This window comes from Sphingobium sp. YBL2, assembly GCF_000943805.1.
GTDB classification, from domain to species: domain Bacteria; phylum Pseudomonadota; class Alphaproteobacteria; order Sphingomonadales; family Sphingomonadaceae; genus Sphingobium; species Sphingobium fuliginis.
Genome location: NZ_CP010954.1, coordinates 1,736,910 through 1,851,287, shown reverse-complemented (window position 1 = coordinate 1,851,287; position 114,378 = coordinate 1,736,910). Strand labels below are relative to the sequence as shown.

Genomic DNA, 114,378 nt, shown 5'->3' with positions numbered 1-114,378 from the left:
CGGGCACGATATTGACGGGCTGCGCTTCATCGAGAGCGGCGACAGCGTGGTGGTCGAAGGGACAACCCGCGGCGAAGACAAGGAAGGCGCGACATGGGAAGGCGGCACGACGCCGGGCGGGCGCTTTTGCAGCGTCTTCGAATTTCGCGGCGTGCTGATCGCCCGCATGCACATCTATCTCGACCCCGATTACACCAGCCGGGACGAGGCGCGGTTCCTATGGGGCAGGGACCGGCGCTGGTGATCGCCATGAAGGAGGAGAGGTTCGCATGAGCAGGCTGCAAGGCAAGGTCGCCCTGATCACGGGCGCGGCAAGCGGCCAGGGCGCGGCGGAGGCGCGGCTGTTCGCGGCGGAAGGCGCGAAGGTGGTCGTCACCGACCTCAACGAAGCCGGAGCGGCGGTCGCCGCCGAACTGGGCCCCAACGGCCATTTCGTTCGCCATGACGTGGCGGAACAGGCCGATTGGGCGCGGGTCGTGCGCGAGGCGGAGGAGCGCTTCGGGAAGATCGACATTCTGGTCAACAATGCGGGCGTCTACAAGCCCGCGCCCTTGCTGGAAACGGACGCCGCGCTGTGGGACCTGCATTATCGCGTCAACCAGCTCAGCGTCTTCCTGGGGATGCGCGCCGCCGCGGAGGCGATGGCGAAGACCGGCGGCGGCGCCATCGTCAACATCTCGTCGGGCGCGGGCCTGGGCAATGTTCCCGGCATCTTCGCCTATGCGACCAGCAAATGGGCCGTGCGCGGCATGAGCAAGCTGGCGGCGTCGGAACTCGCGCCGCTCGGCATCCGCGTCAATTCGATCCATCCCGGCATCATCGACACGCCGATGCTGGGCGAGAACACGCCCGAACGGCTGAAATTCTATGAGGACATGATCCCCATGAAGCGCATCGGAACCACCGACGAGGTGGCCCGGCTGGTGCTGTTCCTCGCCTCCGACGAGGCGAGCTACGTCACCGGCGCGGAAATCACCGTCGACGGCGGAATCGGCTGAAGGATCGAAAGGACATCATATGGGACGGTTGCAGGGCAAGGTTGCCATCATCACCGGCGGGGGCCGCGGCATCGGCCGCGCCACCGCGGAACTCTTCGCCCGCGAGGGCGCGCAGGTTCATGTCACCGACGTCAACCCGCCCGACGCGCCCCATGACGATCCGGCGATCCGCTTTTCCATCATGGACGTCGCGAACGAAGGGCAATGGGCGGAGCTGGTGGAGGGCATCGTGGCGCGTCATGGCGCCGTCGACATCCTCGTCAACAATGCGGGCATCGGCGGGTCGCAACTGCCGCTTGCCGACGAGAATCTGGCCGACTGGGACCGGGTGATCGCGGTCAACCAGACCGGCGTCTTCCTGGGCATGCGCGCCGTGCTGCCGGGGATGCGCGCCAAAAGGGCGGGGTCGATCGTCAATTTCTCGTCGATCTGGGGGATCGCGGCGGTCCCCGGCGCGGCTGCCTATCATGCGTCCAAGGCGGCCGTCCGGCACCTGACCAAACATGCCGCCGTCACCTATGCGCCGGACAATGTGCGGGTGAACTCCATCCATCCCGGCATCATCGCCACCCCCATGGTGCTGGAGGATCAGGCGGAGGAAACCAGCGCCGGGGTGGTGGCGGCGACGCCGCTCGGCCGCATGGGCCAGCCGATCGAACTGGCCAATGGCGTGCTGTTCCTCGCCAGCGACGAATCCAGCTTCATGACCGGCGCCGAACTGGTGATCGATGGCGGCTATCTTGCGCAGTAACGGGGCTGCTACATCAATGACATTGGACGGACTCGACGAACTGCTCGCGCGAACGGACGCCTTCATCCGCGACGTGGTGATCCCCTTCGAAACCGACCCCCGGATCGGCGGTCACGGCCCTTCGGACGCGCTGGTCGAGGATTTGCGGGCGCTGGCGCGCCATGCTGGCCTCATCGCCCCCCATCTGCCGCCGGAACTGGGGGGCCAGGGGCTGGACCATGCCGCGACGGCGCGGCTGTTCCGGTCGGCCGGCTATTCGCCGCTCGGCCCGCTGGCGATGAACCTGGCGGCTCCGGACGAGGGCAATATGCACCTGCTCGCCCGCGTGGCCACCCCGGCGCAGATCGACCGCTTCCTCCGGCCGCTTGCCGCCGGGACGACGCGGTCGGCCTTCCTGATGACCGAACCGGCGGACGAGGATGGGGCCGGTTCCGACCCCTCGATGCTCAGGACCGTGGCGCGCCCCGATGGCGACCATTGGATCATCGACGGGCGCAAGAGCTTCGCGACAGGCGCGCAGGGCGCTGCCTTCTCGATCGTCATGGCGCGCACGGGGGAGTCGGCCACCATGTTCCTTGTCGACATGGACAGCCCCGGCATCACCGTCGAGCGGCTGCTCGACACCATCGATGGGACCATGCCCGGCGGCCATGCCGTCGTGCGGCTCGACGGCGTGCGGGTGCCCGCGACCCGGATACTCGGGGAGGTCGATCAGGGCTTCCGCTACGCGCAGGTGCGTCTGGCGCCCGCGCGCCTCACCCATTGCATGCGCTGGTGGGGCAGCGCGAGGCGCGCGCACGACATCGCCCGCGGCTATGCCGTCAAGCGACAGGCCTTCGGCAAGCCGCTGATCGACCATGAGGGCGTGGGCTTCATGCTGGCGGACAATCTGATCGACCTGAAACAGTCGGAACTGATGATCGACTGGTGCGCGGGCATATTGGACTCCGGCGCGCCCGGCATCATCGAAAGCTCGATGACGAAGGTGGCGGTTTCCGAAGCGCTGTGGCGGATCGCGGACCGCTGCGTGCAGGTCATGGGCGGGACCGGGGTGAGCGGCGACACGGTGGTAGAGCAGATATTCCGCGAAATCCGGGCCTTCCGCATCTATGACGGACCTACGGAGGTGCACAAATGGTCGCTCGCCAAGGCCATCGGGCGCGCCCATCCGGGGGACGTGCCATGAGCACCGGTGAGGCGGAAAACGCCGGCACCGTCGCCGTTCGGGATGCGCACCGGTTCGATGAAGCCGGTCTGGCGCGATGGATGGCGGATCATGTCGACGGCTATTCGGGACCGCTCCGCGTCGAACAGTTCAGGGGCGGGCAGAGCAATCCCACCTACAAGCTCGTCACGCCGGGTCGCCACTATGTGCTGCGCCGCAAGCCGCCGGGCCGGCTGGTCAAGGGCGCGCATGCCGTCGAGCGGGAGGCGCGCGTGCTGTCCGCGCTGGGATCGGCGGGATTTCCGGTCGCCCATGTCCATGCCCTCTGCGTCGACGAAGGGGTCATCGGCACCCCCTTCTATGTCATGGACATGGTCGAGGGGCGGATATTCTGGAACGCCAGCTTCCCGCAGGTCGCCAGCCATGACCGCCCGGCCTATTTCGATGCGATGAACGAGACGCTGGCCCGACTGCACAGCCTGGATTATGCAGCGATCGGACTGGCCGACTATGGCCGCCCCGGCAATTATTTCCAGCGTCAGATCGACCGCTGGTCCAGACAATATCTGGAGGATGCCGATGCCGGGCGGGACCGGAACATGGACCGGCTGGTCAAATGGCTGCCGGCGCATATTCCGCCGGACGACCAGACGTCGATCGTCCATGGCGACTTCCGTTGCGACAATATGATCTTCCACCCCACCGAACCCCGCGTCCTGGCGGTGCTCGACTGGGAATTGTCGACGCTCGGCCATCCGCTCGCGGACTTCGCCTATCATGCGATGATGTACCGGATGCCGCCCCACATCGTCGCGGGACTGGGCGGCATGGATATCGCCGCGCTCAACATTCCCACCGAGGCGGAGTATGTGGCCTCCTATTGCCGCCGGACCGGTCGGGAGGCGATTCCCGACTATGATTTCCACGTCGCCTTCAACTTCTTCCGGCTGGCGGCGATCTTCCACGGCATCAAGGGCAGGGCGCTGCGCGGCACCGCCGCCTCGGCCCAGGCGCGCGAACGGGCGAAGGCGTTCCCGGAACTGGCCGAACTCGCCTGGATGCAGGCGGAAAGGGCGGCGCCAGCGTGACGCGCCGGGCGATCGTTCCGGATATGGCAACGATGCTTTGAGGAAATGGGCCTGGCATCCCGATTCCCACCACCATAAATGATCGTCTCGACCGCTGCGGAGCAGGAACAGGAAGCATCATGGCAACCCTTCATGGAATGACAGCCGGCACGGCGGCCCCCCGCCCGGTCGTTCATCGCACGCGCGGCAGCGGACATGGTTCGATCGTCCGGCTGATGAGCCCGTCCGATCTGGGCCGCTATCTGAAGCCCTTCGTGTTCCTCGACCTGTTTGCAGGCGACATGCGGCAGCTTTCCGCCGCCATGCCGCTGCATCCCCATTCGGGCATCGCGACCGTCACCGTCTTCACCGAAGGGGATGTGACCTATGACGATCCGCAGGCGGGCACCGGCACGCTGGCCTTCGGCGGCGTGGAATGGATGCGCGCGGGCGGCGGCGTCTGGCACGGGAAGGAACTGTCCGCCGGACGCTCGGCGCTGATGCAGGGCTTCCAGCTCTGGATCGCCCTGCCCCCCGAACTGGAGAACGGACCGGTCGACAGCCAATATATAGAGGCGGACCATATGCCCATGGCCGGCCCCGCTTATGTGATCCTTGGCCGGCACGCGGGCGCGCAGAGCCCGGTCCGCGCGCCTGACGGGATCACCTATCTGCTGGTCCGCCTGCAAGCCGGGGAGAGCTGGACCTACGCACCGCCCTCCGGCCATTCGGTCGCCTGGGTGGCGGTGGCGAAGGGCGGTCTTTCCGGCTCCGCCCCGATAGCGCAGGGCGAGATGGCGCTGTTCGAGCCGGGAGAGGAGGCGATCACGCTCCAGGCGGGCGATGCGGGCGCGACCTTCGTCCTGGGGTCCGCACGGCCGCATCCCCATCCGCTTCACCTCGGTTCCTATTCGGTGCACACGACAGCCGCCGCCCTTGCGGAGGGCGAAGGGCGGATCACGGAGATCGCCCAGCGGCTGAGGCAGGAGGGCCCTGCAAGGACGGCATCGGGAAGCGTGCCGGTCTTCCGCTAGAGCGATTTCCAGACGATCGGAACCCGCCAAGGCTGCGGGTTTCGATGAGACCCAGGGGCCGAAAGCATCACCGGGCCCGGTTCCGGATCAATTCCTCCACAATGGCCGGCTCGGCCAGCGTCGATATGTCCCCCAGCGCCTGGGGCGACACCTCGCCCTCCGCGATCTTGCGCAGGATGCGGCGCATGATCTTGCCCGAACGGGTCTTGGGCAGGCCGGGGGCAAACTGGATCACGTCGGGCGTCGCGATCGGCCCGATCTCGCTGCGCACCCATTTCACCAGCGCCTGACGCAGTTCGTCGGTCGCTTCCTCGCCGCTGTTCAGCGTCACATAGGCGTAGATGCCCTGTCCCTTTATGTCGTGCGGGAAGCCCACCACCGCCGCCTCCGCCACCGCCTCGTGCAGCACCAGCGCGCTTTCCACCTCCGCCGTGCCCATGCGATGGCCCGACACGTTGATCACGTCGTCGACGCGCCCCGTGATCCAATAGTCCCCGTCCGCGTCGCGCCGGCAGCCGTCGCCGGTGAAGTACAGGCCCGGATAGGTGGTGAAATAGGTCTGGAAGAAGCGCTCATGATCGCCCCACACGGTCCGCGCCTGCCCCGGCCAGCTCCGCGCGATGCAGAGATTGCCTTCCCCCTCGCCCTCCACGGCGACGCCATTGCCGTCGACCAGCAAGGGCTCGACCCCGAAAAAGGGCTTGGTCGCCGCGCCCGGCTTCAGGTCCGTCGCGCCCGGCAGCGGCGTGATCATGTGGCCGCCCGTCTCCGTCTGCCACCAGGTATCGACAATGGGGCAGCGCCCCTCGCCCACCACCTCATGATACCAGCGCCAGGCTTCGGGATTGATCGGCTCCCCCACCGTGCCCATCAGCCGCAGCGAGGCGCGGCTGGTGCGGGTCACATGTTCGTCCCCCTCCTTCATCAGCGAACGCAGCGCCGTCGGCGCGGTGTAGAGCGTCGTCACCCGATGCCGGTCGACCACTTCCCAGATGCGGCTGGACGTCGGCCAGTTCGGCACCCCCTCGAACATCAGCGTGGTGCCGCCATTGGCGAGCGGTCCATAGACGATATAGCTGTGGCCTGTGACCCAACCGACATCGGCGGAGGACCAGAAGACCTCGCCCGGCCGATGGTCGAAGGCAAGGTCGAAGGTCATCGCCGCCCAGAGCAGATAGCCGCCGGTCGAATGCAGCACGCCCTTGGGCTTGCCCGTCGATCCGGAGGTGTAGAGCAGGAACAGCGGGTCTTCCGCCGCCATCGCCTCTGCCGGACAGTCGGCGGAGACCTCAGCGGCCAGTTCGTCATAATAGGCGTCCCGCGCGGGGTCCATCGCGACGTCCCCGCCCGTCGCCCGGACGACAATCACGCGTTCCAGCCCCGGCGCCAGAGCCGCCGCCGCGTCGACATTGCGCTTCAGCGGCACGATCCTGCCGCCCCGCCGCCCCTCATCGGCGGTGATGACGATCCGGCTGTCGCAATCGCTGATCCGTCCCGCCAGCGCCTCGGGCGAGAAACCGCCGAACACCACCGAATGGATCGCCCCGATCCGCGCGCAGGCGAGCATGGCGAAGGCCGCCTCCGGAATCATCGGCAGATAGAGCGTCACCCGGTCGCCGCGCCCCACGCCCGCGCCTTTCAGCACATGGGCGAAGCGGCACACCTCTTCATGCAATTGCCGGTAGGTGAAGCGCCGCGCCGGTTCCTCCGGATCGTCCGGTTCCCAGATGATCGCCGCCTGATCGCCGCGCGTCTCCAGATGGCGGTCCACGCAATTGGCCGACACGTTGAGCATGCCGTCGCTGAACCAGCTTATGCCGAAATCCCCTTCCGCAAAGCTGCTCTCGTCGGCGCGGGTGGGTTCGCGCAGCCAGTCCAGCCGCCGCGCCTGCTCCAGCCAATAGGCGTCGGCGTCATCCAGCGATCGGCGATAGCCCGCCGCATAGGCGGTGGCATCGACCTTCGCCTCCGCCGACCAGGCCGGCGGCACGGGATAGACAGGGGGAGCCGTGGTCAGCATCGGCGGATCTCACTTCACTTTGGCGAGCGCGGCGGTCATCCGCCTGGCGGCGAAGGGCGGCAGCTTCACCGCCTTGGCCGCCGCGAGATCGGCCGGGGCCACCTTGCCCACCTGCACCAGCGCGACCATGCCCATCGAATAATGCGGCATGCACTTGATGCCGTAGAGGCCGGGCTTGGTGACGGTCAGCACCGCCTCCTTGTTCATCGCGCCCTTCATCGGGGTCGCGCCGGCCGGCAGCATGTTCGCCATGGTTTCGGCATTATGGCTGGGATTGGTCGGCTGGAAACGAATGGTGTCGCCCACCGCCGCCTTCACGAAGGACGGCTCGAACACCATGGCGCCGTCCGCGCCCTGGTTCTTCATATGGACGACGATGTCCTTCGCCTGCGCCGAAAGCGGCGCCAGCGTCAGGAACGCGGCGGCGGCAACGCCGCCCAGGGTGATGCGAATGCGGATCAAGGCTCTCTCTCCCATGCAAACATGCTTGGGCAAGTGATGACGCAGCGCAGCGGACCCTCGCAATGGGCCATTGGTCCTAGGGCGCGCCCCCCTCCGGCGCCACCCGAACCAAGGGCCGCCCCAGGTCGCGCCAGCCGTCCGTCCCCTCCGCCAGCCACCAGACATTGCGATAGCCCATGGCGCGCAGCCGCCGCGCCGCGTTCCAGCTCATCCAGCAATCGGACCGGCAGAAGACGACCAGCATGCGATCGCGCCGGCCACCCGCCAGCCGCCGCACGCCGGCCGCGAACCAGAGCGCGATGTCGGGCTCCGGCACGCCCCTCCCCGCTTCGGGGAACCAGCGAGCGCCCGGAATGCTCTCATGCTGCGCCGCCAGCCGCCAGCGCCCGTCGCTCTCCCGATGCCCGCCCTCGGCCGGCAGGACGTCGAGGAACAGCGCATCCCCGCCCGGCCGCAGGGCTGCGGCGGCGGCCGGCGCGATCCGCCCGACCCCGGCGGGCGGGCGGGAGACCGGGGCGCGATAGGCGGCGATCCGATAGCCGTCAGGCCCGAACAACGGCTCCGCCGCCACCGGCGCCGCGCAAAGCAGCAGGGCTCCGGCCCAGATCGTCCTCCTCATTCCGCTTCCCTCCCCATCCGACCCAAGGACCAATGGTAGCGCATTGCGCCGGCCTTTAGACCTGCACCAAGGGAGAAGGATGTGAAAAGGCGAAGCTACGCAGCCATGACCCTGGCCCTGCTCGCGCTGGCGGTGGGGGCGGACGCATCCACGCCCGCCGATCCGCTGGAATCGCCGATGTGGGAAGCCCATGCAAAGCTGCTGTTCGGCGACGATCCGGTCCGCTTCGACCCGCGGGTGAAGGTCGATTTCCCCCAGATCGCGGAGAACCAGCGCAGCTTCCCGGTCGCCATCGACGCCCGCGCCATCCCCGGCGTCCGGCGCATCGTCCTGATGGCGGACCTCAACCCGATCCCGATCGCCGTCGACTATCGCCCGACGGACAGCGAAGCCTATCTCGCCACCCGCATCAAGCTGGACCAGCGCACCCCCGTGCGCGGCGCGGTGCAGCTGGCGAGCGGCGAATGGCTGGTGTCGGGCGGCTGGATCGACGCGGCGGGCGGCGGCTGCTCGACGCCCCCGGTCAGCCGGGTCAAGGGCGACTGGGCGGACCATCTGGGCGAGATCAGGGGCGAGGCCTGGCCTGTCGCGGGGCCGGTCGCCGCCAGCCGCCTTCGCCTCAACTTCCGGCACCCGATGGACACCGGGCTGGTCGACGCCATTCCCACCTATCATCTGGAACGACTGACCGTCAGCGACGGCGCCGGTCGCGAACTGGGCCGGATGGAAATCTGGGCCTCGGTCGCGGAAGATCCGGCGATCACCCTGATCCCCCATGCGGCGGCAGGCGACATGCTGGCTGTCGATGCCCGCGATACCAATGGACGCGATTATTACGCGGCGCTGGCCGTCGCGCGCCAGTCGCCCCTGCCGCGATGATGCTGACCCGGCGCAGGCTGATCGCGGGGAGCATGGCGCTGGCCGCCATGCCCGCGCAGGCGCGGCGCAGCTATGCGATTGCCCCCGTCCCGGTCGCGGACGGCATCTGGATGATCCACGGCGCGGACGCCCCCATAGAGCCGGCCAATGGCGGCGCCATCGCCAATATCGCCATCATCGCCACGCCCGCTGGAACAGTGCTGTGCGACTGCGGCCCGTCGCTCGCCTATGGACAGGCGCTGCGCAAGGTGGCGGAGGGACTGACCGGCCAGCCGGTGGTCCGCGTCTATGTCACCCATCTGCATCCCGACCATGGCATGGGCATCGCCGCCTTCGATCCCCGGATCGTCGCGGCCCTGCCCGGCACGATAGAGGCTCTGGCGCGTGAGGGGCGCGGCTATTCGGACGCCATGTACCGGCTGCTGAACGACTGGATGCGCGGCACCGAACTGGTGCTGCCGGGCCGGCCGATCGCCGCCGGACGGGAGGAGTTCGGCGGGCGAGGGCTGCGGCTGCTGGCGCTTTCAGGCCATAGCGGCGCGGACCTGGCGCTGCTCGACGAACGCAGCGGCGTGCTGATCGGCGGCGACCTCGTCTTCCACGACCGCGCGCCCAGCACCCCGACCGCCGACCTCCCCGGCTGGCGCGCCAGTCTCGACCGGCTGGCGCGGGAACCGCATGGCGGCCTGATCCCCGGCCATGGCCCGTTCGATCCCAGCGGCCGGGCCGCCATTGCCCAGACCCGCGACTGGATCGACTGGCTGGACGAGGCGCTGACGCAGGCGGTGCAGTCGGGCCTCGACATGGTGGAGGCGGGCGAACTGCCGATACCGGCGCGCTTCTCCACCATGGCGGCGGCGCGCTATGAGCTGCAACGCAGCGTCTCCCACCTCTATCCGGGACTGGAGGCGCGGCTGCTGCCCCGCATCGACCGGCCCGGCTGATCCGCCCCCGGAACTAACGCCCCGTTCGCGCGTTCGGGCGCTGGTCGAAAAGGGGGGAGGATGCGATGCCCACGTCGGAATTCTTCAGGGAACAGGCGGAATTGTGGGAACGCCGCGCGGGCGCCGAAATGTCCCGCCACGCGCAGGACGCCGCCCTGGCCGCCGCGCGCAAATGGCATGACGACGCGAACTTCGCGGAGATGATGACGATCGGCCTCGTCGCCACGCCGCAACCGGAACCGCTGGTCGACCAGCCAGTCATCAAGGCCTAAAACCGCGCCTTCACCCCCGCATACCAACGGCGCGGCGCGCCCGGCCCATAGGCGCGCGGATTGGACGCATCGGGGGCCTGCGCCATCTCCACCTCCCCGACGTCGCTGAACGTGCCGAAGGTCGCATATTTGCGGTCGAACGCATTGCGCAGTTCCCCGAACAGCGTCACCCCCGGCGCCATGTCGATCCCGGCGCGCAGGTTGACCAGCGCATGGCCTTTCAGCCGCGGCTGGTCATTGCCCTCGTCACCCACCAGATATTGCCCCGTCCGCGCGATCAGGTCGCCGCCGACCGACCAGCCGCGCCCGGCATAATCCAGCGACAGCGTCGCACTGTGGCGCGGAATGCCGGGCAACCGGTCCCCCGGCTGGACAAAGATCACCCCGTCCCCGTTCGCCGCCGGATTGGCGGGGCTGGAAAGCGCCAGGTCATGACGGTAGGTCGCATCGGTGAAGGCATAGCTGAACGCCCCCGAAAGGCCGCCGCGCACCGCCTTCAGGGTGAATTCCACGCCCTGCCGCCGGGTCGCGCCGATATTGCGGAACCAGGCGCGCCCCCGAATCGCCGACGCGACAAACTGAATGTCGTCGCGGTTGCGCGTGCGATAGGCGGACAACAGCCATTCCAGTCGGAACCCGCCCCATCGGCCCCGCCCGCCCGCGCCCGCTTCCCAGCTCCTGGCGACGATCTGCTTCAATGGCGGATCGGCGATGAAGAAATTGGCGAGGCTGCACGGCGCATTCTCGTCGGCGCAGGACAGTTCGGCCGGCGTCGGGGCGCGATTGCTCTCCGCATAGCCCACCCTCAGGTTCAGCCCCTCCGTCAGCCGGTAATCCAGTTCCAGCCCGGGGTTCAGCCGCCTGAACCGATGATCGCCGTTGAGCGCCGTGCCGATCCGGTCGCGCATCGCAATCACCACATGATTGTAGCGCAACCCGATCTCCGCCGAGAGCCGGTCGGTCAGCGGCAGCCGGTCCTGCGCGAACAGCCCCCAATAGCCGGCATGGGCGACCAGACCCACCGGCCCGATCGCGCCGTCCGCCTGCACGATGGCCGGCCCCAGCCCCTCGACGCCGCGATCCTCCGTCAGCGCAGCCAGTTCGGTCGAGGCGCCGAAGCGGCTGCGGCTCGTGTCATAGCTCATGCCGATGGCAAGGTGATTGCGCCCGCCCCACAGCGGCCGCTCGTCGATCATCTGGACCAGCACGCCCATCGCCCGGCTGTCCAGCCTTCCCCGATTGAGCACGCCATAGCCCTCGCCGCCCAGCACATCGGCAATCGTGCGGCCGTCCGCATCGGTCAGCAACGCCTCGTCCGCCCCCTCGACGGTCTCCAGGCAGAGCAGCCCGTCTTCGCACCCCTCTATGTCGGCGGCGTCGCCGTTCACCGTGCGCAGCTTCAACCGTTGCGCATAGAGCGTGCCCTCGATCCGCATCCCTTCCCCCAGCGCGACCCAGGGATGCAGGCTGATCCGGCCATAGCGCGCCCTGGCATTGTCCGGCCAGGTGAAGACGGCGCGCCGGTCCACCGCCAGCAACTCGACCGGCGCGACGCCATTGCCCGTCAGGTCCGTGTCGGCGCCGATCCACTTCAGATGCAGCCCGCCGCTCGCGGTGTCGAAACCCAGATCGGCATAGCCATTATGGAGGGTGGAGGGCGAATGGTCGCGCCAGCCATCCTCATGGCTGTACTGGAACGCGCCGAATGCGCTGAAATCGCCCTTCCGGAACCCGCCCGCCACGCTCGCCTCCCGCGAACCGAAGCGTCCGCCGGTCAGGCTCGCCTCCAGCCCCGGATCGCTGGTCCCGGTCTTGGTGTCGATCACCATCGCCCCGCCCAGCGCGTTCAGGCCATAGACGGCGCTGCTGTCGAACAGGGTAAGGCTGCGGATCGCCGCCTCCGGCAACAGGTCGAAGGCGACCGTGTCGCCAAAGGGCTGGTTGAATCGCGCGCCGTCGAGATAGACCGCCAGCCCCTGCGCCTGCCCCTGCAGCGGGGAGGCGGTGAAGCCGCGATAGACCAGATTGGGCTGCCACGGATTGCCCTGCGCGTCCTGCAGGGTGACGCCGGCGATGGACCGGGTGAGCGCGCCCAGCAGATCGGGCGTTCCCGCGCGGCTGATGTCCGCGCCGGTCAGGCGCAGCGCATCGTCGGCATCGATCGCGCCGCCGGGGGCCGTGACGACGATCGGCTGCCGGTCCGCATCGGCGCCGGCGGTATCCGCCCATGCGTTCTGCGCGGTGGCCTGCCCCGCCAGAATCGCCCATGCCGCGCCGGCCAGCCACATGCCCTTCCTCATCCCCGTGCCTCTTCTTCTTTGTTCCCCAACGGCCAGGCCATTGTCCAGCCATGAAAATGGGGCCGCATCCCTGTTAGGATGCGGCCCCGCCCCGTGACATTGTTCCTTCGGTCGGGATCAGAAGAACAGGATGGCCCCCGCCGCGATGGCGTCGGAACTGGCCTGATTGCCGTTATGCGCTTCCGATCTGGTGTGGACATATTCGCTCAGCAGCGTGACCCAGCTTGTGAGGCCGTAGCGGACCTGCCCCACCCAGCTCGAATTCTTGTCCACCAGCGTCGGGTTCGCCAGCGCGTCGGCGGCATTGGCATAGTCGAGATTGCTCTCGCCATAGCTGCCCCCGACAGAGAATTTTCCGAAGCTCGCCAGCCCCTGCAGATAGAAGCCATGGCTGTCGCGCTTGTTGCCCAGCCCATCGGTGTCGAACAGGTTGAGCGCCGTCGTGCCAAGGCCCGAAGCGTCATAATAGGTGCCGACCAGCGTCAGCGGCCCCACCGTCACCTTCGCGCCCGCGTCCCAGCCCCAGCTCGTATAGTCCGGCCCGGCGATCACATCATGCTTCTGCCGGATGCCCGCCGCCCACAGGCGGGTGCCCACGCCGCCGAACTTGCCGTCATAGACCAGCTTGCCCTGGAAGCCCGGCTCCTTGTTGGCCTCGTCCGGTCCGGTCAGCGAGGACAAGGGCTCGAAAATGCCGATGCTGGCGGTGAAGCCGCTGAAGCTGGGCGTGGTATAGGTGATCTGCGGCTGGAAATCGGTGTAGATATAGCCGACGCCGATCCGCCCCAGCGTGGTGTTGGACGGCGCGACATTGCCCGCCGGCGTGCCCGACGACAGCAGGGTGATGTCGTTCAGGATCTGCTCCGAGGCGAACAGGCCGATGTCGCGGCCGATCTTCACCTCGCCAAAGCCCGGACGGCCGAAGGTCAGGTAGGTCTGGCGGAAATCGATGCCCGCCGTCTGGAGCCCGCGCGGATTGCCGGGGCTGTTCGCGCCGCTGCCCGCATAGCTGACGGAGTTGATGCCCGGATACATGCCGAAATGCGCGCCGACGTCCCAGCCGCCCTGCCTGGTCATGACCTCCACCTTCAGGAAGCCGGGCAGCAGACCGTTGCGGATGGCCGAACTCTTGCCACCCACCGTCGCCACGCCGCCGACGACGCTGTTGGTGGCGCTGGGCGCCTCGCCATTGTCATGGACGTAGAAGCCATTGACCGATCCGGAGAATTTGAGCGTGACGTCGCCCATTTCGAAGCCGACACCGCTGTCGGTCATGCGGACGCTCCGACCGCCGCCCGATGCATCCGGCGTCACCGGCGGCGCGGCCGGCGCGGCAGCGGCCTCCGCGCTCTCATTCTTCAGCAGTTCCTGATATTCCTCGTCGGAGAGGATTCCCTTTTCATGCAGCCGCTTCAGCAGATCGGCGGTGGTCCCGGCCATCGCCGGCGTGGCAGTCGCGCAAAGCAGCCCCATGGCCGCGCTCGCGAGGAGCAGCGTCCTTTTCATAACATCCTCCCTCTTTTGTGCCGGTCAATGCCCCCGGCTGAAGAGAGATTGAGGCCGGCAGGGCGCGGCGGAAATTGGACTTAGGGCCTCCTCCCTTGGGAGGAAGGGACGCATGGCTCCAGGCCGCAGGCGGCGCCTGCGCGGACGCTCGAAGCAAGGGCGCGGCGCGCAAGAGCCCGGTTCAGACAGGAGGAATCAGGCACTACTTTGGTCGAAGGGCGCATGGATGTTCGCGCGGAGAGCATCCGCGGCAAGGGTCAGGATCTTGACCTTACGCCGCCAATCGCAGGCAGTTGCGTCCGCTATGCTTGGCGTTGTAGAGCGCCTTGTCCGCGGCCTCCAGCACGGCCTGCCCCTCGCTCTGGCCGCCCAGCGCCACCAGTCCCGCGCTGAACGTCACCGGGATCACCTCGCCCGAATCGATCTGCACCGGATGGGCCGTGACCATTTCGCGCAGCCTTTCGCAGATCATGCTCGCCCGCACGACGTCGGTGCCGCTCAGCAGGATGGCGAATTCCTCCCCGCCCAGACGGCCGATGCTGTCGACGCTGCGCAGTCCGGGACGCAACCGCTCGACGAAGCCCGCCAGCACGCGGTCGCCCGCGCCATGGCCGTAGCCGTCGTTGACCGCCTTGAAATGATCGATGTCGATCAGCAGCAGGCAGGCCCGCGCGCCATGCCGGACGCGCAGCATCTCCTCCTCCAGCTTTTCGAGGAAGGCCCGGCGGCTGTCCGCCCCGGTCAGCGAATCCAGCGCCGCCACCTGCTGAAGCGCGCGTTGCCGCGCCTTGTGCCGGGACATGTCGCGGATCGTGCTGACAAGGCCGGTGGGCAGGCCGCGCTCGTCGACCACGGCGCGGGCCACCATCTCGCACCAGTCGCTGCCTTGCGCGGAAATGAAGGGGCGGAATTCCACCGTCTGCACCTCGCCCGGCTGCTCCAGCGCCCGGTCCAGCGTCGCGATCACCTGTTCCCGGTCCGCCGGGTCGACCAGATTGGCCGCGTCCTGCCCGACCAGCAGTTCCGGCGCGCAGCCGATCTGTTCGGCCGCCGCGGGGGAGGCATATTCGATCACGCCGCCAACGCTGATGTTGAGCACCACGTCGCCGCTATTTTCCGCAATGGCGCGATAGCGGGCCTCGCTTTCCTGCAACATCTGGAACAGGCGGCGGCGGCTGTTCAGCTCCGCAGCGATCGGCATCGACAGCAGGAAACTGAAGGCCAGGAAGAGCTGGAAGAACTGCATCCGCTCGCCCAGCGTGCCGGGGATCATGTACAGCGGCCCATGACCGGTCATGGTCGCCATGCCGCCGATGATGGCCAGGATCATGACCGAAGCCGCCGCGCCCAGATTGCCCAGGCGGAAGACCATCGCGACCATCGGCAGCAGCAGCGCGAACAGCATCGGATAGCGCGCCGCGTAGAAGACGAAGGCGGTCGCCAGCGCGAACAGCAGCAGCAGCGCCAGCGCTTCCCACTTGCCCCTGCGCGAAGTCTGGCCGAACCAGCGCCGCAATTCGCCCTGCATCAGCATCATCAGGATCGGCGTGCAGGTCAGCGCGCCCAGCACATGCCCGGTATACCATTGCAGCAGCGATGCGCCGAAGGACACCGTCGTCAGCGCCGACGCGACAGTGGCGGCGGCCAGGCCCGCGATCAGATTGGCCGGACCGCACAGCGCCAGGATGAAGACGAACAGCGGCTGCATCGAACCGGCGAACTTCCCGCCTCGCGCGAAGCGGCGGCAGATCAACGCGACGATCAGCGCTTCCAGCAGGTTGATGCCCGCCATCGGCACGGCGGCGAGCGTCCCCATCCCCCACAGCGCGGTCGACAGCGCGCTGGCCATGCCGCAGGCGATCAGCGCCCACGGCCAGGAAGCGGTTCGCGATGTCAGCAGATAGGCCATCAACAGCGCGTTGGCGCCCCAGATGAAGGCCAATCCCCCTTCGAATCGTGAACTGGCAAGCGCCAGCGACGCCGCCAGGAAATAGGCGCAACCCAGGGCAACCGGTTCCACGCGGGAAGAAGGATGTCGAAGAGACGTCTGCATGTTCGCCCCGCCCTAGACGCTTATCGTTAAGATATACTCACGATGATGATTTTACACAGGGGAAAATCATGCCGACGCCAGCAATGCCTGCCATCGCCCCAGCCTTTCGCCTCTGACATCGTCCGGCAGGGCCGGGGCGAAGCTTCGCCGTTCCGCCCCCATGGCCCCCGCCGCCTCGGCAAGGGAGGGAAACAGGCCCGCGCCCACCGCCGCCAGCATCGCCGCGCCCCGGGCGGTCGTCTCCACATCGGCGGGGCGATCCACGCGCAGCTGCAGAATGTCCGCCAGGTCCTGCGCGATCCAGTCATTGGCGCTCATTCCTCCGTCGATGCACAGGGCGCGCCAGGGCATGCCGTCGGCCGCGAATGCGCCAGCCAGGTCGTGAAGCTGGTGCGACAGCGATTCGAGCGCCGCGCGCACGATATGCGCCCGCTTCGTGCCCAGCGTCAGGCCATGGATCGCCCCCCTGGCGTCGGCGCGCCAGTGCGGCGCGCCCAGCCCCGCCAGCGCGGGCAGCATGGCGACGCCGCCGCTGTCCGGCACCGAACGGGCCATCGCTTCGCTTTCCTCCGCCGTTGCGATCAGGCGCAGTTCGTCGCGCAGCCACTGGATCAGGCTGCCCGCGACGAACAGCGACCCTTCCAGCGCATAGCTCGTCTCGCCCGGCAATCGACAGAGCAATGTGCCGAGCAGGCGGTGCCGCGATACCGGCACGCTACTCCCCATATGGGCAAGGACGAAGGCGCCGGTGCCCAATGTCGCCTTGGCGTCGCCGGGGGTCAGGCAGGCCTGGCCGATGGTCGCCGCCTGCTGATCCCCCATCAGTCCCCGGATCGGGATCGGCCGGCCGAACCATTGGTCCTGCGTCTCGCCAAAGGGGCCGATATTGTCGACGATCTCCGGCAGCGCATGCGGCGGCACGCCGAACAGGTCGCACAGCCCCCGGTCCCAATCGGCGGCGTCGAGCGCCATCAACTGGGTGCGGCTGGCGTTGCTGGCATCGCTGACATGCAGGCCGCCGGTCAGCTTCCACATCAGCCAGCTTTCGACCGTGCCGAAGGCCAGCGCGCTGCCCGCCGCCGCCACGGCGGGCGCATGATCGAGCAGCCAGCGCATCTTCGTCGCGGAGAAATAGGGATCGATCACCAGCCCCGTCCGCCGCTGGATCGCCTCCTCCTTGCCCGCCTCGCGCAGGGCGGCGCAATGATCGGCGGTGCGGCGGTCCTGCCAGACGATGGCGGGGGCCAGCGGCTCGCCCGTCCGCCGGTCCCACGCGACCACGGTCTCGCGCTGGTTGGTGATGCCGATGGCGGCGACACGGTCGGCCCCGCCCGCCAGCGCCACCATGTCGCGCGCGCAGGCCAGGGTCCTGTCCCAGATCTCCGCCGCATCATGCTCGACCCAGCCGGGCCGCGGATAATATTGGCTGAGGTCCGCCTGCGCCATGCCCAGCCGCCGCCCGTCCGGCGCATAGAGCATGGCCCGCGTCGACGTCGTGCCCTCGTCCAGCACCAATATCGGCCGTTCGCTCATGCCTTCTCCCCCAGCCATTCCCGGACATGCGCGGTCTGGCGCGCATCCAGACGCAGCCCCAGCTTCGTCCGGCGCCATAATATGTCGTCGGCCGTCATCGCCCATTCCCGCGCCACCAGATAGCGCAGCTCCGCCTCGGTCAGGCCATGACCGAAATGCGCGCCCAGCGCCGCCATGTCCCGCGCCCCGTCCAGCCACTCCCAGGCGCGGGTGCCATAGGCGCAGGCGATCCGCTCCGCCGAGGCATAGTCCAGGAAAGGATAGTCGCAGCCCAGGTCCGCGATCAGCCGGTCGCGCCCCTGCATCGGGAAGTCGCCGCCCGGCAGCGCCGCCTTCGCGGTCCAGTCGCCGCCCGACAGGCTGGGGAGAAAGGGCTTCAGCATCGCCACCGCCTCCGCGGCGAGGTGGCGGTAGGTGGTGATCTTGCCGCCGAACAGGCTCAGCAGCGGCGCCTCTCCGTCCGGCGCATCAAGCTCCAGCCGATAGCCGCGCGTCGCCGCCTCCGGTCTTCCCGAACCGTCGTCGACCAACGGGCGGACCCCGGCATAGGACCACAGCACATCCTGCGGCGCGATGCTCTTCCGGAAATAACGGTTCGCCCCTTCGCAGAGATAGGCGATCTCGTCGGGATCGGGCCGGACATCGTCGACCGGTCCCCGATGATCGCGATCCGTGGTGCCGATCAGGGTGAAGTCCCGCTCATAGGGCAGCGCAAAGAAGATGCGGCCATCGGGCAGTTGGAAGAAATAGGCGAAGCCATGGTCGAACAGGCGCGGCACGACGATATGCGATCCGCGCACCAGCCGCATGTGGCGGTCCGTTTCGCCATGGGCGCGATGGAGCAGGTCCAGCGCCAGCGGCCCGGCGGCGTTGACCACGGCGCGCGCGCGGAAGCGCGGCATCGTTCCGTCCGCCGCCCGCGCATATATGGTCCAGCCGCCGCTTTCCCGTTCCAGCCGCCGCACCTCCGTCCGGCTGTGCACCTCCGCGCCCCGGTCGGCGGCATCGCGGGCGTTCAGGATGACCAGGCGCGCATCGTCCACCCAGCCGTCGGAATAGACGAAGGCCGTGCCGAAGCCGGTTTTCAGGGGCCGGCCCGCCGGATGACGGCGCAGGTCGACGCTCTCGGTCGGCGGCAGGGCGCGTCGGCCGCCGATATGGTCATAGAGGAAGAGGCCAAGCCGCAGCATCCAGCGCGGCCGCAGCCCCGGCACCCAGGGCAGCACGAAGCGCAACGGATGGACGATATGCGGCGCGATCGCCCAGAGCCGCTCGCGCTCCGCCAGCGATTCGCGCACCAGCCCGAATTCCCGATGCTCCAGATAGCGCAGCCCGCCATGGATCAGCTTGGTGGAGGCGGAGGAGGTGCCCTGCGCCAGATCGCCGCGCTCCAGCAGCAGCACCCGCGCACCCCGACCGGCCGCATCGCGCGCCACGCCGCAGCCGTTGACGCCGCCGCCGATCACGGCAAGATCATGGGCCGCCGGGTCCTTATCCCTTGTCACGCCGCCACCCTAGCGCGCTTCGGGGACGGGGGGAACCGAAACGGACCCGCCCCGGACAAGAGGCCGGTTCCGATGCTAGAGCCAATCGACATTCAGCCCTGACGGCTTGCAAATGACGCTTTTCCGTGCTTCCGGTGCTCACATACCTTGAGTAGGCTGCGCGCCGGGTCACGGAAAACCACCATTTTCGGCTCGTCATCATCTGAATGTCGATTGGCCCTAGTCGGCATCCGGATCGCGGAAATTGAGCCGGCGGGTCACGGTATAGTCCAGCACGCCGACCAGGAAATAGCTGATCCACTGCTTGACCAGCGTCGGCAGGCTGCGCTGGGCGCGGTGCGTTTCCAGCGTGATCTGGCGGCTTTGCGCGACCCGCCGGTCGATCAGGGCGCGCATATCCTGCGCGAAACCGGCGTCCTCGACGCGCAGCATGATCTCCAGGTTGAGGAACAGGCTGCGCATGTCGAAATTGGCCGATCCGATATAGACCGCGTCGTCCACCACGATCAGCTTCATGTGCAGCTTGCAGGGCTGATATTCCCATATCTCCACCCCGCGCCTCAGCAGCGGGCCATAGAGCAGGCGGGCCGCCGCGACGGTCGCGCCATTGTCGGACCTGGAGGGCAGTACGAGGCGCGACCCCTTTCGCCGCGCCGCCCGGGCGATGCGCTTCAGCATGCCGCGACCCGGCGAGAAATAGGCCTCCACCATGTCGAGCCGCCGCGCCCGCTCAAGGTCATGCTTCACAAGCTGCGCCCAGGGACTGAGCCGGCGGGTGGGACCGCCGATCACCCAGCGCATCGGCTCGCCCGGCGCGGTGTGGAGAGGGCTGTGCCAGTTGCGCACCATGCGGCGCAGCGTGCGGAATCGCTGCTTGCGCGTCGACACCCAGCGCCAGAGCTGGCCGTACCAGCTTGTCATCGCCTGCACCTGCGGCCCTTCCACCAGCAGGCCCAGGTCGTGCCAGCAATCCTCCGCCGGAATCCCGAAATAGCCGTCCTCGACGTTGAAGCCGCCCGTCAGCAGCCGCCGGTCGTCGGCGATCGCCAGCTTCTGATGGTTGCGGATCAGGTAGCGCGTCGAGCGCCGCGCCCCGAAGCGGCCGAAATGCCCGCCCGCCGCCACCAGCGGATCGAAGAAGGCAAGCGGCGTCGATCCCGATCCGAAGGCGTCGATCATCAGCGTGACCGCAACGCCGCGCCCCCGCGCCGCGATCAGCCGGTCGAGGATGAGTTGCCCGCTGCCGTCGGCGGCGAAGATATAATAATAAAGCTTCAGGCTCTCCCGCGCGCCGTCGATCAGGTCGACCAGGGCCTGCCGCAACGCCGGTCCCGTCTCGATCACGCGCAGGCGGTCGGCGTGCAGCGACAGGCCGATCTGTCCCTCGCCCTCCCACCCGCCATCACCCGGCCCTGCCTGCTGGATGCTCGCCATATTCCGTTCATGCCCGCATTCGGGGCGGCTGGCCACAGTTTATGGGCTTTTCATTGACTCTTAAGGCCTGCGCTGTTAGGCGCGCATTTCACCATTTCTCTTGGTTCAGGAGCGCCCGTTTGGCCCGCGTTACCGTCGAAGATTGCGTCGACAAGGTTACCAACCGTTTTGACCTCGTCCTGCTTGCCGCGCAGCGCGCCCGTGAGATTTCGGGCGGCGCCGAGCTGACTCTGGACCGTGATCGCGATAAAAATCCCGTCGTCGCCCTGCGCGAGATCGCGGAAGAGACCGTCCTGCCGGTGGATCTGCATGATTCGCTCGTCGCCTCGCTGCAGAAGGTGCAGATCGATGACGACGACACGCCGGACGAAATCGGCTCGATCGCCCAGTCGGCGGAGGCCCTGCGCCTGACCGCCGCCGCCCCGCCGCGCAACCAGAATATCGGCGGCGACTACGACGGCTGATCCAGTCACCAGTTTGGAGAGGGAATGAGGCCCGGCCTGCGCAAGCAGGACCGGGCCTCACCGTTTTGGATGCAGCTGGGCATGGCGTGCTTGGCCAATTGTCGCCACGGGTCGGTATGGCTCCTGCGAAGGCAGTGGCTCAGCGCCGCTTCCCGGGACTGCCTTGTGCGATCAGCCTCTAATGGGCCAAAACTCTCCTCCGAATGCCGGCGCAGCCGCCATTTCAGGGAACCGCCACGATCCCCCACGGCGCCGCCCCCACCGGGATCGTTCCCGTGACCTCGCCCCTGGCCAGATCGATCACGCTCACATTGTCCGAAAGGCCATTGGCCGCATAGGCCCGCGCCCCGTCGCCGCTGACCGCGACATGCCACACCCGCTTGCCCACGGGAACATAGGCGCGCACCTTGCGGCTCGCCACGTCGACCAGCGCGACATGATCCGCCCGCCCCAACGCCACCACCGCCGTCCGGCCGTCCGGCGTGAAACGGATGCCGCAGGGCAATATGCGATGCTCCGCCACGCCCGGAATGGCGAAATGCAGGGTCTCCACCACCTTGCGGGAGGCCGTATCGACGATCTGCACCGTCCCGCCCACCTCCGCCGCGACCCACAGCTGCGCGCCATCGCCCGTGAACTCCACATGCCGCGGGCGCAGGTCGACGGGCGTCGCGTCGATCATCTCCTTCTTCGCCACATCGACCCAGTTGACGACATTCTCCTCCTCCGAAGTCACCGCGACCCACCGGCCGTCCGGGCTTTGCGCCACGCCCTCGGGCTCGCCGCCGACGTCGACCTGGAAGGCGACGGTCCGGTTCGCCAGGTCGATGGCGGTCAGCGCAGCATTGTCCTCATTGGCGACGAACAGCGTCCCGCCATCGCGCGAGAGGAAGAATTGCTCCGGGTCCTCCCCGGACGGCAGCTCCGCCACGACCTTCCCCGTCGCCCGCTCGATCACCTGCACCGCATGATCTGTCGATGCGCAGAGATAGATATATCTGCCGTCCTTCGACACGGTGATCCCCCGTGGCCGGCCGCCGACCGCCCAGGTCGCGATCACCTTCGCGCTGGCCGCATCGATCACGGTGACGCTGTTGCCCCGCTCGTTGGAGACATAGAGCGTCTCCGCCCACGCGCTCACTGGCTGCGCGCTCATCGGAACCAGCATCAACCCCGCCAGAATGATGCGCTTCATATGCCCCGATCCTCTCCGCCGTGCCTCGTTATGCGTCATGTTCCTGCGCATAAGCGCTTATGGCTCTATAGCGCGCACAGCGTCACCGGGATTGTACCAACGGCCAATAGGGACGCAAAGCGCGCTGCCCTACACTCGCCCCAATCAATTCGGGTGAGGATTTCGAGCATGAATCTGGGACGCATTTCGCTGCTGGGCGCCATCGCCATATTGGGCGCGACCACGGCAACCGGCCTGATGGCGCACGGCAATGTGACGCCACAGGCCGTCGACACCTCCGCCCTGCCGGACATTGGCGAGGAATGGCTTGCGAAAAACCCCTATAGCGGCAATGCCAAGGCGATAGAGATCGGCCAGTCCGCCTATGGCCAGAATTGCGCCCGCTGCCATGGGCTCGACGCGGAAAGCGGCGGCATCGCGCCCGACCTGCGCTATCTCGAACAGGGCGAATCGGGCGACCAGTGGTTCGTCGAACGCTTCCGCCACGGCTCCAGCCATGATGGGAAGGTCTATATGCCGCCCTTCGGCGACGTGCTGGGCCAGAAGGCCGGCTGGGCGATCCGCGCCTGGCTCGAAACCAAGTTCCAGGGCTAAAGGCCATGCTCAGCCGGCGTGGCCTGATCGGCGGAGCGGGCGCGGCGATGGCGCTGGGGCTTTGCCCCGGCATGACCCACGCCGCGCCGCTGGGCAAGGTCAAGGAACTGGGCGTGCTGCGCGTGGTGGTCTACAAGGACAACCGCCCCTGGTCCTGGGAGGAGGGCGGGAAACTGGTCGGCCTCGACGCCGACCTGGCGAGCGCCATTGCCGGGAAACTGGGCGTGCGCGCCGACCTCGCCCAGCTCGTAGCGGATGAAAGCGCCGACGACGATCTGCGCCATGGCGTGTGGAAGGGCGGGCTGCTGGGCTTCGCGCCGGGCGACCTGATGTTGCACGTCCCCTTCGACCGGACCTTCGCCGCCCGCAACGACCAGGTGGCGATCATCGCGCCCTATTATCGCGAAAGCTTCCGTTTTGCGGGTACGCAAAACGCCATCGATCTGGAAGCGCCGCCCACCGGCTGGCGCGGGCACAGGCTGGCGGCCGAACTCGACTCCATCCCCGATTTCTACCTGATCGGCTCCTTCGGCGGCATATTGGCGAAGGATGTGGCGCATTATCCCAGCGGCTCCGACGCGGTCGCGGCGGTGGCGGCGGGCAAGGCGGACGCCGTGCTCGCCAGCCGCGCCCAGATCGAGGAAGGGCTGCACCGCGGCGCGAAGGGCCTCACCCTGCGCAAGGGGCCGCTGCCCGCCTTCACCTCGCCCGGCTGGGACATCGGCATGGCGGTCAAGGAAAACAGCCGCACATTGGGCGATGCGGTGGAGGAGATTGTCGCCGCCATGGCCGCAAGCGGCGAGATGAAGGCGCTGTTCGCCACCTATGGCGTGCAGTGGACGCCCGCGCTGGCGGCAGGATGAACCCTGCCCTTTCCCTCCTCTGGAGGGGAAGGAGCCAAAGACGGAAGGACCGACCCAAGGTCCAATTGCTGCGCACAACGGGTGCAATAATCTGAAACAGTCGGGGGCGCGGAGCACGCCCTTTCAACAGAGGGAGGATGGAATGAAAGGACGTTTGACGCGAGCCCTGTCCGGCGCCGCGATCCTGGGCCTGGCGATTGCCGCCGCGCCATTGCTGGCCGAAGGCCCCACCGATGCGGACCTGATGAACGACGCGGCGACGCCCGGCGACGTCCTGACCTATGGCATGGGTCCGCAGGCGCAGCGCTTCAGCCCGCTGAAGGCGATCAACGCCTCCAACGTCGCGAAGCTGGTCCCCGCCTTCGCCTCCTCGCTCGGCGGGGAAAAGCAGCGCGGGCAGGAAGCGCAGCCGATCGTCTATGACGGCACCATCTACGTCACCGGCAGCTATTCGCGCCTCTTCGCCTTCGATGCGCGCACCGGCGAGGAAAAGTGGCAATATGACGCCCGCCTGCCCGAAGCGATCATGCCCTGTTGCGACGTGGTGAACCGGGGCGCGGCGATCTATGGCGACAAGATCATCTTCGCCACGCTGGACGCGCACATGGTCGCGCTCAACCGCCACACCGGCAAGGTCATCTGGAACAAGCAGACCGCCGATTATCAGGCGGGCTATTCCGCCACCGCCGCGCCGATGATCGTCAAGGGCAAGGTGATCTACGGCAACTCCGGCGGCGAATTCGGCATCACCGGCGCAGTGGAGGCCCGCGACGTCAACACCGGCGAACTGATCTGGCGCCGCCCGACGATCGAGGGCAATATGGGCACCCTCAACGGCAAGGATAACGGCATCACCGGCAAGACCAACGCCAGTTGGCAGGGCGACCTGTGGAAGACCGGCGGCGGCGCGACCTGGCTGGGCGGCACCTATGATCCGGAAACCAACCTGCTCTTCTTCGGCACCGGCAACCCCGCGCCCTGGAACAGCCATCTGCGCCCCGGCGACAATCTCTACACCAGTTCCACGCTGGCCATCGACCCCGACACCGGCGTCATCAAATGGCATTTCCAGACGACCCCGCATGATGGCTGGGACTTCGACGGCGTCAACGAATTCATCCCCTTCGACGCCACGATCAACGGCAAGCCGATGAAGCTGGGCGCGAAGGCCGACCGCAACGGCTATTTCTTCGTTCTGGACCGCACCAACGGCAAGTTCATCAGCGCCAACAAGTTCGTCGCGCAGACGACCTGGGCCAATGGCTTCAACAAAAATGGCCGTCCGAACTATAACGACGCCAACCGTCCCGGCGCGCCGGGCGAAGCGGCCAAGGGCCAGTCGGTCTTCGCCAGCCCCAGCTTCCTGGGGGGAAAGAACTGGATGCCCATGGCCTACAGCCAGGACACCGGCCTCTTCTACATTCCGTCCAACGACTGGGGCATGGACATCTGGAACGAGCCCATCGCCTACAAGAAGGGCGCGGCCTATCTGGGCGCCGGCTTCACCATTAAGCCCATTGCCGAGGATCATATCGGCGCGCTGCGCGCCATGGACCCCAAGACCGGCAAGATCGTCTGGGAATATAAGAACAAGGCGCCGCTCTGGGGCGGGGTGCTCTCGACGGCGGGCAACCTGGTCTTCACCGGCACGCCGGAGGGGTATCTGAAAGCCTTCGACGCGAAGACGGGCCAGGAATTGTGGAAGTTCCAGACCGGCTCCGGCGTGGTGGGCAGCCCCGTCACCTGGGAACAGGATGGCGAGCAATATGTGGCGGTGATGTCCGGCTGGGGCGGCGCGGTGCCGCTCTGGGGCGGCGAAGTCGCCAAGAGCTTCAAGGACATAAACCAGGGCGGCGCGCTCTGGGTGTTCAAGCTGCCCAGATAAGAGGACAAGAACGATGATCGTCATGGGACGCGGCAACCACATGCACTCCATTCCGGCGGTTCCGCCCGGCGCGATGCGGCTTGCCACGGCCCATGACTTGTCCGATGATCCGGGTCGAGGGGTGGGCCAGTATATGGGTGGCGAGGCAATCATGGAGCGGGTGCTGATCGTCGACGATCACCCCCTCGTGCGCGACGGGCTGCGCAGCGTGATCGCGATCAGCTTCGACAATTGCGACATCTTCGAGGCGGCAAGCATGGACGAGGCCGTCTCGCTGCTGGAGAAGCAGGATAATTTCGACCTCATCCTGCTCGACCTCAACATTCCCGACGTCCGCCGCCTGGACGGCCTGAAACTGCTGCGGGACCGTTTCCCGATCCTGCCGGTGGTGATGGTGTCGGGCGCCTTCGACCGCGCCATCGTGCAGGAGGCGCTGGCCGCCGGCGCGGCGGGCTTCATTCCCAAATCGCTGAAGCGCAGCGCCATCGTCGATGCGCTCCATCGGGTGGTGTCGGGCGAAATCTATCTGCCGGAGGCCATGGGAGAGAATGTCGCGCCCACGGCGGAGGAGGATGAGATCGCCCGCCGCATCGACAGCCTGACGCCGCAGCAGAAGACGGTGCTGGCGCATCTGGTGCGCGGGCGGCTGAACAAGCAGATCGCGCACGATCTGGGCGTGTCGATGACCACGATCAAGGCGCATGTCTCCGCCATCCTCCAGAAGCTGGGCGTGCTCAGCCGCACCCAGGCGGTGATCAAGGCCAATCAGGTGCATTTCCGCGCCGATTGAGCCCTTTTCCCCGATTTCTTCCCTTCTTCTCCAGCCGGTGGCCGGTTGTGTCGCCGCCCGGCGTCGGGCAGGATGGCGAAATGGTGGAGGCGACAGGGCAATGAGCGTCACGGTCCGGAAGGCGACGGTCGGGGATGCGGCCGCCATCGCCGCCATCTATGCGCACCATGTCCTGCACGGCACCGCCAGCTACGAGCTCGTGCCGCCGTCCGTTGCGGAGACAGTGGCCAGGATCGAGCGCGTGACCGGCCGGGGCTGGCCCTTCCTCGCGGCGTGCGACGGGGCGGAGGTGGTCGGCTATTGCTATGCGACGCAGTTCCGCGACCGGCCCGCTTATGCCTTTGCGTGCGAAAACAGCATCTATGTGGCGCAGGACCGGCGCGGCGGCGGCATCGGCCGGGCGCTGCTCGATGCCCTGCTGGACGCGGCCGGGGCTTTCGGCTTCCGCCAGATGGTGGCGGTGATCGGCGGCGGCGAACCCGCTTCGGTCGCGCTCCACGCCGCCTGCGGCTTCCGGCAGGTGGGCCGCCTCACCGGCATGGGCTGGAAGGCGGGCCGCTGGCTCGACACCGTCTACATGCAGATCGCGCTGGGCGGCGGCAATGCCACCGCGCCCGACGCCGCCCGGCCGTAACCGCGCGGCGGAGGGGGCAGCCGGGGCGATTGGTTATCGGCCGCAAATCTGCTATTCCTGATCCTATCGACGGCATTGGCCAGACCCGCCGCCCGCCCTTGTGCCGGCACCCGTTCCCGGCACCGCGCACGACGCCCCCCTGACCCATGTCCGCGGGCACAGGCCGATGGAGGATGTCATGGCGATTTCCCAAAGATTGCGCGGCTATATGGACCGCTGCGGCACCAGCTTCGACGAATGGCCGCATGAACCCTCGGCGGAGATGGCGCGGGCGGCGCAGGCGGCGCATGTCCCCGGCCGGCAGGTGGCGAAAGCGGTGCTGGTGCAGGCCGGCGACGAATATCTGCTGGCCGTCCTGCCCTCCTCCAAGCATGTCAGCTTCAACTTCCTGCAGCAATGGCTGGCCCGCGACGTCTCGCTGGCGGAGGAACATACGACCGCGGCGCTGTTCCCCGACTGCGAACTGGGCGCGCTTCCGCCGGTCGGCGCGGCCTATGGGCTGAAGACGATCATCGACGACGACATGCTGATGGATCAGGATGTCTGGTTCGAGGGCGGCGACCATCACACCCTCGTTCATATGAATGCGGAAAACTGGCGGCGGCTGCAAAAGGGCTCCGGGCATTTCGCGTTCAGTATTTAGAGAGGAAGGGGTGCCCCCTCCCGCGGCGGGAGGGGAGTCATGGTCCCCTTTCATCTAATAAATTCCACACTGTTATCGGAAAAATAACATGGCCTTCGCAGTTCCCCCTTCGCGGGGCATGGCCTAGAATCCGGTCCCGGAGAAGCTGAAAGGAATCGTGCAATGGACGCAAAGACGAGCAATGATCCGCTGGCCTGCCCCGTGAAGGAGCCTGCGGCGCTGCGATCCCTGCTGGGGCGCACCAACCGCGACTGGTGGCCGAACCAGCTCTCGCTCGACATCCTTCAGCAGAACGGCCTGTCCGGCAATCCGCTGGGCGACGATTTCGATTATGCGGCCGCCTTCAAGTCGCTGGACTATGACGCGGTGAAGAAGGACCTGACGGCCCTCATGACCGACAGCCAGCCCTGGTGGCCGGCGGACTATGGCCATTACGGCCCCTTCTTCATCCGCATGGCCTGGCACTCGGCGGGCACCTACCGCACCGGCGACGGGCGCGGCGGCGCCTCCTCCGGCTCGCAGCGCTTCGCCCCGCTCAACAGCTGGCCGGACAACGCCAATCTCGACAAGGCCCGCCGCCTGCTGTGGCCGGTCAAGCAGAAATATGGCCAGAAGCTGAGCTGGGCGGACCTCATGATCCTGGCCGGCAATGTCGCCATTGAATCGATGGGCGGCCCGGTCTTCGGCTTCGGCGGCGGCCGCGCCGACGTGTTCGAGCCGGAAAAGGACGTTTATTGGGGCACGGAGGAGTTCTGGGTCGGCCAGGAGGGCAATGAAACCCGCATCCAGCCGGAAAAGAACATGGTCCTCGAAAGCCCGCTGGCCGCGATCCAGATGGGCCTCATCTACGTCAATCCGGAGGGGCCGGGCGGCAACCCCGACCCGCTGCAATCGGCCCGCGACATTCGCGAAACCTTCCTGCGCATGGGCATGAACGATGAGGAGACCGTCGCGCTCACCGCCGGCGGCCACACCTTCGGCAAGGCCCATGGCGCGGGCGATGCATCGAAGGTCGGCAAGGAACCCGAAGGCGCCGACATCGCGCAGCAGGGCCTTGGCTGGCAGAGCGGCTATGAAAGCGGCGTGGGCGATCACACCATCACCAGCGGCATCGAAGGCGCGTGGACGCCGACGCCCCGGGCCTGGGACCACAGCTTCTTCCACATGCTGCTCGACTATGAATATGAGCTGGTGCGGAGCCCGGCGGGCGCCAAGCAGTGGCAGCCGGTGAACCAGAAGCCCGAAGACCTGGCCCCCGGCGCGCACAGCCCCGACAGGCGCGTGCCGACGATGATGACCACGGCCGACATGGCGTTCAAGATGGACCCGGAATATCGGAAAATCTCCGAGCGGTTCCGCAACGATCCCGCCGCGTTCGAGGATGCCTTCGCCCGCGCCTGGTTCAAGCTGTGCCATCGCGACATGGGACCGAAGGCCCGCTATCTCGGCCCCGAAGTCCCCGCCGAAGACCTGATCTGGCAGGACCCGATTCCGGCGGTCGACCATCCACTGGTCGACGCTTCGGACATCGCCGCGCTCAAGCAGAAGATATTGGCGTCCGGCCTCAGCGTCGCGGAACTGGTGACGACCGCCTGGGCGTCGGCCTCCACCTATCGCGGGTCGGACCATCGCGGCGGCGCCAATGGCGGGCGCATCCGGCTGGCTCCGCAAAAGGACTGGGACGTGAACCAGCCCGAACAGCTTTCCCGCGTCCTCTCCGTACTGGAGAAGATCAAGGCCGAGTTCGACAGTGCGGGCGCGAAGAAGATTTCGCTCGCCGACCTGATCGTGCTGGGCGGATCGGCCGCGATCGAGAAGGCGGCGGCGGATGGCGGGCGCAGCATCGAGGTGCCCTTCACCCCCGGCCGCGCCGACGCCTCGCAGGAACAGACGGATGTGCAGAATTTCGAGGTGCTGGAGCCGAAGGTCGACGGCTTCCGCAACTATCTGCCCGTGCCGTTCAGCGTGCCGGTCGAGGAACTGCTGATCGACCGCGCCCAGTTGCTGACCCTCAGCGCCCCGGAAATGACGGTGCTGGTCGGCGGGCTGCGGGTGCTGGGCGCCAATCATGGCGGGTCCGGCCATGGCGTGTTCACCGACCGTCCGGGGACGCTCAGCAACGACTTCTTCGTCAACCTGCTCGACATGGGCACGGCGTGGAAGGAGGTGGAGGGTCACAAGGACATCTTCACCGGCACCTGCCGCAAGTCCAATGAACAGAAATGGACCGGCACGCGGGTCGACCTGGTGTTCGGATCGAACGCGCAACTGCGCGCCCTGTCGGAAGTCTATGCCTCCGCCGACGCGGGCGACAAGTTCGTGAACGACTTCGTCGCCGCCTGGACCAAGGTGATGAACGCCGACCGTTTCGACCTGGCGGCATAAGGGGTCGGGCCGCTCCTTCGGGGGCGGCCCTTTCCACGGCGCCCTGCATGGGGTCGACGCTAAGCCTTTCGCTGAATTGAGCTTGCCCGCTTTTCATGCGACAGTGCCGCCGCCATGATGCGGAGACTCGCCGTGCATGATCATCTGAAGGATGCTGCCGAGGCAGCGGCCCTCACGGACAAGGAACTGGCCGCCATCCGCCGCAGGATGGGCGACCCGAAGAACCCGTCCGGGTTCGAGCAGGCCGTGCTGGACGAAATGGAAAGACGCCATCTGCAACCGCGCCACTGGTGATCGCCCCGGCGCTTGCTCCTGCGCCATGCTATTCCGCCAGGACGGTGCGCGGCGCGATCCCCAGCCCGCGCTTGATCGCGCGTTCCATCCGGCCGAAGCGGCTGAACTGGATGATCCAGGCTCCCCGCGCCCTGGGCGTAAGGTTGGCGCCGGTATAATGCAGGGTAAGCGGCGTATGGATGGTCAGCCCACCCGCCTCGATCGGGCATGCGCCCCGCCGCCCAGCTTCCGATAGGCGATGTCCTGATGCCATGGCGTGGTCGTGGCGGAATGCCCGGGCTTGAAGATGATATGGTCGAAGGCGAAGTGCATCGGCCCCGCAATGGCATCGACCAGCCGCTGGCTCCGCACGAACACCTCGGTCGCCATCAGGCGCGGCGCCAGGTTGGAGGCATAGCGTATCTCATGCTGGCTGAGCCGCGCAGGGCCGGCGCCCGCCAGCCCGCGCCCCATGTCCATCCGGAAACGGTCGCCGGGACGGACAGGATCATCGAGCGCCGCGACCAGCAAGCGGTGGATTTCGACGATCTCCTCCACGGAACGGGCGGAAAAGGCGTCCCTGATCACGGTGAACCCATCCCGGATCAGTGAGGATCGAGCCGTCGCGACGTCGAAAGCGCTCATAGCCCGCTCCATGATGTGGGGGATTCAGCCTATCACCGATGGCAAGGACGGGCGATCAGTGGGAACACCTAAAGCATCCGACCGGATCGACTTTCAGCCCCGACAGAAACAACCGCCTATTTCAACATCGTGCGCAGCAAGGCGCGCAGTTGCGCAGGCTTCACCGGCTTGCCCAGCAGCGGAATGCCCCAGCCGTCCATCCGGGCCTTCAGCGCCTCGCCCCGGTCGGCGGAGATCATCACCGACGGCACCGCCCGCCCGAAATGGCCGTGCAACCGCTCGATCACGGCATCCCCTGTCTCGCCGTCGTTCAGATGATAGTCGACCAGGATGACATCGGGCGCCTCGCCTTCCGAAAAGGCGGCGACCGCCTCCGCGAATCCCCCGGCCGTCGCCACGGTACAGCCCCATCCGCCCAGCAGGGTCGACATGCCGGTCTGGATCGCCCGCTCATTGTCGACCACCAGCACCTTCAGCCCGCGCATCGACCGGTCGCTGCGCGGCGCGCTGCCCCCATCGCCCTCTTCCACCACCGCCTCGCCCTGCGGCACGCGGATGGAGAAGGTCGCGCCCTGCCCCGGCACCGATTCCAGCGTCACTTCATGGCGCAGCATGTCGCTCGCCCGGCGGACGATGGCGAGGCCCAGCCCCTTGCCGCCCGCCCCCCTGCCCCCCGGCGTGTCGAGGCGGCGGAATTCCTCGAAGATCAGTTGCTGCTTGTCGACGGGGATGCCGGGACCGCTGTCGGCGACGCTCAGCCTTATCCCATCCGCCTCCGCGACGCAGGCGACGCGCACCGACCCGCGCTGGGTGTAGCGCAGCGCATTGGACAGGAAATTCTGGAGAATCCGCCGCAGCAGCCGGATGTCGGAGCGGACCCAGACCGGGGCCGTCTCCACCGCCAGCACCAGCCCCGCCGAACGCGCCATCGGCGCGAATTCCGTCCGCAGCGTATCGAGCAGCCGATCGATGCGGAAATCGCTGATCTCCGGCTGGATCGCGCCCGCGTCGAGGCGGCTGATCTCCAACAGCGCCTCCAGCAGATCCTCGACGGAATCCAGCGCGGTGGACGTCTGGTTGACCAGCGCCCGCGTCGGCAGCGCCAATCGCCGGTCGCCCAGCGCCGCGACGAACAGCCGCGCCGCGTTCAATGGCTGCAACAGATCATGACTGGCCGCCGCCAGGAAGCTGGTCTTGGACAGGTTCGCCTTCTCCGCCGCCGTCTTGGCGTCCATCAACTGCGCCTCGATCTGGCGCCGCTCGGCCACCTCCGCCTCCAGTTCGGAGGTGCGCTCCGCCACCCGCCGCTCCAGCGTCTCCGCCGTCTCGCGCAGCGCCGCCTGCGCGCGCAGCATGTCGGTCACGTCGGTGAAGCCGATCACCTGCCCGCCCCGCTCCATGGCGTTGCTGCGAATCTCGAAGCTGCGCCCCCCGGCATGGACCAGTTCGCTGCGATGGCGCGCCCCGCCCCGGTCGAGGCAGCCCCTGTCGTCCATCCCCAGATTGCCCCGGCACCAGTCCAGCAGCGCGGCATGGCTATCCCGCTCCTGCGCCCAGTCCTCCGGCAGTTCCAGCAGCCGTTGCAGCGCCTCGTTCCACGCCGCCAGCCGCCCCTCGGCATCGAACAGGCACACGCCTTCGGAGAGGTTGTCGAGCGTCGCCTGCAGCACAATGTTGCGCTCGGCCAGTTCCCGCGCGCGGTCGCGGGCATCCTCCGCCTTCACCTCGGTGATGTCGGTATAGATGCCGACGATGCCGCCCTCGCTGGTGCGCAGTTCGTTGATCTGCACCCAGCGCCCGTCGGACAGCGCCTGCACATGCCCGCCCTCCGCCACGCTATGGCGCGCCAGCCGGTCCGACACCCATCGGTCCTGTCCCACCGGGCGGTGATGCGCCGCCGCCAGCTTGGCGATCTCGTCGAAGCTCATGCCCTCGCGGATATGGTCCGCAATCTCCGGCCAGAAACCCAGATAGGCCTCGTTATAGAGGACCAGCCGATCCTCCGCGTCGAACAGGACGAAGCCTTCGTTGATCGAATCGATCGCGTCGCGCAGCCGCATCCGCGCCGCGTCCGCATGGCCATGGGCGGAGGCGAGGTCGGCATTGGCCTCCGCCAGCTTCGCCAGCGCGTCTTCGAGCTGCACGGTCCGCTCGCGCACCATGGCTTCCAGCGAGATCGCGGTCTCGAACATCGAAAAGGCGTTGCCGGCCATGTCGCTCGACCGTTCGACCCGGTCGATCAGCGCCGCATTGATCTTGCGCAACTTGCGGTTCTCTTCCCGCAACGCCTCCAGTTCGGCGGAAGAGAGGGCCGCGTCGGTCATCGGCCGATGGCAAGGCCGCTGAAGGTCTGGTTGACGTGCAGCGCATGATATTGCTCGCCATAGGTGTTGAAGCCGATCACCCGATGCCGCCCGTACAGCTCCGACACGGCGCGGCTGATCTGCCGCTGCTCGGCATCGATGCGGTTCAATACGCAATCGAAGGCGATGATCCGGTCCACCGGTCCCACCTCCGCCGCAATGTCCGCGAACAGCGCGTCCATCCGCGCAATACGGTCCACCGGCTCGCCCACGGTCATCACGATCCCCTCGTCGATGGCGCAGTAGAAGGTAAGGCTGCCGTCGGGATTCGCGCTCTGGATCGACCGCACATGATAATCGCCCCCGGCCCGCACCATCAGCGGATGCGCGGCATAGAAGGCGACGCCCAGCGCCTCGCCCGCATGACCCGCCAGCCGCAGATATTCCTGCGCGGCGGGCTCCGCATTGATCTCGGTCACGATCCGGTCGTTCGGGATCGCCCCGGTGACGACCATCTTCGCCTCGCTCGGCCGGTAGTGCTGCGCCTTGAACACATGCAGCGGGCGCGGCGTGGACAGGATCGCCACCACCGCCGCATGGCCATGGAAGCGCCCGCCATGGAAGACCGCCGTCTCCCGAAAGGCCATGCCGTCGCCCGACGACCCGCCGATCAGCGCAATGTCGCCCAGCGCGTCCTGGATCGTCATGGTCAGCAATTCTTCCCGATGCGACAGCCCGTCGACCAGGAACAGCGCGACATGATTGACCTTCCCGCCCAGATGGCGGCTCTCCCGCTCCGCCTGCGCGGCCAGCCCGCGCACCGCCTGCCGCGCGGCGGCGGGATCGAAATTCTCGATGTCGTCGAAACAGAGCGAGGTCATGTGAAAGGCCGAAGCCGGAAAGCCGATGACGCTCAGGCTGTCCTCATCATAGCCATTTTCGGTCAGCTCGCCCGAACTGGTGCAGCCGATCGCCACCACGCCCTCCGTCCGGCGGTTGACCGCCCGCGCCAGCGCCTCCCGGTCGAAACGATGCGAACAGAACAGCAGCATCCCGGCCAGCGGTTCGTCCCCCAATTGACCGGCGACTTCCGCCATGGCCTTGGCCGGATCGCCCGCATGGCTTGACGCAAAGGCGATCTCCGATGCCAGCACCGTCATGTTCCTCTCCCCGCATTTTCTCCCTGTTCTTTTCTTGTCTAATGGGAATCAGCCGCCGCGCAAAGGCTCTCCCGCCGCTTCCAGCGCCGCATTCTCCTCATCGGTGAAGACGCGCGAGCGGACGATGAAGCGCATCCCCTCCGGGCTTTCCAGCGACATGCCCGCGCCCCGGCCCGGCACGACGTCGATGGTGACTTGCGTATGCCGCCAATATTCGAACTGCGCCGCGCCGATCCACACCGGCACGTCGCCCGCGATCTGGCCCAGCAGCACATCCTGCCCGCCGGTCCTGAACTCGCCCCGCGGAAAGCACATCGGCGCCGACCCGTCGCAACAACCGCCGGACTGGTGGAACATCAGCGGCCCATGCCGGGCCGCCAGCCGGGCGATCAGGACTTCGGCTTCCGGCGTGGCGAGGATGCGGGGTGGAAGGTTCATAATGATCTCCAGTCCCCCTCCCGTAAACGGGAGGGGTTAGGGGTGGGCGCGACCCCGGACTTGATCCGGGGGAGCTTCCAGCTTAGCCATTGCAGAATGGCGCTGAGGTTGCGCCCGCCCACCCCCCGGCCCCCTCCCGCCTGCGGGAGGGGGAAGAAGAAAAAGGCGGACGCCCGGGAGAGGCGCCCGCCGAACCGAAGGCGTGAAGGGGGAAGGACCCGCCTTCGGCATGCGATCCGCCCCTCGCCTCAGAAGAACCCCAGCGCCTTGGTCGAATAGCTCACCAGCAGGTTCTTCGTCTGCTGATAATGATCCAGCATCATCTTGTGCGTCTCGCGCCCGATGCCCGACTGCTTGTACCCGCCAAAGGCCGCATGCGCCGGATAAGCATGGTAGCAGTTCGTCCAGACCCGCCCGGCCTGGATGTTGCGCCCCATGCGATAGGCCGTGTTCCCGTTCCGGCTCCACACCCCGGCGCCCAGCCCGTACAGCGTGTCATTGGCGATATGCAGCGCGTCCGCCTCATCCTTGAAGGTCGTGACCGACAGCACCGGGCCGAAAATCTCCTCCTGGAAGATGCGCATCCGATTATGCCCTTCCAGCACGGTCGGCGTCACATAATAGCCCTGCTCCAGCTCACCGCCCAGATGCGCCCGCGTGCCGCCGGTCAGCACCTTCGCGCCCTCGTCCCGGCCGATGTCGATATAGGAAAGGATCTTCTCCAACTGGTCGTTCGACGCCTGCGCCCCGATCATCGTCGCGGGGTCGAGCGGGCTGCCCTGCACGATCTTCTGCACGCGGGCGACGGCGCGCTCGATGAACTTTTCGTAGATGCTCTCCTGCACCAGCGCCCGGCTGGGGCAGGTGCAGACCTCGCCCTGATTGAGCGCGAACATCGCAAAGCCTTCCAGGCATTTGTCGAAATAATCGTCGTCCGCATCCATCACGTCGGCGAAGAAGATGTTGGGCGACTTGCCCCCCAGTTCCAGCGTCACCGGGATCAGATTCTCGCTCGCATATTGCATGATCAGCCGCCCGGTGGTGGTTTCCCCGGTAAAGGCGATCTTCGAAATCCGCTTGTTGGTGGCGAGCGGCTTGCCCGCCTCCACGCCAAAGCCGTTGACGACGTTCAGCACGCCTTCGGGGATCAGGTCGCCCACCAGGTCCATCAGCACCATGATCGACATCGGCGTCTGCTCGGCGGGCTTCAGCACCACGCAATTGCCCGCCGCCAGTGCCGGGGCCAGCTTCCACGCCGCCATCAGGATCGGGAAGTTCCAGGGGATGATCTGCCCCACCACGCCCAGCGGCTCATGGAAATGATAGGCCACCGTGTCATGGTCGATCTCCGCGATGGAGCCTTCCTGAGACCGCACGCAGGCCGCGAAATAGCGGAAATGGTCGATGGCGAGCGGAATGTCGGCGGCGGTCGTCTCGCGGATCGGCTTGCCGTTGTCGATCGTCTCCGCCATGGCGAGCAGGTCGAGATTCTCCTCCATCCGCTGCGCGATGCGATTGAGGATATTGGCCCGCTCCGTCGCCGAACGCTGGCCCCAGCCTTCCCTGGCCCTGTGCGCGGCGTCCAGCGCCAGCTCGATGTCCTCGGCCGTCGAACGGGCGATCTTGCACACGCTCTGCCCCGTCACCGGCGAAAGATTGTCGAAATATTCCCCGCGAACCGGCACCACCCACTGGCCGCCGATGAAATTCTCATATTTATCGCGGATCAGCGTCTTCCCCGCGAACCGCGCCATTGCCTGCTGTAACATCATCCTCTCCCGGACTCGTCTGAAAGTTGAGGGACAGGATGAACCTTTCGGACAAATGGACAATTAGACCTTGGGTCGGGCCTGCCCATGAAGCCGGAAAACCGGGACGCTCAACCCCCGCCGCCATTCATCGCCGCCTGCACCCGCAACCGGGGGAAAACCGCTTCCAGCGGCTTGGTGTCGGGCAGCACATAGACATAGCCGCCCTTTTTCCGGAACAGCGGGCTGACGTTCTTGCCGTAAAAGGCGGTGGGCAGGTTGATGCAGCCGAAGGTGATGCGATTGTCGTCGCCGGTGGGCGAGAGCATCCGCTCGCGGCGGCGTTCCCTTTTCGGCGCGCCCTTGGGAATGGGGTGCAGCGCCACCGACGTGGCATAATCGACCCACAGCACCTTCTGCCGCCCCGCCGCCAGCCCGAATTTCGCCAGGAAGCGCCCGGCGGGCGTCGTCTTTTCCGCCGGGCCGATCTCCGCCAGATTCTTCGATCCGATGCCGGGGCTCGCCTCGTCCCCGACGGCCACGCCGATCAGGACCGGCGCATGACCCAGCGATTTCCCGCTGGCGTCATAGAGCGAGAGAACCGCCGCCTTCTTGTCGACGATGATATAGGGCAGCGCGCCATTGTCGCGGGACGCGGCGATCCAGTCGGCCACGCGCGCCGCTTCCCCGGACAGCTTCGCTCCCGCCTCCTGCGGCATGTCCGCCTGCGGTTTCGCCGGCTCCGCCGCCCGGACGCCCTCCGTCGCGGGAATGGCCGGCGCAAGCACCGCCAGCGCCAGGAACAGTGGGATCATCGCTCAATGCACTCGAAGGAAAGCGCCGGCGCCCAGGACGGACGCCGGCGCGGGAACACCGGATTCGGCCCCGTTCCGGGCGTCAGTTGCGCGGCCGCTTGCGCTGATTTTCCTGCATGCGCTGCTCGATGCCGTCGACGCGGGCATTGATCTGGTCCAGCCGCTGGCCATTGTTCTGCGCCTGGCCGGATGCCGCCTGCGCCTCCGCCAGCGCCGATTTCGCGGTGGCGTCCGTCGCCTGCAGGCGCGAGTCGAGCGCATCGACGCGCTGGTTCACGGCGGCGACCTGTTCCCGCACGAAGCCCTTGGTGGCACAGCCCCCCAGCGCCAGCGAACCCACCAAAATCACCGCCAGAGGCGCGAATTTCGTGAAAGACCGCGACATCTCCATTCTCCTTATAGTTAACGAACCGTCCCCGTCCCAAGCCGAGCGCCGGATTCCGGACAATGGGATTCTGTCCGGCTGTGCATCCGCTCGGGTGAATGGATGGGACTGCCCGGGTGGGCCAACCGGGGGCGCGGGATTTCGTCAGCGGCGCGCGCCCGGCCGCCGCCATTTCCGGGGCCGTTCCTCCTCCCCCAGCAGCAGCATGATGTCGCCATAGCCGGCGAGCAGGCTTTCCAGCGACCGCACCGCCTGCCAGCCCCCCGGGAAAAGCGCGCGGAAAATATGCGACTTGTCCTTCATCGGCATCCTCCCACAATAAGTCCTGTCCGGCGCGCCTCTTGGCGGGCGTGCCTTGCGGCGCTTCAGCGAGCGCCGTCGACCAGGATCACGCGATATTCCGCACCGGCAAGCCGATGCTGCAATGCTTCCTGATAAGCGGGCGAGTGGTACCAGGCCCGCGCCGCATCCAGATCGTCGAACTCCAATATGGCGACGCCGTCGGGATCGGGCCCTTCCACCGCATCATGCTCCCCATAGAAGGCGAGCCGCCGGGCCGGCTTTTCCCCCCGCGCCTTGACCGCCAGCGCGGCATAGGCGGCCATCTCCCCGGCATCGTTCAGCCGGTCGCGGATCATGACGACATAAGCGGGCATGGACGGTCCTCTCCTCTTCCTGTCATGCGCGGGGGCGGCAGGGCGGGAAGCGCGCCCGGCCGCAATCCCCTACGCCCCTTCCGTCACCTTGGCGGAGGCCTTGCGGGTCCGGGCAGGCTTCTGGTCCTTGCCCAGCACGATCTTCGTCGTCATCAGATAATGTTCGCGCATCAGCTTGATCGCCAGATCGGCGTCATGCGCCAGAAAGGCGTCGGCCAGCTTGCTATATTCCTTCTCCAGATTCGAACGCTTGGACGGCGAGGAGATGGAGAGCCAGCGATAGCGCTCGCTCTGCAGCAGCAGCATGTCGCGCACCCGGAGCAGCCAGGGATTGTCGCATGTGGCGACCAGCGCGTGATGGAAGGCGTGGTGCGCGTCCGCCCATTCCTGCGTCACCTTGCCGTCATCGTCGTTGCGCGGCGTCCGCAGCAGGCCGTGCAGCGCCGCGACGATCCCCTTTTCCCAGGCGATGGTGGCGTTCGCGATGGCGGAGCGGATGCAGGGCTCCTCGATCAACAGGCGCACATCCGTCAGATGATGCAGGTCCTCGGCCGCGATCTCGCTCACGCGGAAGCCGCGCTGCGGTTCGGCGGTGACCAGCCCTTCTGCGGTGACCCGCGCCAGCGCCTCGCGCACCGCGCTCTGGTTCGCCCCCAGATTCTCGCACAGGTCGGAAATGACGAGCTTCTGACCGGGCGGAAGCGCGCCGTTCAGCAGCCGGGACCGGATCTGCTCGTAAACGCGGTGGGTGCGGCTGGGCGCCGGTGATTTCTCTGCCATTCGCCCTTGATAGTTCACTTTTCCCCCATCTACAACCGTTACAACAAAAAGTGCACTTTCTGTTGACTCATGGACAATACTCGCACATCGTCCGCGCGACCGCCCGCCTCCCCCGGGGCCGGTTTCGGGCCGGGACCGCGAACGGGCAAATGGCATGACATGGCCGACCACTCGTCGGCTGGAATCGGGATCAAGCATGAAAGACAAGGTCATCATCTCCTGCGCCGTCACCGGCTCCATCCACACGCCGACCATGTCGGACGCGCTGCCGGTCACGCCGTCCGAAATCGCGGAACAGGCGATAGAGGCGGCGGAGGCCGGCGCCGCCATCCTCCATCTCCATGCGCGCGATCCCAGGGACGGCCGACCCTCGGCGGACCCCGCCCTGTTCATGGAATTCCTGCCGCGCATCAGGCAGGGCTGCGACGCCATCTGCAACATCACCACGGGCGGCAGCCTCACCATGACGGTCGAGCAGCGCCTGGCCGCGCCGCTGCTGGCGTCGCCCGAAATGTGCTCGCTCAACATGGGCAGCATGAATTTCGCGCTCTATCCGATGGCGGATCGCTACCGGCAATGGAAGCATGACTGGGAGGAGCCCTATCTGCGGGAATCGGACGATTATATCTTCCGCAACACCTTCCGCGACATCGGCAAGATCGCCCATGCGCTGGGCGATGCCCATGACGTGAAGTTCGAACATGAATGCTATGACGTCGGTCATCTGTACAATCTGGCGCATTGCATCGACCGCGGCTTCTTCAAGCCGCCGGTCTTCATCCAGTTCATCTTCGGCATATTGGGAGGGATCGGGGCGGAGGTCGACAACCTCCTCTTCATGAAGCGGACCGCCGATCGCCTGTTCGGACAGGATTATCACTGGTCGGTGCTGGGCGCGGGACGCCATCAGATGCCGCTCGCGACGCAAGCGGCGCTGATGGGCGGCCATGTGCGCGTGGGGCTGGAGGACAATCTGAACATCGCCCAGGGGCGGCTCGCCTCCAGCAATGCCGAACAGGTGCGCAAGGTGCGCGCGATCATCGAAGATCTGGGCCTGGAGATAGCGACCGCCGATGAAGCGCGCGCCCGGCTCGGCCTCAAGGGCGGGGACAAGGTCGCCTTCTGATGCCCGCGCGTCGATAGCGCCGGATCGGCCGGCCCGGAATCCGTGGCTCGATTCGCGCCCCGCCCTTGAAAAGACAGGCGACGATCACGATCAATGATATTATAGACATCATGTGATGGTCCGCCGCTACCGGTGCGGACGACAAGAGAAGGAAATGCCAGAGTGACCGCGGAAATCATCCTCGCCCATCCCGTCCGCACCCCGATCGGGAGCTATAACGGCACGCTCAAGGACGTGCCGGCGGCCGAACTGGGCGCCGTCGCCATCCGGGAAACCGTGCGCCGCGCAGGGCTGTCGCCGGATGCCGTCGGCGCGGTCACCATGGGCAATGTGATCCAGGCCGGCAACAGGATGAACCCGGCGCGCCAGGCGGCGATCCACGCCGGGCTGCCGGTCTCGGTCCCCGCCCTCACCGTCAACCGGGTCTGCGGATCGGGCGCGCAGGCGATCGTGACCGCCGCGCAGGAAGTGCAGCTTGGCCTGCACGACGTCGCCATCGCCGGCGGCATGGAGAATATGGACCGCGCGCCTTATCTGATGACCGGCGGCCGCTGGGGTTATCGCATGGGCGACGCCGCGATCATCGATTCCATGCTGCATGACGGCCTGAACGACGCCTTTTCCGGCCAGCATTCCGGCTGGCATACGGAGGATCTCGTCACCCGCTCCCAGATTTCGCGGGATGCGCAGGACCGCTGGGCCGAACGCTCGCAGAAGCGCTTCGTGCAGGCGCAGTCGGAAGGCCGGTTCGCGGCGGAGATCGCCCCCGTCACCATCAAGGGCCGCAAGGGCGACGTCAGCTTCGCCAGCGACGAGGCGCCCCGCGCCGATACGACGCTGGAGGGACTGGCCCGGCTGAAGCCCGCCTTCCGCCCGGACGGCACGATCACCGCCGGCAATGCCCCCGGCCTCAACAGCGGCGCATCCGCGATGCTGGTCGCCACCCGCGCCTGGGCCGAGGCGAACGGCGTCGAACCGGCGGGCCGGATCGTCTCCTACGCCGTCGCCGCGCTGGAGCCGGGCCTCTTCGGCCTCGCGCCGGTCCCTGCCGTGGTGAAGGCGGTCGAACGCGCCGGCTGGAAGCTGCCGGACGTGGAGCGGTTCGAGATCAACGAAGCCTTCGCCGCCGTACCCCTGGCCATCATCAAGGAACTCGGCCTGCCGGAGGACATCGTCAATGTGGAGGGCGGCGCGATCGCCCATGGCCATGCCATCGGCGCGACCGGCGCGGTGCTGACGACCCGGCTGCTGCATTCGATGAAGCGGGACGGCGTGCGGCGGGGCCTTGTCACGCTTTGCATCGGCGGCGGCCAGGGTATAGCGCTCGCACTGGAAACGCTGTGACGGCGGCACGGATGCGGGGGAAAGATCGGTCATGAACGGTTTCGATACGATAAGCGCTCTGGCGCGGGGCGAACTGCCCCGCCCGCCCATGGCCGATACCGTGCCCTTCACCCTTCTTCCGCCCGAAATGGGGCGCGTGGAGCTGAGGGCGACGCCGGGCGAACGCTTCCTCAACCTTGGCGGCGTCGTCCATGGCGGCTGGGCGCTGACCATGCTGGATTCCGCCATGGGCCTCGCGGCGGCAACCACCTTGGACGAGGGCGGTTTCGCCCCCACCTATGAAACCAGCGTCAAGTTCCTGCGGCCCATCCCCGCCAATATCGGGGAAATGCGGGTGATCGGCACCGTCATCTCGCGCGGCCGGTCCCTTGTCGCGTTGGACGGACGCATCGAAAGCCTCGACAACCGGATCTTCGCGCACGGCACGTCCACCTGCGTCGTTCCCCGCTGAACGCGGGGCGCACCATCTTTCAGGAGCATCGCATGCTGAACCGAAGCATCCGTTCCGCGACGATCTGGACGATCAGTCCGTCCTCCACTCCACGGTCACGCGCAAACCGATTGTCGGCCGCGACAGGATATTGCGGACGATCCAGGCGGCCGGCGCGTCCTATGACCATATGCGTCCGACCTATCATGAAGCGATCGGCAACAGGAGCTTCGCGGAATATGACGCGAGGATCGCGGGCGGGCCGGAACTTCACTGCGTGGCGGCGATCACCCGGAAGGAATCGGGCGCGGTGGAGACCATTGCCTTCCCGCGGCTAAAGCTTCCCCCGATGGGCAGTTCCCATCTGGCGGAGCAAGAAGGCCAAGAAGGCGAAGGCAAGCCACCCTGACTTCTTCAGTTGCTCGTTTCGGTCTTTCCCGACTCCGCCTCTGAACTGTTGGCGAAGCGGCGACGCAAGGGAATGCGGGTATCGACATCCGCGACGCCCAGCCGTTCCTTGACGGATTTCCGCGCCCGCTGGAGGATTTTCTCCGCGGTTTTCAGGTCGGTCGTCATCCGCGCCATTACCAGCGCGCCCAGCGCTTCGGAAAAGGCGGCGTTCGCGGCCTCCTCGGGATCGTCGACCCCGGCGCGCTCCAGCAGCCGGGTCACGCCGTCGATCAGTCCGCGCATGCCATTGCTCAGCCGCCCACGCCCATCCTCCGAAAGATGGGCCAGCTCGCTGGTGAGCGACGGGATCGGGCACCCCGTCTCCGGATGGCTGCGATGGGTCATCGACAGATAGCCGTCGAAGAATTTGGCGATCGCCGCGCGGGGCTCTCCGACATCCAGCAGGCCCAAGAACCGCTCATAGCGTTCGTGGAACATATGCTCGACCGAATGGGCGACCAGATCGTCCTTGGACGCGAAATGGGCATAGAAGCCGCCGACGGTAAGCCCGGCCGCGGACATCACATTCGCCACCGCCACCCGGTCAATACCCTGGCAACGGATCGCCCGCGAAGCCTCCGTCAGGATGCGCTCCCGCGTACGCGCCTTATGGTCGCTTGGATATCTCATGCATAATCCCATAAGTGACCTGACCACAGCCGCTTACAGGAAAAAACGCGCCTCTTTCCCAAATGACTGTTTGCAGCCAACATAATATTATGGCCGTTCAGTTCAAGGGGTTTTCCCAAGGAGCGACCTACTCCGCTGTCAATCGTTGCATCCGGGCCAGATCGGATTGAAGACATTAGGCGACCAGCCGATATTCGGTGTCATTGACCAGCCGGATCGCGCCGCCCCCGCCTCGAACGTCTAGATCGGCAGAATGGCAGCCGAAAACCTCCACCTCCAGCAACAAGCTGCCCGGACGGAAGCCGCTCTGCAAGGTCGGCTCCAACTGCCGGGCCGCTGGGCCGCCCATTTCGCCTATGAATGGGTACGCAAGGACGATGTCAGGATCGACACCGATCTTGTCGACCTCTTCGAATTCAGCGAGACTTCCGGATTGATCAAGAGCCTGAAGATCATCTTCGACCGGTAATCCCGCGCGCCTGCCTTCCGGGCCACGCTCCCCCGGCAGAGCTTTGCGTACACGCAAAGACTGGCCCAACCCGGCCGGGAACGGCTATGATCGGCCGGAACCATTCAGGAGCCCGCGACCATGCCGAACCCCAGTCCCTGGCAACATCATCGTCAAGCCGGCCTGGCCGACGACATCGATTTCGAGATCAAGGGCCAGGAACTGCAATTTCTGGAAATAGAACTCGATCCCGGCGAAAGCGCCGTGGCGGAGGCCGGCGCCCTGGTCTGGAAGGACGCGGCCGTCGGCATGACCACCGTCTTCGGCGACGGCAGCGGCGGCAGCGACGGCAGCTTCATGGGCAAGCTGCTGGGCGCGGGAAAGCGGCTGGTGACGGGGGAAAGCCTGTTCACCACCGTCTTCACCCATAATGGCCGGGGCAAGGCGCGGGTCGCCTTCGCCTCCCCCACCCCCGGCGCGATCCTGCCGATTCGCCTCGACCAGGTCGGCGGGCGGCTGATCTGCCAGAAGGACAGCTTCCTCGCCGCCGCGAAGGGCGTATCGATCGGCGTCCATTTCCAGCAGCGGATCATGACCGGCCTGTTCGGCGGCGAAGGCTTCATCATGCAGAAGCTGGAGGGCGACGGCTGGGTGTTCGTCCAGATGGGCGGCACCATCGTGGAGCGCGAACTGGCCCCCGGCGAACAGCTTCACGTCGATACCGGCTGCGTCGCCGCCTATACCGACACGGTGGATTTCGACTTGGAGCGCGCGGGCGGCGTGCGCAGCATCCTGTTCGGCGGCGAAGGCCTGTTCTTCGCGCGCCTGACCGGGCCGGGCAAGGTGTGGATACAGTCCCTGCCCTTCTCGCGCCTCGCCGGCCGCATGCTGGCGGCGGCGGGCAGCCGCGGCGGCCAGAATCGCGGCGAAGGCTCCGTGCTCGGCGGCCTAGGCGACCTGATCGGCGGCAATAATTAGAGCATCGTGCGCAAAAGTGGGAACCGGTTTTCCGCTCAAACCGATGCGACAGAAACCCGCAGCGCGCGGCCCGCGCCCGATTTGAGCCATCGCGCGCCATAGCCGTCCGCCGCTCTTCCCCCCACCCCCAAACCCCACCGCAAGCCCCCCCATCGGCGCGCCGCACAACCGGCCCGCCGGTGGCGCGCCCCCGCGCATGACCGCCATCCCCCTTGAGCCGATATGTGCATGAACATCGACACATGACGTCCGCAGCCTTTTCACGGCCATGAAAATCCGTTATTATTCAAAGCCATAGCGGACGAATCCGCACCAACCATCTTGCGAACCCGCAACGGCGCCGGGGCAATCCGCCGTTCCGGGAAGGAGGTTCAACAAAGGCGGCACAGGGCCGCTCAACAACGGGGTCGTACCATGCGCATTTTCTCTCTTCGCCCGCTTGCGGGCGTGCTGTTCGCGTGCGTGCTCATATTCTGCATGAGCGAATGGGGCCTGTCCCTCACCGCCGACACGGAAAAAATCTCCGCGCCCACGCCAGCGGCGAAAGACCCGCCGGGCATCGCCTCCATCCTCACCAACGGCTTTTTCGGCCGGACCGCCAACCCGACGCCACAGATCGACTTCTCCCGCCCCTCCCCCAGCCCCTGGACCACGGCGCTGGGCAGCAGCAATCCCGCCGCGCTCTTTCCCACCACCGCCGCCGCCGCCCGAACCGGCGGCCCGGCCGGGCGCGCCGCCGGACCGATGGCGCCGGTCAGCACCATGCTGGCCCTCTCCACCGCCGCCACCGCCGCGCAGGCAGGCGATTTCGCCAATTTCGACTTCGCCGGCGGCACCCGCTACCCTGAACAGGCGACCGCGTCGGTCGGCCCCGCCTTCTACCGCCCCGGCGCGACCGTCGCCTATGTGCCGATCACGCTCGACCGCCCGACGCCCAACACCGTGATCGCGCGGGTGATGACGGAGGATGGACCGGGCCTCGTCCGCGGCGTGGCGGGCATCAACTATCGAAGCATCTACAAGGCGGTGATCTTCCGCCCCGGCGACCCGCTGACCAAGACGGTCTCCGTCCCCATATTGCTCGGCGTGCCGCAGGCCGACTTCATCGTCCGCTTCGTGGAGGCTCCATGGGGCGGCAAGATGGGCACCGACCGCGCCTTCGTCCAATGCGATTTCCAGCAGGAACCGACGGCGGAACAGGTCGCGGGGCGCGAACCCCGCGCCTTCCAGCCCACGGGCACGCTCCAGTGGAGGATGAGCCGCGAAACCCTCAAATGGTCCGACGCCGGCCATGACAAGGCCTGGTCGACCAAGCTGCCCAATGGCCGCTCGCAACCGGGCAATCAGGAAACCGGCATCTATCTCGACGGCTGGGTCTATCGCGACTATGGCATAGAGGCGCCCCTGCGCTACACGGACGATGGGCTCGTCATGCACACGCAGAAGCTGAAGCAGCCCATCGCCTGGGACGGCGTCCCCTATGACTATGGCGCGGTCGTGCTCAGCGGCCACAACACCCGGCCGGTGCAGATCGGCTACGGCCAATATGAATTCACCGCGAAGATGCCGAACCGGCGCGGCTCCTGGCCCGCCTTCTGGCTGATCTCGACCGCCGGCTGGCCGCCGGAAATCGACATTTACGAAGGGTTCGGCTTCGAAAGCTGGTGGGATTTCGACCGCTACACCGCCAACACGCTGCACGGCGGCGCCAACATCACCCGCACCTTCCAGCAGGGCGTCTTCATGAACACCGAAGAGGTCTACGGCATCGGCGGCTTCACCACGGGCTTCCACAGCTTCGCCGTCGACATCCAGCCCGACTATATCACTTGGTTCATCGACGGGAAGGAGACCTATCAGGCGGTCAATCCCTTCGCCGGCTTCCGCTGGTACCCGATCATGAACGTCGCGGTGAAGACGACCGGCGACTATGCGGACGGCACCGGCGACATGATCGTCCGCGACATCAAGGTCTATGCGGACGGGGGCTGAACGAAGGCGTCGCGCGGCCAGGCCCGACCATCCCACCCCCGTTCCGGGCCCGACGGATATTCGGCAACCCCTCCGCCTTCATGCTCCCGCCCCGCGCGGGAGCATGCGACGGATAGGGAAGACCGCGCCCCTCAGAACTGATCGAAGATCAACCCCATGCGCGGACTGAACAGCCGGTCATAGGCCTTCAGCAAGGCCCCGTCGGTCATCCCGGCGATATAGTCGCAGATCACCCGCGGCGCCTCCTCCCCCGCCCGCACCAGCGCCCATTGCTCGGCCGGCAGCAGGGTCTCCGGCTCCGACGCCAGCGCCTCGAAGACGGACACCACCATCTTCTGTCCCTTGAACTCCAGTTGCTGCACCCCGGCGCTGCGGATCACCTCCTGATAGACCGCGTTCCTCAGCGCGCCCAGGAACCGCGCCGGCCCCTCCTGCATCCCCGCGCGGTATCGGACCAGCGGCTCCTCGAACTCCTCCCGCGTGTCGATGCGGCAATGGGTGATCAGGTGATGCACCATCCGTCCGATGCAGCGCTTGCGCCCGCCGCCCTCGCCGAACAGCGTCCCGACCAGCCGCTCATAGACATTATTCTCGGATTCGCCGGGATATTTCCGCTTGAGGTGGACCAGGAAGGACGCGCATTCCTCCTCCGGCACCAGCCTGCGAAAGGCCTCCTCCCCGATCAGGCGCAGCGCCAGCGCATCCTCCAGGTCATGGACGCCGAAGCCGATGTCGTCGGCCACGTCCATGATGCTGCAATCGAAGGATTTGTGGATCGCCCGGTGGTGCCTGCCGACCTGCGGCTCGATCGCCGTGAACGCCTCCCGGTCGGCGCTCGACAAGGGCGCCAATATCCATTGCACCGCCTGCCGCTCCGTATCGAGATAGCATTTGGGCGGCTTGCTGGCGGCCCGGTCGATGATGCGGATGGAAGAAGGCCTGCCGCTCAGCCGGGGCGCGCAGGCGGGATTGCAGGCCTGCGCATAGGGGACCGGATATTTGAGCACGCCCAGCAGCGTCCGCCGCATGAGATTGGCCCCCGCCCCGGCCGAAAATTTCTCCAGCCGGGCCAGGATGCGCAGCGTCTGGCCATTGCCCTCGAACCCGCCCGCCTGCCGCATGCAGTAATTCAGCGCGACTTCCCCGCCATGGCCGAAGGGCGGATGGCCCAAGTCATGGGTGAAGCCGATGGCCTGGATCAGGCTGTGGTCGGGCAGATGCGGGATCGCCGGGTGGTCGGGGAAATCCTGCCGCAACTGCCGCGCTATGCCGCCCGCGATCTGCGCGACCTCCAGCGAATGGGTCAGCCGCGTGCGATAGAAATCGCTGTCGCCCAGGTTCAGGATCTGCGTCTTGCCCTGCAGGCGGCGGAAGGACGCGGAATGGATGACCCGCGCATAGTCGACATCCGCTTCATTGCGGGCGTCCTCGCTCTGCGCCTGCCAGTTTTCCTGCCGTTCATACCAGTTCATGCCACTCTTCTCCGGCGAATCCCGACCGCCTGTCGCTTGGCCGGAATATAGGCCGCTTCTCCCGCGCAGGCGCAGGAAAACCGGTTCATGCTGCTTCCTCCATGCCGATCCTCATCCCACCCCGCCCTCATTTGCCTATTTGAACTATTTATGCCACATCTATCCCAAACAAGCTTCAACTTCGCGCAAGAGGGCAGGAATGAACGCAGTGGTAACCCAGATCGGCGATCTGGCGGAGGCCGGCGAAAAGATGGTCGAACGCCTGCGGCGCAAGGCTTTTCTGCCGGATAGCCGCAAGGAACTCAACATCCGCTTCGGCATCGCTGAAGCCGCGCAACTGCTCGGCTGCTCCACGAATCGCATCCGCATGGCGGAGGAGGACGGACGCCTTCCCCCTGCCCCGCCGACCGAAAACGGCCGCCGCCCCGGCTACAAGGTGGAGGAACTGCTGAACATGCGGCAGGTGCTGGGCGCCTCGCCCGAACGCGCCCCCTTGGACATTCCCGCCATCATCGCGGTGCAGAATTTCAAGGGCGGCGTCGGCAAGTCGACCGTCACCACCCATCTCGCCCATTATTTCGCGGTGCAGGGCTATCGCGTGCTGGTGGTCGACTGCGACAGCCAGGCCACCACCACCACGCTGTTCGGCTTCAACCCGCATTTCAACATCCAGCGGGAAGAAACGCTCTACCCCTATCTCTCCATCGACCCGACGCAGGTCGACCTGCTCTACGCGGTCAAGCACACCGCCTGGCCCAATGTCGACCTCATCCCATCCAATCTCGAACTGTTCGACGTGGAATATGAGCTGGCGGCGGCGGGCAGCGACGGCGGCTCCGTCCTTGCGGCGCGCTTCCGCAAGCTGAAGCAGGGCCTGATGGACCTTGCCCGCCATTATGACGTGGTGCTGCTCGATCCGCCGCCGGCGCTGGGCACGATCAGCCTCGCCGTGATGCAGGCGGCCAATGCCCTGCTGGTGCCGCTGGCCGCGACCACGCCCGACTTCTGCTCGACCGTCCAGTTCCTCTCGATGATGGATCAGGTGATCGGCCAGCTGCAGCAGGCGGGGATAGAGGTCGACTATCAGTTCGTCCGCCTGCTCTGCTCGAAATTCGACAGCAACGATCCCAGCCATTCGATGGTCCGCGCGATCATGGAACAGAGCTTCGGCCCGGCTCTCCTGCCCATTCCGATCCTCGACAGCGCGGAAATCAGCCATGCCGCGCTGCGCATGATGACCGTCTATGAACTGGAAAAGCCGATCGGCACGCCGCGCACCCACAAGCGCTGCCGCGCCAATCTGGACGAGGCCATGGGCCAGATCGAGGCGCTGGTGCGTCAGGGCTGGGGCCGCGTCGCCCCTGCGCGGGAAGAGGACATCGTCAATGCGGCATGAAGCCCCTTTCCGCATGTTCATGATATGTTCCCGGTTTGCCGAAAGGGAATGCCATGGCGCGTAAGCAATCCGACTATCTGGCCGCCCTTCTCTCCGACGAGCCCGAGGCGGCAGCGGCAACGCCCGTCGAGCCGGAGGAGGCAGGCCCGCCCGCATCGCCCCTCTCCCCCTCCTCCTCCCCCTCCTCTGGCCCGGCCGCGCCGCGCCAGGATCGCGCCCGCGGCACCACCCTGCTCGGCCGCGAATCCGCCCTTGCCCGCCTGGCCTCGGGCGAGGTGCGGCAGGTCACGCAATTGCTGCTCGACCCGGCGAAAGTCCGGATCTGGAGCGGCAATGCCCGCCTCTATGCGCATCTCAATGAGGAAAATTGCCGCGAACTGATCGACTCGATCATCGCGGAGGGCGGGCAGAAGGTGCCCGCCGTGGTCCGCCGGATAGAGGGCGATCCCGATCATGATTATGAGGTGATCGCCGGCACCCGCCGCCACTGGTCGATCAGCTGGCTGCGCGCCAACAGCTATTCCGACATGATGTTCGTGGCGCAGGTCGCCCAGCTCGACGATGAGGCCGCCTTCCGCCTCGCCGACCTCGAAAACCGCGCCCGCAAGGACGTCTCGGACCTCGAACGCGCGCGCAACTATGCCGATGCGCTCAAGGCCCATTATGGCAGCCACCTGACCCGCATGGCCGAACGGCTGAAGCTCTCCAAGGGATGGCTCAGCAAGATGATCAAGGTGGCGGGCATCGAGGACGCGGTGATCGACGCCTTCGCCTCCCCGGCCGACGTCCAGTTGAAGCCCGCCTATGCGCTGGCCCAATCGCTCGACGACCCCAAGGGCGCGCCCGCCATCCGCGCGGAGGCGAACCGCCTCGCCTCCGAACAGCGCGCGCTGCGGTCGGCGGGCGCCGCGCCCATCCCGGCCTCGGATGTGCTCAAACGCCTGCTCGACGCCCCCCGCGCCGCCCAGTCGGCCCCCAGGGAAGAACCCTTCACCTGGACCACCCACTATGGCCGTCCGGCGCTGACGGTCCAGTCGGTCAACCGCCAGGGCGTCACCATCCGCCTCCACGCCGGTTCGGGCGCGGACATGGAAACGCTCGCCACCGCGCTGCGCGACACGCTCGAACATCTCGAACGGCAGGGCATGGGGCTCCAGCGCTGATGGAAAGCGGGGGGCACAGGACATATGACGGAAGCGAAAGGCCGGTCGAACCGGCGGCTTCCGCCCTGCCCCCCGTTTCCCCGGGGAAACATCAGCCCCTTGTCCCCGCCGCCCCATGGGAAACACGTCCGCTGTTTCCCCGGGGAAACAGCCGATCCCCCATCCCCCCGGCCACCAGCCCGCCCTCGCCGGCATCCCCGGCCAGCGCCGCCAGCTTGGCCTGGTCGCCGCACGGCCGCAGCCACGCATCGGCTCCCATCCCGACATGCGCCCCTCATTCCATAACTCCCGTCCATTCTCCGGAACGTTCTTGGAATAGCCCCCGCGCGCCCCTCCCCTCCTCTGCCGCATCACACCATGGGCTGACGCTCATCTTCAGGACCCGCCCATGACCCGCGCTTCCAGGACCGAGATCACCGACCAGTTCGAACTCTTCCTCCCCTATATCGCGGACATGCCCCTGCGCGACCAGCGCGAGATGATGGAGCGCCCCTTCTTCAGCCTCGCCAAGTCCAAGCGGGTCAAGCCGATCGACTACACCTCCCCCGACGGCAAGGCCTGGGTCCATGTCTCGGCCAATCCGGACTATGGCATGGCCACCATCTGGGATGCCGACATACTGATCTACTGCGCCTCCGTCCTGGCCGACATGGCGCGCCGCGGCCTCAACGACATCCCGCGCAAGCTGCACCTCATGCCCTATGACCTGCTGCGCGCCATCCACCGCCCGACGACCGGCCGCGCCTATGAACTGCTCGGCCAGTCGCTCGACCGGCTCGTCTCCACCACGATCAAGACCAACATCCGCGCCGAAAACCGCCGCGAAGCGACCTTCAGCTGGCTCGACGGCTGGACCCAACTGGTCGACGAACGCACCGAACGCTCCCGCGGCATGACCATCGAACTCAGCAACTGGTTCTATGAAGGCGTGCTGATGCAGGGCGGGGTGCTCAGCATCGACCGCGCCTATTTCGACCTGACCGGCGGCCGCGAACGCTGGCTCTACAAGGTCGCGCGCAAACATGCCGGCGGGGCAGGGGAGGGGGGCTTCGCCATCTCCATGCCCACCCTCTTCGAAAAGTCTGGGGCCGAAGGCGCCTATCGCCGCTTCAAATTCGAAATCGCCAAGATCGCCGAACGCGATCCCCTGCCCGGCTATACGGTCGAACTGGAACAGCCCGACGGCAAGCGTGAACCGTCGCTCCGCATGCGCCGCCGCCCCCAGGCCGATCCGCTCCCGGCAACCGTCGCCCGCCGACCGGCGACGGCCTCGCAATCCACCCCTCCCAAGACAACGCCGTCCCCCGCACCAACCGACGCCGACATGCTGGTCGATGCCGGCAGCATGATCCGCCGGACCCTGGCCGGAATGTCCGCCAAGGCCAGCGCCGGGGAGATCACGGACGCGACCATGGCGACCCTGCGCGCCGACTATCCCGGCTGGGACTATCAGACGCTCCATCAGGAGTTTCGCGACTGGCTCGAAGCCGACCCCACCCGCACGCCTGTCAATTATCAGAAGGCGTTCATCGGCTTCGTCCGCCGCTTCCACGAGAAGAACCGCCACCGCCTCTAGAGCATCGTGCGCAAAAGCGGGAACCGGTTTTGCGCTTAAAAGGATACGACAACAAAAGCCTGGAGCGCGCGGCCTGCGTATGATTTAACGCAGCGCGCTCCAGAGCGGGTTTCGCTCCGATTCCATCAGGTCGCCGCTCCACATTCCCCGTCTTCCGCGATTCCCGCCAGATTCGGAACCGGTCGCCTGGAAATCGCTCCAGAGCGCGCTGCATTAACCGGACGCAGGTCGTCACATCCTTTCAAGCAGAAAACCGGCCCTGCGATGCCGAGCCGCATCCCAAAAGGCCAAACCGCTTGACCAAAACCGGCCCAAAACTCGCGCCATATCCCGACCCTGCAATTCAGCCGACGCACCCCATGCCCATGCAACGCCGAAATGCCGGGGAGGGCGTTCCCGAAGTGTCGGGTAGCGCTGATGGGAAAGGACAACCCGTCAAACACCCCGATAGCGGACCTCAATCCGCCCCGGAATTTGAACGTCCTTTCCAACACCCCCCTCCAATATGATTCAATCCCCCACCCACCGACAACAGCAAATCGCATGCTTCGACACTCCGGGAACACCCTTCGCCCCTTTAGGAACGTTTCCCCGACATTTCAGGAACGCCAGCGTCGACACTATAGGAACGGACCAACGATCCTATGGGAACAGCGATCCAACGCCGACTCGTGCTCTTATGGCGATTCGCCTCCCGCATCCCCGCCCAGTAACTCTTTAACTTTCCTAGAAACCTTATAACCTGGGCGAGACATATTTTTGGCAAGAAACTGGATGAGAAGCCTTGGGCAGCGCCGTCTAATGCCGCCCTGTCAGTCTTTCGACCTGCGCTACCAGTTTCGTCGCGCCCTGGTGCGAAACGCCCAGCAGCCGCGCGACCGCCATCTTGCTCAGCCCCGGATAGGCCAGCTCAAGCCGCATCAGCAACGGGGCCTTGCTCCGCCGCGTCACCTCCAGTTCCACCGGCAGCCGAGCCAGCTTCGCCTCCAGCCGATCCAGTTCTATCAACCCCTGCGCCGCCTGGCGCGCGACCATGGCGGCAATCTCTCCCGCCAAAGAAGCGGCATCGTCCGGCAGGAAGCGCGGCAACCCGACAAGGCAGGGCAGGTGACGCAGGCTGAGCCCCGCCGCCACGAAGGCGCCGGGAAGGTGGCAGGCAAGCACCCAGCCCATATCAAACCGTCGCGGATCGATGCGCCATTGCCGCCCGTCGGCCGTCGTCACCAGATGCCCCTCGGTGACGGGCGTATCGAGGCTCCCCCTCGCATCGATCAGCCGCTGCGCGACCGCCGGCAGGGTGCCGGCAGTGTAGGGGGCGTCCAGCAGCATCTGGGCCATGCGCCACGCCGGGCCGAAGCGGACCAGATCCTCGGGCGCCCACAATCCCACCTCCTTGCGGTCGTCAAGCAAGGTGCGGGAGATGTTGAGGGTCGCGCGCGCGACCGGGTCCCGGTCATCGCCTGCCGACAGCGCAAAATGGAAGAGCGCGGCGACGGAAAGCGGATCGTTGAGCCCCTCGCTATGGCGCGGCGGCGGCGTCCGCCCGCAAATCCAGTTCTGAAGCTCCGCAACCGACACCGGCACGCCGGCAAAGCCCGACAGCATGGAGGCGCCCTTCAGCCTTGCCCTGGCCAGCCAGACATCGGTCGCCGGGCTGTTGCAAAGCCGCCCGTCGAGCCGCCCGAGAAGAAGCAGGGCATGATCCGGCGAAGCTGAAAAATCCTGCATTTCCCATGGATAGCGCAAGATGGACTACAACCAAAGAGGCGAGTTGGTTGTATATGCTATGATGGTGGGGAAGGCAGCTGCTCCGTCTGATCGACGGCGAATGGCCACGCTCTTTCTTATGCCATAATGCAGTAACGCCCGCCAGCGTCAATCGAACATCCAAAGTGGGGACCCGAACAAAAGCCCTGAAATAAGACGACGCCCCTCTCGGACACGTCCGTCGGGTAAAGGCGAAAGGGGAGGGCATCCAACCGATCCGCAAAACGGGAACAAAAGAGGAAATAGTGCTATTTTGCCCTGGGAAGCCCGTCAGGCACCGGTGGGCAGTCAAATATAGACAAGCTCATCGACACCGCCCTTTGCCTTTCAGAGAGCTTCCCAGCCTGCCCAAATTTTAGGCACTAGGCCCATCGATCTGTTCTCCCGTCCCACAGGAACAATGCGCCGGCTGCCGTAGCTCCTATCCTGCTGGGGATCGCGAACGTCATAGAGCCGCACGCGATGGATAGGGCGGCATCGATTCACCCCACGATGACCTGCTGCGGAGAAACTCATCATCATATCAAAGGAACAGGAACGGATGCCGCAACACGCCCGGCCTATATTCGATCGCCCCCGACGGGAGCAGGCAAGGGCACCGCCTGATCGACCGGACAACTGAAAGTCCCCGCAGAGGATCATGGGATATATTCATGATCCAGTGCAGCAATCTTCACCGGCATCCGGCCTTTGACAATCGCAAAACGGAGTCAGGCACGACCAAAGCCCGTCCATGACCATTATAGGGCATCCCAATCGAAGAGCCCGTTATCCCGAGAGGCACGGAGCGATATCATCCAGCGAAGACTTTCACCCATCGGATCATCTTGCATTGCTGGCAAAGCTCGAACATTGCATCGCAAGGCAAGGGCGTCTCAATTGTGGTAATGGAGATGGATAGATCAACAGTTCAAGCCGCTGCCACCATTCTCGCCGCCTCCCGGTAATTGCGATTGCACAGCGCGATTTTCCGATAGCCTTGACCCCGCCGCCATCAATAAAGTCCAGCCCTCATCGGCCGCATCCTTGAAAGGAAAACGCCCCGAACGACATTTGCGTCGTTCGGGGCGTGATCTTGGTCGGCGGTCCGGATCGTCCGAACCGGCCAGACGTACAATCAGGCTTTTTCGGCCACAGGCGCCTTGGCGGACTTGGCTGCCGGCTTTTTCTTGGGAGCGGCCTTGGCGGGCGCCTTGGCAGGCGTTGCCGCCTTGCTTCCCGCCGCTGCCTTTTCCGCAGGCTTGGCAGCAGCCGGAGCGGCAGCGTCCTTCTTCGGCGCGGGCGCCGATGGCGTAGCGATGGAGAGGCGCTTGCGCGATGCGGCGGGCTTGGCAGCCGGAGCCTTGGCGGCGGGCGCCTTGGCAGCAACCGGCTTCGCCTCGGCAGGCTTCGTTGCGGGCGCCTTTGCCTCAGGGGCCTTTGCCGCCGGGGCTTTCGCTTCCGCAGGCTTGGGAGCGGACGTCTTCGCAGGGGCCTTGGCCGCCGCCGGCTTGGCAGGCGCTGCCTTTGCAGGTGCTGCCGTTGCAGGCGCAGCCTTGGGAGCAGCGGCCGCCTTCGGAGCCGCTTCGGCCGGCTTCTTGGCATTCACCGGCTTGCGGCCAAGGCCAAGCTTCGTCGCGACGGCGCGCCGCGCTTCCGAATAGTTGGGCGCGACCAGCGGATAGGACTTCGGCAGGCCATAGCGTTCGCGATAGTCATTGGGCGACAGGCCATGGCTGGCCAGGTGGCGCTTCAGCGTCTTGTACGGCTTGCCGTCGATCATGCTCAGAATATGTTCGGGCGAAGACAGGCTTTTGCGGACCGACACGGCCGGCGTGTAAGTCGGCGCCGCCTCCTCCTGGGGCTTTGCGGCAAGATCATCAGTCAAGGCCAGACGCGTGGTCCGAATGAGGTCGGCAAGACCTTCGCTCGCTACATTATTGTTGGAGACAAAGGCACTCACCAGCTGAACAGTGAGCGTCGTGATGTCAGGCTGGTTGTTTTCAGACATTGGCCCCGCTTCCCATCTTTGAGTAATAGAAGCGGCCTTTTGCGCGGTTTTGCGTTAAATGTAAATCCGAAACGACTTGACAGCCCGTCCGCATGCTGTCGAACAGGAACAAACAAGCTCATTTTGTTTCGAGATGGGACAGCCTGACCGCGCAATTCCGTCCGCCGGGGTGGAACCATCTTCGCCATATCATTCGCCAGTCAACGGCGCGAAGGCAGGGCGCCTTGAACAGCATAGGCAGGGCGCTCATCTATATTCGCCTGCCCAGTACCAGTGTTCGACCGGCGGGCGACAATATTTGTCGACAGCGAAACCTGTTCTGCACAAAAAAAAAGGCCGGTCTTTCGACCGGCCTACTGAGTTTAGGAGAGGATGCCTGAAAGGCACCCGCCAAATGGCGCGCCGGACTTCCAATGGCAAATGCGAAGCGCGGCGATGTGATTGCGTTGCGCGCAATTCCCGGCGCCGGCTTCATATCGCACCATGTCGGAATGCCCTGCCACGGACGGCGCATCGTTCAGGGCGAACGCTTCGCGACGAACGTCCATGCCGCGTGCGACGCACCCGGCAAAGATCGCGCATATGTCTGAAAAGGGCAGGGCGGGGGTCCATCCCGCCAGACTGGCGCGCGCCCCGCCGGTACGACAGGGGCGCGCCATTCGATCAAGGAAGGGATGGCGGCCCGTTCGTCCGGGCCGATCCTTCCGATCTTGCATCGATGAAGACTTGGGCGGCCAGGCGCGGCCGCCGAAGATCGTCTTCAGCCGTTCAGCTGGTCCTTCACGGCCTTGGCCGGGGTAAAGGTCAGCTTCTTCGAGGCGGCGATCTGGATCACGGCGCCGGTCGACGGATTGCGGCCTTCGCGAGCGGGCTGGTCCTTGACCTTGAACTTGCCAAATCCGTTCAGCGAAACTTCCTCGCCCTTCGCGGCGGCACCGGCGATGGCGGAGAAGACGCCGTCGACATATTTGCGCGCGTCGGCCTTGGTCAGGCCATGGTCGGCGGCCAGTGCTTCGGCGAGTTCAGTATTGTTCATGATGATCTCCCTTTCGTGGACGGATGGTCTTAACCTGTCTCTTCGCACTCAACTAGCCCCTTTGCGACCGGCGAACAGCGAAAATCGGCAGTAAAATCGCGTTATTGGCGCTTTCGGATGGGAAAATGACCCCGACCGGAGCCTTCGGGCCGCCTTTCCCGCCGGCGGCAACTCCTCCGCCCGGGTTCCGATCCGCCACACGAGCAGGCATTTCGCCCGTGAAAAGGGCCCTCCGGGCGGCTGTTCCGCCAAAATGGTCGCAATTGTCGCGCGCCCCGCCCGCGCCGTGCCGGGGGTGGACCGCCAAGGGCGGGACTTTGGCCCGGCGCAGCCCTTTTACAAAAGCTTGCGGATAGAACCGATCCGGTCGCGGTTGCAGATGAAGGCCGCGTCATTTTCTCCCATCCTTCCTGCACGGCGGCCCCTTGCGGCCGGAATGGCGTGGGACGATGTGGCGGCAGAGCATGGCGGGGATGGGGTGGTGCAGGCGCGCGGCGCGGGCGGTCGTGGTGGGCCTCGGGCTGATGCTGGCGGTCCCTGCGGCGGCGCAGGACGCAGCGCCCGGCCAGCAAAGCGCCGCCCCGATCATCGACCGCGACCGCACCGACCGGCTCGAACCGCAGATCGCGCCTCCGCCTGTCGCCGCGCCGCGCCCGGCGCCCTCGGTCCAGGTCGCGCCCGCGGCTTCCTCCGCGGCCCAGACGCTGCTGACGCGGCTTATCTATAGCGGAACGACGCTGCCCAAATCCCGGCTCGATGCCGCCACTTCCCCCTTTATCGGTCGGCCGCTGACCGGTGAAACGCTCCAGGCCATCGCTCATGCGATCAGTGCGACCTATGCGAAGAGCGACATCGCCTTCTATTCCGTCTCCATTCCGCCCCAGCTGCCTGGCGGCGGCGTCCTGACCGTCCGTCTGGTCGAGGGGCGGGTCAGGGATTATCGCCTCGCGGGCATGTCGCCCAGCATGCCCGCCGGGCTGATCGCCGCGCATATGCGCCGGCTGATGCGGGACGCGCCGCTGCGCAGGAGCCGTCTGGAACGGACATTGGCGCTGCTGCGCGACATTCCGGGGCAGACGGTCGACGCCCGGCTGCGCCAGTCGGGCGCGCCCGGCGATCTCCTGATCGACCTCATCGTCAAGCGCAAGCAGGTGCAGATCGGCCTCACGATCGACAATAGCGGGGTCAGCAATGTCGTGCAGGGCGTGCAGGCGCAGATGTCGGTCACGGTCAACGGCCTTGCGCGCGAAGGCGACAGCACGCGCATCGCCGGCTACCTGCCCTTCTATCCCGACCGCTATCAATATTATTCGCTCAGCCACAGCACGCCCATCGGCAGCAATGGCCTGACCCTGGCCGCGCAGGCCGCCCATGTCGAAACCCGTTCGCGCGACAGCAGGACGACGGGTGAGGCGACATTGGCCGGCCTGACGCTCAGCTATCCCGTGCTGCGGTCGACAAAGTCCCAACTGTCCGTCACGGCGTCCCTCGACGGCATCGACAGCGACAATTATTTCCTCGACATCCGCTTCGGGGATTACCGGTCGCGGGCGCTGCGCCTGGGGGCCTCCTGGTCCCGCGCCGACGCAAGGAACGGCTATGCGGTTTCCACGGTCGTCAGCCAGGGGATCGACGCGCTGGGCGCCCGGCCCTTCACCGGCTTTTCCGAAACCGGCTTCACCAAGGTCAATGTTCAGGCCATCGCAGTGAAGGGGATCAGCAGCAGGCTCAGCCTCCGGACTTCGGTCAAGGGCCAATATTCGAAAGACGATCTTCCGGTGACGGAGCGCTTTCCGCTGGGCGGCCGGGGCGCGGGCATGGCCTTTCGCACCGGAACGCTGACGGCGGAACAGGCCCTTGCCGGCAGCGCCGAACTCTCTTGGTCGCTGCCCGCCCGGTCGCCTGTGCTGAAGGCCAGCGCGCTGTTCGTCGCGCTTGACGGTGCGCTGGCGCATGGCACGGCGCGGCCCGCCTACCGCCTCGCGGCGCGGGACTACAGCCTTGCATCGGCGGGGGGCGGGCTGCGGCTGGGCCTGGGCGCGAAATGGCGGGTCAGCGCGGAAGTGGCCGTGCCGGTCAAGCGGCCCGACCCGACCCTCAGCCGCAAGGCGCGGTTTTTCTTCGGGGTGGGGCGGGCATTTTGATCCGTCCTTTTGCGAATACGCAAAAACAAGAAAATGGGAAGCAAGACATGAACAATGTGTGGGAGGTATGGCCCTCGGCCCTGACCGGGGCCGAATGCGACGCCATCGTCAAGCGCGCGGCGCTCTATCAGCCGGAAAGCGCGACCGTCGGCTTCGCGCAGGCGGTGCGCAGCGATCATGCATATCGCTCGTCCACCATAAGCTGGCTGGACGTTCATCGCGACAAGGACATTGTCGACCGGCTGATGCAGTTCGTCCATTCTTCCAACCGCACCAATTTCGGGATCGACATCGCCGGCCCCTATGAACTGCAATATACCGAATATCATGGGCGGGCTCAGGGCAAATATGACTGGCATCAGGATGTGTGGCTGGAATCCTCCCGCCCCTTCGACCGCAAGCTGTCGGTGGTGGTGCAACTGTCCGACCCGGATGAGTATGAGGGCGGCGCCTTCGAATTTTTCGGCCTTCAGCAGCCGGGCGTCAATTTCGCGCCACGCGGCAGCATGCTGATCTTCCCCTCCTTCCTCCAGCATCGCGTCCTGCCGGTGACCAGAGGCGTCCGCCGCAGCCTGGTGAGCTGGATCGAAGGGCCCCGGTGGCGCTAGAGCCAATCGACATTCAGCCCTGACGGCCTGCAAATGACGCTTTTCCGTGCTTCCGGTGCTTACCTACCTTGAGTAGGCTGCGCTCCGGGTCACGGAAAACCACCCTTTTACCTTCGGTGGCCTTCGGCTCGGCTCGTCATCATCTGAATGTCGATTGGCTCTAAGCCGCCGCTGACGGTCCGATCCTCCGATCTCTGATCTTCCGGCGATCGAACCACGATCGGCGCGGCCCGCATGGATGCGCGCCGACCGCAGCCGCAACCCATGCCTTCCGTCGCCGCTTCGAAGGAAAATGGACCATATCGGAAGCAATTCCGCGAAGGACGATTTGCTTGCCCTGAACCCGGCTTTGCGGACGAGGGACCTTAAGGATGCCGCCAAAAGCCGCCGGATATGCGGATTCCCTGATCTTTCGACCAGCTTTGCGCAGGCGGCAACAGGCTTTTGCGCGCTGAACCGGGACCAATATCGGCAAAGCCGGCCGTTCTGACCAGACCGGTTTCTTCTTGACGCGGCGATAAGGACTGCCGGGCCTAACTTGCTCCCGTTGCGATCTGCTCGCAGGAAAACAGGGAGTCTTGCAATGCCACGTTATGGATCGGTCCGGTCGGGACGGCACTATCTGCTGTGCGCCACGGCGATACCTCTTCTTTTGCTCAGCGCCTGCGCCGACGGCGTGGGCTTCGACATAGGGGCGGGCGGCGGCCAGTCCCCCTCCGGTCCCAGCGGCCCGACAGGTCCGACAAGTCCCACCGGCCCGACCAACCCGTCCGGTCCCTCGGGTCCATCCGGCCCGTCCGGTCCCTCCGGTCCCAGCGGCCCCACGGGTCCGGGCGGCCCCGCCGGTCCCACCAGCCCAACCGGCCCAGCAGGCCCGACCGGCCCCTCCGGTCCCGTGGGCCCCGGCGGTCCGACCGGCCCAGGCGGCCCCACTGGACCCACTGGCCCGACCGGCCCCGGCGGACCCACCGGTCCCGGCGGCCCGACTGGTCCTGCCGGACCCACCGGACCCACCGGTCCGACCAGCCCCACCAGCGGCGGATCGATCATCGGGGCTTCCATCGGCAATCTGCCGGTGGTCGGGCCCACCGGTCCCGGATCGCTGATCGGCGTCAACGTCCTGCCGGGCGACAGCCAGGCGACCGGCAGCGTGGCCACCGTCGATCTGCTGACAGGCGACGGCACCGTCGCCCAGCTCGCCCTGCCGACCACGCCCCAGAGCGTGCAGCAGGGGCTGGCGCCGGTCGGCACGCTCGCAGGCGGCCTGCTCGGCGCACCGGCGGGGGAAGCGGTGACGCAGCTCACCGACGGTCTCTCCCCCACGGTGGCGGCCGTCACCTCGACGGTCGGCCAGCTCACCACGCCGCTGCTCGATACGGTCAACGGCGCGCTTTCGCCCGTCACCGGTCCGCTGGTGGGCGACAATGGCGTCCTCGCGCCCGTGACGGGGCTGGTCGAAAATGCGGTGGGCGGCCTGACCGGCGCTCCGGGCGGCGTCGGCGGCGATCCTTCCGCCGCACTGGGCGGACCGCTTGTCGGCGCGAATGTCGGCGGCAATGTCCTGACCGGCGCCTCTACGCCCGGCACGCTTGTCGGGGTCAACCTGCTGCCGTCGGACGGCGGCGCGGCTGCCGGACAATTGGCGACGGTCGATGTCCTGACGCAGGGCAATCTGGTCGACATCGCCGTGCCGACGACCGCGGCCGGGGTAGAGGCCGGATTGCAACCGGTCGGCAACCTGGCCGGGGGTCTCCTTGGCCCGCAGGCCGAAGCGACCGTCACTCAGGTCACCAGCGCCGTCGCCCCCGTGGTCGCGGCCGCCACCAGCACGGTCGACAGCGTCGCCGCGCCCCTGCTCGACACCGTCAACAGCCTGGCCCCGGCGCTGCCCGGAGGAGAAAGCGGTTCCCCGCTCGCGCCCGTGACCGGCCTGGCCGGCGGCCTGCTGGGAGCAGGGGAGGGGACCGGCGGCAATGCCCTGGCCCCCGTCACCGGCCTGCTGAACGGCGCGCTGGCCCCGGCGACCGGATCGGGTTCCGCCACGGCGCCCGTGACCGGCCTGCTCGGCGGGCTGCTCGGGGGCGGCAACTGACGCGGCGGCGCGGCCCGCCATGGTCCTCATGCATGGCGGGCCGCACGCCGACGATGCTCTCCCCCATAGCCCCCGGGGGAAGGGCGGGGGCGAGGAGGCAGTGGGCGCACTGCCTCCTCAAACCGATTCCGAACGCAGGCCGGCACGCTTTGCGTTCACGCAAAAATCTTCGCCAAAGGGGAATATCATCTTGCCGAACCGCCTTTTCTTCATCCGCCGCCTGATCGATGGCGCTGCGGCCCTGCTGCTGCTCAATGCCCAGCCCGCCATGGCCGGTCCCTACGCGCCCTATGCCGTAACGCCGGGCGAAACCGCGGTGGGAACGATGCTGGACGCGGCGACGCACGCACCCGGCGGCGACCGCGCGGCCATGCTCGCATCGATCGACGCCCTGCCGACGGCCGCGGCGCGTGCCGATGCGCTGGGCCAGCTCTCGCCGCGCAGCTATTCGCTGCTGCCCCGCCTGTCGATCCAGTCGATGGACGCCGCCGACCGGGAAATCCGCTCCTGGCTGGCCGAACGGCGCAGCATCGCCATCGATGCGCCGGCCGATGTTCCGGCCAGCGGCGACCGCACCATCACCATGATGCTGAGCGGAGGGATAAAGCGGGCGAGCTATAAGGCGCGCGTCGACCGCCCCGAAGCGGAATCCGACAGCCGGTCGCTGCGCTTCGCCGTCGATGTGAAGCCCGTGCCCGGCCTCATCGTCGGCGCGACCCTGGGCATCGACGGCATCGATGCGCGGCTCGACCCGGCGCGGCGCCCCCGCATCAGCCAGTTCAACAGCCAGATCGGTTCCTATGCCAGCTATAGCGACGGCCGCTTCTATGTCGACGCGACGGCGGCCTATACGCTCTCCGAATATAAGCTGCGGCGCCAAATCGGCTGGGCGGGCTTTACCGGGCGGCTGGTGGCGCCCGTGGACGGCGACGGCTGGGCCGCATCGGGCGAGGCGGGCGCGATGCTGCGCGCAGGCCCGGTCCGGATACAGCCCTTCGCCGGCCTGCACCATCGCTATGCCGATGTCAGCGGCTTCGTCGAAAATGGCGGACCCGCCGCGCTGGAGGTCGCCGCCTTCCGCACCAGATCGCTTCGCGGCGCGTTGGGCGCGCGCATCTCCGCCAATGCGACGCAAGGCGGCTGGACCCTTCGCCCCTCGGTCGAGGCGCAATGGCAGCGCGAACTGCGCAGCCGCCCCGACAGCCGAATAGAGGCCCGCTTCGCCACCCGCGACTTGCCCATCTTCACGCTGCGTCCCACCCGGCTGGCGCGTGACGCGGGCCTGGTGAATGCCGGGATCAGCGCGACCTGGAACAACCGCACCACGTTCCGCCTGGGCTATGCGGGCGAGTTCGGTTCCGACCGCCATGTCCACGCGGCGGCGCTGACGGTCGGACGGCGTTTCTAGGCAAAAGGGATTGCTCCGAAACGAACCGGATTCCGCGCCACAATCGTGCATATCCCGCTATTGCGTGGGCCTGCTCACGCAAAGGAAGTGATCCATGGCCCGCTTCATCCGCGACATATTGGCGACCCTTTCCCACGAACCCGCCGGCAGGGGCCCGCCCGATCAGCAGGCGCTCAGCCGCCTCGACCAGCGGCTCGCGCCTTTCGCGGACAAGGGGCCGGGATCGCGCGGCACGATTTCGATCCAGCCGGACGAATGTTCGGTCTGGGACGGCAATCCGCGCGACCAGCCGGGACTGACGGCGGACGGCTGCCGGTCGCTGATCGATTCCATCGCCAGCGAAGGCGGCAACCGCATCCCCGTCCTCGTGCGCCTCAATCCGCCGGGTTCGGACCGGCCCTATCAGCTTCTGGTCGGCAGCCGCCGCCGTTTCGCGGTGGACTGGCTCAACCATAATGGGCGGCCGGAAATGCGGCTGGCGGCCCTGGTCGTCGACCTGTCGGACGAGGAAGCCTTCCGCCTTGCCGACATCGAAAATCGCGAGCGGGCGGACATCAGCGAACTGGACCGGGCGCGCAGCTATCAGCATGCGGTCGAACGCTTCTACGGCGGAGTGCAATCGCGCATGGCCGAAGCGCTCACCCTTTCCAACAGCCAGCTAAGCCGCCTGCTCGCCTTGGCGCAATTGCCGGAGGAGGTGGTGAACGCCTTCGCCACTCCCGATGAATTGCGCGTGCGCTATTCCGAAATCCTGACCCCGCTGCTGCGCCGTCCGGACCAGCGGGCGCGCATGATTGCCGAAGCGCAGTCCATCGGGGAACAGCAACAGGCGCTCGCGCGGGATGGCGGCCGCATGCTTTCCCCCGCGACGGTGCTGGCCCGGCTGCGCGATGCCGCCACGCCGCAGCCTTTGGAGGAAGCGCGCGACATGGCGATCGTCGCGGGCGGCGCGCGCATCGGCCGCCCCCGGCCCGGTCGAAGCGGCGGCCTGACCATCGACCTCAGCATATCGGAGGATGCCGATCTGGACGAACTGCTGGCGCGGCTGCGCGAAACCATCGTCGCGGCCCGCGCCGCGCCCGTCATGCAATAGGATCGCGATCGTTTCCGGAGCCTCAACAGGCGACTTTGCGTATACGCAAAAAGCCCGCGACCATTGATGCCGGCGCTCTATGAAGGCCCGGCGGCCTCCTTCCGGCCGTAAGTGGCGGCCAGATAGGCGGCGATCCGCTCGGCATCGGCAGGCTCGATCGGCGCGCCATAGACCTTGATCATCTTGCCGACGCTATCCTGCCAGAATTGCGCCCCCTTGCCGCGTGGCTGAGTGGTGACATAATCCAGCGAATGGCAGGCGGAACAGGTCGCCGCCGTCAGTTCCGCGCCGTCGCCGGGCGGCAGGACAATGGGTCGTTCGTCGGGCAGGCGATAGCCCGCGGCAGCCGCGCCGCTCGCGGCGAGAAGGGCGATGGGCAGCAGCGCTTTCACAGGGCGACGACCTCCACGGCTTCGACGACATTGCGCATATAGCCGGCGGGCTGCCAGAGCGGATCGAACGGCTGGACCTCTCCCGACCGGCCCGTCGCGCGGACGAGCATGCGATGGCGGCCGGGCGCCAGCCTCTGCGCCGACCGCCATGACCGGAAGCTGTAGCGGCCCAGATCCTCGCCCAGTTCGGCCTGCCGCCAGCTTGCGCCCCCGTCGGCGGAGATGTCGACCCGCGCGATTCCCGATCCGCCGTCGAACGCGATGCCGGACAGCGCCACCGGCTTGCCCGCCGCCACCTGCGCCCCGGACATATGGCTGGTGAGGAAGGACCGGATGTTGAGCCGGCCAATGGGCCGCGTCCTGTCCGGCTTGCCGCCGGGCGCGACGCAGGCGCAATCATTGTCGGGAATGCGATAGGCGGTCTTCATCCAATAGCCGTCATAGGCCGCGTCCACGACGTTGATCTCATGCAGATGCTTGATCCAATAGGTGCCGTAATGGCCCGGCACGACCAGACGCAACGGATAGCCGTTGAGAAAGGGCAGGTCCGCGCCGTTCATCGCCCAGGCCACCATCACCTCGCCATCGCGGGCATGGTCGACGTCCAGCGCCTTGATGAAGTCCGGGATGCCGTTGGCCTGCGGATTGTCGAGCCCGTTGAACGCAACCTGCCGCGCCCCCGCGCGCACCCCCGCGCGGTCCAGCAGCGCGCGAAGCGGAACGCCGCGCCAGCGGGCATTGCCCATCGCGCCATTGCCCAGCTGCCCGCCCCCGACACGCGGTTCGAAAAAGCCGCGCCCATTGCCGGAACATTGGTTGACCGCGACGATCTCCTGCACGGGAAAGTCGCGCTTCAATTCCGCGAGCGAAAGGGACAGCGGCCGCTCGACATGACCGCCCAGCGCCAGCCGGAACCGCCGCGCATCGATGTCGAGCGGCAAATCCGAAAGATGGTAGCGCACGAAGAAGGCATCATTGGGCGTGATCGGCCCGTCGAACAGCGCCAACGGCGTCTCCAGTTGCGGCGGCCGCGCGGTAAGGCCGATGAGCGCCCGCTTCTGCGGATAGCGGACCAAGGGCCGCTCGCCATTGCCGAAGGGCAGGGCGGCGTGGCCGTCACCGGCCCGCGCCCAGCCGGGCACCGGCAACATCGCCCCCGCCATGGCGGCGATAAGGCCGCGCCGATCCACCCCGTTCATGGTCCGTCCGTCCGCCATGGCTGTCCTGCCTGCACCTTCCTGCACTCTGATGATCGGAATGCGGCCGGTGATCCGGTGCGCGGTCTGGCTTTGTTTCTCTCGCCGCCCCGACGCCCCAGGGTCGGGCAACGCCGATCCGCTGTGGGTAGGATGCGGCGGCGGGCCAGTCAATCCGGGAGGTGCGGAGCTGCCTCGGCAGGATGGAAGCACGATCATCATTAGCGAAGCCCCGCCCCGCAAAACCATCTTGAACAGCCTCCGCCCTGTCCCTAATTTGGCGCGTGGCGGTCGCCGCCGGAAGGAAGAGAGGATTGGAAGAAAGGAGGCAAGCCCATGTCCCTCTCCCATTTTCAAGGCCCCTTCGAAGTGGCCCATCATCCCCAGTTGGAACCTGAAGTGAAGCGCGCGATCCTCGCATCCTGGGCTTCGGACGCCAATGCCGTGGAGGGCAATCCCGCCGTCAGGCGCCCGCCGCGGCACGATCGGCCGATCCCCATTGACGAGATTCTGGACGCGCTCCGCAAGGTGGATCGCAACCCCATATAGAGCAGCCAGAATCATCGGCCGCCCCCGGCCTTTGTTCTACCGCGTTTTCCGGGCCAGCAGATGATTCTGCCTGCCCGGAAAACGCTCTCGTCTCTCGATGCCGCCTCTCCCGAGCCGTCGCCCGCAGGAAGAGAGCCTCCTTCAGGCGGTCACTTCGTCCAGCCGGTTGATGAGCCGCAGGAAGGCCACCTCGCTTTCGTCATGCGGCGTGCCGTCCGCATCGAAAATATCGTGGAACCATTTTTCCTTCAGCCCCTCCAGATTGGGGTTTTCCCACTTGTCCCACGGCAGATGGGTCTGCGTCTTCCCCTTCACCAGGCCCCAGCAGAAGGTGCCGACCTGCTCCTCCTTCGCGATCGGCAGGATCGCCTGGAAGGTGCTGCCCGCCGGCCGCGCCATATATTCGGTGCAGAGCAGCGGGCGGCCCATGGTCTTCAGCCATTTGACGCGCTGCGCAAAATCCTCCGCAATGCCGTAATTGTGGAAGGAGATGACGTCGGAATGCGATGTCTGCGCCTGCTGGATCGGACTGAGCAGGTCGGGCGCCGACCAGTCGCCCAGCCAGATGCCGCTGGTCAGCGGCTGCATCGGCTGCATTTCCCGCGCCCAGCCGAACGCCGCGACCAGCAGCGGCACGACCAGATCTGCCTTCGCCCTGAGCGCCGCGGGATCGCACAGCGCGACCTCCGGCCCATTGTCGGGCTCGTTCCAGATGTCCCAGGCCAGCACGCGCTCATCCTGCCCGAAGCGGCCGACCACGCCCCGCACATAATCCTCCAGCCGCGCATGCTCGGCCGGATTCCGGAGCACGGCGACGCCCGGCGACTGGACCCAGCCGCTGTTGTGAACCCCCTCGCGCGGCGGGGGCTGGGGCCCCAGCGCCGGTTCGGGATGCCAGCAGGAATCGAACAGCACCAGCATGACGCGGATGCCATGCCGATCCGCCACCGTAAGGAAGGCGTCGATGCGGTCCAGAAAGGCCGCCGCGTCGTCCAGCCACAACAGGTCGTGCAGATAGACCCTGACGCTGTTCATCCCCACCGAAGCCGCCAGCTCCAGCTCGCGGTCGATGGTGGCAAGGTCGAAGCTGCCCGCCTGCCACATTTCCAGTTGGTTGATGGCGTTGGAGGGCGTGAAATTGCACCCCACCAGCCACGGTTGCCGTTCGAACCAGCGATGCGCCGCTTCCGGCGTCCAACGATTGCCCATATACCCGCTCAAGACCCGCTTCTACTGTCACCCTGAAGGCGGCCATTAACATCGGTCATCTATAGGACAAGAAGATTAATATGATCTGAGTAAGAGGAAATTTCGATCTTTTCGAAGATTGTCCCAACCCGTCTTCGTTACATGATCGTTATAGTATGGAAACGCGCCCTTTGATTATGAAATCGAAATAATACAGGTCCGAAACGACCAACCGCATGGGACGGGATGCGGTCTCACGCCGCTTCCCGGACCATCTCCCCCGGCAGATGCGCCGCGAAATGATCGATCGCCGTGGCGAGCGAATGCAGCGGCGCCCCTCGACGGCTCGCCAGCGCCGTATTGGCGGGCCGCTCCGCCACCCAGCCGAGCGTCCGGTGGGGAACGCCCCGGATGCGCGAGGGGTCGCCGCCGCAGCGCATCGCGATCCGGCGGGCGAAATCGGCCCAGGACAGCGCCTCGCCATTGGTCAGGTGCCACGGCCCGACCTCGCCGTCGATCAGCAGGTCCAGCGACGTCGCGACCAGATGCGGCACATAGGTGGGCGTCACGATCAGGTCCTCCGCCGCCAATATGGTCTCCCCCCGGCTCAGCGCCCGCACCACGGCGACCGCGAAATTATGATCGTCATGGGGCGAGAAGAAGGCGGCGGTGCGGATGATCAGGTGGCGATTGGGCACCCCAAGCGCGGCGATCCCTTCCTCCATCTCCGCCTTGCTGAGGCCATAGCAATTGCGCGGTGCGGCCGCGTCATCCTCCACATAGGGCGCGCCCTTCTCCCCATCGAAGACGAGATCGCTGGAGAAGGAAAGCGACGCGATGCCGCGATCCCCGCATGCCTTCGCCAGCGCCACGGCCCCCCGCGCATTGGCGGTCAGGCAGGCGTCGCGTGCCGTTTCGGCCTCGTCCACCCGGACCCAGCCGGCGGCGTTGACGACGCCCCAGGGCGCGATGCGGTCGAGCGCGGCGGCGATCGTCCCCGGCGCCGACAGGTCCAGTTCCCCCCGCGACGTGAGGACGAAGGGAATGTTCCGCAACGCGCAGGCGCGCGCCATCGCCCGCCCCAGCGTCCCCGTCGCGCCGCATATCAGCAGCGGCCGTGCCGGAGAGAGACGGGCCGGAGAGGGATGCAAACGCCCGGCCAGATGCGCCTTCATCGATGCGGGGCGCGCCACGCCGGGATGGGCGATCCGCACGGGGCGCTGCCACCAGCCGGCGCCCTCCGCCAGCATCGGGCGCTCGCCCCCGCGCGCCAGCGCCCGCGCCAGAGGCAGCAGCGCCGTGGCGCGCGGCGTTCCGCTGCTGACGTCCCACAGCCCCGGCTCATAATGACCCGGCTGCGTCAGCAGGCTGTTCCACCCCGAACTGCCCAGCAGCGACCAGAGGGTGACCGCCTCGACCTTTATCCCCTCGGCGCACAATCGGCCGGCGACGTCCCAGGCCTGCGCGATCCAGCGCAACTGCTCCTCCCGCGTGCAGCCATTATGGACCTCGGTGACGGCCAGCGGCCGCCCATAGCGCGCCCATGCCTCGCGCAGCGCACCCTCCAGCCCCTGGGGCGGCGGCTCCAGCACGCGGATGGCTTCCACATCGGCATAAAGCTGCGTGTCGCTGCCGCCATGGCTATGCCCGGGATAGCGGTGAAGCCGATGGTCGAGGAAGCGGTCGCTCGTCAGATAATGGTTGATGCCGATGACGTCGGGCGGACAGGGATCGTCGGCAATGGCGCGCAGCCGGTCCGCGAAGCCGAAGCCCGAAAGGCGCTCCCACAGCGGATGCTCGCGCGTCATCATGCCGCAGAGCAGGTCCCAGCTCGCCCAGCGGCGCAGATTGTCGAACCCCGCCTGTTCCCGAAGGGAGGCGGTGGCATAGGTGCGGCCCAGATCGTCGGTCTGGATCAGCCGCGCGCCGGGACTGACGCGGCGGATGGCCCGCATCGACAGGCGAATGGCGTCGGTCTGGTTCAACAGCGCCAGCCAGAAGGATGGTTCGGACCGGTGATGCGGATACCAATGGCCGTACAGGGCGGAAAAGCGGGCGGTGGTCAGCGGCTCGTTGACCGGCGTCCAGTCGGCGATCCACGGATAGCGCTCCGCCGCCGCCCCGGCATGACGCGCCAGCCCGGCGGCGAACCCCTCGTCCAGCAGGCCGGTATGGGCCGGGCCGCTGCCATGATGGACCAGCCCGGCGATGACGCGGATGTCAAGGTCGCGCAGCCGCTTCAACCGTTCGTCGGTCCATTGCCAGTCGCGCTCGTCCGGATCGCGCGGGCTGACCCTCTCCCACAGGACGGGATAGCGGATCGCCCGGATGCCCAGCGTCGCCAGCCGGTCCAGGTCGTCCGCCCGATCCTGATGCCCTGTCGCGCGGATCTGGTCGCGGTAACTGTCGTGGACGCGGTTCACGGTGCATTCCAGACCACCCCATAGCTGCGGCTGCATGGTCATTCCGGTCTCCGTTGCAATGATGGGCGCGATTATTTGGCTCGTTGAACTTCGATCAAGTGAAAGCAGGATAATTGCGACATGCCAGCAACCTGGATCAGTGGAGAAGAAGGAACGGATCGTTCTCCGCCGCGGTTTGACCAATGTTCATCCCGCAGAAAGGTTGCATATAATGGTCCAGCCCCAGTCTTCCCCTTGGCATGAATCTGGATCAATTCCGTCGAACGGCACGCATACCATCCTCTGCTTCAGTCATTTGCGGTGGAAATTCGTCTTTCAACGTCCCCAGCACCTGATGAGTCGCTTCGCCGCCCAGTCCCGCGTCCTCTTCTGGGAAGAACCCTGCCTTGTCGAAAAGCTGGCGGAGCCCGACCTGCATATCGACGTCTGCGCCGCCAGCGGCGTCACCGTCATCACGCCGCAACTGCCCGCCGACGGCGCGCGCGAACAGGATGGGGAGAATTTGAAGGGCCTGCTCGACCTGTTCCTGGCGGGCGAATCCGGCCCGTTCGTCCGCTGGTACTACACCCCCATGATGCTGCCCTTTTCGGAGCATGTCATGGCCGACTGCATCGTCTACGACTGCATGGACGAGCTGGCCAATTTCAGGGGCGCGCCGCCCGAACTGCTGCCGCTGGAACAGCGCCTGCTCTCCCAGGCCGACCTGGTGTTCACCGGCGGCTACAGCCTCTATGAAGCGAAGAAGGACAGGCACGGCCATGTCTATCCCTTTCCCTCCAGCGTCGACGCGGCGCATTTCGCCCAGGCCCGCTCCGCCCGAACGCAACCTGCGCAGGACGCCCGCCCGCGCCTCGGCTTCTACGGCGTCGTCGATGAAAGGATGGATGTCGAACTGCTGGCGGCGCTGGCCGATGCGCGCCCCGGCTGGGATCTGGAAATTGTCGGCCCGGTCGTGAAGATCGGCGAGGCGGACCTGCCGCGACGGCCCAATCTCCATTTCCTGGGCGGCCGCTCCTATGACGATCTGCCCGGCTGCGTCGCGGGCTGGGACGTGGCCCTGATGCCCTTCGCCATCAACGACGCGACCCGCTTCATCAGCCCGACCAAGACGCCCGAATATCTGGCGGCGGGAAAGCCGGTCGTGTCGACGCCGATCGCCGACGTCATCCGCCATTATGGTGGGATCGGCGCGGTGCGCATCGCGGAGCGCGGCGAAGCCTTCATCCGCGCCTGCGACGCGGCGCTGGCCCTGTCCCGCTCGGGCGGCGACTTGCTGGCGGAGGCGGACAAGGTGCTGGCCGGCATGTCCTGGGACAAGAGTTTCCAGCAGATGAGCCGCCTCATCAGGGAAGCGATCTCGCGCGGCGCCCATGCCCATCCCATTGTGTCGCCCACCAGTTGGAAGGACGGCCCGCCGCGGCGTTATGACGTGATGGTCGTCGGCGCGGGCTTCGCGGGCGCCGTCATGGCCGAACGGCTGGCCGCGGACGGCGGCAGGAAGGTGCTGCTGGTCGACCGCCGGCCGCATGTCGGCGGCAATGCCTATGACGAGCTGGACGATGCCGGGGTTCTCATCCACCGCTACGGGCCGCACATCTTCCACAGCAATTCGCAGGAGATATTCGACTATCTCTCCCGCTTCACCCAATGGCGGCCCTATGAACATCGCGTGCTGGCGGCGGTGGACGACCTGCTGGTGCCGATGCCGATCAACCGGACCACGCTCAACATGCTCTACGGTCTGGACCTGGGGACGGAGGAGGAGGCCGCCGCCTTCCTCGCCGCGCAGGCGGAGCCGGTGTCGGTCGTCCGCACGTCGGAGGATGTGGTGATCTCGGCCGTCGGACGGGAACTCTACCAGAAGTTCTTCCAGGGCTATACGCGCAAGCAATGGGGTCTCGACCCGTCGGAACTGGACAAGGCGGTGACTTCGCGCGTGCCGACGCGCACCAATAAGGACGATCGCTATTTCACCGACAGGTTCCAGGCGATGCCGCTCGAAGGCTATACGCGCATGTTCGAACGGATGCTGGACCATCCCAATATCGACATATTGCTGGGCGTCGACTATTGCGAGGCGCGCGACGCCTATCCGCACGATCATCTGGTGTTCACCGGCCCGATCGACGAATATTTCGGCTATCGCCATGGCAAGCTGCCTTACCGCTCGCTCCGGTTCCAGCATGTCAGCCTGGACGTCGACCGGTTCCAGCCGGTGGCGGTGGTGAACTATCCGTCCCCCGACGTGCCGCACACGCGGATCACCGAATATAAGCATCTGACCGGGCAGCAGGTGCCGGGGACCAGCATCACCTATGAATTCCCCGCGGCGGACGGCGACCCTTATTACCCCATCCCCCGGCCGGAAAACCAGCAGCTCTTCAAACGCTATGAAGCGCTGGCGATGGTGCAGACCGACGTCACCTTCGTCGGGCGGCTCGCCACCTACCGCTATTACAACATGGACCAGGTGGTGGGACAGGCGCTGGCGACCTACCGCCGGATGACCAGGGCCCCCGCCATCCGCACCGTGCCCGCCCACCTCGCCGCCGCCGCGCAGCCCCGCCCTTCGGCGGGCTGACCCACCACAGGCTGGACAGGACCGACCCTGAAGCGGCCGACCCGACTATATCGGATCGGCCGCTTCAGGTCTTTTTTCTACCGCCCTCTCCAAATCGGCCGATGATCCTGTCGGCCTGGAAAACGCCCTAGAGCCGATCGACATTCAGATGATGACGAGCCGAAAATGGCGGTTTTCCGTGACCGGAGCGCAGCCCACTCAAAGTAGGTGAGCACCGGAAGCACGGAAAAGCGTCATTTGCAGGCCGTCAGGGCTGAATGTCGATTGGCCCTAAAGCCCGCTGTCGTAACGCGCCATCTCCTCCCGATAGCGCGCGGTCATCCGTTCCTGATCCGCCGGGGGAATTTCCTCCTTCAGATGAAGGAAGCGGTCATTTTCCTCCTCATAGACATGATGGGCGACCGCGCCCCTGATATGCTCCAGCTTTTCGCTCCAATCCTCGCTCAGCGGATCGAGCGCTTCCAGCAGCGCAAGCTGGACCTTGGCGGCCTGCTGCTCCTCATAGGCCATCGCCATATGCGTCTTGTGACCGTGGGAAAGCTGCGGGTAGATGACCGCCTCCTCCGCGCTGGAATGGGCGGTCAGAAGCGCGGCGAGCTTCCTCTGGGCGCGCGTCCGGCTGGATGCGTCCATCGCCGCCTCCGCCTCGCTGAAGGCCATTTCGATCTGCTGGTGGTGCTGGAGGATCTGGTCGAGCCAGTCCCCCGCCATGGCCGCCGCCCGCGCCTTCTCCCTCGCGCGGGCGCGGTCCTCTTCCGATTCCGGCGGCGTGACGGCTGCGACGATCCTGTCGATGACGGACATGGGATGCTCCTCTGCTCATGGGCGTGACTCCCATGCAAGCGCCGCACCGCGCCCCCGGTTCCTGGACGGCGGGCCAAAGCGGAAGGCCGCTAACACAGGTTTAAGGGGCGTTCCCTTCAATAGCTCCCGTTGGTGACGACGATGCTGGCGCTCACCGTAGGGGAGGGCATGGGTATGAAGGCCGCATAACGCATCATCGGACTGCCGCTCATGTCATAGCTGACCCGCACCCGGAACGTGCCGGTCGCATCGGGCCCTGCCGTGACGACGGGCCCGCCCCCCGCCGCCAGCAGCGTGCCATAGCCGCCGATCACCGCCTGCGCCCGGCCCTGCGCCAGCGCCGTGCGTTCGGCCGTGGAAAGCCCCGCCACGGCGGCGCGGGCGCCCTCCACCGCGGCATGGCGCACGCCCATCAGCGCGGCGAAGTAGAAGGAATAGAGCACGACCGCAAAGACCAGCATCAGCAGCGCAGGCGCAAGCAGCGCGAATTCCAGCGCCGCCAGCCCCCGCTCGCATGTCCGCAGCCGCCGCGCCGCGCGCATCCCGATCAGCCCGGATTGACGCTGTTGAACATCGTCGTGAAGGCGGCGCCCAGCTGCGTGCGGAAATTGGCGCCGACCGCGACGATGGCGGCGACCACCACCGCGCCCAGCACGGCATATTCCACCGCCGTCAGGCCTTTCTCATCCCGCGCCAGCTTCGCGATCAGCGAACCCAGAAACTTGTTCATGCTTGTCCTCCAATCCCCTCCGCAAAGGACCGGCGGCGCATGGCGAGGGGGAGCCGCGCGCCGCCATGAAAACTCACACCAGCACCGGCACCCCGCAGCGCGCGCCCGTCGCCCAGAGCGTCGCATGGCCAAGCTGGACGCCCAGCGCGGCGAGCAGATTGGTGACCAGCGGATCGATGGTGGTGCCGACCAGCCCGGCGACCGGATTGACCACCGCGCTCGACAATTGGGACCGGGCGAGCGCCCGGGTCGCGTCGCAGACGATCGGCAGGCATGATCCCAGCAACGTCACCTGCAACCCGTCCTGTCCGCCAAGGCTGCCCACCAGCGATGTCAGCAGCGGCCCGACCTGCGCCCCGTTGCCGATGCTGGCGGGCGTGCCGGGCGATCCGGGACGGCCTATGCGGCCCTGCCCGCCGGGGCCGAAGACGACGGCGCCGCTCGCGCCCATGACCGGCTGCGCCACCGCGCGGCTGTCCACCGCGACGACGCCCAGCACATTGACGATCTGGACCGGACGCACGTCGGCGGCGGACAGGGGCGGCATCGGCCGCGTCATGGCGCCGGCGGGCAAGGCGCCGATATAGGCGTTGACGAGGCCGCTGCCGGCCTGCACCGTCACCCGCGTGTCGCGCGCCTGTTCCGCCGTGTCGGGGCAATCGATGGCGCTGACCTGCCCCTGCGCCGCCGCAATGTCGATCGTGACCGGCAGGTTGACGACGATCAGCGGAACGCCCAGCAGGCTGACATTCCTGATCCCGACATCCAGTTGCAGCCGCAAGGCGGACGTGGAAACGCCGGTCTCCCCCGCCGGACCGAAGGAGAAGCGGGGCCGGTCCATCGGCCCGGTCGCCATCGCCGCCAGCAGGACGCTGCTGCCCGGCGCCACGGTGCCGACCGCGTCCGACAGGTCCACCGCGCCATTGCCCGCCTGCACCGCGTAGGAAAAGAGCTGATAGGCATTGATCCCGGCGCGCAGGGCCGGTTTCTCATCCGCCCCGCCGACCGGCATGTTCTTCCACACGCCCAGGCCGAACAGGCCGTTGAGCGGCACGGCATATCCATTGCCGACCTGCCCGGCGAGCAGGTTCAGGGTCGCGGCGGTTGCGCTGTCGTCGGCCGCGCTGGCGGCGGCGGCGAGCAGGTCGCGAAGCGCCACCGTGCGCGCGGTGAGCGCGCCATAGCTGCCGCTCTCCCCGACCCGCTGCGCCAGCGCGTCGAAGAACAGGCCGGCATCGACATGGCTCGCCATCAACGCCTCGACATCGGCGGTGGAGAGGCGCAGCTTGATCCCCAGCAGCGCGCCCAGCAGGTCGTTGACGCCGTTCACCAGCGCATTGGTGACGGTCAGCACGCCGGAACTGATGCCGATCCCCGCCTCGTCGATGCGCGCCGCCGTGGCGCTGGCCGACAGGTCGGGCAGGGGGTTGGCCGGACCCAGCACGCGCATCAGGAACTGGCGCGCCGGCTTCCCGGTGCGGATGCGCACGGCGTTGACCCGCCCATTGCCGGGACAAAGCGCCATGCTCGCGTCGAAGCGCTGCGCCGCGCCCAGCCCCGCATCGGCGCAATAGCGGCCCAGTTCGACCGATCGGAGAATGGCCGGATCATATCCGTTGCGGCTCAGGCTGTCGCGCGCCCGCGCCGCCGCCTGCGCCGGATTCTGCGCGGCGGCCAGCGCAGCCGCATCGGTCGCCGCCCGCAGATTGCGCAGGCTCACATAATAAAGCCCCCCATCCAGCGCGAACCCCGCCGCCCCGATCAACACCGCCCCCAATGCCGCGATCATCGGCGCGACCGCGGCGGATCGGTCGCCAGCCAGCGGTCGAAGCCATGCCCGACGAAACGCGATGCGCCGCGCCCGGATCATCGCGCCCCGTCCACCGCGCGCTCGACCCGCCGGCCGATGGACTCCAGATAGCGCTGCCGAATGACCGCAGCCTCCTCCGCCGAAAGCCCCGCATCCTCGCGCAACGGGGCCTTCAACTGCGCCTCCACCACCCGCCGCGCTTCGCCCGCCGGCGCCGGCGCGGGCGCAGCCGCCATCAGCAACAGCACCACCATCTCATCCTCCCTTGCCGATCCGCGCCGCTTCCGCCGCCAGTTTCTGCCGCAGCGCCCCGTCTCCCGCCCGGCGCAACCCGGCCTCCGCCTCGTCGCGCCGCCCGCCGATGATCAGCGCCAGCAGCAGGTTGTTGCGCACCACCGCCAGTTGCGGCCCCAGATCGCTCGCCCCGCGCAACGCCTCTATCGCCGCGCCGACCCGCCCGGCCCGCAACAGCGCATAGCCAAGCGCATTGCGCGGCAGCGGATCGGCCGGACTCGCCCGGCTCGCCCGCTCGTACCAGGCCGCCGCCTCGTCCCACCGCCCCCGCGCCGCCAGCAGATGCCCGCGCACCGCGCTGACCCCACCGCCCGCCGTCTCCGGCGGCAGGACCACCACTTCCGCCGCGTCGATCTGCCCGAGGTCGATCAGGCTGTTGACCCGCAGCAGCCGCGCCTCGGCATCGCCCGGATAGCGCCGCTCGAAATCGTCCAGATAGGCCAGCGCCGCCCGTGGCCGCCCGTCGGCCCGCGCCTGGTGGATGAGTTGCAGATACAGCCCTCGCGTGTCGGGCGCTTCCTCCGCTTCCCCCGGCGCGGCCGCCATCAGCATCGCCGCCAGCATCAACCGCCTCATTGCGACACCCCCCGCAAAGTATCGAAGATCGCCACCACCGGCGGCCCGCCCAGCACCACGAACAGGGCGGGCATGAAGAACAGGATCATCAGCACCACCATGCGCACGGTGATGCCGCCCATCGCCTCCCGCGCGCTGGCGACGCGGCGCTGGGTGAACTCCCGCACGAATTCGCGCAGGGCGGGGGCCAGCTCGATCCCCTGGAACAGCGCCTGGCGGAACAGCGCCGCCAGTTCCTTCGCCCCGTTCACCGCCACCCGCGCCGCCCAGCGGTCCAGCGCCTGCTCATAGCGCATGCCCCGGTCGAGATCGGCGACCAGCATCGCGATCAGCCGCGCATGGTGCGGCACCGCAATGGCCTCGTCCCGCGCAATGGAGCGGAAGCACTGGTCCAGCGAGATGCCGCTTTCCAGCATCATCAGCATCAGGTCCAGCAGGAAGGGAAATTCCGCCATGATCGCCCGCGCCCGCCGCGCCGCGAGCAGATGGATCGCCTGCTTCGCCCCGACATAGGTCAGGCCGGCGGCGATGACGATCAGCAGGGGCCGGGCAAGGAATCCGCCCCAGCCGATCCGCGAAACCAGCATCGCCGCCAGCCCCGCGCCGACCGTCGCCGCCATCCGCGCCCAGACGAACCGGTCCGCCGCCCGCGCATCCTGGAACCCCGCCAGCATCAGCCTGTCGGCAATCTCCGACCGGTCCCGCCCCCTGGCGGCGAAGGCCATGGGCAGGCGGAAGCCCGGCCGGTCGCCCGCCATGCCCAGCCGCGCCTCCAGCCGCCGGTCGGCCAGTAGCATCCGCACGCCCATCGCGGCGCAGGCGACGCCCAGCGCCGCGCAAAGGAGGAACAGCGCCCCCATCAGAAGGCCAGCCTCATCACCCGCCGCATCACCAGCATGCCCATGCCCTGCAAGACCAGCGCGATCGCCGCCAGCCGATGCCCGCGCGGATCGCGCAGGAAGAAACCGATATAATCGGGGTTCATCGCCACCAGCACGGCCATCGCCACCAGCGGCATGACGATCAGCACCCGGCCGCTGATCTTCGCTTCGGAAATGGCGGCCTTCAGCTCGCGCTTGATGCGGATGCGCTCGCGCAGGATGTTGGCCAGGTTCAGCAGCACCGCCGAAATCGACCCGCCATAGCGCATGTTCGTGCGGATCGCGGCGGCCAGCATCGATATTTCGGGAACGCGCAGCCGCTCCGCCAGCACCTGCATCGCATCGGCCACCGGCGCGCCCAGCTCCAGCCGCCTTGCGACCGGCGCGATATAGCTCCGCACCACGGCGGGCGCGTCGGCCAGCGCCCGGTCCAGCGCCTGCGCCAGCGAATTGCCGACCGCCTGCATCTGCCGCACCGCGTCGATATAATGGGGCAATGCCTCGATCAGCGCCTCCACGCGCCGCTGCGCCCGCCGCCGCACCCAGCCGATCAGCGCCATCGGCACGCCCGCCACCACCGCCAGCGCCGCCACCGGCCCCGCCGCCAGCAGGGCGAACAGCGCGATCAGCAGCAGCCCGCCGCCGACCATACCCAGCGCCCGCGCCGTCACCTCGATCTGCGCCTGCGCCAGCAGCGGCGCCATCCGGTCCGGCGCCGCCAGCACCGCCGGGCGCGGCATCGCCGCCGTCGGGGCCAGTCCCAGCCGCCGGTCGATCGCCGCCCGCTGCCGCGCCTGCCGCGCCAGCAATGGCCAGCCGATGCCCATCAGGATCAGCAGCGACAATATCAGAAAGGCCGCCCCGCTCAGCACGGCCGCCCGCCCCGATAATCCCTCAGCCGCCCCGCGAAAAAGGGCCGCAACGACAAAGTGCGAAATTCCCCCGTCCCCGACAGCGCGGGCTGCTCCTGAAAGGCGAACAGTTCGTTCAGCGAATAGGCGTCCCCCTCCAGCCCGGTGACTTCGCTCACCGACATCACCCGGCGGCTGCCGTTGGACAGCCGCTGCAACTGCACCACCACATGCACGCTGTTGGCGATGAAGCGCCGGATCGCCCGCACGTCGCTCTGCACCCCGGCAAAGCCCAGCAGCATCTCCAGCCGGGCAAAGGCGTCCCTCGGACTATTGCCGTGCAGCGTCGCCATCGACCCGTCATGCCCGGTCGACATGGCCTGCAACATCTCCACGGCCTCGACGCCGCGCACCTCGCCCAGGATGATCCGGTCCGGCCGCATCCGCAGCGCATTGCGCACCAGTTCGCGGCTGCTCACCTCGCGGCTGCCGTCGACCGTGGGCGGCCGCGTCTCCAGCCGCACCACATGGCTCTGCCGCAACTGCAGTTCGGCGGCGTCCTCGATGGTGATCAGCCGCTCCCGGTCGCCGATGAAGGTCGACAGCATGTTGAGCAAAGTCGTCTTGCCCGCCCCCGTCCCGCCGCAGATCAGGATGTTCAGCCGCGACCGCACCGCCGCGCTCAGATAAGCCGCCATGTCCGCGCTCATCATCTGCGCCGAAACGCAGTCCTCGATGGTCATGCTCTGCAACCGGAACTTGCGGATAGAGAGCGTCGGCCCATCCAGAGCCACCGGCGGAATGACGATATTCACCCGCGACCCGTCCGCCAGCCGCGCATCGACATAGGGACTGGCCTCATCCACCCGCCGCCCGATCGGCCCGACGATGCGCTGGATGATGTTCATGAGGTGCGCGTCGTCGCGAAACCGCGTCTCGACCTTCTCCAGCAACCCGCCCCGCTCGGCATAGATATGCCCCGGCCCGTTGACGATGATGTCGTCCACCCCCGGATCGCGCAGCAGCGGCGCCAGCGGGCCCATGCCCGCCACCTCATCCTCGACATCCTCGATCAGCAGCAGCCGCTCCGCGCTGTTCAGCGCCATCTGCCCACGGCGGCTGCGGCTGGCGACGACCTGCTCTATCTCCTCGCGCAGCGCCCTCGGCCCCAGCGTCTCCGCCGTCTCGCCCCGCGCCTCCAGCTGCTCGATCAACTGGGCGCAGGTCTGCGCCTTGGCGATCTGATAGATGTCGCTCATCCGCTGCGCCGCCGGCTGCGCGACAGGCGCCATCCGCACCTCCCGCGCCGGAATGAAGCCCTCTTCGCCGGTCAGCAGGCTCATGACGCATGCTGGACGACGCGCAGCATCGCCCCCCGCAGCCGGTCGATCCCGCCGGGCTTCGGCGCGACCCCGCAAACCCGCCGGATCGCCGCCATATAGGCCCCGCCATCCGCCTCCATCGCCATCGGCCGCCCGGCGTTCAGCGCATTGCGCATCCGCGCCCGGTCGATGGGCAGCGCCAGCGCCGCGCCGACCCCCAGCGCATCCGCCATCCGCCGCCCATCCAGCAGCACGCCGGGCAGATGGTCCCACACCAGCAGCCGCATCGCCTCTATCCGCTCGCGCTCCGTCCCGATCCTGTCCAGCAGGCGGCGGCACGCCTCGATCTCGCAAATGGTCTGGCCGCAGAGCAGCTCGACCCGATCCGCCTCCGCCACCACCTCGCGCAGCAGCCCGCCATGGCGCAGGCTCCCCGCATTCAGCACCACATGCCCGCAACAGCCCAGCAGCCGCCGGATCAGCGCCGCCAGGTCGCCCGGGCCCAGTCCTGCCGGTTCGGCGCCGGTCCCGCCGTCGAAGGTCAGCAGCATCAACCCGCTCGGCCCATGCCGCGCCACCGTGCTGGCCAGCAGGCTGGCGTCCAGCCGGTCCATGTCGCTGATCGCGGACGCCAGCCCATAATCGACGCCCAGGTCCAGATAGGTCGCCGCCGCGCTCGTCGGCAGGGTGCAGTCGATCAGCAGCGTCGATCCCCGCGCCGCCGTGGTGACGGCCATGTCCGTCGCCACCATCGCGCAGGCGTCGCGATCCGCCCCCAGCAGCAGCGTCAGCCGTCCCCGGCTGCCCCGGTCCGCCACCGCCTCGTTCAACAGCCGCGCCAATATGGGGGCGATCTCCCCGCGCTCCCCGTCGCGGGGAACGACGTCGTGCACGCCGGCGCGAATGGCGCGCAGCAACGGCCCGGCCTCCATCTCATCCGTCGCCAGCAGCACGGGCCGCCCGCCCGCGCCCGCCACCACGGCGCCGATCGCGACCGACAGGGCGCGCTCGGGCGGAATGGCGGCGCGGTCGATGACGATCAGCGCCGGCCCGTCCAGCGCCTCGCTCTCGACCGATTGCGCCAGCTCGACCGTGGCGCGGCCGCCCGCCGCTTCCTCGATGCGCTGCGCCAGCATACGGTCGACCGACAGCAGAAGGATCTTCGCCATGCTCACCGCCGCACCACGCCGAAGGGGGCGCTGGACTGGTCCAGCCCGTCCGTGCCCAAAATCATGTCGCCTATCCCCGGATCGATCCCCGCCGTCGCCGCGCCGGGCAGGGGCGGCACCTCCTCCGGCTTCACCGGCCCCACCAGCCGGGGCGTGGCGACGATGATCAGCTCCTGCTTCTCCTTCTGGTTCTGCTGCCGCTTGAAGAAGGCGCCCAGCACCGGAATATCGCCCAGAAGGGGCGTCTTCTCCTTCGTCACCGTCTGGCTGGAATAGCTGAGGCCCGCGATGACGAAGCTCTGCCCGCTGCCCAGTTCGACCGTCGTCTCCGCCGACCGCCGCCGCAGCCCCGGCACGACATAGCCCTGCAACTGCACGCCATTATTATAATCGAGCTCGCTGACCTCCGGCGCGATCTTCAGCACGATATGCTCCTTCGACAACACGAAGGGCGTGACCGACAACCGCACCCCGAATTCCTTATACTGGATGGACAGCGTATTGCCGGACCCCGAAACCTGCGGCACCGGCACCGGAAACTCGCCCCCGGCCAGGAAACTCGCCTGCTCGCCGGACCGCACCAGCAGGGTCGGCTGCGCCAGCAGCTGCGACAGGCCGTTAGAGGACAGCGCGCTCAACACCGCCCCGATCCCCCGATTGGGCGCGGAGAGGAACAGGTTGAACGCATTCTGGATCGGCGCGCTCGCCTCCAGCGACAGCCCATCGGGATTGAAGGACGCGCTCCCCAGACTGCTGGGCGAAACGATCGCCCCCTGAATATCGCCGGAAAGCCTGGAGAAATTGAACCCCAGCGCCTTCAGCGTCGTGGCGGACACGGCGGCGAACTGCACATCCACCGCCACCACCTGCTCGCCCGCCCGGACCACCGGCGCGCTCGCCGCCGCATCGGCCCCCACGCGCACCGGCTCTCGCGCGATCAACCCGCCATCGCCGCCATAGACGCTGACGGTCGCCTCTCCCTCGCCGATCGCCGTCAGCCGCAGCGACCGGGCCGAAGGCGCGGCGACGGCCAGCACCCCCTCCCGATCCACCTCGACCCGCCCGATGGCGCGGGGGTAGGACAGGACATGCTGCTCCTTCACCCGCAACGCCGTCTGCGCCATCGCCCCCAAGGGCAAGGCCAGCGCGATCAACCCGGCGACCGGCCATAGAGCAGCGCGCCGCCCATAAACACCGTCATCCCAGCGGAAGCTGGGATCTCGTGAGGCCAGGCCGCGCCCTATCGCCGGAGATCCCGGCTTCCGCCGGGATGACGGAAAACAAGACCAATCCGCGTCCCTGAACCGGATCGAAAGGCTCAACCCAAAATGCCCGGAATTCCTCAACGCCCGCCACTCCCCGAATAGATGGTCTCGCGCCGGTCGCCCACGACCAGTTCGATGGCATGCGCCGCCGGGCGGACCACGGCACGCGGCGCAGGCACCGCCACCACCCTGGGCGCGACCGGCGCGACCCCCGGCTCCACCCCGGCCGAAGCCGCGACGGCCACCGCCACCTGCGCGCTATCCGCCGGATTGCGCAGCGACAGCGTCAGCGCGCCCGTGCTTTTCGCCAGCGACAGCGTCGACACCTGCTCCGGCGTCAAGGCCAGCGTCACCGTCCGCGCAGGCGGGGGAGGGGCGGCCAGCGCCCCCTCCACGCCGCCATTGGCTCCGGACGCCTGCTGCGTCCCCACCACCACTTCACCGACGGCCAGAACCTGCACCATCTGCAACAGCGTCTGCGCCCGGCTGCGCCCGGCTCCCCGCGCCCCGCTGATGGCGTCCGCCCCCGGATAGACGACCTGCACATCCACCCGGTCGCCCGGCCGGACCAGCCCGGCCACGGCGATCTCCGCCGTCGTGTCGATGCTGATGGCGCGCATCCCCATGGGCACGCGAATGGCGAGCTTGCTCTCCATCCCCACGGCGTCGCGTGCGATGAGCGCCCCGGCCGGAATCTCCCGCGTGGCGACCTTCCCCACCACTTCGGCGGAGGTCGCGGCATAGGGAAAGCGCGCCGGATCGCCCGCCGCATTGCGGATCATGGCGGCGCTGATCGTCTCCCCGGTCCTGATCGCCCGCGCCGCCTGCACCAGCAGCGCGACCGGCGCAGTTACCCGGGCGGGCGCGTCCCGGCCCTCAACCGTCGCGGCGGAAGCGTTCCGCAATTCCCTGACGCCCAGCAGCAGAAAAGCCGAAGCGGCGGTCAGCCCGATGGCGATCGTCAGCCTGGCCCTCAAACCCAAACGCATCGCTTTCCCCCATGCGCATATTGCGTGAACGCAAAATGCTTCGACCGGGGGAATTCATAGGCTTTGGGCGATTGTCAGGGCATGAAAGAAGCAACCGGAACGGTGCAAAGTCATGGAGTGCGGACAGGTCGCGAAAAGCACGCCTTGCATATGGTGCCGCCGGGATTTTGCGTCCGTCTGTTACGCAAAAGCAGCCGCGATTGATCCGAACCGGTTCCGATTGCCCCACAATCCCCCGTGCTCGAGCCCGGTTCCGGCGTCTGAAAGAGGCTCCTGCCCTGGCTTACGCCGCCCTTCAGGCCGCAGGAGCACACAGCAAATCAAACAGGGGAGTTCGCCCCCTCAGGCATCCACCGAAATCACCCCACGCCGTATCTGATCCAGCTCGATGCTCTCGAACAGGGCCTGGAAATTCCCATTCCCGAAACCCTCATTCCCCTTGCGCTGGATGATCTCGAAGAAGATCGGCCCAAACATATTCTCGGTGAAGATCTGGAGCAAAATCCCCTCGCCATTCTCCACAGACCCGTCGATCAATATCCGGTTCTTCCGTAACCGCTCCAAATCCTCGCCATGCCCCGGCACGCGCTTGTCGACCAGCTCATAATAAGTCTCGATCGTATCCTGCAACCTGACGCCACGCGCCCGCAACTTCTCCACCGTGTCGTAGATATTGTCGGTGGTCAGCGCCAGATGCTGAATCCCCTCGCCATGATATTGGCGGATGAACTCCTCGATCTGGCTCTTGTCGTCCTGGCTTTCATTGAGCGGAATGCGAATGGCCTTGTCCGGCGCGATCATCGCCTGGCTGAACAGCCCGGTCGCCTGCCCCTTGATGTCGAAATATTTCTGCTCCTCGAACCCGAACAGCGTGCGGTAGAACTGGCTCCACACCCGCATCTGCCCGCGCCGCACATTATGCGTCAAATGGTCGAGCAGATCGAGACCGACATTGTTCGCCGCCTCGGCCTCCCGCCACCCGGCAAACTCCGCCCAGCCCGCATATGGGTCTTCCCCATCCCTGATGAAATAGAGATAGGAGCCGCCAATCCCCTGGATCACGGTATCGTCCTCGTCGGTCGGCTTCGCGCCATGCTCCAGCGCCCATCGCATCGCCGCCTCCGGATCGGCCACGCGAAAGGCCATGGCGCTCGCGGACGGCCCATGCTCGCCCCGGAAAGCCGCCACCCGCCCGGCATCGTCGCGGTTCAGCATCAGGTTGATGCGCCCCTGCCTGTAGCGGGTGATGTTCTTGGTCGGATGCCGATGGCTGGCGACGAAGCCCAGTTGTTCGAACTGCCGCCCCATGGCTTCGGGATCGGGCGAGGTGAATTCCACGAATTCGAAGCCGTTCAGGCCCAGCGGATTGATGATGTCGGCCATGAAGGCAATCCTCTCGATTATGGAAAAGGCGCGATGCCCGCAGCGAAAACAGGACCGGTCTCCGGCGTCAGCATGCCATCTTCGCCCGCGCATGGTCCTGCGTGCCGCGATGATAGACCCGGTCCTCCGCCAGCACCGAATCGGGCGCCAGATCGCTCGCCCCTTCCAGCGCGCGATAGATCGGCCCGAAGTCCACGTCCGAAGTCCTGCGCAAAAGATCCTCGAAACTGTCGATGACGAAATAGCTCTGCTGATAGTCGTCGATCCGGTATTCGGTCCGCATCAACCGCTCCAGATCGAATCCGATCCGGTTGGGCGAGGCATCGTCCAGCGCGAACACGGACTCGCCAAAGGATGAAACGATTCCCGCCCCATAAAGCCGCAAGTCGCCATCCCGCCGCATCAGCCCGAACTCCACCGTGTACCAGTAAAGCCGCGCCAGATGATCGATCGCCCCCATATGGTCGGCCCGCAACCCGCCTTCGCCATAGGCCTGCATATAATCGGCAAAGGCCGGATGGGTCAGCAAGGGCACATGGCCGAACACGTCATGAAAAATGTCCGGCTCCTGCAGATAGTCGATCTGCTCCGGCTTGCGGATGAACCGCCCCGCCACGAAGCGCCGATTGGCGAGATGCTCGAAGAACACCCGGTCCGGCACCAGCCCCGGCACCGCCACCACCTGCCAGCCGGTCCGCTTCATCAACCGCTCGGACAATTCGGCAAAGTCGGGAATCCCCGGCTTCGTCATCCGCAAAATATCCAGCCCATCCAGAAATTCCGGCACCACCCGCCCGGGCAGCATCGCCGCCTGCCGTTCGAACAGCCGGTCCCACATCGCATGCTCGTCGGGCGTATAGGCCGCCCAGTCCTGCGGAACCGTCCAGTCCGCGGCCGCGCCTTCGGGAAGTGTCAGTTCCGCATGTGCCATGGGAAAGCCTTATCGCACGCCAGACGGAAAAAGGGGTTTCAATTCCGCGCCAATTCCCCGTTTTCCTGAAACAGGATCATCACATCGCCCAAAAATCTGAAACAGCCTTATCCCAATATTCCCGGCAGGTCCAACCCCTTCTCCCGCGCGCAGGTCCGGGCAATCTCATAGCCCGCATCCGCATGCCGCATCACGCCGGTCGCCGGATCGTTCCACAACACCCGTTCCAATCGCCTGGCCGCCGCCTCGGTTCCATCCGCGACGACCACCATGCCCGCATGCTGCGAATATCCCATGCCGACCCCGCCGCCATGATGCAGCGACACCCAGGTCGCCCCCGAAGCCACATTCAACATCGCATTCAACAAAGGCCAGTCGCTCACCGCATCCGACCCGTCCATCATCGCCTCCGTCTCCCGATTGGGCGAAGCGACCGACCCCGAATCCAGATGATCCCGCCCAATCACCACCGGCGCCTTCAACTCGCCCTTGGCCACCATCTCGTTAAAGGCCAACCCCAACCGATGCCGATCCCCCAGTCCCACCCAGCAGATCCGCGCCGGCAGTCCCTGAAAGCGTATCCGCTCCCGCGCCATGTCCAGCCACCGATGCAGATGCGCGTCATCGGGCAGCAATTCCTTCACCTTGGCGTCGGTCCGGACAATATCCTCCGGATCGCCCGACAGCGCGGCCCAGCGAAACGGCCCAACCCCCCGGCAGAACAGGGGCCGGATATAGGCCGGCACGAACCCCGGAAAATCGAAGGCGTTTTCGACCCCTTCATCCTTCGCCATCTGGCGGATATTATTGCCATAATCGGTCGTCGGCACCCCCGCCGCCTGAAAGTCGAGCATCGCCCGCACATGCACCGCCATGCTCGCCTTCGCCGCCCCGGCCACCGCCTCAGGCTCGCGCTCCCGCCGCTCGATCCACTCCGCCACGGTCCACCCGATGGGCAGATAGCCGTTCACCGGATCATGCGCGCTGGTCTGGTCGGTCAGCAGATCGGGCCGCACCCCCCGCCGGAACAGTTCCGGCAAGACCTCCGCCGCATTGCCCAGCAACCCCACCGAAACCGGCTTCTTCTCCCGGCAACTCTCGCCGATGATCGCCAAGGCCTCCTCAATCGAGGAAGCCGCCACATCCAGATATCCCGTCCGCAACCGCATCTCGATCCGGCTCGGCTGACACTCCACCGCGAGGCAGGAAGCCCCCGCCATCACCGCCGCCAGGGGCTGCGCGCCCCCCATGCCGCCCAGCCCGGCGGTCAGCAGCCACTTCCCCGAAAGATCGCCCTGATAATGCTGCCGCCCCATCTCGACGAAAGTCTCATAGGTGCCCTGCACGATCCCCTGCGTGCCGATATAGATCCACGACCCTGCCGTCATCTGCCCGTACATGGCGAGGCCACGCCTATCGAGTTCGTTGAAATGCGCCCAATTCGCCCAATGCGGCACCAGATTGGAATTGGCGATCAGCACCCGCGGCGCATCCGCATGCGTCCGGAACACCCCCACCGGCTTCCCCGACTGCACCAGCAGCGTCTGGTCGTCCTCCAGCCGCGTCAGCGTCTCGACGATCCGGTCATAACTCTCCCAATCCCGCGCCGCCCGCCCGATCCCGCCATAGACGACCAGCTCCTCCGGCCGCTCCGCCACATCGGGATGCAGATTGTTCATCAGCATCCGCAAAGGCGCCTCGGTCAACCAACTCTTCGCCCGCAGAACGGTCCCAATATCCGCCCGAACAACACGCCCATTATCGATCCGAGTCATCGAACATCCTCCATATATTCCCTCTCCCATCGGGAGAGGGAGGGAGCCGCGCAAAGCGCGGCGGAAGGGTGAGGGTGAGACGTCACCTTCACCCACTCCCTTCCGCAAACCGCAAACACCCCCCCAAAACCTCCCGAAGCACCGCGATCGTCCCCGCCGCCCGGCCGGCGTCGAAAACCGGCGGCCACCCCGCGCCTTCATCCAGATAGCCCCGCATCGCTAATTCCATCTGGATCGCATGAATGCCCCGCCCGGGCGCCCCATAATGCCGCGTCGTCCACCCCCCCTTGAAGCGCCCGTCCACCACATGGCTGCTCCCCACGCAAACAGCCCGCACCGCCTCGGCCAGTTCCGCCGAACAACTCACCCCATCGAAAGTCCCGATATTGAACAGCGGCAACTCCCCCTCGAACAGCCGGGGCACATGGCTGCGGATCGAATGCGCGTCATAGACCACCACCCGCCCATGCCGCGCCCGCAGCCGATCGATCTCCCCCGCCAGCGCCGCATGATAGGGATCGAACCACCGCTCCCGCCGCCGCCCGATCTCCGCCTCGTCCGGCCCATCCCCCGGATAAAGCGCCTCCCCATCGAAAGTCGTCGTCGGACATAATTCCGTCGTCGCCATCCCCGGATAAAGCGAAGCCCCCGAAGGATCGCGATTCACATCGACAACGCTGCGCGACACCCCGGTCCGCACCACGGTCGCGCCCAAATCCCCGGCAAAGCCGTAAAGCCGGTCCACCCACCAGTCCGCATCCCGCCGCGCCACTTCCGGCGAACGAAACGCGCCCTCCACATCGACCAGATCGGTCCCCGCATGCGGCAGGGCCACCACCAGCGGAGCCTCACCCCGCTCGACCGTCAGCCAGGCCGTCACAGCACCCCCGGCAGGTCCAGCCCCGCCGCCTCCACGACCGCCCCGCCGCGCACGAGAAGATTGGCGACCTCCATATCGGCATGGAAATGCCGGTCCTCCTCCAGATGCGGCACTTGCCCGCGCAGCCTCGCCCGCACCCGCTCCAGCGCCTGCGAAGACCGCAAGGGCGCATGAAAATCGCACCCCTGCGCCCCCGCCAGAAGCTCGATCCCGATCACGGCTTCCGCATTCGCCACCATCTCCGCCAGCCGCCGCGCCCCATGCGCCGCCATCGACACATGATCCTCCTGATTGGCCGAAGTCGGAATGCTGTCCACGCTCGCGGGAAAGGCCTGCTGCTTGTTTTCGGACACCAGGGCCGCCGCCGTCACCTGCGGGATCATGAAGCCCGAATTCAACCCCGGCCGGGGCGTCAAAAAGGCGGGCAGTCCCGACAGGGCCGGGTCGACCAGCATCGCGATCCGCCGCTCGGCGATCGATCCGATCTCGCACAGCGCCATGGCGATCATGTCGGCGGCAAAAGCCACCGGCTCCGCATGGAAATTCCCGCCCGAAAGCGCCTCGTCCGTCTCGGCGAAGATCAGGGGATTGTCCGAAACCCCATTGGCCTCCGTCTCCAGCATCGCCCCGGCGGAGCGCATCACGTCCAGCGCCGCGCCCATCACCTGCGGCTGGCAGCGCAGGCAATAGGGGTCCTGCACCCGCGGATCGTCCGCCCGATGCGAAGCGCGAATGGCCGACCCCGCCATCAGCGCCGCCAGAGCCTCGCCCACAGCCATCTGCCCCGCATGCCGCCGCAGCCGGTGAATGCGCGGATCGAACGGCGCGTCGGTCCCCTTGGCCGCCTCGGTCGAGAGCGCCCCCGTCACCAAAGCCGTCCGGAACAGGCGATCCGCCCCGAACAGTCCGGCAAGGGCGTTCGCGGTCGAAAACTGCGTCCCGTTGAGCAGCGCCAGCCCTTCCTTCGGCCCCAATTCCACCGGCCCCAACCCGGCCCGCGCCAATGCCTCAAGGGCAGGAACCCGCTCGCCCGAAACCCATATCTCCCCGACCCCGATCATCGCAGCGGTCATATGCGCCAAGGGAGCCAGATCCCCGCTCGCCCCCACCGACCCCTGCGCAGGCACCACAGGAATCAGGCCTCGCGCCACCATCGCCTCCAGCAAAGCCACCGTCCCCGGCCGAACGCCCGAAGCGCCCTGCGCCAGACTCGCCAGCTTCAACGCCATCATCAACCGCACCACCGGCACGGGGGAGGGCGCGCCGGTCCCCGCCGCATGGCTCAGCACGATATTGCGCTGAAGCACCGCCAGATCATCGTCGCCGATCCTGACGCTCGCCAGCTTCCCAAAGCCGGTATTGATCCCGTAAACCGGCTCATGCCGCGCCAATATCCGCTCGACCGCCGCCGCCCCCGCCGCGATGCGGGGGGCGCTGGCCGGGTCCAGCGCCACCGCCGCGCCCTCGTAAATCGCCTGCCATTGCCCCAGCGAAACCGCGCCCGGAACCAGCTTCATAGTCCTCTCCACACACGCGCATGGAGCGGGTTATACCCCATGCGATACACCAGTTCGGCAGGCCGCTCGATGTCCCAGACGGCAAGGTCGCACCGCTTGCCGACCTCCAGAGTCCCGACCCGCTCCAGCATCCCCAGCGCCCGCGCCGCCTCCCGCGTCACCCCGGCCAGACATTCCTCGACCGTCAGCCGGAACAAGGTCGCCCCCATGTTCATCGCCAGCAGCAGCGACGTCAGCGGCGCGGTCCCCGGATTGCAGTCGGTCGCGACCGCCATGGGCACGCCCGCCCGCCGCAAGGCCTCGACCGGCGGCGCCTGCGTGTCGCGCATGAAATAAAAGGCCCCCGGCAACAGCACCGCGACGGTCCCCGCCCGCGCCATGGCCGCCACCCCCGCCTCGTCTAGATGCTCCAGATGATCGGCGGAAAGCGCCCCATGCCGCGCCGCCAGTTCCGCCCCGCGGCTGTTCGACAATTGCTCCGCATGCAATTTCACCGGCAGCCCCAGCCGCCCGGCCGCCTCGAACAGCCTTCCGATCTGCGCCGGGGAAAAGCCGATCCCCTCGCAAAACCCATCCACCGCGTCGGCCAGCGGCGCAATCTCCGGCAACATGCCGCAGACCAGATCGATATAGCCGTCCGCGTCGCCTGAAAATTCCGGCGGCAGGGCATGCGCGCCCAGAAAACTGGTCCTGATGGAAACGGCCCGCTCGCTCCCCAACCGCCGCGCCGCCCGCAGCATCTTGACCTCATTGTCGAGGTCCAGCCCATAGCCCGACTTCACCTCGACGGTCGTGACGCCTTCGGCGATCAACGCATCCAATCGGGGCAGGGCGCTTTCGACCAGCGCATCCTCGCTCGCCTTCCGCGTGGCCCGCATGGTGGAGATGATCCCACCCCCGGCCCGCGCAATCTCTTCATAGCGGGCCCCGGCCAGCCGCATCTCGAACTCCGCCGCCCGATCCCCGCCATGCACCAGATGCGTATGGCAATCGATCAGCCCCGGCGTGATCCACCGCCCTTCGCAATCGATCGTCTCGACCGCATCCGGCGCGCCGTCCGCGCTGCCGACATAGCTGATCAAGCCATCCCGCACCCCCACCGCGCCGTCTTCGACGACACCCACCCCATCCCGCAAAGTCGCAAGACGCGCATGGGTCCAGATTCTGTCGCAGGCAGGCCGCATCGTCATTTCCACTGGCGCCGACTCAATAATGTATATACATAAATGGAGCAGATCACCATTGTCCAGAGCGCGCAAGGATTCAGGTTGGAAACGGAAACAGGTGAAAAGCGGACACCCACTTTATCCCTCTCCCTCGAGGGAGAGGGCTGCGCAGACTTGGCAGCTTGCTGCCTAGTCGCAGCTGGGTGAGGGGGTTGCGATCCAACGGATCGCGCGGGCCTCAGGCCCGCTCCCTCTCATCCAACTCCGCCCAGGCTCCTTCCCCCCAAGAAGGAACGTCCTGAAATGGCCATCTCCGGCCAATCCCATGCCTTTGGAGAGGAGAAATCGAAATGGCGCTCTGGTTCGAACAGGCTCTCCTCCCCGAAGGCTGGCGTCCTTCCGTCCGCATGATTCTGAAAGGCCGGTTCATTGACCGGATCGTTCATGGAATTCCCCCCGAACCCGGCGACGAACGCCACGGCCCCGCCTTCGCCGGCCTGCCCAATGTCCACAGCCACGCCTTCCAGCGCGCCATGGCCGGCCTCACCGAAAGGGCAGGGGAGGGCGACGACAGCTTCTGGACCTGGCGCGAGGCGATGTACCGCTTCCTCGACCGCCTGAACCCCGAAGGCCTCCACGCCATCGCCGCGCTTGCCTATGCCGAAATGCTCGAAAGCGGCTTCACCAGCGTCGGGGAATTCCACTATCTCCACCACGACCCCAGCGGCGCGCCCTACGCCAACCCCGCCGCCATGGCCGAAGCCATTGCTGAGGCAGCCGGCGACACCGGCATCGCCCTCACCCTGCTCCCGGTCTTCTACGCCCACTCGAATTTCGGCGGCGTCCCCCCGACGGAAGGCCAACGCCGCTTCCTCCACACCCCCGACAGCTACGCCCGCCTGCTGGAAGCCCTGAAACCCCTGAACGCGACCCTGGGCGTCGCCCCCCACAGCCTGCGCGCCGTCACCCCGCAGGAACTCGCCGCCATCGCTGCCCTGACACCGGACGGCCCCATCCACATCCACATCGCGGAACAGCGCGCGGAGGTCGAAGCCTGCCTCGCCTGGAGCAACCAGCGCCCGGTCGAATGGCTCATGAACCATGCGGAGGTCGACCAACGCTGGTGCCTGATCCACGCCACCCATATCAACGACAGCGAACGGAACGCCATCGCGCAAAGCGGCGCCGCCGTCGGCCTCTGCCCCATCACCGAAGCCAATCTGGGCGACGGCCTCTTCCCCGCCCGCGCTTTCCTTGCCCAGGGCGGACGCATCGGCATAGGCTCAGACTCAAATATCCGGATCGATGCCGCCGCCGAACTCTGCCTGCTCGAATATGGCCAGCGCCTGACCCACCAGGCCCGCAACCTCCTCACCGCCCCAGGCCAGTCAACCGGCGCCAGCCTCTACCATCACGCTCGGAAAGGCGCCCAGGCGCTCGGCCATCCCCCCGCCACCCTCACGCCGGGCGCCCGCGCCGACATCGTGACCCTCCGCCCCGGCCAGCCCACCACCGCCGCCCGCTCCGGCGACCGCCTGCTCGACAGCTGGATCTTCGCCCGCGCCCAGATCGATAGCGTCTGGTGCGGCGGCGTCAGGCGCGTTACCGCAGGCCTCCACCATGCCCGCCCCGCCATAGAGGCGCGCTACACCCAACTTCTCAAGGCCCTGCTCGATTGACCCCGCTCCACCGCCGCATCCGCCGCGATATCGAAAGCCGCATCATGTCGGGCGAATGGCGCCCCGGCCACCGCATCCCGACGGAGGCGGAATGGATGGACGCCTATGGCTGCTCCCGCATGACGGTGAACAAGGCGCTGCGCGCGCTCGTGCAGTCGGGCCTGCTCGAAAGCCGAAAGCGCGCGGGCACCTTCGTCGCCGCGCCCCGCTTCCACCGTGCCGCGCTGGAAATCCCGGACATCCGCGCCGAAGTGGAAGGGCAGGGCCTCAGCTACCGCCTCGACCTCATCCGTCGCGAGCGCCGCCGGGCAAGCGCGGAAGACAAGGCGCTGCTGCGCGTGCCAGACGGCGATCTGCTCGCTCTGGAATGCCGCCACTTCGCCCAGGATTTGCCCTATGCGACGGAAACCCGCCTCATCAACCTGCGCGCCGTTCCCGAAGCGGCCGAGGTGGATTTCAGCGCCGAACCTCCGGGCTCCTGGCTGCTCGCCCATGTCCCCTGGACGGAGGCGGAACATCGCATCACCGCCCTCAACGCCGGTCCGGAGACGGCGGACGCCCTCGATGTCCCGCAAAACGCCGCCTGCCTGGCGCTGGAACGCTGGACCTGGCGCGGCGGGGAACGCATCACCTACGCCCGCCTGCTCTACCCCGGCGAACGCTACGCCCTCGTAGCCCATTTCAACGCCTGAACCTCGCTTCCGTCATTCCAGCCCCCACGGCGGCGGCGATCAATCTTCGCCGCGAAACGCCCAGCGCATCGTTCCCGCCAGCGCAAAGGCCCCCGCCCGGACCAGCGGCCGCGCCAGGACCGGCATCGAAAAGCCATGCATCCGCCGCGCCCAACCCGGCAGCAGCGCCACCGCGGCCTGCATCATCATCGCCTGCGCCGGCATCAGCCCCAGCGAGGGCGCTGGCTGCCGCAGCACGATCCGCGCCACCTCCCGCGTCCGTTCCGTCGCTGCCAACTCGCCGCGAAAACGCGCCATCAGCGCCACCGCCTCGGCCCGGCAGTCCGGCACCGGATCGGCCCCCAGGGCCCGCGCCACCAGCGCCGCCTCGGCAAAATAGCGGTCCTGCTCCGCCAGCGGCATGAACGGCTCGCCATAGGCCATCCACGCGTCGAGAAAGCTCGTCGCCTCGCAGACATGCACCCAGGCCAGCAGCCGGGGATCGCCCGCCGCATAGGCCGTCCCGTCCGCCAGCGTCCCGCGCACATGCTCATGCACCTGCCGCACCCGCGCGATCGCTTCCTCCGCCTCGGCCCGTTCGGCATAGGTGGTGAGGGCAATGAACCGCGCCGTCCGCCGCAACCGCCCCAGCATGTCGTCACGGAACCGGCTGTGGTCCCAAATGCCGGCAAGGGCGGCCGGATGCAGCATCTGGAGCAGCAATGCGCCGACCCCGCCGATCATCATGCCGGTGACGTCGCCATGCACCCGCCGGATCACCGACCCCGGCGGATAGAGCGCCCGGTCCGAAGCGACGACCGGCGCCTCTCCCCGGGCGCTGTCATGAAACACGCCCCGCACCTGGCGCACCAGCAACCGCCGCACCAGATGAGAAGGCCGTTCCACCAACACCCAATCCTTCCCATGCCTTCGACGCAGGAAGGATCTGTCCTACCCGGCCGCCATCTGGGTCATGGACGCATAGTCGGTCTTCCCGGTTCCCAGCAGCGGCAGCGCATCCAGCACGCGGATGTCCCGGGGCAGGGCCAGCTCCGCCACCCCATGCGCCTTCCCCCAGGCCTGCAACGCGGCCGCCTTCGCATCCCGCGCGGTCGTGAACAGCACCAGTTGCTCCCCCTTGCGCGCATCGGGCCGCGTCACCACCGCATGGTCCGCATCCGGCCACACGGCAGAGGCATAGCCCTCCACGGCGGGCAGCGAGACCATCTCGCCGCCGATCTTCGCAAAGCGCTTCGCACGCCCCCGGATCGTCACGAAGCCCTGATCGTCGATGGTCACGATGTCGCCGGTATCGTGCCAGCCCCCTTCCGGCGGTTGCAGCATGCCCGGCGCATCGGCCTTCATATAGCCCGCCATGATGTTCGGCCCGCGGATCGAAAGCCGCCCGCCTTCCTCGATGCCCGGCACATCGTCCAGCCGCGCCTCTATCCCGGGCAACAGCCGCCCGACCGACCCGGCGCGGAAGTGCATCGGCGTGTTGACCGCGATCACCGGCCCCGCCTCGGTCGCGCCATAGCCCTCCAGGATGCGCAGCCCGAACTTCTCGGCATAGATTTTCCGCGTCTCGTCCCGCACCCGCTCCGCGCCCGCGAAGATGTAGCGCAGCGAGTAGAAGTCATAGCCATGCGCCATCCGCGCATAGCCCGACAGGAAGGTGTCGGTCCCGAACAGGATCGTCGCATTGGCGTCATAGGCGAGCGCCGGCACGATCCGATAATGCAGCGGGCTGGGATAGAGCAGCGTCTTCACCCCATGGAAGATCGGCAGCAACGTCCCTCCGGTCAGGCCGAAACTATGGAATACCGGCAGGGCGTTCAGCACCACGTCGGCCGAATTGAAGTCGATCCGCGCCGCCAATTGCCGGCAGTTGGACAGAAGGTTGCGATGCGTCAGCACCACGCCCTTGGGCAGCCCCTCCGACCCGCTGGTGAACAGGATCACCGCCGCATCGTCCGGCGAAACCTTGAGCCGCCCATGCGCGCGCGCGGCAAAGCGGCTGGCGACCAGCCCGCGCAGCTTCGCCCCGGTTCCAATGCCTGCCGCCACATCCTCCAGCCAGAGGAAGGCGATCCCCTCTGCCTCCAGCCCCGCGACCACATCGCCGAGCTTGCCCTGCTCGACAAAGGCCCGCGCCGTCACCACCGTCCGAATGCCGGCCGCCGTGCACGCCGCCTTCAGGTTCGCCAGCCCGGCGGTGAAGTTCAGCATCGCCGGCACCCGCCCACCCGCCTGCAAGGCAAAGAAGGCCACCGCCACCCCGGCGACATTGGGCAGCAGCACGCCGACCGCCTCGCCCTGCCGCGTCGAACGCGCCATGACCCGCCCCAGCACCAGCGCGCCCGTCACCAGCCGCCCGTAACTCAAAGGCTCGCGCTTCACATCCTCGACCACCGCCGCGCCCGCGCCATGGACATGCCGGGCTTCCAGCAGCGCCTCGAACAATGTCCTGTCCGTGTCGGATGTCGCGAACATCATCTGGCTCATCTCGTCATAGAGCCGCCGCCCCGCGATCGCGCGCCGTGCCCGCGCCGTCATCTCGCCCTCGATGGCGAAGCGGCGTGGCGGCAGGACGGTGAGCGTGATCCTGGGAAAGCGCCGCAGCCGGACCTTGCCCCTGAGCCGCGAGAAGGGCGTGAACTGCGCGCCGTCGATCCGGACCGGAATGATCGGCGCGTCGGCCTTGTCCGCGACCATGCCGGGGCCGTCGAACACCTTCATCAAAGCGCCGGTGACGGTGATCCGCCCCTCCGGAAAGATCACCAGCGTCCGCCCCTCGCGCACCGCCTTCACCATCGCCTTGGCCGACAGCGGATTGGTGGGATCGACCGGAAAGGCGTCGAACAGCGACAGGAACGGTTTTACCCACCACGCCCTGGCAATCCGCGTATGCACCGCGAAGGTGGGCTTCCCCGGCAGGAAGGCCGCCAGCAGCAGGCCGTCCAGGAAGGACACATGGTTGACCACGACGACCGCCGGTTCGCCCACGCCGGGCATATTCCCGGCGCCCAGCACCTCCACCCGATAGCAGAGCCGCAGCATCCCGCGCACGATCGCCTTGATCACTGTCTCCGGCAGCAGCCAGCAACTGATCAGCGCCACCGCCAGCGTGGCGAAGCCCATCACCCCGATCACGCCGGGCACGCTCTCGCCCCGCGCCAGCATCGCCGTCACCGCCGTGACGACCGCCACCGTGACCGCCGCGTTGACGATGTTGTTGGCCGCAATGGTGCGCGACCGTTCCTCGCGCGGGCTGTGCGTCTGGAGGATCGCGTAGAGCGGCACGATGAACATGCCGCCTGAAAAGGCGATGCCGAACAGATCGACCATGATCCGCCAGCTTCCCGGCGACCCGACGAATTCGGCTATGCCAGCGCCCGAATGCATCGGCGCATAGGAACCGGTCGACAGCCACAGGTCGATCATGAACCCGGCCAGCGCCAGCGCGGATACCGGCACGAAGCGCGCCGAAACCTGCCCGCCCAGCAGCCGGTTGACCAGCATCGACCCCAGCGCCACGCTGACCGAGAAGATCAGCAGGAAGAAGGTCGCGACCTCCTGCTTCGCCTTCAGCACCCCGCTCACCAGCGGCGCGAACTCCGCCAGCAATACCGCGCCCACGGCGAAGAACCAGCTTATCCCCAGGATCGACAGCCACACGCCGCGCCCATGCCGCGCCGCCTTCAATATATGCCAGGTGCTCCTGAAGATGTTCCGCTCGATCCGAAGGCCCGGCACCACGGTCGGCGCGGCCGGCACCGCCAGGCTGGCCAGGAAGCCAAGCGTCGCCAGCCCCACCGCCACCAGTCCCGCTTCCCAGGGCGGGATCACCCCGGCCAGCAACTGCCCGCTCAATATCGCAAGGAAGGTGCCCGCCTCGATCAGGCCGGTGCCGCCCATGATCTCGTCGGCACGCAGATGCTGCGGCAGGATGGAAAATTTGACCGGCCCGAAGATGGTCGAATGCAGCCCCATCAGAAACAGGCAGGACAGCAGAACCGGCACCGATTCCAGCCAGAATCCGGTGACGGCGAGGGCCATGATGACGATCTCCGCCGCCTTCACCGCCCGCACCAGTTTCGCCTTGTCCCAGGCGTCGGCCAATTGCCCGGCCAGCGCGGAAAAGAGGAAATAGGGCAGGATGAACAGGCCCGTGGCGATGGTCGCCAGCATCTCCGCCTTGTCGGGCTCGGCCCGATAGAGGCTGAAATTGGCGAGGAACAGCAGCGCGAACTTCAACAGATTGTCGTTGAACGCGCCCAGGAACTGCACCACGAACAAGGGCGCAAAACGGCGTTTACCCAGCAAAGACAGATCAGGTGCGGACATTTTCTTACCCCCGTCCTTCACGCATTATGCAGCAATAGTCGCGGAGTTGTTAACCGGCTCCCGCAACAGGCGATTATAGAGCCATCCGATGCCGATCAGGCTGAAGCCCAGAGCAAGGAAGGATGCGATCCGCAGCAGCCCGGTCAGCCCGGACGCATCGAACAGGAACACCTTGGCCACGGCGAACAGCATCAGCAGCAGCGAAGCGATGCGCCAGTCCCTGGCGTTTGCGGCCTGCGCCTGCCCGCGGATGCCCCAGAGCAGGAAGCCGATGGCGAGCGCCAATGCGAGCACCGAACGGAGAATATCCTCCACCTGGCCTACTCCGCGCACGGTCAGCAGCGATCCGACGAAAAGCTGCCGCAGCAGCGCCACGCCGAACAGCGCGATCAAGGCCATCCGCACGCCATCCGCCATCCGCCGTGACCAGCCATCCGCCACCTTCAGCGCCACGAAGGCAAGGGCCAGCACCACCGGCAGCAGATTGAGGAGGGGCCAATGCCCCACCGCCTGCGGAAACCAGAGCGGATTATGCAGCACCACCGAATAAACCAGCAAATGCCCCAATCCCGCCGCGATGAGGCATGTCCCGACCGCGCGCTCCACATTCTCCCCGGCTTTCCGCAACGGATGGAATCGGGCCAGCGCGATCCGGCCCCGCAACGCAACGAAACCCAGGCCCATCAGCACAGCCTCCCAAAGCGTGCGCTCCGCCAGGGCAAGGCGCGTCACCTCCGCCAGGCTCCCCAAAGCGAAAAGCTGCTTGAATGCGACATGCGCCGCCGCTCCGCCAAGCACCGCCGCGACACAGCAGCCGATCCGCCGCCCGACCGCATCCACGGCGGAACCGCCCCGCCACAGGGCAAGGCCCAGCGCCATCGCCGGCAAGGCGATCCGCCACGCCACCTCGCTTATTCCGGGCAAGTCCCGCACCAACACGGGTTCACCCACCAGCGACAGCAACACCCGGCCCAGCCAGATTCCCAGGGGCCAGGCGGCCCATAGCGCCACCAGCGCCAAGGCCACCCCCAGGGCGGGCGCCATTCGCCCGACGGCCAGCCGCCGCGCTCCTTCCGCCAGCATGGCCAGCCCCAGCGCGACTCCCACCGGCACCCAGAGCGCCGGCACCGCCTGCGCCACGGCCCCATAGGCGAGCAGCACCGCCACGCCCTGCGCGACCATCCGCCCCTCGGCAAAGCGCGCCCGCCAGGCGAACAGCGCCGCCATTGCCGCTCCCGCAGCCCAACGCATCACGCCCTGCCAGCCCGGCTCATCCGCCGCCTCTCCCCACAGCCGGACGACATCGTCCGATCCGGCCAGAACCACCAGCGCGCCGAAGGCGAAGCCCCAGCCGCTCCATTCGACCCGCCGGTCCTCCGCCAGCGCCGCCAACCTCAGCAGCCCGGCTGCAACCGCAGCGATCACCATGGCCAGAGTCCACTCCGGCAGCCCCAGCCCGCCGGCCACCACCAGCAGCAGCGCCGCGGCGCTCGCCAGCGTCACGAAGCGCGCATCCTCCCGCCGCGTCCCGCATCGCCAGCCCATCGCCACGGCCGCGCCCGGCAATCCGGCGGCCGCCAGCGCCAGCAGGGCGAATTCCCCGTCCAGCCCGACCCGCCAGCATTGCCCCAGCGCGACGGCAAATCCACCCAGCGCCAGTCCTGCGATCTGTCCCGCCTCGATCAAAGCGCCGCGCCAGACCCGCAGCAGGGCCGCGCCGCCATAAATCGCCACCATGCCCAGCATCACCAGGGCGAAGTGGCCCATTTCCGGCTGCGGCCACACCGCCGCCAGCAGCAGCGCGACACCGGCGCCGATCGCCGCCAGCGGCCGCAAGGCCGCGTCCCGCCCCAGCCACACCAGCATGAGCGACAGCAGCCCGAACAATCCCCATTGCAGCAGGCCGAAGCCGCCCGTCGCCACCAGCGCCGCCATCTGGCCCGCCGCCGCCACGGCCGCGCCCATGCGCAGCAACGCGGCCCGCGTTCCGGAAAAGGCCAGGACCGGCAACGCCATCCCCAGCATCAGCACCAGCAACCCGACCGACAGCGACGATGCCCAATCCAGCGCGCCCATCGCCAGCATGACGACGCCCCAGCCGGCCCCGCCGACCAGCGCGCTCACCCCCAGCCACATCCAGCGCTGGGTGCGCGACAGCACGCATAGCCCACCGACCGCCAGCGCGAGATAACAGCTTAGCAGGGGCACATTGGGCTGCCCCGCCTCGACCAGGGCGGGCGCCGCCAGACCGCCGACCAGCCCCAGCAGCGCACTCGGCGCGCCAAAGCGCAGCGACAGCGCCATGGCCAGCCCGGTCACGCCCGCAAGCCCCGCAAAGGCGATGCCCGGTCCAACCAGCCCATATAGCATGTGCGCCGCCAGGATCGCGGCATAGAGCGTCGCCAGCCCTGCGCCCGCCAGCGCCTGCCGCACCCGCGCGTCGCGGACCCGATCCTCCAGCCGCAACGCCGCCTCGGCCCCGCCGATCAGCGCTCCGCCGAACAGCAGCCCCAGAACAACTCGCACCAGCGGCGCGAGCAGCCCTGCATCGATCGAATATTTGACCAGCAGCACGCCAGCCACGGCGAGCGTCACCCCGCCCGCCCAGATCGGAAGGCGGCGGCCGAACAGGTCCTCGAAGCTGAAGGAGGGGCGGGCCGGGCGCTCGACTGCCATATCGATGCCTTCCGCCTTTTCCCCGTCATCCGGGGGAAAGGGGGCATCGATCTCCCGAACCTCATCCGAAGCGGACCGCGCAGGAGAGTGGGTCTCGCCTTCGCTGGATCGACGGTCGATCACGACCGCAGGCATGGGGTGCGGGGGAGCGGTGTCCATGGCAACCCGCCGCTCCACGACGCTTGCGGGCGCCGCCGTCTTCACCCCTGCATCGTCATCTCCATCCCCGTCGGCGCGCCGGTAGCGAGCGGGGAAGGGCGCGTCTCCAATCCCCCCTTCCAGCAGCGCCAACCTGTGCTCGGCCGCCTTCAACCGCCCGCGCATGTCGAACAGCATCACTCCGAAAACCAGCAGAACCAGCGTCACAAGCATGAGTCGAACCCCTGCAAACCCAGCCAATGGAGTCTCAGCTACCCAAAAATTACACACTGTTCAATAAAATAATTCGACAGCGTTCAATTGATCTTCTATCCGCTTGTCCATGGGCAGACGATCCGACCATAGCCGCGAACAACTGGAGGCGCTCATCCTGGAGGAAGGCCATCGCCACATGGCCGAGTCCGGTTTCGCCAAATTCTCCTCGCGGGAGGTGGCGAAGCGCATCGGCTATTCGGTGGGCACGCTCTACAATGTCTTCGGCAGCTATGACCGGCTGATCGTCGCCATCAACACGCGTACCTTCGACCTCTGGGCCGCCTTTCTGGAACAGCGTCTCGCCAGCCGGCCGCAGGACAGGATCGCCGCGCTGGTGGAGGGCTATTTCCGCTTCGCATCGGAAAACACGAACATCTGGATGGCGATCTACGACCATCGCCTGCCGCCCGGCGTGCCCATGCCGGATGATTATGCCCGGCAGCGCGCCGGCCTTACGGAGGTCGTCGTGCGCGAAGTCGCGGCTGTCCTGCCGCTGGATGCGAAGGACGTGGCACCGCGCCTTGCCCGCTCGCTGGTGGCGACGGTGCATGGCCATTGCACCTTCGCGCTCAACGGCAGCTTCGCCCTTTTGGGCGAGGCGGCCCCTCTCGAAATGGCCACCGCGCGGGTCAAGGAAAGCTTGAGGGCGGCAGGGGCGAAGCTTTAACATAGGCAGCAGGCTCGGCAGGCGGGGCAAGCCGGAGGCAAAGGGGACATATCATGGCAAACTGGTTCGACAGTCTGGAACGCGACCTGCAATCGCCCCTTGCCGTGCGGCGCCTAGGCAGCGGTTGGTTTTCCGGCTTCTTCGCGCTGTTGCTCAGCATCACCGGGCTCTGTCTGGTCATGGCGCTACGCTGGCCCGACTGGTTTTCGACGCCCGAACTGGCGGCGCTGCATGCATGGGGCGGGCTGCGTCCCATGGTCCATGCGCTGCTGATCGGCGGCTATGCCCTGGCATTGCTCAGCCTGCTTTTGCGTACACGCAAAGCCATCGGCGCCACCGCGCTCATCGTCGCGCTGCTCGCCACCCTGCTGGGCGGAGCGGAAGTCCAGCCGCGGGAGACCCATGATTGGGGCGTGTTCTTCGGCGTCGATTTCTTCGCCGTCAACATGGTCGCCACCGGCCTGATGTTCGCCCCGATCGAGCGCCTCTTCCCACATAGGGCGCAGCAGCGCCTGTTCCGACAGGAATGGCGGGAGGACCTGTTCTATTATCTGATCAGCTCGATGATGGTGCAGCTCATCACCTTCCTCGCGCTGGCGCCGTCCAGCTTCATCAACGCCAACACCGCCGGCCTCGCAGGCATCCGCGCCATGATCGCTGGCCAGCCCTGGCCGCTCCAGTTCCTGGAAGTGGTGCTGCTGACCGATTTCGTCCAATATTGGTTCCATCGCGCCTTCCACCGCATCCCCTTCCTCTGGGGTTTCCATGCCGTGCACCATTCGGCCAGGTCCATGGATTGGCTCGCCGGCGCGCGCATGCATTTCTTCGAGATCATCGCCCTGCGCGGCGTGACATCGCTGCCGCTGCTCACCTTCGGCTTTTCGCCATCGGTGATGCAGGCCTATATCGGCTTCGTCTACATCTACTCCTCGCTGCTCCACGCCAATCTGCGCGGCGACTTCAACCGCCTGGGCGCGGTCGTCGCGACGCCGCGCTTCCACCACTGGCATCATGCGATAGAGGAGGTCGCGGTCGACAAGAATTTCGCGATCCACTTCCCTTTGCTGGACCGCCTGTTCGGCACCCACCATCTGCCCGACAGCGCATGGCCGACCGGCTATGGCGTGCCCGAACAGGTGCCCCAGGGCTATCGCGCGCAATTCCTCTATCCCTTCCGCCGAAAGCGCGACGCGGCCGCGTGAATCTGCTATGGTCTTCCGGCTGTCAGGGGAGTCGGACCATGGTCTACTGGATGCTCAAAGGCCGCGAATTCGCCAACTGCAATTGTGAATATGGCTGCAACTGCCAGTTCGGCGGCCTGCCCGACAAGGGGCATTGCCAGGCCGCCTTCGGCTTCGCCATCGATGAGGGGCGCCACGGCAGTACCGACCTGTCGGGCCTCAATATCGCCGCGGTCTTCCGCTGGCCCGGCCCGATCCATGAAGGGCAGGGGGAATGTGCCGCCTTCGTCGACGAACGGGCGACGGAAGCGCAGCGCAATGCCCTGCTGACGATCATGACCGGTGGCGACACCGCTCCCATGGCGACGGTCTTTGCCGTCTTCGCTTCCACCATCGCCACCATGCACGAACCCAGCTTCGTTCCTGTAGATTTTGAGGTCGACGTGGAAGGACGCAAGGGCCGCCTGCGCATCCCGGGCCATCTGGAAATGGACGGCGAACCGATCCGCAGCCCGGTGGACGGATCGGAAATCCGCGCCCAGATCCACTTGCCCGACGGCTTCGAATATGAAGTGGCGGAGGTCGGCTCCGGCGCCAGCCGCTCGATTGCGCCGATGCGGCTCGACCATGCGGCGAGCTACGGCCAGTTCGCCTATCTCCACCTCGACAGCCACGGCGTCGTCAGGGGCTGACGGTGCCGGCATTTGGCGCGGTGCTCGCCCGGCACCGCTTGATTTCGCTTGTCGCGCTCGCGGTGCTGATCCTTGTGGCCTGGGGCTGGCTGCTTTCGGGCGCGGGCATGGGCATGGCGCCGACCGCCTCCCTGTTTCCGGCCGGCTTGGCGGAAGACCCGATGCTGGCGATGATGATGCCCGGCGACATGCCATGGACAGCCGCGCAGTTCGTCGTGACGTTCGCCATGTGGTGGGTGATGATGATCGCGATGATGCTCCCCTCCGCCGCGCCGATGGTCCTCCTCTACGCTCGCGCCGCACCCGCCTCCACGCGCCCCGCGACGGAGAGCTTCACCCTGGGCTATCTGCTGGTCTGGGGCTTTTTCTCCCTGACAGCCACGCTGGCGCAGTGGCGCTTGGCCACAATGGCGATGCTGTCCCCCATGGCGATGGCGACATCCAGCCGCCCGTTGGCGGCCGCGCTCCTGATCGGGGCGGGGGCCTATCAGATCAGCCCATGGAAGGACGCCTGCCTGCGCCAGTGCCGCAATCCCGCGCAATTCCTCAGCCGTCACTATCGGCCGGGATGGACCGGCGCTTTCCGCATGGGGATGATCCACGGCGCCTGGTGCGTCGGCTGCTGCTGGATGCTGATGACGCTGTTGTTCGTGGGCGGGACCATGAACCTGGCCTGGATCGCTTTGCTGACGTTGCTGGTGGGATTGGAGAAGCTGCTGCCTTGGGGCCGCATGGTCTCCGTGGCGGCGGGTATGGGCTGTATCCTGCTGGCATGGGCGATATTGACGGGCTGACGGTTTTCGGCCGGGGCCATGCCGGGCGCCAGCCCAATCTACGCCTCGTCCTTCTCCGCTCCCGCATGGAAGGCGATCCTCAGCGCTTCGGCCAGGCTTTTCACCTCCAGCTTCTGCATCAGGTTGGCGCGGTGGATTTCCACCGTGCGCGGGCTGATCCCCAGGTCATAGGCGATGGTCTTGTTGGGCAGCCCTTCCACCAGCCCGTCCAGCACCTCGCGCTCCCGCTCCGTCAGGATGTTGAGCCGCGCCCGCGCATCGTCCGCCCGCGCGCTCGCGCCACGGTCGGCCACGGCCACCCGCCGCGCGGCATCGACGCAGCCGAGCAACGCTGCCTTCTCGAACGGTTTTTCGATGAAGTCGCTTGCGCCTGCCTTCATCGCCGTCACCGCCATGTCGATGTCGCCATGGCCCGTCATGATCACCACGGGCAGCATGATGCCCCGCGCCCGCAGCTCGCGCTGCACCGCCAGCCCGTCCATGTCGGGCATCCGCACGTCCAGCAGCACGCAGCCCGGCTCCAGGTCGGCAGCCTCTTTCAGAAAGGGCAGGCCGCCGTCGAACAGCTTCACCGCGAAACCGCTCGTCTTCAGCATGAAGGACAATGACCGCCGGATCGCCTCGTCATCGTCCACGACATAGATGGGGAATGGCTCGCTCATGCTCTGGTCCTTCTTGTTGGCCGCATTTTGCGAGCCCGTCAGCCGTGCCGACCGACTTCAAAATGCTCTAGTCCGCTGCGTCCAGGGTGAAGTGGAAGGCCGTGCCGCCCCATTGCGACGGTCCGGCCCAGATGCGCCCGCCATGCCCCTCGACGATGGTCTGGCTGATCGACAGGCCGACGCCCATGCCGGATGGCTTGGTGGTGGTGAACGGGGTGAAGAGGGTGCGTGACATCTCCGGCGCGAGCCCCGGCCCGCTGTCCGCGACGATCACCTCGACCCTGCCGTTTTCGCCGGGGATGGCGGACAGGCGCAGGATGCGCGCCGGGCTGCCGGCCATCGCCTCCACGGCGTTCTTGGTGAGGTTGATGATGACCTGCTGCAACTGCACCCGGTTGACCAGCACCTTGTCGACGCGCGGATCGACGCTGATGTCCATGTCGAGGCCCCGGCTGTCGACGCCGATGAAGGCCAGCGCCGCCCCCTCCGCCAGCAACAGGCGCAGGGGTTCGGGCTGGCGCATCGTCTCGCCGCGCTTGATGAACTCGCGCAGGGACCGGATGATCTCCCCCGCGCGCAGCGCCTGGGCCGCGCTTTCCGCCATCGCCTCGCGCAGCAGATCGCGGTCCACCGGACCCTCGGCGTCAAGCATGTCGCGCCCCGCCTCCAGATAATTGGCGATGGCGGTCAACGGCTGGTTGAGTTCATGCGCAAGGGCCGACGCCAGCGTGCCCATCGCCGTCACGCGGCCCGCATGGGCCAGTTCCGCCTGCAGGTCCGCCACGCGCCGCTCGGCCTGCTGGCTCTCGGTCAGGTCGCGGATGAAGCCGGTGAACAGCCGCCGCCCCTCGTCCTGCACCTCGCCCACAGACAGTTCGATGGGAAAGGTCGACCCGTCCCGCCGCCGCGCGCTGGTCAGGCGGCCGATGCCGATGATCCGCTTTTCGCCCGTGGACAGATAATGGCCGATATAGCCGTCATGCCTCTCCCGGTCGGGGGAGGGCATCAGCATCGAGATATTCTCGCCCAGTACATCGCTTTCGGCATATTGGAACATGCGCTGGGCCGCGGCGCTGAAGGACACGATCTGCCCGTGCATGTCGATGACGATCAGCGCGTCCGGTACGGTCGCCAGGATCGAGCCGAGCAGCGCCTGTTCCAGGCTGTGCTCGCGCTGCGTCAAGCCTTCCGTCTCATCGTCCGCTACCGCCATGCTCCCACCATGCCGTGGCTTCAGTGCGCCAGCAAGAGCGGAACATGTATCTCGCGCAACATGGCGCGGGTGACGCCGCCGAACACCATTTCCCTGAGCCGGCTATGGCCGAAGGCGCCCATCACCACCCAGTCCGGCTTCAGCGTGCCGACCGCAGCCTTCAGTGCCGCTTCGACGGTCCGGCCATCCTGCGGCCAGCTATGGAACTGGCATTTGATGCCATGGCGGGCCAGATATTCGGGCGCGTCGGTCGCAGGGAAGGGATATTTGCCCGCTTCCTCGACCGTCACGACATGCACCTCCTCCGCCAGCTTCAGCAGCGGCACGGACAGGCGCAGCGCGGCGGAGGCTTCCTGCGAGCCCTCCCACGCCACGACGGCGCGGCCCGTCACCGGAAAGGACTTCGCCTCCTGCGGCACGGCGATCACGGGAACCCGCCCGGCCAGCGCCAGATCGGCGGCCAGGTGCAGCGGGTCGGCGAATTCCCGGCGCGGCCCGGACGGCAGGGTGACGATCATGCCGTCGGTCAGCGTTGCGGCGGACAGCAGGCCATGGACGACATCGCCCTCCACATGGCGCCAGTCCCAGCTCACGTCCTCGCGGCGCAGCCGATCCTCGGTGCGCATTCGCGCCTTTTCATCGATGTCGTAAAGCTCCGCCATCATCGCGGGGGCCATGGACGCGCCGCCATACATGTCGGCCGCCACGAAATCCGGCATGGCGGTCACCTGCACGCAATGGATATGCGCGCCCGATGCGCGGGCGAGATCGCAGGCCGCCTGCAAGCGGCTTTCCGCGCCATGATCTTCATGAATGTGCAGCAGGACCGATTTCATCGTCTGTCTCCCGGCAAGCGTCTCTTCACCCTCTGGCTAGGACTGCCCCGGCGCGGTCGCCATCAGGAATAATCCTTATATCTCTTTCCGCCGCGGAATCCGATTGCAATGGTCATGAGTTGGACGACCATACGCCTTGAACTTGCCCGGACGCCGGCCTTTCCCAACGGATCGGCGGCGCGAAGCTATGTCCTGCGCCTGCCGCTCGGCAGCGGCGGCGTGATCGACGAAAGGGAATATCGCATCCATCCCGAACTGGCGACGGCGCGGCGGTTCTGGCCCAATGAGCCGGACCGGCACGGTACGCTGCTGCACACCCGGCATGGCTGGGCGCTGTCCTATGAGCCGGGGGAGGCGGATGACGAGAAAATCTACCGGCTGGACGCGCATGCCATCCATCCGGGCGCCTATCTGACCCTGACCGACCCGGACGGGGAATGCCTGCCCTTCGTGGTGAAGGGGCTCAGCCCGGCCTGATCGCAGGCGCGCCGGACCGCCGCTTTGGGTCCTGAGCCTAGGCCCGTTCCCATTGCGTCTGCGCGCGGCCATCCTCAAATGCGTCACCCAACCGCAACAGCTTCCTCCAAAAACATCCTATTTCTCCAACAGGGCCCATTCGGCCTGTCCTATTCCGTCCCTGCCGCGCTATCTCGCGTCCCTCTTTGAAACGTCCGATCAAAATCCCGCCTTCGCATACGCGCGCGCTGGCACGCGCGCGCGTACACTGTGAACTTCGACGTAAAACCGCCATTTTCGGCTCGTCATCATCTGAATGTCGATTGGCTCTAAGCCGGCTCCTTCGCCCGCTGCACGATGCTGTCGGCCAGCTTCGCATTGACCTCCGCCAGATGATCGAAATGCGCCTCATAATGCGCCATGCCCTGGCTCATGGAGCGGATCTCGGCTTCCAGCCCCTGCAACCCAGCCTCGGGGAGGAGGACCTCCAGCACGTCCCAATGGTGCCAGCCGTCCCGCATCGTCATCCGCAACATCTGGCCCCTGCGGCTCGCAATGGCGGATGTGATGCGGGACGTGGCGGCGCCCGGACTCATGATCGTCACATGGGCGACCGGTTCCAGCAGATAGGGTGACGCCGCCGCCAGGGCGTCGGCCATGGCGATGCGCCCGGCGGTGCGGAAGGCGAGTTCGGAACTGTCGACGCTGTGGAACGATCCATCCACCAGCACCGCGCAGACATCCACGACGGGAAAGCCGAGCGGCCCCCTTGCGACGGCGTCGATCACGCCCTTCTCGACCGCCGGAATATGTTGCCGGGGCACCGCGCCGCCAGTGATCCGTTCCTCGAAACGCACGCCTTCGCCCCGTTCGAGAGGACGGACTTCCAGCACGACGTCCCCGAACTGGCCATGGCCGCCGGATTGCTTCTTGTGGCGGCCACGCTGGGTCACGGCCTTGCGGATCGATTCGCGATAGGCAATCGTCGGCGCCTGAACGGACACGGCGACGCCGTAACGCCGCTTCAGCCGGTCGATTGCGACGGCGAGATGGTCCTCGCTCATGCCGTGCAGCAGGGTCTCCCGCGAACCTTCATCCTGGTCCCAGTGCAGCCCGGCATCCTCTTCGGCCAGCCGGTTGAGGGCGGTGGAAAGCCGCACCTCGTCCTTATGGTCCTTCGCCGCGATCGCCAGCGCGCAGTTCGCCGCCCTCTTCTCCACCGGCAGGCCGGGCTGCGGGGCCGTGCCGGCCATGCCGATCAGCTCGCCTGCCTGAACGGCCTCGACCTTGGCGATGCCGACGATGGAGCCGGCTTCGGCCGCCGGGATCTTCGCCGTCGCCATGCCCTGGATCGCGAACAATCCGCCGGGCCTTAATGGCCGCCCCCTGCCGTCGGCCATCTCCGCCCCGTCGGCAAGCGCGCCGCCGAAGATGCGGGCCAGCGCCAGCCGGCCGACCGTCGCCGCATGGGAGATTTTGAAGATCTGCGCCGCTTCGCCCCTGATCGCCAGTCGCTCCGCCGTCCGGGCGGGCGCGGGCGTGTCATGGCGCAGCATCTTCAGCAGCCGCCGGATGCCGAAACCGTTGGAGGCGGACCCGAACAGCACCGGGACGATCAGGCCGCTGGCGGTCTCCCGCGCCAGATCGGCAAAGACGGTCTCCAGGCTGGGCTGTTCGTCGGACAGCAATTGTTCGAGCAACAGGTCGTCATGGTCGGCCAATTGTTCCAGCATGTGGAAACGCGCCGCGCTTTCATCGTCCTTCACATGCGGGGCGAGCGCGACCTGCTGCGATTTCCTGCCCGCCTCATAATGATAGGCGCGCTCCAGCGCGAGGTCGACAAAGCCCGCAACTCGTTCCCCGGCGCGGATCGGGATCTGGCGCGCCACCAGGGCGGCGGTGCTCATCGGCGCGAGCGCCGTCAACAGGTCCTCTATGCTGCCCCGCGCCTGATCGATCTTGTTGACGAACAAGGCGTGCGGGATGCCCGCGCCCTCCAGCCTGCGCAGCACCGGCTGGGCCAGCGCGGCGCGCTCGGGATCGGGATCGATCACCACGACGGCAAGGTCGGCCATGTCGAGCGCAGATGCGCCATCCGCGGCGAAGCCCGGCGCGCCGGGCACGTCGATCAGCGCGAACCGGTCGCCCATCCATTCGAAATGCATCAGGTTGAGTTCGGTGGAACTGCCCCGTTCGCGCGCCTCCGGGCTGGCGTCGCCCGTGCTGTTTCCCGCCTGAACCGATCCCTGGCGCGGGATCGCGCCGGCTATGAACAGCATCGCTTCGGCAAGGCTGGTCTTGCCCGCCCCGGCGGGTCCGACGAGCGCGATGGCCCGGGTGTAACAGCCGCTCATCCTGGCTCTCCTCCAATCCATCCGTCTCTCTTGATGAAGCCGGTCGCTTGGAAGCAGGGATGTTCGTCCCATATCGGCCGGAACGCAAGGGCGAGATCGTCCATCCCATGCTATGGCCCCGCGCAACGATTCATTGGAGAGCGACATGCTGCCCGCCCGAACCTTCAGCATCACCATCGCCCGCGATTGGCGCGCACTTTACGAAATCATCTGGCGGCCGGAATATTTCCCGCGCTGGGCGTCGGGCCTTGCCGAATCCGGCTTGCGGCAGGAAGGCGCGCACTGGCTGGCCGATGGCCCTGAAGGGCCGATCCGCATCCGCTTCACGCCGCATAATGTCTATGGCGTGATGGATCATCATGTCGACCTGGGCAACGGCGAGGAGGTGTTTGTCCCGCTGCGCGTCGTGCAGAATGGCGAAGGGGCGGAAGTCATGCTGACGCTGTTCCGCCAACCCGACCTGGACGATGACCGATTCGCCGCCGACATCCGCTGGATCAACCGCGACCTAAAGGCCCTGAAAGCATTGATCGAAAGCTAGGGTGCACGCAGGCCGACCCGCAAAACACCCTTCTTATACTGCTAATGACTTGCAACATCCTGCTCATTTGGCTAGCGGACGAGCAGCCTTATGGGGGAAAGAATGCATATCCGCTCGTCTGTCCTGTTCGCCACCAGCGCGCTTGCGCTGTTGAGCCAGCCTGCGCTGGCCCAGTCCGAACCTGCAGCCGAGGATGCCGGCCCGATCATCGTGACCGCGGCGCGCACGATCCTGCCCGCCAACGCCCTGCCGATGACCATCGACGTCATCGATCAGGAAACGCTCAACCAGCAGGTCGCAATCGGCGGGTCCATTGTCGATGCGGTGTCCGCGCTGACCCCCTCCTTCTCGCCCACGCGGCAGAAGCTGTCCGGCGCGGGGGAGACGCTGCGCGGCCGCTCGCCGCTCTATGCGATCAACGGCATTCCGCAGACCGCTCCGCTGCGCGACGGAGCGAGGGATGGCTTCACCATCGATCCTTTCTTCATCGACCGGGTGGAGCTGATCTACGGCTCCAATGCGCTGCAGGGGATCGGCGGCACGGGCGGCATCGTCAACCAGGTGACCGTTGCGCCTCCCCAGGCGGATGGACTGACCGGCCGGATGCTGGCGCAGGGCAATGCCGACACCGGCTTTCGCAGCGACGGCATCGGGGGCAAGGTGGCGGGGCTGATCGGCTGGCGTTCCGGGCGGTGGGATGCGACAGTGGGCGCAGCCTATGAGAAGCGCGGCGCCTTTTACGACGGCCATGGCAATCGCGTCGGCACCGACCTGACCCAGGGCGAGACGCAGGATAGCCGGAGTTGGTCGTTGTTCGGCCGCTTCGGCTATGCGCTCAGCGACAGCGCGCGGCTGGACCTGACCATGAGCCGCTTCCAGTTGAAGGGAGAGGGCGATTATGTCGCAGCGGACGGTGACTATCGCGTCGACCGGCCGACCACCTCTGTGCGCGGCACGCCGCCGGGCGTTCCCGCCACCAACCGTACCGAAAGCGCGGCGGTGACACTGACCGACAGCGATTTGTGGGGCGGCAATTTCATCGCCCAGCTCTTCTTCAACCGCTCGCGCGACACCTATGGCGGGGAGGTGGCGCCGATCGCCAGCTTCCAGGACCCGCGCATCGCGCCCAGGGATACGCTGTTCGACCAGTCGCAGAACCGCAGCCGCAAATATGGCGGCAAGATCAGCTATGAACGCGCGATGCCGGGGTTCGAGGCGCTGACCGCCACCATTGGCTTTGACGCGCTCTATGACCTGACCGAACAGCGGCTGATCGCGACCGGTCGGACCTGGGTGCCGCCGACCGACTATCGCAGCCTTGCGCCCTTCGCCCAGTTCAATCTGGCGTTGTTCGACAAGAAGCTGCGCGTGGCGGGCGGATTGCGTCATGAGGATGTGCGCATCAGCATCGACGACTATCACACCCTCTGGACCTATGGCGGCGGCGTCGACGTCGCGGGCGGCAGGCCGACTTTCAGCGATACGCTGCTCAATGGTGGCGTGATCCTGGAACCCTGGGCCGGCATCCGCGCCTATGCCAGCTATGCCGAGGGCTATACCGTGCCCGATGTCGGCCGGATCGCCCGCGCAGTGGCCACGCCCGGCGTCGACATCGACGATTATGTGAATATCAGCCCGATCGTCTCCAACAACCGGGAGATCGGATTCGAAGTGAAGCGAGGCCCGATCGACGCCAGCGCGGCCTATTTCTGGTCCACCAGCAAGAACGGATCGCTGCTGGTGCAGAGCGGCGGGGTGTTCGAGGTCCAGCGTCAGCGGGTGGAAATACAGGGGCTGGAACTGAACCTGTCGGCCAGGACGCCGCTGCCGGGGCTGACCCTCTCGACCGGCTATGCCCATCTGATCGGTCGCACCGACGGATCGGACAATGGCATCGACAAGGTGGATCGCGATCTGGACGGCGCCAATATCTCGCCTGACCGTCTGAACCTGGCCGCCAGCTATGTGCACGGTCCGGTTTCAGCGCGCATCCAGACCCAATTCTTCCTGTCCCGGCAGTTCGAACGGACGCCGGGCGCCTATCCGCCGCTCTACCGGTTCCACGGCTATGACGTGACCGATCTGTCGCTGCGCTATCAGACCCGGTTCGGGGCATTGACGCTCGCGGCGCAGAATATCTTCGACACATTCTACATCGATTATTACAGCCAGACCGTCCGGCCCAATGACAACGCCCATTATTTCGCGGGACGCGGCCGCAATTTCACCCTCTCATGGGACTATAGGTTCTAGTGAAGCTGATCGACACCCTCCATCGCTGGACCGGCGGGCTGATCGGGTTGCTGCTCGCCCTTCTGGGCCTTAGCGGCGCGTTGCTGGTGCATAAAAATGCCTGGACCCTGGCGCCCCACGCCGGCGACCCGCGCGTGGAGGATGTCCGCCAACTGGCCGAGACGACGCAGCGCATCATGGCCGATCAGGTGGGACGGCCCCAGTCGATCAGCTATGCGTCCGATGATTTCGGGTTGCTGAAGCTGCTGTTCGACAATGGCGGCGGCGCCTATGCAGACCAGCGGGGTGCCATGGTGACGCGGTGGAGCAGCCAGTGGGAGCGGCCCGAACTCTGGCTGTTCGACTTCCACCATCATCTCTTTTCCGGCGAGACGGGCGATTGGGTGATCGGCATCGCCGCGCTTTGCGGCCTGTTCTTCGTGTTCACCGGCCTCATCCTCTGGTGGCGCACGCGGCGGACTTTCGAATGGCGCCTATGGCCGGCGCGGATGAGCCGCCCTGCGATCGTGCGGCATCACCGCGATCTGGGCGTCGTCGTCGCGCCGCTGCTGCTGCTGTCGCTGGTCACAGGGGCCGTGCTGGTGTTCCGGCCGATGGCGGCGCTGCTGTTCGGGCCGGGGGCGCCAGCGCAGATCGACACGGCGCTCGCTCCACCGCCGCCGCGCGACGCCAAACTTGGCGAAGGGCTCGATTGGGCGGCCATGGTCATGACGGCCAAGGCGCGCTTTCCCGATGCGGAGTTGCGCAGCCTCAGCCTGCCGCGCAAGGATAATGGGTTGATCGCAATCCGCATGCGGCGGCCGCAGGAATGGCTGCCCAATGGCCGCACCACCCTCTGGTTCGCGGCGGACAGCGGCGCGCTGGTCGCGGCGCGCGACGCCGAGACGCTGCCGATGGCGGCGAAGGGCTATAATCTGCTCTACCCGCTCCACGCGGCGAAGGTCGGCGGTCTGGCGTTCAGGCTGGTCATGACCCTGTCGGGCCTGGCGATGACGTTGCTCGGCACGCTGACGGTCTGGACCTTCTGGTTCAGGCGTCCCGTAAAACCGGCGCGTGCCCGTCAAATGGCGATCAGCGCGTAGGGACGGTCGAACCGCTCCGACAGCACGAACTGCGCGCAATTATAGACCGGAACGCCGCCGGGTGTTTTCCCCTCAAAGGCGCCGCGATGAGCGTGGCCGTGGACGGCGAAGCGGACATTGTCGAACCTGTCGATCGCCTCGGCCAGCCGTGAGGAACCGAGAAAGGGGAAAATCTCCTGCGGCTCCCCCTGCACCGTGTCCACCACGGGCGCATAGTGCAGCACGGCCACGGTCCGTTCCGTCCGCAGGGATCGCAGCGCATTTTCCAGTTTGCGCGCCTCGTTGATCGATTCCTCGACGAAGCCCTTGATCGCGCTTTCCCCGAAAGCGCCAAGCTCCCCCCGGCCGAAACCGCCGACAAAGCCCTTTACCCCGGCAAAGCCGATGCCCTTTATCTCGACCGCCTGATCGTCCAGCACGGTCACGCCCGCGCCGCGCAGTATCTGCGCCACGACCTCAGGCTGGCCGCATTCATGGTCGTGATTGCCCAGTACCGCGACCGTCGGAATGGTGCAGCTTCGCAGGTCTTCGGCCAGTATTTCGGCCTCCCGCGTCTTGCCGAAATTGGTGAGGTCGCCGCATAGCGCCAATATGTCCGCCTGAGCCGAAATCTCCTCGAACATGGCGCGGTAGCGATGTTCGGACGCATCGGTGACATGCAGGTCCCCGACGGCGGCGAGGACAAGGCTGTCCTTGGGCCGCGGCTCACTGGTTGCGATCATGGCTCTCCTCCAGCCCCTTGCCGACCACGTCGGCAAAGCCCCAATCGGTGATGTCGACCAGATAGTCGCGCGGCGACAGCAGCCGTCCCCGGCACACCCGCAGATTGGGGACGGGCAGTTCGGCG

102 protein-coding genes (2 of these 102 running past the window's edge) are annotated in these 114,378 nt (G+C 67.0%); 45 read left to right on the top strand and 57 right to left on the bottom strand.

Annotated features, from left to right (window positions below; genetic code table 11):
- The 6 genes from TZ53_RS08540 to TZ53_RS08515 form a co-directional block, all read left to right on the top strand.
- A protein-coding gene (locus TZ53_RS08540; protein ID WP_044661035.1) for a nuclear transport factor 2 family protein crosses the window boundary here: on the top strand, positions 1-244 show its 3' portion. The gene continues 197 nt to the left of window position 1, outside the view; the window shows 244 of its 441 coding nt (coding positions 198-441); its start codon lies off the left edge, out of view; its stop codon occupies positions 242-244.
- Positions 245-269: 25 nt separating this feature from the next.
- Entirely contained in the window at positions 270-998 is a 729-nt protein-coding gene (locus TZ53_RS08535) for an SDR family NAD(P)-dependent oxidoreductase (protein ID WP_044661034.1), read from the top strand.
- Between the two features lie 19 nt (positions 999-1,017).
- Complete coding sequence (locus tag TZ53_RS08530; RefSeq protein WP_044661033.1) at positions 1,018-1,749, top strand: glucose 1-dehydrogenase; 732 nt, start codon at positions 1,018-1,020, stop codon at positions 1,747-1,749.
- A gap of 16 nt (positions 1,750-1,765) precedes the next feature.
- Entirely contained in the window at positions 1,766-2,935 is a 1,170-nt protein-coding gene (locus TZ53_RS08525; RefSeq protein ID WP_044661032.1) for an acyl-CoA dehydrogenase family protein, read from the top strand.
- Positions 2,932-4,002, top strand: coding sequence for a phosphotransferase (locus TZ53_RS08520; RefSeq protein WP_044661031.1), 1,071 nt, complete (start codon positions 2,932-2,934; stop codon positions 4,000-4,002). The genes TZ53_RS08525 and TZ53_RS08520 overlap by 4 nt, the downstream gene beginning before the upstream one ends.
- Before the next feature lie 119 nt (positions 4,003-4,121).
- The gene (locus TZ53_RS08515; RefSeq protein WP_044661030.1) at positions 4,122-5,015 is read left to right on the top strand and encodes a pirin family protein; all 894 of its coding nucleotides are present in this window, start codon (positions 4,122-4,124) and stop codon (positions 5,013-5,015) included.
- A 67-nt stretch (positions 5,016-5,082) separates the two neighbouring features.
- Here TZ53_RS08515 and acs read toward each other — a convergent pair whose 3' ends face one another.
- The 3 genes from acs to TZ53_RS08500 all read right to left on the bottom strand — a co-directional run bounded on the left by acs (position 5,083) and on the right by TZ53_RS08500 (position 8,116).
- Positions 5,083-7,035, bottom strand: coding sequence for an acetate--CoA ligase (acs, locus tag TZ53_RS08510; protein ID WP_044661029.1), 1,953 nt, complete (start codon positions 7,033-7,035; stop codon positions 5,083-5,085).
- Between the two features lie 9 nt (positions 7,036-7,044).
- Positions 7,045-7,512, bottom strand: a complete 468-nt coding sequence (locus TZ53_RS08505; protein WP_044661028.1) for a pseudoazurin — start codon at positions 7,510-7,512, stop codon at positions 7,045-7,047.
- A gap of 61 nt (positions 7,513-7,573) precedes the next feature.
- Entirely contained in the window at positions 7,574-8,116 is a 543-nt protein-coding gene (locus TZ53_RS08500; protein ID WP_044661027.1) for a rhodanese-like domain-containing protein, read from the bottom strand.
- 105 nt (positions 8,117-8,221) lie between these two features.
- On the opposite strand from TZ53_RS08500, the gene TZ53_RS08495 reads away from it, so the two are divergent.
- From TZ53_RS08495 to TZ53_RS08485, 3 genes are all read left to right on the top strand, one after another.
- Positions 8,222-8,995: a quinoprotein dehydrogenase-associated SoxYZ-like carrier gene (locus TZ53_RS08495; protein ID WP_044661026.1), complete on the top strand. Its 774-nt coding sequence runs from the start codon at positions 8,222-8,224 to the stop codon at positions 8,993-8,995.
- A complete protein-coding gene (locus tag TZ53_RS08490) occupies positions 8,992-9,939 on the top strand; it encodes a quinoprotein relay system zinc metallohydrolase 1 (protein ID WP_044661025.1) in 948 nt (315 codons plus the stop codon). Before TZ53_RS08495 ends, TZ53_RS08490 begins: the two co-directional genes overlap by 4 nt.
- Positions 9,940-10,004: 65 nt before the next feature.
- Entirely contained in the window at positions 10,005-10,211 is a 207-nt protein-coding gene (locus TZ53_RS08485; RefSeq protein ID WP_044661024.1) for a hypothetical protein, read from the top strand.
- Here the strand turns inward: TZ53_RS08485 and TZ53_RS08480 are convergent.
- The 6 genes from TZ53_RS08480 to TZ53_RS08455 all read right to left on the bottom strand — a co-directional run bounded on the left by TZ53_RS08480 (position 10,208) and on the right by TZ53_RS08455 (position 20,542).
- The gene (locus TZ53_RS08480) at positions 10,208-12,511 is read right to left on the bottom strand and encodes a TonB-dependent receptor (RefSeq protein ID WP_044661023.1); all 2,304 of its coding nucleotides are present in this window, start codon (positions 12,509-12,511) and stop codon (positions 10,208-10,210) included. The two genes, TZ53_RS08485 and TZ53_RS08480, sit on opposite strands and share 4 nt — an antisense overlap.
- 117 nt (positions 12,512-12,628) lie before the next feature.
- Positions 12,629-14,017, bottom strand: a complete 1,389-nt coding sequence (locus TZ53_RS08475; RefSeq protein WP_044661022.1) for a porin — start codon at positions 14,015-14,017, stop codon at positions 12,629-12,631.
- Positions 14,018-14,288: 271 nt separating this feature from the next.
- On the bottom strand, positions 14,289-16,070 hold the full coding sequence (locus TZ53_RS08470; protein WP_025549454.1) for a sensor domain-containing diguanylate cyclase: 1,782 nt from the start codon (positions 16,068-16,070) through the stop codon (positions 14,289-14,291).
- Positions 16,071-16,136: 66 nt separating this feature from the next.
- Positions 16,137-17,603: an FGGY family carbohydrate kinase gene (locus TZ53_RS08465; protein ID WP_044661021.1), complete on the bottom strand. Its 1,467-nt coding sequence runs from the start codon at positions 17,601-17,603 to the stop codon at positions 16,137-16,139.
- Entirely contained in the window at positions 17,600-19,108 is a 1,509-nt protein-coding gene (locus tag TZ53_RS08460) for a glycerol-3-phosphate dehydrogenase (RefSeq protein ID WP_025549455.1), read from the bottom strand. The genes TZ53_RS08465 and TZ53_RS08460 overlap by 4 nt, the downstream gene beginning before the upstream one ends.
- 219 nt (positions 19,109-19,327) lie before the next feature.
- Positions 19,328-20,542, bottom strand: coding sequence for a phospholipase D-like domain-containing protein (locus TZ53_RS08455; protein ID WP_025551366.1), 1,215 nt, complete (start codon positions 20,540-20,542; stop codon positions 19,328-19,330).
- 119 nt (positions 20,543-20,661) lie between these two features.
- Between TZ53_RS08455 and rpoZ the strand changes: the two genes are divergently transcribed.
- Positions 20,662-21,006, top strand: a complete 345-nt coding sequence (gene rpoZ, locus TZ53_RS08450) for a DNA-directed RNA polymerase subunit omega (protein WP_007688625.1) — start codon at positions 20,662-20,664, stop codon at positions 21,004-21,006.
- Between the two features lie 223 nt (positions 21,007-21,229).
- Here rpoZ and TZ53_RS08445 read toward each other — a convergent pair whose 3' ends face one another.
- Positions 21,230-22,201, bottom strand: coding sequence for a PQQ-dependent catabolism-associated beta-propeller protein (locus tag TZ53_RS08445; RefSeq protein ID WP_025551364.1), 972 nt, complete (start codon positions 22,199-22,201; stop codon positions 21,230-21,232).
- Between the two features lie 168 nt (positions 22,202-22,369).
- Between TZ53_RS08445 and pedF the strand changes: the two genes are divergently transcribed.
- The 8 genes from pedF to TZ53_RS08405 all read left to right on the top strand — a co-directional run bounded on the left by pedF (position 22,370) and on the right by TZ53_RS08405 (position 30,289).
- Positions 22,370-22,795, top strand: a complete 426-nt coding sequence (gene pedF, locus TZ53_RS08440) for a cytochrome c-550 PedF (RefSeq protein WP_025551362.1) — start codon at positions 22,370-22,372, stop codon at positions 22,793-22,795.
- A gap of 5 nt (positions 22,796-22,800) precedes the next feature.
- Positions 22,801-23,658, top strand: a complete 858-nt coding sequence (locus TZ53_RS08435) for a substrate-binding periplasmic protein (RefSeq protein ID WP_025551360.1) — start codon at positions 22,801-22,803, stop codon at positions 23,656-23,658.
- Positions 23,659-23,800: 142 nt separating this feature from the next.
- On the top strand, positions 23,801-25,543 hold the full coding sequence (locus TZ53_RS08430) for a methanol/ethanol family PQQ-dependent dehydrogenase (protein ID WP_044661020.1): 1,743 nt from the start codon (positions 23,801-23,803) through the stop codon (positions 25,541-25,543).
- A gap of 13 nt (positions 25,544-25,556) precedes the next feature.
- On the top strand, positions 25,557-26,333 hold the full coding sequence (locus TZ53_RS08425) for a response regulator (RefSeq protein WP_025551358.1): 777 nt from the start codon (positions 25,557-25,559) through the stop codon (positions 26,331-26,333).
- 100 nt (positions 26,334-26,433) lie between these two features.
- Entirely contained in the window at positions 26,434-26,967 is a 534-nt protein-coding gene (locus TZ53_RS08420) for a GNAT family N-acetyltransferase (protein WP_025551356.1), read from the top strand.
- Positions 26,968-27,067: 100 nt separating this feature from the next.
- Positions 27,068-27,610 (top strand): aminoacyl-tRNA deacylase, encoded by a 543-nt coding sequence (locus tag TZ53_RS08415; RefSeq protein WP_238320150.1) that lies wholly within the window; start codon positions 27,068-27,070, stop codon positions 27,608-27,610.
- A 162-nt stretch (positions 27,611-27,772) separates the two neighbouring features.
- On the top strand, positions 27,773-29,995 hold the full coding sequence (katG, locus tag TZ53_RS08410) for a catalase/peroxidase HPI (RefSeq protein ID WP_025551352.1): 2,223 nt from the start codon (positions 27,773-27,775) through the stop codon (positions 29,993-29,995).
- 114 nt (positions 29,996-30,109) lie between these two features.
- Positions 30,110-30,289, top strand: a complete 180-nt coding sequence (locus TZ53_RS08405; RefSeq protein ID WP_037483860.1) for a hypothetical protein — start codon at positions 30,110-30,112, stop codon at positions 30,287-30,289.
- Between the two features lie 183 nt (positions 30,290-30,472).
- Here TZ53_RS08405 and TZ53_RS08400 read toward each other — a convergent pair whose 3' ends face one another.
- The 10 genes from TZ53_RS08400 to TZ53_RS26710 form a co-directional block, all read right to left on the bottom strand.
- The gene (locus TZ53_RS08400) at positions 30,473-30,913 is read right to left on the bottom strand and encodes a phytanoyl-CoA dioxygenase family protein (RefSeq protein WP_044661019.1); all 441 of its coding nucleotides are present in this window, start codon (positions 30,911-30,913) and stop codon (positions 30,473-30,475) included.
- 116 nt (positions 30,914-31,029) lie between these two features.
- Complete coding sequence (locus TZ53_RS08395; protein WP_025551348.1) at positions 31,030-33,237, bottom strand: hybrid sensor histidine kinase/response regulator; 2,208 nt, start codon at positions 33,235-33,237, stop codon at positions 31,030-31,032.
- Positions 33,234-34,376, bottom strand: coding sequence for an FIST N-terminal domain-containing protein (locus TZ53_RS08390; protein WP_044661018.1), 1,143 nt, complete (start codon positions 34,374-34,376; stop codon positions 33,234-33,236). The genes TZ53_RS08395 and TZ53_RS08390 overlap by 4 nt, the downstream gene beginning before the upstream one ends.
- Before the next feature lie 48 nt (positions 34,377-34,424).
- On the bottom strand, positions 34,425-34,814 hold the full coding sequence (locus TZ53_RS08385; protein WP_044661017.1) for a DUF779 domain-containing protein: 390 nt from the start codon (positions 34,812-34,814) through the stop codon (positions 34,425-34,427).
- A 248-nt stretch (positions 34,815-35,062) separates the two neighbouring features.
- Positions 35,063-36,583 carry an aldehyde dehydrogenase gene (gene adh, locus TZ53_RS08380; protein WP_044661016.1) on the bottom strand — a complete coding sequence of 507 codons (1,521 nt, stop codon included), beginning with the start codon at positions 36,581-36,583 and terminating at the stop codon, positions 35,063-35,065.
- 110 nt (positions 36,584-36,693) lie between these two features.
- On the bottom strand, positions 36,694-37,377 hold the full coding sequence (locus TZ53_RS08375; RefSeq protein ID WP_025551455.1) for a hypothetical protein: 684 nt from the start codon (positions 37,375-37,377) through the stop codon (positions 36,694-36,696).
- Between the two features lie 82 nt (positions 37,378-37,459).
- Positions 37,460-37,762, bottom strand: a complete 303-nt coding sequence (locus TZ53_RS08370) for a hypothetical protein (protein ID WP_025551453.1) — start codon at positions 37,760-37,762, stop codon at positions 37,460-37,462.
- A gap of 144 nt (positions 37,763-37,906) precedes the next feature.
- The gene (locus TZ53_RS26715; RefSeq protein WP_157009794.1) at positions 37,907-38,065 is read right to left on the bottom strand and encodes a hypothetical protein; all 159 of its coding nucleotides are present in this window, start codon (positions 38,063-38,065) and stop codon (positions 37,907-37,909) included.
- A 62-nt stretch (positions 38,066-38,127) separates the two neighbouring features.
- Complete coding sequence (locus TZ53_RS08365; protein WP_044661015.1) at positions 38,128-38,418, bottom strand: DUF1330 domain-containing protein; 291 nt, start codon at positions 38,416-38,418, stop codon at positions 38,128-38,130.
- Between the two features lie 69 nt (positions 38,419-38,487).
- Complete coding sequence (locus TZ53_RS26710) at positions 38,488-39,198, bottom strand: GntR family transcriptional regulator (protein ID WP_025551449.1); 711 nt, start codon at positions 39,196-39,198, stop codon at positions 38,488-38,490.
- A gap of 196 nt (positions 39,199-39,394) precedes the next feature.
- On the opposite strand from TZ53_RS26710, the gene TZ53_RS08355 reads away from it, so the two are divergent.
- The 4 genes from TZ53_RS08355 (at position 39,395) to TZ53_RS08340 (ending at position 42,507) form a co-directional block, all read left to right on the top strand.
- Complete coding sequence (locus TZ53_RS08355; RefSeq protein ID WP_044661014.1) at positions 39,395-40,324, top strand: 3-keto-5-aminohexanoate cleavage protein; 930 nt, start codon at positions 39,395-39,397, stop codon at positions 40,322-40,324.
- A 162-nt stretch (positions 40,325-40,486) separates the two neighbouring features.
- Complete coding sequence (locus TZ53_RS08350; RefSeq protein WP_025551447.1) at positions 40,487-41,668, top strand: thiolase family protein; 1,182 nt, start codon at positions 40,487-40,489, stop codon at positions 41,666-41,668.
- A gap of 31 nt (positions 41,669-41,699) precedes the next feature.
- Entirely contained in the window at positions 41,700-42,119 is a 420-nt protein-coding gene (locus tag TZ53_RS08345) for a PaaI family thioesterase (RefSeq protein WP_226870507.1), read from the top strand.
- A 130-nt stretch (positions 42,120-42,249) separates the two neighbouring features.
- A complete protein-coding gene (locus tag TZ53_RS08340) occupies positions 42,250-42,507 on the top strand; it encodes a hypothetical protein (protein ID WP_044661013.1) in 258 nt (85 codons plus the stop codon).
- Positions 42,508-42,512: 5 nt separating this feature from the next.
- Here TZ53_RS08340 and TZ53_RS08335 read toward each other — a convergent pair whose 3' ends face one another.
- Positions 42,513-43,178, bottom strand: a complete 666-nt coding sequence (locus TZ53_RS08335; protein WP_025551441.1) for a TetR/AcrR family transcriptional regulator — start codon at positions 43,176-43,178, stop codon at positions 42,513-42,515.
- 253 nt (positions 43,179-43,431) lie between these two features.
- On the opposite strand from TZ53_RS08335, the gene TZ53_RS08330 reads away from it, so the two are divergent.
- From TZ53_RS08330 to TZ53_RS08320, 3 genes are all read left to right on the top strand, one after another.
- A complete protein-coding gene (locus TZ53_RS08330) occupies positions 43,432-43,647 on the top strand; it encodes a hypothetical protein (RefSeq protein WP_025551439.1) in 216 nt (71 codons plus the stop codon).
- 120 nt (positions 43,648-43,767) lie between these two features.
- A complete protein-coding gene (locus tag TZ53_RS08325; protein WP_025551437.1) occupies positions 43,768-44,604 on the top strand; it encodes a TIGR00266 family protein in 837 nt (278 codons plus the stop codon).
- A gap of 414 nt (positions 44,605-45,018) precedes the next feature.
- Positions 45,019-46,596 carry a glycoside hydrolase family 16 protein gene (locus TZ53_RS08320; RefSeq protein ID WP_025551435.1) on the top strand — a complete coding sequence of 526 codons (1,578 nt, stop codon included), beginning with the start codon at positions 45,019-45,021 and terminating at the stop codon, positions 46,594-46,596.
- Positions 46,597-46,727: 131 nt separating this feature from the next.
- Here TZ53_RS08320 and TZ53_RS08315 read toward each other — a convergent pair whose 3' ends face one another.
- Positions 46,728-48,068: an anti-phage deoxyguanosine triphosphatase gene (locus TZ53_RS08315; RefSeq protein ID WP_025551434.1), complete on the bottom strand. Its 1,341-nt coding sequence runs from the start codon at positions 48,066-48,068 to the stop codon at positions 46,728-46,730.
- Positions 48,069-48,267: 199 nt separating this feature from the next.
- Here TZ53_RS08315 and TZ53_RS08310 point away from each other — a divergent pair, with 199 nt between their 5' ends.
- Together TZ53_RS08310 and TZ53_RS08305 are read left to right on the top strand one after the other, a co-directional pair.
- On the top strand, positions 48,268-49,464 hold the full coding sequence (locus TZ53_RS08310; RefSeq protein ID WP_013054122.1) for an AAA family ATPase: 1,197 nt from the start codon (positions 48,268-48,270) through the stop codon (positions 49,462-49,464).
- A 53-nt stretch (positions 49,465-49,517) separates the two neighbouring features.
- Positions 49,518-50,627, top strand: coding sequence for a ParB/RepB/Spo0J family partition protein (locus tag TZ53_RS08305; RefSeq protein ID WP_044661012.1), 1,110 nt, complete (start codon positions 49,518-49,520; stop codon positions 50,625-50,627).
- 91 nt (positions 50,628-50,718) lie between these two features.
- On the opposite strand, the gene TZ53_RS26705 is transcribed toward TZ53_RS08305, so the two are convergent.
- A complete protein-coding gene (locus tag TZ53_RS26705; RefSeq protein WP_157009793.1) occupies positions 50,719-50,886 on the bottom strand; it encodes a hypothetical protein in 168 nt (55 codons plus the stop codon).
- Between the two features lie 129 nt (positions 50,887-51,015).
- On the opposite strand from TZ53_RS26705, the gene TZ53_RS08300 reads away from it, so the two are divergent.
- Positions 51,016-52,203, top strand: coding sequence for a replication initiator protein A (locus TZ53_RS08300; RefSeq protein ID WP_025552294.1), 1,188 nt, complete (start codon positions 51,016-51,018; stop codon positions 52,201-52,203).
- A gap of 798 nt (positions 52,204-53,001) precedes the next feature.
- Here the strand turns inward: TZ53_RS08300 and TZ53_RS08295 are convergent.
- The 3 genes from TZ53_RS08295 to TZ53_RS08285 form a co-directional block, all read right to left on the bottom strand.
- Positions 53,002-53,931: a hypothetical protein gene (locus tag TZ53_RS08295; RefSeq protein WP_044661011.1), complete on the bottom strand. Its 930-nt coding sequence runs from the start codon at positions 53,929-53,931 to the stop codon at positions 53,002-53,004.
- Between the two features lie 1,156 nt (positions 53,932-55,087).
- The gene (locus TZ53_RS08290) at positions 55,088-55,960 is read right to left on the bottom strand and encodes a MucR family transcriptional regulator (RefSeq protein ID WP_037483436.1); all 873 of its coding nucleotides are present in this window, start codon (positions 55,958-55,960) and stop codon (positions 55,088-55,090) included.
- 760 nt (positions 55,961-56,720) lie between these two features.
- Positions 56,721-56,996, bottom strand: a complete 276-nt coding sequence (locus TZ53_RS08285) for an HU family DNA-binding protein (protein ID WP_007684484.1) — start codon at positions 56,994-56,996, stop codon at positions 56,721-56,723.
- A gap of 449 nt (positions 56,997-57,445) precedes the next feature.
- Here TZ53_RS08285 and TZ53_RS08280 point away from each other — a divergent pair, with 449 nt between their 5' ends.
- The 5 genes from TZ53_RS08280 (at position 57,446) to TZ53_RS08255 (ending at position 64,341) form a co-directional block, all read left to right on the top strand.
- A complete protein-coding gene (locus tag TZ53_RS08280) occupies positions 57,446-59,140 on the top strand; it encodes a ShlB/FhaC/HecB family hemolysin secretion/activation protein (protein WP_238320149.1) in 1,695 nt (564 codons plus the stop codon).
- A gap of 47 nt (positions 59,141-59,187) precedes the next feature.
- Complete coding sequence (locus TZ53_RS08275; protein WP_025550470.1) at positions 59,188-59,748, top strand: 2OG-Fe(II) oxygenase; 561 nt, start codon at positions 59,188-59,190, stop codon at positions 59,746-59,748.
- 583 nt (positions 59,749-60,331) lie between these two features.
- Positions 60,332-61,840, top strand: coding sequence for a hypothetical protein (locus TZ53_RS27750; RefSeq protein WP_044661010.1), 1,509 nt, complete (start codon positions 60,332-60,334; stop codon positions 61,838-61,840).
- Between the two features lie 190 nt (positions 61,841-62,030).
- Positions 62,031-63,248, top strand: coding sequence for an autotransporter outer membrane beta-barrel domain-containing protein (locus TZ53_RS08260; RefSeq protein WP_044661009.1), 1,218 nt, complete (start codon positions 62,031-62,033; stop codon positions 63,246-63,248).
- A gap of 94 nt (positions 63,249-63,342) precedes the next feature.
- The gene (locus TZ53_RS08255) at positions 63,343-64,341 is read left to right on the top strand and encodes a ParB/RepB/Spo0J family partition protein (protein WP_025550476.1); all 999 of its coding nucleotides are present in this window, start codon (positions 63,343-63,345) and stop codon (positions 64,339-64,341) included.
- A 77-nt stretch (positions 64,342-64,418) separates the two neighbouring features.
- Here the strand turns inward: TZ53_RS08255 and sorB are convergent, their stop codons facing one another.
- Together sorB and sorA are read right to left on the bottom strand one after the other, a co-directional pair.
- Entirely contained in the window at positions 64,419-64,733 is a 315-nt protein-coding gene (gene sorB, locus TZ53_RS08250; RefSeq protein ID WP_007684475.1) for a SorB family sulfite dehydrogenase c-type cytochrome subunit, read from the bottom strand.
- Complete coding sequence (gene sorA / locus TZ53_RS08245; protein WP_025550478.1) at positions 64,730-65,950, bottom strand: SorA family sulfite dehydrogenase catalytic subunit; 1,221 nt, start codon at positions 65,948-65,950, stop codon at positions 64,730-64,732. The genes sorB and sorA overlap by 4 nt, the downstream gene beginning before the upstream one ends.
- Before the next feature lie 315 nt (positions 65,951-66,265).
- Between sorA and TZ53_RS08240 the strand changes: the two genes are divergently transcribed.
- Positions 66,266-66,478 (top strand): hypothetical protein, encoded by a 213-nt coding sequence (locus TZ53_RS08240; protein WP_025550480.1) that lies wholly within the window; start codon positions 66,266-66,268, stop codon positions 66,476-66,478.
- 141 nt (positions 66,479-66,619) lie between these two features.
- Here the strand turns inward: TZ53_RS08240 and TZ53_RS08235 are convergent, their stop codons facing one another.
- Both TZ53_RS08235 and TZ53_RS08230 read right to left on the bottom strand, forming a co-directional pair.
- Positions 66,620-67,687 (bottom strand): cellulase family glycosylhydrolase, encoded by a 1,068-nt coding sequence (locus TZ53_RS08235; protein WP_025550482.1) that lies wholly within the window; start codon positions 67,685-67,687, stop codon positions 66,620-66,622.
- Positions 67,688-67,920: 233 nt separating this feature from the next.
- Positions 67,921-70,131 (bottom strand): SDR family oxidoreductase, encoded by a 2,211-nt coding sequence (locus TZ53_RS08230; protein WP_044661008.1) that lies wholly within the window; start codon positions 70,129-70,131, stop codon positions 67,921-67,923.
- 292 nt (positions 70,132-70,423) lie between these two features.
- Between TZ53_RS08230 and glf the strand changes: the two genes are divergently transcribed.
- A complete protein-coding gene (gene glf / locus TZ53_RS08225) occupies positions 70,424-72,670 on the top strand; it encodes a UDP-galactopyranose mutase (RefSeq protein WP_044661007.1) in 2,247 nt (748 codons plus the stop codon).
- A 270-nt stretch (positions 72,671-72,940) separates the two neighbouring features.
- On the opposite strand, the gene TZ53_RS08220 is transcribed toward glf, so the two are convergent.
- From TZ53_RS08220 to hutI, 18 genes are all read right to left on the bottom strand, one after another.
- Entirely contained in the window at positions 72,941-73,474 is a 534-nt protein-coding gene (locus TZ53_RS08220) for a hemerythrin domain-containing protein (protein WP_025551554.1), read from the bottom strand.
- Between the two features lie 116 nt (positions 73,475-73,590).
- Positions 73,591-74,016: a TadE/TadG family type IV pilus assembly protein gene (locus tag TZ53_RS08215; RefSeq protein WP_025551556.1), complete on the bottom strand. Its 426-nt coding sequence runs from the start codon at positions 74,014-74,016 to the stop codon at positions 73,591-73,593.
- A 5-nt stretch (positions 74,017-74,021) separates the two neighbouring features.
- Positions 74,022-74,204: a Flp family type IVb pilin gene (locus TZ53_RS08210; RefSeq protein ID WP_025551558.1), complete on the bottom strand. Its 183-nt coding sequence runs from the start codon at positions 74,202-74,204 to the stop codon at positions 74,022-74,024.
- 73 nt (positions 74,205-74,277) lie between these two features.
- On the bottom strand, positions 74,278-76,074 hold the full coding sequence (locus tag TZ53_RS08205; protein ID WP_044661006.1) for a TadG family pilus assembly protein: 1,797 nt from the start codon (positions 76,072-76,074) through the stop codon (positions 74,278-74,280).
- Positions 76,071-76,268: a hypothetical protein gene (locus TZ53_RS08200; protein ID WP_044661005.1), complete on the bottom strand. Its 198-nt coding sequence runs from the start codon at positions 76,266-76,268 to the stop codon at positions 76,071-76,073. Before TZ53_RS08200 ends, TZ53_RS08205 begins: the two co-directional genes overlap by 4 nt.
- A gap of 1 nt (position 76,269) precedes the next feature.
- A complete protein-coding gene (locus TZ53_RS08195) occupies positions 76,270-76,872 on the bottom strand; it encodes a tetratricopeptide repeat protein (RefSeq protein ID WP_025551562.1) in 603 nt (200 codons plus the stop codon).
- 8 nt (positions 76,873-76,880) lie between these two features.
- The gene (locus TZ53_RS08190) at positions 76,881-77,744 is read right to left on the bottom strand and encodes a type II secretion system F family protein (protein ID WP_044661004.1); all 864 of its coding nucleotides are present in this window, start codon (positions 77,742-77,744) and stop codon (positions 76,881-76,883) included.
- Positions 77,744-78,637 carry a type II secretion system F family protein gene (locus tag TZ53_RS27745; RefSeq protein ID WP_044661003.1) on the bottom strand — a complete coding sequence of 298 codons (894 nt, stop codon included), beginning with the start codon at positions 78,635-78,637 and terminating at the stop codon, positions 77,744-77,746. The genes TZ53_RS08190 and TZ53_RS27745 overlap by 1 nt, the downstream gene beginning before the upstream one ends.
- Positions 78,631-79,959, bottom strand: coding sequence for a CpaF family protein (locus tag TZ53_RS08180; protein WP_044661002.1), 1,329 nt, complete (start codon positions 79,957-79,959; stop codon positions 78,631-78,633). The genes TZ53_RS27745 and TZ53_RS08180 overlap by 7 nt, the downstream gene beginning before the upstream one ends.
- Positions 79,956-81,107: an AAA family ATPase gene (locus TZ53_RS08175; protein WP_044661001.1), complete on the bottom strand. Its 1,152-nt coding sequence runs from the start codon at positions 81,105-81,107 to the stop codon at positions 79,956-79,958. Before TZ53_RS08175 ends, TZ53_RS08180 begins: the two co-directional genes overlap by 4 nt.
- Positions 81,108-81,109: 2 nt before the next feature.
- Positions 81,110-82,231 (bottom strand): type II and III secretion system protein family protein, encoded by a 1,122-nt coding sequence (locus TZ53_RS08170; RefSeq protein ID WP_044662947.1) that lies wholly within the window; start codon positions 82,229-82,231, stop codon positions 81,110-81,112.
- 218 nt (positions 82,232-82,449) lie between these two features.
- Positions 82,450-83,361, bottom strand: coding sequence for a Flp pilus assembly protein CpaB (cpaB, locus tag TZ53_RS08165; RefSeq protein ID WP_044661000.1), 912 nt, complete (start codon positions 83,359-83,361; stop codon positions 82,450-82,452).
- 342 nt (positions 83,362-83,703) lie between these two features.
- Positions 83,704-84,744, bottom strand: a complete 1,041-nt coding sequence (gene hppD / locus TZ53_RS08160) for a 4-hydroxyphenylpyruvate dioxygenase (RefSeq protein WP_044660999.1) — start codon at positions 84,742-84,744, stop codon at positions 83,704-83,706.
- Between the two features lie 67 nt (positions 84,745-84,811).
- Positions 84,812-85,675 carry a phenylalanine 4-monooxygenase gene (phhA, locus tag TZ53_RS08155; protein ID WP_044660998.1) on the bottom strand — a complete coding sequence of 288 codons (864 nt, stop codon included), beginning with the start codon at positions 85,673-85,675 and terminating at the stop codon, positions 84,812-84,814.
- Between the two features lie 107 nt (positions 85,676-85,782).
- A complete protein-coding gene (gene hutU / locus TZ53_RS08150; RefSeq protein ID WP_044660997.1) occupies positions 85,783-87,450 on the bottom strand; it encodes a urocanate hydratase in 1,668 nt (555 codons plus the stop codon).
- 88 nt (positions 87,451-87,538) lie between these two features.
- Positions 87,539-88,330, bottom strand: coding sequence for an N-formylglutamate deformylase (hutG, locus tag TZ53_RS08145; protein WP_044660996.1), 792 nt, complete (start codon positions 88,328-88,330; stop codon positions 87,539-87,541).
- Positions 88,327-89,847, bottom strand: coding sequence for a histidine ammonia-lyase (gene hutH, locus TZ53_RS08140; RefSeq protein ID WP_044660995.1), 1,521 nt, complete (start codon positions 89,845-89,847; stop codon positions 88,327-88,329). The genes hutG and hutH overlap by 4 nt, the downstream gene beginning before the upstream one ends.
- Positions 89,844-91,031, bottom strand: coding sequence for an imidazolonepropionase (hutI, locus tag TZ53_RS08135; RefSeq protein WP_172668330.1), 1,188 nt, complete (start codon positions 91,029-91,031; stop codon positions 89,844-89,846). The genes hutH and hutI overlap by 4 nt, the downstream gene beginning before the upstream one ends.
- Before the next feature lie 332 nt (positions 91,032-91,363).
- Here hutI and TZ53_RS08130 point away from each other — a divergent pair, with 332 nt between their 5' ends.
- Both TZ53_RS08130 and hutC read left to right on the top strand, forming a co-directional pair.
- On the top strand, positions 91,364-92,692 hold the full coding sequence (locus TZ53_RS08130; protein ID WP_044660993.1) for a formimidoylglutamate deiminase: 1,329 nt from the start codon (positions 91,364-91,366) through the stop codon (positions 92,690-92,692).
- Positions 92,689-93,384, top strand: coding sequence for a histidine utilization repressor (gene hutC / locus TZ53_RS08125; protein ID WP_044660992.1), 696 nt, complete (start codon positions 92,689-92,691; stop codon positions 93,382-93,384). The genes TZ53_RS08130 and hutC overlap by 4 nt, the downstream gene beginning before the upstream one ends.
- 39 nt (positions 93,385-93,423) lie before the next feature.
- On the opposite strand, the gene TZ53_RS08120 is transcribed toward hutC, so the two are convergent.
- From TZ53_RS08120 to TZ53_RS08110, 3 genes are read right to left on the bottom strand one after another with little or no spacing between them, the layout of a single operon-like run.
- Positions 93,424-94,269 (bottom strand): oxygenase MpaB family protein, encoded by an 846-nt coding sequence (locus tag TZ53_RS08120; protein WP_044662946.1) that lies wholly within the window; start codon positions 94,267-94,269, stop codon positions 93,424-93,426.
- A 45-nt stretch (positions 94,270-94,314) separates the two neighbouring features.
- Entirely contained in the window at positions 94,315-97,710 is a 3,396-nt protein-coding gene (locus TZ53_RS08115) for an acyl-[ACP]--phospholipid O-acyltransferase (protein ID WP_044660991.1), read from the bottom strand.
- A 24-nt stretch (positions 97,711-97,734) separates the two neighbouring features.
- Entirely contained in the window at positions 97,735-100,758 is a 3,024-nt protein-coding gene (locus TZ53_RS08110; protein ID WP_044660990.1) for a DUF2339 domain-containing protein, read from the bottom strand.
- A gap of 109 nt (positions 100,759-100,867) precedes the next feature.
- Between TZ53_RS08110 and TZ53_RS08105 the strand changes: the two genes are divergently transcribed.
- Genes TZ53_RS08105 through TZ53_RS08090 form a run of 4 tightly spaced genes read left to right on the top strand, consistent with a single transcriptional unit; the run spans position 100,868 to position 104,134 of the window.
- Entirely contained in the window at positions 100,868-101,467 is a 600-nt protein-coding gene (locus TZ53_RS08105; RefSeq protein WP_044660989.1) for a TetR/AcrR family transcriptional regulator, read from the top strand.
- A gap of 53 nt (positions 101,468-101,520) precedes the next feature.
- Positions 101,521-102,669: a sterol desaturase family protein gene (locus tag TZ53_RS08100; RefSeq protein ID WP_044660988.1), complete on the top strand. Its 1,149-nt coding sequence runs from the start codon at positions 101,521-101,523 to the stop codon at positions 102,667-102,669.
- A gap of 38 nt (positions 102,670-102,707) precedes the next feature.
- Positions 102,708-103,340: a DUF1326 domain-containing protein gene (locus tag TZ53_RS08095; protein WP_025548464.1), complete on the top strand. Its 633-nt coding sequence runs from the start codon at positions 102,708-102,710 to the stop codon at positions 103,338-103,340.
- A 2-nt stretch (positions 103,341-103,342) separates the two neighbouring features.
- Complete coding sequence (locus tag TZ53_RS08090; protein WP_044660987.1) at positions 103,343-104,134, top strand: DUF2182 domain-containing protein; 792 nt, start codon at positions 103,343-103,345, stop codon at positions 104,132-104,134.
- A gap of 38 nt (positions 104,135-104,172) precedes the next feature.
- Here TZ53_RS08090 and fixJ read toward each other — a convergent pair whose 3' ends face one another.
- The 3 genes from fixJ to TZ53_RS08075 all read right to left on the bottom strand — a co-directional run bounded on the left by fixJ (position 104,173) and on the right by TZ53_RS08075 (position 106,845).
- Entirely contained in the window at positions 104,173-104,796 is a 624-nt protein-coding gene (fixJ, locus tag TZ53_RS08085; protein WP_025548467.1) for a response regulator FixJ, read from the bottom strand.
- A gap of 67 nt (positions 104,797-104,863) precedes the next feature.
- A complete protein-coding gene (locus tag TZ53_RS08080) occupies positions 104,864-106,009 on the bottom strand; it encodes a sensor histidine kinase (RefSeq protein WP_025548469.1) in 1,146 nt (381 codons plus the stop codon).
- A 20-nt stretch (positions 106,010-106,029) separates the two neighbouring features.
- Complete coding sequence (locus TZ53_RS08075) at positions 106,030-106,845, bottom strand: universal stress protein (protein ID WP_025548471.1); 816 nt, start codon at positions 106,843-106,845, stop codon at positions 106,030-106,032.
- Between the two features lie 114 nt (positions 106,846-106,959).
- On the opposite strand from TZ53_RS08075, the gene TZ53_RS08070 reads away from it, so the two are divergent.
- Entirely contained in the window at positions 106,960-107,322 is a 363-nt protein-coding gene (locus tag TZ53_RS08070; protein ID WP_025548473.1) for a hypothetical protein, read from the top strand.
- Positions 107,323-107,630: 308 nt separating this feature from the next.
- Here the strand turns inward: TZ53_RS08070 and TZ53_RS08065 are convergent, their stop codons facing one another.
- Positions 107,631-109,655, bottom strand: a complete 2,025-nt coding sequence (locus tag TZ53_RS08065) for an elongation factor G (RefSeq protein WP_044660986.1) — start codon at positions 109,653-109,655, stop codon at positions 107,631-107,633.
- A 145-nt stretch (positions 109,656-109,800) separates the two neighbouring features.
- On the opposite strand from TZ53_RS08065, the gene TZ53_RS08060 reads away from it, so the two are divergent.
- The 3 genes from TZ53_RS08060 to TZ53_RS08050 all read left to right on the top strand — a co-directional run bounded on the left by TZ53_RS08060 (position 109,801) and on the right by TZ53_RS08050 (position 113,531).
- Positions 109,801-110,196, top strand: coding sequence for a hypothetical protein (locus TZ53_RS08060; protein ID WP_044662945.1), 396 nt, complete (start codon positions 109,801-109,803; stop codon positions 110,194-110,196).
- Between the two features lie 102 nt (positions 110,197-110,298).
- Positions 110,299-112,449, top strand: coding sequence for a TonB-dependent receptor (locus TZ53_RS08055; RefSeq protein ID WP_044660985.1), 2,151 nt, complete (start codon positions 110,299-110,301; stop codon positions 112,447-112,449).
- Positions 112,449-113,531 carry a PepSY-associated TM helix domain-containing protein gene (locus tag TZ53_RS08050; protein ID WP_044660984.1) on the top strand — a complete coding sequence of 361 codons (1,083 nt, stop codon included), beginning with the start codon at positions 112,449-112,451 and terminating at the stop codon, positions 113,529-113,531. Before TZ53_RS08055 ends, TZ53_RS08050 begins: the two co-directional genes overlap by 1 nt.
- Here the strand turns inward: TZ53_RS08050 and TZ53_RS08045 are convergent.
- On the bottom strand, positions 113,510-114,253 hold the full coding sequence (locus TZ53_RS08045; RefSeq protein WP_025548476.1) for a metallophosphoesterase family protein: 744 nt from the start codon (positions 114,251-114,253) through the stop codon (positions 113,510-113,512). The two genes, TZ53_RS08050 and TZ53_RS08045, sit on opposite strands and share 22 nt — an antisense overlap.
- Positions 114,237-114,378, bottom strand: partial view of a nucleotidyltransferase family protein gene (locus TZ53_RS08040; RefSeq protein ID WP_044660983.1) — the end only. It continues 632 nt past the right edge of the window; the window shows 142 of its 774 coding nt (coding positions 633-774); its start codon lies beyond the right edge, outside the window; the stop codon is at positions 114,237-114,239. The genes TZ53_RS08045 and TZ53_RS08040 overlap by 17 nt, the downstream gene beginning before the upstream one ends.

What these genes read in the sequence shown, in the direction of transcription:
- TZ53_RS08210 (WP_025551558.1), bottom strand. Translation starts at nt 74,204, where the DNA reads ATGAACAAGTTTCTGGGTTCGCTGATCGCGAAGCTGGCGCGGGATGAG.
- TZ53_RS08110 (WP_044660990.1), bottom strand. Translation starts at nt 100,758, where the DNA reads ATGCTTGTGACGCTGGTTCTGCTGGTTTTCGGAGTGATGCTGTTCGAC.
- glf (WP_044661007.1), top strand. Translation starts at nt 70,424, where the DNA reads ATGAGTCGCTTCGCCGCCCAGTCCCGCGTCCTCTTCTGGGAAGAACCC.
- TZ53_RS08490 (WP_044661025.1), top strand. Translation starts at nt 8,992, where the DNA reads ATGATGCTGACCCGGCGCAGGCTGATCGCGGGGAGCATGGCGCTGGCC.
- TZ53_RS08075 (WP_025548471.1), bottom strand. Translation starts at nt 106,845, where the DNA reads ATGAAATCGGTCCTGCTGCACATTCATGAAGATCATGGCGCGGAAAGC.
- TZ53_RS08405 (WP_037483860.1), top strand. Translation starts at nt 30,110, where the DNA reads ATGATGCGGAGACTCGCCGTGCATGATCATCTGAAGGATGCTGCCGAG.
- TZ53_RS08275 (WP_025550470.1), top strand. Translation starts at nt 59,188, where the DNA reads ATGAACAATGTGTGGGAGGTATGGCCCTCGGCCCTGACCGGGGCCGAA.
- TZ53_RS08190 (WP_044661004.1), bottom strand. Translation starts at nt 77,744, where the DNA reads ATGGGGGCGCTGTTCCTCCTTTGCGCGGCGCTGGGCGTCGCCTGCGCC.
- TZ53_RS08365 (WP_044661015.1), bottom strand. Translation starts at nt 38,418, where the DNA reads ATGCCCGCTTATGTCGTCATGATCCGCGACCGGCTGAACGATGCCGGG.
- TZ53_RS08080 (WP_025548469.1), bottom strand. Translation starts at nt 106,009, where the DNA reads ATGGCGGTAGCGGACGATGAGACGGAAGGCTTGACGCAGCGCGAGCAC.
- TZ53_RS08530 (WP_044661033.1), top strand. Translation starts at nt 1,018, where the DNA reads ATGGGACGGTTGCAGGGCAAGGTTGCCATCATCACCGGCGGGGGCCGC.
- TZ53_RS08525 (WP_044661032.1), top strand. Translation starts at nt 1,766, where the DNA reads ATGACATTGGACGGACTCGACGAACTGCTCGCGCGAACGGACGCCTTC.
- hutI (WP_172668330.1), bottom strand. Translation starts at nt 91,031, where the DNA reads ATGCGGCCTGCCTGCGACAGAATCTGGACCCATGCGCGTCTTGCGACT.
- TZ53_RS08495 (WP_044661026.1), top strand. Translation starts at nt 8,222, where the DNA reads ATGACCCTGGCCCTGCTCGCGCTGGCGGTGGGGGCGGACGCATCCACG.
- TZ53_RS08115 (WP_044660991.1), bottom strand. Translation starts at nt 97,710, where the DNA reads ATGTCCGCACCTGATCTGTCTTTGCTGGGTAAACGCCGTTTTGCGCCC.
- katG (WP_025551352.1), top strand. Translation starts at nt 27,773, where the DNA reads ATGGACGCAAAGACGAGCAATGATCCGCTGGCCTGCCCCGTGAAGGAG.
- TZ53_RS08435 (WP_025551360.1), top strand. Translation starts at nt 22,801, where the DNA reads ATGCTCAGCCGGCGTGGCCTGATCGGCGGAGCGGGCGCGGCGATGGCG.
- TZ53_RS08205 (WP_044661006.1), bottom strand. Translation starts at nt 76,074, where the DNA reads ATGATCCGGGCGCGGCGCATCGCGTTTCGTCGGGCATGGCTTCGACCG.
- TZ53_RS27750 (WP_044661010.1), top strand. Translation starts at nt 60,332, where the DNA reads ATGCCACGTTATGGATCGGTCCGGTCGGGACGGCACTATCTGCTGTGC.
- phhA (WP_044660998.1), bottom strand. Translation starts at nt 85,675, where the DNA reads ATGGCACATGCGGAACTGACACTTCCCGAAGGCGCGGCCGCGGACTGG.
- TZ53_RS08180 (WP_044661002.1), bottom strand. Translation starts at nt 79,959, where the DNA reads ATGAGCCTGCTGACCGGCGAAGAGGGCTTCATTCCGGCGCGGGAGGTG.
- TZ53_RS08195 (WP_025551562.1), bottom strand. Translation starts at nt 76,872, where the DNA reads ATGCTGGCGGCGATGCTGATGGCGGCCGCGCCGGGGGAAGCGGAGGAA.
- TZ53_RS08215 (WP_025551556.1), bottom strand. Translation starts at nt 74,016, where the DNA reads ATGCGCGCGGCGCGGCGGCTGCGGACATGCGAGCGGGGGCTGGCGGCG.
- TZ53_RS08420 (WP_025551356.1), top strand. Translation starts at nt 26,434, where the DNA reads ATGAGCGTCACGGTCCGGAAGGCGACGGTCGGGGATGCGGCCGCCATC.
- sorA (WP_025550478.1), bottom strand. Translation starts at nt 65,950, where the DNA reads ATGGCGGACGGACGGACCATGAACGGGGTGGATCGGCGCGGCCTTATC.
- pedF (WP_025551362.1), top strand. Translation starts at nt 22,370, where the DNA reads ATGAATCTGGGACGCATTTCGCTGCTGGGCGCCATCGCCATATTGGGC.
- TZ53_RS08055 (WP_044660985.1), top strand. Translation starts at nt 110,299, where the DNA reads ATGCATATCCGCTCGTCTGTCCTGTTCGCCACCAGCGCGCTTGCGCTG.
- TZ53_RS08465 (WP_044661021.1), bottom strand. Translation starts at nt 17,603, where the DNA reads ATGAGCGAACGGCCGATATTGGTGCTGGACGAGGGCACGACGTCGACG.
- TZ53_RS08430 (WP_044661020.1), top strand. Translation starts at nt 23,801, where the DNA reads ATGAAAGGACGTTTGACGCGAGCCCTGTCCGGCGCCGCGATCCTGGGC.
- TZ53_RS08100 (WP_044660988.1), top strand. Translation starts at nt 101,521, where the DNA reads ATGGCAAACTGGTTCGACAGTCTGGAACGCGACCTGCAATCGCCCCTT.
- TZ53_RS08175 (WP_044661001.1), bottom strand. Translation starts at nt 81,107, where the DNA reads ATGGCGAAGATCCTTCTGCTGTCGGTCGACCGTATGCTGGCGCAGCGC.
- TZ53_RS08400 (WP_044661019.1), bottom strand. Translation starts at nt 30,913, where the DNA reads ATGAGCGCTTTCGACGTCGCGACGGCTCGATCCTCACTGATCCGGGAT.
- TZ53_RS08475 (WP_044661022.1), bottom strand. Translation starts at nt 14,017, where the DNA reads ATGAAAAGGACGCTGCTCCTCGCGAGCGCGGCCATGGGGCTGCTTTGC.
- fixJ (WP_025548467.1), bottom strand. Translation starts at nt 104,796, where the DNA reads ATGAGCGAGCCATTCCCCATCTATGTCGTGGACGATGACGAGGCGATC.
- TZ53_RS08395 (WP_025551348.1), bottom strand. Translation starts at nt 33,237, where the DNA reads ATGACCGACGCGGCCCTCTCTTCCGCCGAACTGGAGGCGTTGCGGGAA.
- TZ53_RS08060 (WP_044662945.1), top strand. Translation starts at nt 109,801, where the DNA reads ATGCTGCCCGCCCGAACCTTCAGCATCACCATCGCCCGCGATTGGCGC.
- cpaB (WP_044661000.1), bottom strand. Translation starts at nt 83,361, where the DNA reads ATGCGTTTGGGTTTGAGGGCCAGGCTGACGATCGCCATCGGGCTGACC.
- TZ53_RS08095 (WP_025548464.1), top strand. Translation starts at nt 102,708, where the DNA reads ATGGTCTACTGGATGCTCAAAGGCCGCGAATTCGCCAACTGCAATTGT.
- TZ53_RS08520 (WP_044661031.1), top strand. Translation starts at nt 2,932, where the DNA reads ATGAGCACCGGTGAGGCGGAAAACGCCGGCACCGTCGCCGTTCGGGAT.
- TZ53_RS08335 (WP_025551441.1), bottom strand. Translation starts at nt 43,178, where the DNA reads ATGAGATATCCAAGCGACCATAAGGCGCGTACGCGGGAGCGCATCCTG.
- TZ53_RS08290 (WP_037483436.1), bottom strand. Translation starts at nt 55,960, where the DNA reads ATGTCTGAAAACAACCAGCCTGACATCACGACGCTCACTGTTCAGCTG.
- TZ53_RS08455 (WP_025551366.1), bottom strand. Translation starts at nt 20,542, where the DNA reads ATGGCGAGCATCCAGCAGGCAGGGCCGGGTGATGGCGGGTGGGAGGGC.
- TZ53_RS08200 (WP_044661005.1), bottom strand. Translation starts at nt 76,268, where the DNA reads ATGGTGGTGCTGTTGCTGATGGCGGCTGCGCCCGCGCCGGCGCCGGCG.
- TZ53_RS08130 (WP_044660993.1), top strand. Translation starts at nt 91,364, where the DNA reads ATGGCGCTCTGGTTCGAACAGGCTCTCCTCCCCGAAGGCTGGCGTCCT.
- TZ53_RS08320 (WP_025551435.1), top strand. Translation starts at nt 45,019, where the DNA reads ATGCGCATTTTCTCTCTTCGCCCGCTTGCGGGCGTGCTGTTCGCGTGC.
- TZ53_RS08345 (WP_226870507.1), top strand. Translation starts at nt 41,700, where the DNA reads ATGAACGGTTTCGATACGATAAGCGCTCTGGCGCGGGGCGAACTGCCC.
- TZ53_RS08240 (WP_025550480.1), top strand. Translation starts at nt 66,266, where the DNA reads ATGTCCCTCTCCCATTTTCAAGGCCCCTTCGAAGTGGCCCATCATCCC.
- TZ53_RS08070 (WP_025548473.1), top strand. Translation starts at nt 106,960, where the DNA reads ATGAGTTGGACGACCATACGCCTTGAACTTGCCCGGACGCCGGCCTTT.
- hutU (WP_044660997.1), bottom strand. Translation starts at nt 87,450, where the DNA reads ATGACTCGGATCGATAATGGGCGTGTTGTTCGGGCGGATATTGGGACC.
- TZ53_RS08300 (WP_025552294.1), top strand. Translation starts at nt 51,016, where the DNA reads ATGACCCGCGCTTCCAGGACCGAGATCACCGACCAGTTCGAACTCTTC.
- TZ53_RS08480 (WP_044661023.1), bottom strand. Translation starts at nt 12,511, where the DNA reads ATGAGGAAGGGCATGTGGCTGGCCGGCGCGGCATGGGCGATTCTGGCG.
- TZ53_RS08535 (WP_044661034.1), top strand. Translation starts at nt 270, where the DNA reads ATGAGCAGGCTGCAAGGCAAGGTCGCCCTGATCACGGGCGCGGCAAGC.
- TZ53_RS08230 (WP_044661008.1), bottom strand. Translation starts at nt 70,131, where the DNA reads ATGACCATGCAGCCGCAGCTATGGGGTGGTCTGGAATGCACCGTGAAC.
- TZ53_RS08295 (WP_044661011.1), bottom strand. Translation starts at nt 53,931, where the DNA reads ATGCAGGATTTTTCAGCTTCGCCGGATCATGCCCTGCTTCTTCTCGGG.
- acs (WP_044661029.1), bottom strand. Translation starts at nt 7,035, where the DNA reads ATGCTGACCACGGCTCCCCCTGTCTATCCCGTGCCGCCGGCCTGGTCG.
- TZ53_RS08280 (WP_238320149.1), top strand. Translation starts at nt 57,446, where the DNA reads ATGTGGCGGCAGAGCATGGCGGGGATGGGGTGGTGCAGGCGCGCGGCG.
- TZ53_RS08370 (WP_025551453.1), bottom strand. Translation starts at nt 37,762, where the DNA reads ATGTCGCGGTCTTTCACGAAATTCGCGCCTCTGGCGGTGATTTTGGTG.
- TZ53_RS08385 (WP_044661017.1), bottom strand. Translation starts at nt 34,814, where the DNA reads ATGAACCTTCCACCCCGCATCCTCGCCACGCCGGAAGCCGAAGTCCTG.
- TZ53_RS08330 (WP_025551439.1), top strand. Translation starts at nt 43,432, where the DNA reads ATGGCAGCCGAAAACCTCCACCTCCAGCAACAAGCTGCCCGGACGGAA.
- TZ53_RS08305 (WP_044661012.1), top strand. Translation starts at nt 49,518, where the DNA reads ATGGCGCGTAAGCAATCCGACTATCTGGCCGCCCTTCTCTCCGACGAG.
- TZ53_RS08485 (WP_044661024.1), top strand. Translation starts at nt 10,005, where the DNA reads ATGCCCACGTCGGAATTCTTCAGGGAACAGGCGGAATTGTGGGAACGC.
- TZ53_RS08505 (WP_044661028.1), bottom strand. Translation starts at nt 7,512, where the DNA reads ATGGGAGAGAGAGCCTTGATCCGCATTCGCATCACCCTGGGCGGCGTT.
- TZ53_RS26715 (WP_157009794.1), bottom strand. Translation starts at nt 38,065, where the DNA reads ATGAAGGACAAGTCGCATATTTTCCGCGCGCTTTTCCCGGGGGGCTGG.
- TZ53_RS08235 (WP_025550482.1), bottom strand. Translation starts at nt 67,687, where the DNA reads ATGGGCAATCGTTGGACGCCGGAAGCGGCGCATCGCTGGTTCGAACGG.
- hutH (WP_044660995.1), bottom strand. Translation starts at nt 89,847, where the DNA reads ATGAAGCTGGTTCCGGGCGCGGTTTCGCTGGGGCAATGGCAGGCGATT.
- TZ53_RS08325 (WP_025551437.1), top strand. Translation starts at nt 43,768, where the DNA reads ATGCCGAACCCCAGTCCCTGGCAACATCATCGTCAAGCCGGCCTGGCC.
- TZ53_RS08255 (WP_025550476.1), top strand. Translation starts at nt 63,343, where the DNA reads ATGGCCCGCTTCATCCGCGACATATTGGCGACCCTTTCCCACGAACCC.
- TZ53_RS08425 (WP_025551358.1), top strand. Translation starts at nt 25,557, where the DNA reads ATGATCGTCATGGGACGCGGCAACCACATGCACTCCATTCCGGCGGTT.
- TZ53_RS08310 (WP_013054122.1), top strand. Translation starts at nt 48,268, where the DNA reads ATGAACGCAGTGGTAACCCAGATCGGCGATCTGGCGGAGGCCGGCGAA.
- TZ53_RS08355 (WP_044661014.1), top strand. Translation starts at nt 39,395, where the DNA reads ATGAAAGACAAGGTCATCATCTCCTGCGCCGTCACCGGCTCCATCCAC.
- adh (WP_044661016.1), bottom strand. Translation starts at nt 36,583, where the DNA reads ATGTTACAGCAGGCAATGGCGCGGTTCGCGGGGAAGACGCTGATCCGC.
- TZ53_RS08170 (WP_044662947.1), bottom strand. Translation starts at nt 82,231, where the DNA reads ATGGCGCAGACGGCGTTGCGGGTGAAGGAGCAGCATGTCCTGTCCTAC.
- TZ53_RS08220 (WP_025551554.1), bottom strand. Translation starts at nt 73,474, where the DNA reads ATGTCCGTCATCGACAGGATCGTCGCAGCCGTCACGCCGCCGGAATCG.
- TZ53_RS08315 (WP_025551434.1), bottom strand. Translation starts at nt 48,068, where the DNA reads ATGAACTGGTATGAACGGCAGGAAAACTGGCAGGCGCAGAGCGAGGAC.
- TZ53_RS26705 (WP_157009793.1), bottom strand. Translation starts at nt 50,886, where the DNA reads ATGGGAGCCGATGCGTGGCTGCGGCCGTGCGGCGACCAGGCCAAGCTG.
- TZ53_RS08445 (WP_025551364.1), bottom strand. Translation starts at nt 22,201, where the DNA reads ATGAAGCGCATCATTCTGGCGGGGTTGATGCTGGTTCCGATGAGCGCG.
- hppD (WP_044660999.1), bottom strand. Translation starts at nt 84,744, where the DNA reads ATGGCCGACATCATCAATCCGCTGGGCCTGAACGGCTTCGAATTCGTG.
- TZ53_RS08285 (WP_007684484.1), bottom strand. Translation starts at nt 56,996, where the DNA reads ATGAACAATACTGAACTCGCCGAAGCACTGGCCGCCGACCATGGCCTG.
- TZ53_RS08515 (WP_044661030.1), top strand. Translation starts at nt 4,122, where the DNA reads ATGGCAACCCTTCATGGAATGACAGCCGGCACGGCGGCCCCCCGCCCG.
- TZ53_RS08390 (WP_044661018.1), bottom strand. Translation starts at nt 34,376, where the DNA reads ATGACGGTGCTGGCATCGGAGATCGCCTTTGCGTCAAGCCATGCGGGC.
- TZ53_RS08045 (WP_025548476.1), bottom strand. Translation starts at nt 114,253, where the DNA reads ATGATCGCAACCAGTGAGCCGCGGCCCAAGGACAGCCTTGTCCTCGCC.
- TZ53_RS08375 (WP_025551455.1), bottom strand. Translation starts at nt 37,377, where the DNA reads ATGATCCCACTGTTCCTGGCGCTGGCGGTGCTTGCGCCGGCCATTCCC.
- TZ53_RS08065 (WP_044660986.1), bottom strand. Translation starts at nt 109,655, where the DNA reads ATGAGCGGCTGTTACACCCGGGCCATCGCGCTCGTCGGACCCGCCGGG.
- TZ53_RS08105 (WP_044660989.1), top strand. Translation starts at nt 100,868, where the DNA reads ATGGGCAGACGATCCGACCATAGCCGCGAACAACTGGAGGCGCTCATC.
- TZ53_RS08500 (WP_044661027.1), bottom strand. Translation starts at nt 8,116, where the DNA reads ATGAGGAGGACGATCTGGGCCGGAGCCCTGCTGCTTTGCGCGGCGCCG.
- TZ53_RS26710 (WP_025551449.1), bottom strand. Translation starts at nt 39,198, where the DNA reads ATGGCAGAGAAATCACCGGCGCCCAGCCGCACCCACCGCGTTTACGAG.
- TZ53_RS08470 (WP_025549454.1), bottom strand. Translation starts at nt 16,070, where the DNA reads ATGCAGACGTCTCTTCGACATCCTTCTTCCCGCGTGGAACCGGTTGCC.